Genomic DNA, 92647 nt, shown 5'->3' with positions numbered 1-92647 from the left:
GCGGCATGACCTGTTCGGCCCTTGATGGCGTGGTTGACCGCCACTTACTACGGCCTCGGCTGACTTCTGCACGCCCATCCCGTCGCCTCTCGACAATCGGTAGCACAATGGCAAGCGTACAGATCTCCCAGGGTAATTCGCGCGACCTTCCTGCTTATGCCTGTCGGATCTACGTCGCAGCGTTCCGTGCAAGTATCGGGCTTTGGCGATTATGGCCACCTCACCCCGCTGCGCCGCCTCATCCGCTTCCTGTTCGTCAGGCCAGCATTTTGCCTCGGGCTTCCTTCAGATTCGCAGTCGTCCGCGACACCCTTGCCTTCAGCTAACACTTCCCCTTGCCGGGTGTGTAGAGGACTTTCACCTCCAAGTCGCCAGGCTCACCACCACAGTGAACCCGACAGCGCCAGTCACGGCGCTACGCGCCATGCCTGGCGCACCACAAAAAACCCCGCCGAAGCGGGGTTTTAGCAAAGCAATACAGCCTTACAGGTAGAACGATTTCAGCGGCGGAAAACCATTGAACTCAACAGCGCTGTAGCTGGTGGTATAGGCACCGGTAGACAACCAATACACACGGTCGCCGATTGCCAGGTTCAGCGGCAGGCCGTACTTGTAGTTCTCATACATGATGTCGGCGCTGTCGCAGGTTGGCCCGGCGATCACCACCTCTTCCATCTCACCCTTCTTCTCGGTGTAAAGAGGGAACTTGATCGCCTCACCCATGGTTTCGATCAGGCCGCTGAACATGCCCACATCGACATACACCCAGCGCTCTACAGCGGTACGCGACTTACGCGCCACCAGCACCACTTCACTGACCAGGATGCCGGCATTGGCAATCAGCGAACGGCCCGGTTCAAGAATGATTTCCGGCAGATCGTCGCCGAAATCCTCCTTGAGGAAGCGAATGATCTCTTCGGCGTAGGTTTCCAGGCTGTTGGTACGGGTGATGTAGTTGGCCGGGAAGCCGCCGCCCATATTGATCAGCTTGAGGGTAATACCGTCTTCTTCTTTAAGGCGCTCGAAGATCACCTTGACCTTGGCAATCGCCGCATCCCATACGGAAATATCACGCTGCTGCGAACCGACGTGGAAAGAGATGCCATAAGGCACCAGGCCCAGGTCGCGAGCGAGAATCAGCAGATCCATGGCCATGTCGGTTTGGCAGCCGAACTTGCGCGACAACGGCCAGTCGGCGGTGGTCGAGCCCTCAGTGAGAATGCGCACATAGACTTTCGAGCCCGGCGCGGCCTTGGCGATGTTGCGCAGGTCCGCTTCCGAGTCGGTGGCATACAGACGCACGCCCTTCTCATAGAAGTAGCGAATGTCTTTGGATTTCTTGATGGTGTTGCCGTAGCTGATGCGCTCCGGCCCCACGCCACGGCCCATAACCTTGTCCAGCTCATAAATGGAGGCGATGTCGAAGCTGGAGCCTTTTTCCTTGAGCAGGTCGATGATTTCGACTGCCGGGTTGGCCTTGACCGCGTAATAGATGCTGGCGAATTCGAAACCGGCGCGCAGGTCGTCGTAGGCCTGACTGATGATCGCGGTATCGATCACCACAAACGGGGTTTCCTGGGTATCAGCAAACGCCTTCATGCGCTGAAAAGTGGCGGGTGCGTAATAATCTTCGACCTTGATCGACATGCTCGACTCCATATGGCAAAACCAGAAACACACTAATTCGGGCAGCTAAACCGGGCACAGGTTCAACTGCGTTTCAGGGGGCGGCCGCGAACGGCCCAGAACGTCTGATCAGTTTCCCCACTTTGGTTCGCCTACTTCCCAAGGCATGTCGCCGAGTACCGCATGGTCTCTCGTCGTCAGTACTTGAGCCGGATGGATCGTTGCCAGCATGGACGTTCGGGCGCGAACTTTAGGGCCATGGGCAGCTGAGATCAATCAAAAATGCCGTGCTTTTGACCCTGATTGTCGTCTTATTGATTGAACGTTTTATATTCAAAACAAAACGTCAGGAATGCCGCACAAAGCGTAGAAAAATCGCGGTTTGCTTGCCTGACTACAGGTCGCCGCGCTGAACGGCGTTTACCGTTATAATCGTCGCCTTTTTTGACAGACCGACTATTCAGTCGACGGGTTCTCGCACAATGACCATCCAGGCCGCCGAAGTCGCCAAACGCCGTACGTTTGCGATCATTTCTCACCCCGACGCCGGTAAAACAACGATTACCGAGAAACTCCTGCTGATGGGTAAGGCGATTTCGGTCGCGGGCACGGTGAAGTCGCGTAAGTCCGACCGCCATGCCACCTCCGACTGGATGGAAATGGAAAAGCAGCGCGGCATCTCCATCACCACCTCGGTGATGCAGTTCCCTTACCGCGATCATATGATCAACCTGCTCGACACCCCCGGCCACGAAGACTTCTCGGAAGACACCTACCGCACCCTGACCGCGGTAGACAGCGCGCTGATGGTGCTCGATGGTGGTAAAGGCGTTGAGCCGCGCACCATCGCCCTGATGGACGTGTGCCGCCTGCGCGACACGCCGATTGTCAGCTTCGTCAACAAGCTCGACCGTGACATTCGCGACCCGATTGAGCTGCTCGATGAGATCGAAGCCGTCCTCAGGATCAAAGCCGCGCCGATCACCTGGCCGATTGGCTGCTACCGCGACTTCAAGGGTGTGTATCACCTCAAAGACGACTACATCATCGTCTACACCGCTGGTCACGGCCACGAGCGCACCGATGTGAAAATCATCGAAAAACTCGACTCCGACGAAGCCCGCGCACACCTGGGCGATGAGTACGAGCGTTTTATCGAGCAGCTGGAACTGGTCCAGGGCGCCTGCCATGAGTTCGATCAGGACGAGTTCATGAATGGCCAGTTGACCCCGGTGTTCTTCGGTACCGCGCTGGGCAATTTCGGCGTCGATCATGTGCTGGACGCCGTGGTCAACTGGGCACCCAAACCGCTGGCCCGCGTCGCCAATGAGCGCACCGTAGAGCCCGTAGAAGAGAAATTCACCGGCTTCGTGTTCAAGATCCAGGCGAACATGGACCCCAAGCACCGCGACCGTATCGCCTTTATGCGCATTTGCTCGGGCAAATACAGCCAGGGCATGAAGATGCGCCAGGTGCGCACCGGCAAAGACCTGCGCATTGGCGACGCCCTGACCTTCTTCTCCAGCGAGCGTGAAATGCTTGTGGAAGCTTATGCCGGCGACATCATCGGCCTGCATAACCACGGCACCATCCAGATCGGCGACACCTTCAGTGAAGGCGAGGCCCTGAGCTTTACCGGTATTCCGCACTTCGCCCCGGAGCTGTTCCGCCGCGTGCGCCTGAAAGACCCGCTGAAATCCAAGCAACTGCGCCAGGGTTTGCAGCAATTGGCCGAAGAAGGCGCGACCCAGGTGTTCTTCCCCGAGCGCAGCAACGACATCATCCTCGGCGCAGTCGGTGTGCTGCAGTTCGATGTGGTCGCCAGCCGCCTGAAAGAGGAATACAAGGTCGAGTGCGCCTACGAGCCGATTACCGTGTGGTCGGCACGCTGGATTGAATGCAGCGACAAGAAGAAGCTGGAGGAATTCTCCAACAAGGCCGTAGAGAACCTGGCGGTGGACGGCGGTGGTCACCTCACCTACCTGGCGCCGACGCGAGTCAACCTGGCGCTGATGGAAGAGCGCTGGCCAGACGTGAAATTCCGCGCCACCCGCGAGACCCACTAAAGCGCGCCAGCGGCGAGATCAGCTCTCGCCGCTGGGCTGCTCTCGGCTAAGCCGCCACCGGCTTAGCCAACACAATAATCGCCAACGCCACCCCCACTCCCGCCGCAAACCCCGCCGCGTGCCAGCGCTGGCCACGTCGCCATGCCGCCAATGCCGCCTGCAACGCTTGCAAGCCGTAGTAGATGACAAACATCTTCGAGGCATAAGTGATGATCTCGTAGATGTTCGCCGTCCAGGTGATCGCTATCGCCACCAGAGCGGTGACCAGATTGCCTAAGCGCACCGGCAAGCGCCGCCCTGACGACTCCGCCAGCAGCCCGCCGGCACCATTCATGTCGGCGACTGCTGCCGATAACTGCGACGCCAACGCAGTGAGAATCAGCAGCGGCGCGACCAGCAGCCCCAGCGGCCGCAGCAAGTCGATGATCGCCGTCTCACCGCCCTCCGGCGGAAGAGCACCGTTGAACAGCCCGGTAATCAGCAACAAGAACGCCATATAAATCGCGCAGGCGATCCATTGCGCCCAGCGCATGCTCTGGATACGGGTGGTGGCGTCGTATTGGCTGCCGAGGTAACGCGAGGTTTCAAAGCCTTGCACCAGAATCACCAGGCCCAACAGCACCTCGAGCTGCTGCATCCCCTGCAAGTGCGCTTGCGCCGCCCAACTGAAAGAGCCGTCCAGCACCGCCGACAGGTTGACCTGCGCCAACATCACCACCAGCCCGCCGATCAGCGACAGCTTCAAGGCCACCACCATCACCTCTAGCCGCTCCAGCCCGGCCAGGCCGCGTAACGCACCGAGCAGCCCGATGCCGGCGATCACAACCGTCGCCAACACCCGCGTCCACACGGGATCGACGACATCGCCCAGGCGCATGCCAAAGGCGGCAAATAAGTTCAGGTAATAGGCCACCGAAACAAAGTAGGCCAACGCCAGCGCCAGCTCAGACAAGCGCTCCAGGCCAACCTGGTAACGCGGCGGCTGAGCCAGCAGGCTCGGTTCAACATAGCGGATGTTGTAGCGGATGGCTGCGCCAAACCAGTAGCTCAAACCACACAAGGCCAACATCGCCAGCCAGGCTAAGGGGCCAACGGCATGCGCTAGAATCGGCCCGGCCACCAGGAAGCCGGAGCCGATAATCGACGCCAGTGGCGTCACGGTTGCGCGCCAACCGGGTGCAGCCATAAGGCGCGGCTGAAAGAACACACAGGCCAGCAGCAACGCTGCCCCGGCCAACACCATGTTATTGAGGCTAAACATCATCTACCGCAACCCGCTCAAACTGCTGAGCCGCATGCTGCCCGCCCAAGGCCAGGCCAAGCAAGCGCTACTTGCTTCCCACGAGGGCCGCGCTCGCTTAGGCTAAACCACCAGCGGTGGCATGACTGCATGCCCAACGGCCATTCAACCCTTCTATTAATGAGCGCTCCAGCCTTGATGCCATGCACCTGATCGACACCCACACCCACCTGGATTTTCCCGACTTCGATGCCGATCGCGACGAATTGCTCGCGCGTTGTCGCACAGCTGGGGTTGAGCGTTTAGTGGTGCTTGGCGTGCATCAGGCTAACTGGCAGCGCGTGTGGGATCTGGCGCTGGCTGAAGATGGCCTGTACACCGCCTTCGGTCTGCACCCGGTGTATCTCGATGAACATCAGCCTGCGCACCTGCATGAACTGCGCGACTGGCTAACACGTTACGCCGGCCACCCTAAACTCTGCGCCGTGGGCGAGTTCGGCCTGGACTACTTCCTTGAACGACTGGATCGCGAACGGCAGCAACAGCTGTTTGAAGCACAGCTCAAGCTGGCCATCGAGTTCGAGCTGCCCGCCCTGCTGCATGTACGCCGCGCCCATGCTGCGACAATTGCCACTCTCAAGCGGCTCAAGCCTGCGCGTGGCGGCATCATCCACGCCTTCGCTGGCAGCTACGAGGAAGCCCGCGAATACCTCAAGTTGGGTTTCAAGCTTGGCCTCGGTGGCGCGCCGACCTGGCCGCAAGCGCTGCGCCTGCGCAAGGTGGTGGCGCAGCTGCCATTGGAGGCCATCGTGCTGGAAACCGACTCACCGGACATGGCGCCGGCGATGCATCCCGACCAGCGCAACAGCCCGGAGCATCTACCTGATATCTGCGCAGCACTGGCCGAATTACGCGGCATCAGCAGCGACGTGCTGGCCAGCGCCAGCAGCCAAAATGCCGCCGAATTGTTTGGCTGGGACTAGCATCTAGAGCCGCGCTAATCCGGGCGTGCACCACGCGCAGCCGCCACCCGACAAAAACGACAAGGCCCACCTTGTAGGTGGGCCTTGTCGATACGGCAGAACGCTTAAACGCGGAAGGTGCTGATCAACTGTTTCAAGCGGGCCACCAGCCCGGACAGCTCGCGGCTGGCTTGTTCGGTCTGGCTGGCACCTTCGGCAGTGCGTTCGCCGGCCTGGCTGATTTCGACAATGTTCTGGTCAATATCATGCGCCACGGCTGTCTGCTCTTCGGCGGCGGTGGCGATCTGCTGGTTTTGATCAACGATCATGCCCACCGCGCCAAGGATATTCTCCAGCGCCTGCTGCACCTTGCCAGACTCATTGACCGTGTTGTCGGCCATCGCGTGGCTGGAACTCATCGCTTTGACCGCGGCGCCAACGCCGCCTTGCAGCGTGGCGATCATCGACTCGATTTGCTGGGTGGACTGCTGGGTACGCTTGGCCAGGTTGCGCACCTCATCGGCCACCACAGCAAAACCGCGGCCCTGCTCACCGGCACGGGCGGCCTCAATAGCCGCATTGAGCGCCAGCAGGTTGGTCTGCTCGGCGATGCCCTTGATCACGTCAAGCACCTGGCTGATCGAGGCGCTGTCACTGGCCAACTTGTTGATCACTGCCACCGACTGATCAATCTCACCCGCCAGGCGCTGGATGCTGCCGACCTGCGACTCGACCAGCGCACGGCCACTGACTGTTTCATCATTCACGCTCTGCGCACTGCCCACGGCTGCGGCGGCGCTGTGCGCCACTTCCTGCGCAGTGGCGGACATCTGATTCATCGCGGTGGCAATCTGGTCGATTTGCCCACGCTGCCCGGCGACAGCCTGGTTACTTTCCCCGGAGATCTGCTGCACACGATCAGCCTGGCGCTCAACCTCGACAACCGTCTGCCCAACGCGCTCGATAAGCTGGTGAATTTTGCTCACGGTCTCATTGAACACCTGGCCCAGCTCACCCAGCTCATCACGGCTTTGCGCCTTGAAGCTCACGGTCATATCGCCAGCAGCCACCTGGTTCATCACCTGACCGAGGTTCTTCAAGGTAGTGCGGATCGACACATAAAAGCCGCTATACAAATAAACAATCAGCAAGAACACCACCACCAGGGCGACCACCAGCAGCACCATCTGTACACGGTTTTCTTGCAAGCGAACCTGCAGTTGCTGGTCGAGGAACACCAGCACGGCGCTGTTAAGTTGGTAGGTCTGCTCCATCGCCGCACTGACATCGTTGTAAAACTGCGCCCACGGCATATCCAACGAGTCGGCGATGACCACTTTGTCCTCGAACAGCACCGCCATGGTTTTCAGGGTTTCCAGGCTGCTTGCGGCTGGGCTCGCCAACACCGTGCGCGCCTGCGCACTGCTGTTGAGCGATGTTTGAAGACTCAGGCCGTACTCGGCATGCAGCTTTTCCAGCTCCAGCAGCAGCTCATCAAACGCCGTACTGGCTGATGAATTAAGAAAGCCCTGCGCCAGCGAATAAGCGCCAATGGCCCGTCCCTCGCTAAGCGCTGCTGTGACCTTGGGCGTGGCCACACTCACCAGTTCGACCATCTGCCGAACCGCGCCCTGACGATCCTGACTCAGGCCAGCCTGGTTAGTGACCAGCTTGATAAACACCTGCGAGGAGCCCAGCAGCTTTTCCGCCAGGGCAATCTTGCTTTGCAGGGACGTCTCACTCTGTACCGCCGCGAGCTCGGCAATCAGCTCATCGCGCTTGTTGTTGAATTCGTCGATCTGCTCGGGTTCGCGCACCACCGCTGCCATGCCCTGCAGCGCACTGGAAATCGTCGCGTGAAGCTTAGTAAGACGCGCCTCCAGATCACCCGCCTGGCCAGACTGACCGATCATGGCGTTGATCTCGATAAGGTCGACAAAGTCCTCAAGGTTACGCCGCAGCGTCAGGCTTTCGCCCAGCAGGTCGATACTTTCGAGTGCCGCTTGGGTGCTGACGAATTGGCGGTAGGAGTCACGCACCAAGTAGAAGTTGGTGACGAGCATGGGCAGAAAGAACAGCACACTGATCAAGCTGAACTTCATGCCGAAGCTGAGGCGGTTCATTAGCGCGATGGCCGGATACAGCACGGTCTTCACAGGACGTCTCCAGTTCTAATTATTGTTGTGTCAGGTTACAAATAGGCCGCGCACAATGGCAAATGTGCGCCCTACATGTCCCTTGTTGCTCGACCTACGGCACGTGAATCAACCGGATAAATAGCGGGTGATTGACGTGACGACTGTCACAAAATTGCGACCGAGCATGGCGCCATGTATACCTCTTATCGACTTCAACCTCTGTAACTTAAGGTTAATGATGCACACACCGCTGAAGCTGGGTATTGATTTGGGTGGCAGCAAAGTCGAAATCATCGCCCTGGACAACGGCCGCCAGGTCTTACGCCGCCGCGCCCCAACCCCACAAGGCGATTACCCGCAAACCGTCGAGTTAATCGCTCACTTAGTGGAGGCGTGCGAACGCGAGCTGGGCACGCGCGGCAGTGTCGGAGTCGGTATCCCCGGCACACGCTCGCCTGACCATGGGCGGATCAAGAACGCCAACTCCCTGTGCCTGATTGACCAAGACTTACAGGCCGACCTCGAACAGCGCCTGCAGCGCCCGGTGCGCCTGGCCAACGATGCTGACTGCTTTGCCCTCTCAGAAGCCTGCGATGGGGCCGGCGCGGGAGCGCCTAGCGTGTTCGGGGCGATTCTCGGCACCGGCGTCGGCGGCGGCCTGGTCGTGCACCAGCAACTGCTCAGCGGGCCGAATGCCATTGCCGGCGAATGGGGACATAACCCTCTGCCATGGCGGCGCAGCGAGGACGGCCCGAGCCGGCGCTGTTATTGCGGCAAGGACGATTGCATCGAGACCTTTTTAAGTGGCCCGGGCTGGGCGGCGCGTAGCAATCTCGGCCTGGATGCAAGCGCCTTGGTAAGCGCCGCAACAGCCGGCGACCCCGGCGCGCAGCAGGCATTTTCGAATTATTGCAACCAACTGGCGCGTGGTCTGGCATCGGTGATCAACCTGATTGACCCACACGTCATCGTCCTCGGCGGCGGCATGTCCAACAGCAGCGCGCTCTACTCCGATGTAATGCCGCTGCTGGCGCGCTACGTGTTCTCCGACCAGGTCAATACACGCCTGCTGCAAGCCCAACACGGCGACTCCAGCGGCGTGCGCGGCGCGGCCTGGCTGTGGAACGACGACCGCAGATAAGCCTCGGTATTCGATAGATGCTGCAGTTCGCTTGGGGGGGGGGTTAGAGGCGCAGGGGGTATGGGTATGGCTATCTCCACGCAAACTGGGCGCTGCGTAACCCACCACACGACGATTTATCGATGGGCCGTCACGGAGGGTTACGGCGCACCGGAGGCTGGCGATGCATGCCTGGCCGCTGCTCGCGCCTAACCCACCCTTCGCATGACGGCGCCTCAGGCATCGCATAACCGTCCCGTACGGCTCACGTATAAGGGTAAGAGGTCTTAGATAAGCAGGGTCCACACGGCAAACCCCGCATACCAGAACACCGCAGCGCGCACCAACAACTGCCACAGCCCGTCCAGGCTGCTGACGCCGGCTTCACCAATCACCGGTTCAGGGATCTCGCCCGCCGCCCGCGCAGTGATGATCACCAACTGCGCCGCGCTAATGTCCCAGCTGAGCAACTCGTGCAGCAACGCCCGGCTCACCCCGGCAAAATTGCCCACCAGGGCAAAGCTGGCGGCTAACACACGCACCGGCAGCCAATCGAGGCCATGGCGTACCTGCACAGCCGCTTCACGCAGGGCTGGCAACGTCGCATGTTCGCTGCTCAAGGCAACCAGTCGATACGCCAGCGCCGCCACGGGCCCCAACAACGCGTACCAGAAGATCACCGCGAAAAAGCTCTGATAGGCCTGCCATACCAAATGGCCCTGCACACGCTGCAGTAACTCGCCCTCTTCGTCCGCCTCAAGCGACAAATCACGCCGGGCCACCAGGTACGCAGCCTCGGCATCGCCACGCCGCCAGCTGTCGCGAAACGGTCCAAGCGCCGCCAGCAGATCACCGCGACCCAGGCTGTAAATCACCACCACCAAATGCACCGGCAGCGCCAACCAGCCGTAAGCAACAGGCGCCAGCAACAATAGAATCAGACCCAGCACCAACAGCGGCAGCAGAACCAGCAAAGCCAAGGCCAGCCAAGGTCGTCCAGCCCATTGCGGCTTGCGCTCAAGCGCCGTCAATAACCGCAGCCAGGGGCCGTCGTGTTGAATATGCTTACGCCAGGCCGAGAACTTCTCGACCCACAGCACCAGCAGTAGCACCAGAAAATTCATGTCAGCTCCTTGTCTTGCTGCAATGCCAGGCGCATACGTTGCCAGTCGAATGCCGGGCCGGGGTCGGTCTTGCGCCCTGGCGCGATATCGCTATGCCCGCAAATACGCGCCAGGGTGATGGCCGGATAAGCCACTTGCAGTTGCTGAGTCAGCACGATCAGCGCCGCATATTGCGCGGCTGTAAAGGGCAGATCATCGGTTCCTTCAAGCTCAATCCCTAGGGAAAAATCATTACAGTTTTCCCGCTCGGCAAAGCGCGATTGTCCCGCATGCCAGGCGCGCTCATTACAAGAGACGAACTGCGTGACAGCGCCGTCGCGCTCGATAAAGAAATGCGCGGACACTTCCAGACTCGCGATACCGGCGAAATAAGGATGCTCATCCGCGTCCAGCCGGTTCTGAAAGAACGCCTGCACCTTACCCGTACCGAACTCGCCAGGCGGCAAGCTGATGTTGTGAATCACCAACAAAGAAACCTCACCCAGCGGCCGCTGATTGAAGTTCGGCGAGGGACAGTGCTGGATACCATCACACCAGCCACTGGAAGGGTCCAGCTGCATAAAAGCTCCTTGATTGAGCGGCCACTCTAGTTCAGCGTCGCCTCAAGGCCAAGCAAGCGTAACGGCGCCCCTAGAAGTAACCTTGGCAGAGATGCATGTTTATTTAGCTTCGATTTATGGGTTCGCTCGCAACTATAGGGGCCGAGACCGTCAAAGCAGCGACCCAAATAAAAACGCCGCCGAGGTAGCCCCGGCGGCGTTATTGCTAGCCTACGCAGGCTGATCAGGTGCCCTTGAGCTTACGCAGGTTGCCAATCACCGACTCCAGCGCCCGGTCAAACAGCAGCGCGTCATCCAGCAAGCGAATGGCACTGCGGCGGAACTCTACGGCCAGGCCCATACGCGTCTTCTCCAACACCTTCATGCCGGTGCGGTTGACGAAGATGTATTTACCCGTCGGCTTGATCACTGCGGCCAGCTTGCAACGCAGCTTGTGTTCTTCGTCTTCCTGAAACTCGACCCAGCTACCGACACGCAGGTTGTCCACCTGCAGCAACGCCTCATCATCGTCAGGCAGGCTGATTTCTGGCTCGGTAGCACGCAGCTCGCCTGGCGCCAGCAGGATGATTTCTTCTATCACCTCGACCATCGCGGGCTCTTCAACAGCCTCCGCAGCAGGCAGTTCCAGCAGAGGTAAGTCCATCCCGACCTCAGCCAGCTCAGCGCGTTGCTCGTCAGTAATATCAGCAAGCACCGGGGCATCGGCCGGCGCACTGTCTTCCGGCAAGCTGCGCTTAAAGCGCTGGAAGGCTTGCACATGCAAGGCTTCCAGCTGGTTGAAGAATTCACCAGTAGAGAACGGATCAAACGCCGCGCTGGCCATGCCCTCACGTAGCGCCTTGAGCAATCCGGGCACCATCTCCAGCAGGCGCATACGCGCTTCGGGTTCGTCGTGGTGCTCAACACTCCAAACCAGGTCATCCATCGTCGCCAAGGCGGCCTGCCATTGGTCTGACTCAACACCGTGCTTTAGGCACGTAAGCATCAATACCTTGCTCCAAGCCTCTTGCAGCAAGCGCACCACCACTTCCGGCAGGGTCTTACCCAGCAGCCGCTGATTCAATGCCTGCTCAACTTCACGCCGCGCCAACGCGGCTTTGGCACTGCCTTCTTCGGCATCACGCGTGCGCTGCTCAAGCAGCTCGCTGCGCCGACGCTCGTCACCGGTAAAGGCGAGGAACTCAGCCAGCAGCTCAGAGAAAATCAGCGGGTCGTCAACAAAGTCGTTGAGCAGACGCTGCACCACCTGCTCTATCTTTTGATACAGGCTGTCGCGCTGCGCATCATCCTGCTCACCCCACCCCAGGGCCGCTGAGGCGATTTCATTGAGCAAGCGGCGGGCCGGATGGCTGCCACGGCTGAAAAAGGTTTTGTCGATCACCGCTACTTTCAGCATCGGGATCTGCAAACGGCCGATCAGCGCCTTGAGCGAGTCCGGCAAGGTGCGATCATCAAGAATGAACTCGAACAGCATCGACACAAGGTTGATAACGTCTTCATCAACCTCACCCACCACCCGCGCCTTGCCGGCCTTAGCACTGGCACGGACCAGCAAGCCTTCAAGCTGCTCGCGCAAATCAAAATCATCGCTAACCTGTGCCGGCGCACGCTGCTGCATGTGCGAAAGCAGGCGCATCAGGTCATTACTGGAAATCGGCATGGCGTCAGCCGGCCGGTTACGTTGCGGAATTGCCGTACCACGTGCTTGGGAAAGCAGCGCCTGCAGCGCGCCAAAAACTTCCTGCACCCCCTCATCGGCAAACCCAGCCGACAGCTCAGGCGCCGCCTCCTGTCCAGAACTACCGGCCGGTGCGTTGGTGCGCGAGGGGTTACGCCGCGCCGGTGCAGACTTGAGTTCAGGCAGTACACCCGTGGCAATCAAGGCCTGGTTGGCTTGCGCATACAGCTGATCGAGACCACTCAGCACGTACTTTTCAAACAGCTTCAGAATAATCAGCTTGACCCTGATCTCGACGCCCAAACTGCTGCAGGCATCCAGGAAGAACTCGCAGAGACAAGTCGGGCCAAGCGGGTTGATTTTGTCATCAAGCTTCTTACTGACCATGGCGTTGAAACGAGTAGTCAGATGGCTGAGCGCCGTCGCATCACGGCTGACCACCTTGGCCACCATGGAGTCCAGGGCCACCGACTCTTCCAGCGCATCGTTCTGCACCAACGACAACGCGTCAAATGACACCGCATCCAACGGTGCAGGCTTACCGATTTCATATTGATTAAGCGTGGCGAAGGCTTCAAAGACCTTCTGCAAGAAGCCACGCTCAATATTTTTGCGCTTCAAGCGCAGATCGCGCATCGCCTCAAAAAAGGCATTCTGCTCGGCATTGCTGGTGGCGCGATCGGCCATCTCGAACAGCGTATCGTCGGCATTATCAAACAGAGACTGCAACGCCGTTTTCAGCTGCTGCGCCGCGTTGTCACGTACAGTTGTTAGCGCCACTGGCAGTCTTCCTACCGGTGAAGTGGGCGATTGCTCAGGGCTCACCTTGCTCAGGCGCACCACATTCGCATCAGTCTTCATTGCGAGTCTCCTGCAGACTGCCCCTCTTGGGCGGACTATCTGCACAGCGGTCAACTGAGCGTCATCCGTAACGTCAAAGGCCTGGCGTCAACAATTATAAAAAGTAAAGCCATTATAGGGATGTGCACGCACATACCAAGCTGACATTTCATCCAGACATGACCCAGATCACAGATGCAGCGCCGCAGCTTCCCAGCGGTCACCTGCAGCGACCACTGCCGCACGCTATACCGCACAGCCCGACCAAGATTCCTAACCAGCATAGCCCCACAAGCGCTAGAGAACAGCCGTAAGCACTGCGCAAACAGCCGGCAAACTCTATAATCGGCGCATTCTGCTGACTGGAGCCCATCATGCCTAACCTGATCCTTGCCGACCTCGCCAACGAAATCGAGGCCAACGTGCGCCGCGCACTGGCAGAGGATATCGGCAGCGGCGACATCACCGCCCAGTTGATACCCGCCGAGAGGCTGGCCCACGCCAAGATCATCACCCGTGAAACCGCGACCATCTGCGGCACCGCCTGGGTCGATGCGGTATTCCGCCAACTCGACCCACAGGTCGCCGTGCACTGGCACGTCCAGGACGGCCAGCGCGCCGAGCCCAACCAAGTACTTTTTGAATTGGAAGGCCCCGCCCGCGCCCTGCTTAGCGGCGAGCGCAGCGCCCTAAACTTCCTGCAAACCCTCTCCGCCGTGGCCACCCGCTGCCAGCACTATGCCGATTTGGTAAAAGGCACCGCCGTCAAATTACTCGACACCCGCAAAACCCTCCCCGGCCTGCGCCTGGCGCAGAAATACGCCGTGACACAGGGCGGCTGTCACAACCACCGCATCGGCCTGTACGACGCCTTCCTTATTAAAGAAAACCACATCGCCGCCTGCGGCGGCATCGCACAAGCCATAACCGCCGCGCACCAAATCGCCCCCGGCAAACCGGTGGAAGTTGAAGTGGAAAGCTTGCAGGAACTGCGCGATGCACTGGATGCGGGTGCCGACATCATCATGCTCGATGAACTGAGCCTGGATGAAATGCGCGAAGCCGTTGCCATCACCGCCGGCCGCGCCAAGCTCGAAGCCTCCGGCGGAGTGAATGAAAGCACCTTACGGGCGATTGCTGAGACCGGGGTGGATTATGTATCGATTGGGGCACTGACTAAGGATGTGAAGGCGGTGGATTTGTCGATGCGGCTGAGCCTCTAAACAGCAAATCTCAGTCAACAAAAAGCCCCACAATGCTTAGTACTGTAATGCTAGGTTTTTTATCTGGAAGACGACAGGACTCGATCCTGCGACATTAGCTTTACGAGTGGACATCTCTAACGACCGAGCCGCACTGGCGGCGCTACCGCTCGCCCAAGCGCGAGCGCCAAACAAGGGAGACCCCAGTTTCTGCAAGAACCGCCACTGGCCAGATTACAGGTAACTATTGAGGTTCCCGGCGCGCGGGAAGTGGCCGTGAACGAGCCGGTTATAGTCAGCGCCGCATTCGCGCCACTATAGAAGGAGCAGGCACCAGTGACGGAGGGAGCATATGGGACCTGTGAGTCGCTCAGCCGCACCAGAACGTCATTGACGTAGCTTTTGGCCTCGATCAGACAAGCGTTATCAGCGGACTTGCGGGCGAAGCCTTGGTAAACAGGCAAAGCGATGGCGACCAGAATAACAATGATGGCGACGACAACCGTCAGCTCGATCAGGGTGAAACCCTTACAAGAATTAGTTTTCATCGTTGTTCACCAGCAAGGTTAAAAAATGACCGCCGGCAGCAGACCCATGCCGTAAACAATCACACACTATCAATGCAGCCACTGATAAAGGGCCTGGCCAAGCCTGTCGCTGTCACTCACCCAGGCCAAATGCCGGCCATTGGCCAGCACCACTATCTTGGCCCCATCCTCGAAAATACCGACAAAGGAACTAGCTCCAGGGAGACTCCCATCACGCCAATACATAATTTCACCACCGTCTTGCTGGTAGGCGTAAAACGCCGGACCATGGCAGACCCTCCAAGCCAAGGTGGTGCATCGAGGGCTTTCGAGCAACCGATCTTCGTCGCTCTCAAAATGATCCGCCAACAGACTCAGCAAGTCTCGTGCCGTCCCTGTCCAAGCTCCCACCGCCAGTAGAGATTCATAATCCAAAGACAACAGCTCATAGCTGGACTCGGGAGGCTCGAAGTATCTTGCCGGCTCCCCCTCTCTTATCTCGCCACGGACAACGGGAGCAATGGATGTCGACGCATGACCCGCCAGCAAGCGTCGGCGATACACCTTGTCCAACGCTTCACCCTCGGCTTTGGCGATAACCGCCCCTAGCAGACAATAGCCAAGGTTGGAGTAGGCATAATGGCTGCCCGGCGCATGATCCAACCGAATGAGCTGCAAATCTCCCAGACGGGTCGGACACCAAGGTTGCGCCATCAGCATTGGATCGGAGCTGACGGCCCGGTCAAAACCGGCAGTGTGCCGGAGCAACTGCCCTAGTGTGATTTGTTCCACTCGAGGGTCGGAGAGCGGCCCAGACAAACCCAGTTGCTTGACCAAAAGATCATCGGCATGCAGGCGATCTTCTGCAAATAACTGAGCCATCACCAGCGAGGTGAATAGCTTCGACAGACTGGCATAGCGCATCACGTGATCCGTACGCATGGGCTGCAAGAGCCCGGCCCAGCCGACAGCACAGTCGACTCTGGCCCCCTGCGTATCGACATAAGAGAACTGGAATCCTGGCCAACCTATTTCTCTGGAAAGCTCGACCAAAGCCTCCAGCCACTCAGGCTCCGTGGCCGAGCAAGTAACAGGGCGTGGCAAGTGCCTGAGCAGAACACCCGACTGCCATGCCCCCACCATCAACACTAGGCAGAGCAGAGTCAATAGCGAGCCCAGCCGCAAACTCTTCAAATCCTCCTCCTAAATACTCCACGCATCCTGGCAAACACACCCTCGCGCTCAATGCGCGCCGAATAAGTGGCGTATTCGGGGAAAGCCAGCAGGTGCGCCTCTTCGGTTTTTGCTCTCAGGTAATAAACCAGACTGACGAAGGTCAGGCCTAGGATGTTACGCAGCAGATCAGCCCCGTCATGCACACCGATGAACGGTACGGTATGCAACCACCAGTAAAGATTCTTGGCCAGGTAAGCCGGATGCTTGGTGTAACGGTACGGGCCACGATCGATCAGACCGCGCCAACTCAGGTTGGAGAACTTCAGACCAAAGCTGGCCGTCGCTAACCAGTACACCAGCCAGGTTCCCGTCACCAAAGCCGCCCATAACCAGTACAGCGGCTCGTTCGGCAACAACCAGTCGCTCCAAACGATGTCATCCACCTGCTGTTTAACGTAGTGAAAAACCACCAACAGGGGCGGATAGCAGATCATGCAGGCAAACCACCCCAGCCAGTTACTGTCAACGCTGCGAATTTCTCCTCCCAGCAAACGCATGGAAAAGAGATAGCCACCGAAGGCAATCAATAGGTCGAAGCACAACCCAAATGAGATAAGTCCAAGCACCAGCGTGGTCGGGCTCCACTGCCAGGAGAACAACACCATGCCCTCCATGGCCAGCACTAGGAAGGAGTACATCATCGGGATAAAGAAAAACTTCACGCACCAGGCCAGTAGATAAGGCTTCTGCTCTGCCCAGCACCAGGCGCGCTGCCTCTTCAGCACCTGTCCGAAGCGTTCATGGTTATCTTCTTGGATGCCAATGCGCCGTCCCGCCCAGGCGACATAGCGTGGCACTAGCAACAGGATGAACGGTAAAGCCAGTAGGTATTCAAAATTGAACGTATTGGCCGGCCAACTGGAAAACATGGCGCTCATAGCATTAGAAAACACCAAAAGACCCAGCAGGCCGCAACGAATAGCCAGTGCCCGCGCGGCTACCTGTTCAGCAGATAGCTCATAAACAAAGAGCGGGGGGGGGCGGCGCCCGTATAGAGCGGCAACGAAGGCTGCTAACAGGGCGAACCAGAGGATTAGCCGGGCAGCGATCTGGAATGCGAGCACATCTTCGAGCCCCAGCGCCCAAGCAAACGACAACGCCGACAGTAAAACAATAGACATCATCCAGACTGGGAACACGGGTTGTTTTTCCTTGGCTGACAAAGAAAAAGCGCCTCTAGGCGCTTTTTCTTCAAATGCAGGCGATAAATTAACCGCCGGTGGCAGGGGTTGCTCCCAGAGAGCAAGAAGAGCTAGCAGTACAAGTAATGGTGCCGGTACCAGGCAGTTTCGCTAGAACAGTGAACGCAGGGCTAGTGCTAGGAATCTGAGTACGGCATGCCTGCTGAGTGTGAACTGGCGCGGTGCCGCCGGGGACAGCACTAGGATCGTTGGCGTAGATCAGCAAGGCCTGAGAATAAGCTTTAGCCTCCCCCAGGCAGGCTTTGTCTGCCGCCGATTTAGTGTAGTCCTGATAGGCCGGCAGAGCGATGGCGGCCAGAATACCGATGATCGCGACCACAATCATCAGTTCGATCAGAGTGAAGCCTTTTTGCATTTGAGCTTTCATTGTTTCTCTCCTCGGGAAATGGGCAGGCCCTACGACCTGACAATTTCATTGCAGACGGCGTGCCAACTTCAGAAAGCGGCTATTGGGCCTACGCCGCAGCCCCAATAGCCCCCCCAAAAACCCGGCAAGTCACTAACTGCCATTTTTCGTCACACCGCACCGTCGCATTTGGCAGCCCAAGGCAACTAGGCTATAACGCAGGCATTGTTATGGAGCCCGCGATGAACGATCACGTCAGCCTTACCGGCCTAGCCCGGCAAATGGTTCTAGCCGAGCTGCTGGATGAAAAAACCGCACAACAAGCCCAGCAGCAAGCCCAGCGCAACAAGCTGTCGCTGGTAACTTACCTGGTACAGAACAAGCTTGTTAAAAGTCGGGCCTTGGCCGAACTGGCTAGCGAACAGTTTGGCGTGCCGTTTATCGACCTAAGCAGCATCGACAAAGACAACCAACCCAAGGACCTGGTCAGCGAAAAACTTGTGCGTCAACACCGTGCATTACCACTCTGGCGGCGCGGCAATAAACTGTTTCTCGCGGTATCCGACCCCACCAACCACCAGTCCATTACCGACATTCAATTCAGTACAGGGATGAACACCGAAGCCATTCTGGTCGAGGATGACAAGCTCGGCGAGGCCATCGAAAAGTTCTTCGACTCAGCCGGAAGCGGCATGGACGATCTGACCGATGTTGACCTCGACGGCCTTGATGTTGAAGCCGTCAATGATGATGCCGACGTCGCCGGCGATGGCAACTCGGCAGATGACGCCCCTGTTGTACGCTTCGTCAACAAGATGCTGCTGGATGCGATTAAAAAGGGCTCCTCCGACCTGCACTTTGAGCCTTACGAGAAGACCTATCGCGTGCGCTTTCGCACTGACGGCATTCTGCAAGAAATTGCTCGCCCCCCCATCCAACTCTCGCCGCGCATCTCTGCCCGCCTCAAAGTAATGGCCGGCCTGGATATTTCCGAACGCCGCCGCCCGCAAGACGGCCGCATCAAGATGCGCATCTCGAAAACCAAGTCCATCGATTTCCGAGTCAGCACGTGCCCAACCCTATGGGGTGAGAAGATTGTGATGCGGATTCTTGACTCCGCCAGCGCCCAGATGGGCATTGATGCACTGGGTTATGAGGAGTCACAGAAAGACCTGTATATGGCTGCGCTCAAGCAACCTCAGGGCATGATTCTGGTCACTGGCCCGACCGGCTCCGGGAAAACCGTATCGCTTTATACCGGTTTGAATATCCTCAACACCGTCGACGTGAACATCTCCACGGCTGAAGACCCAGTAGAGATTAACCTGGAGGGCATTAACCAGGTCAACGTTAACCCCAAGCAAGGCATGGACTTCACCGCGGCACTGAAAGCCTTCCTGCGTCAGGACCCGGACATCATCATGGTCGGTGAGATTCGTGACCTGGACACCGCCTCCATCGCCATTAAGGCCGCCCAGACCGGGCACATGGTGATGTCGACCTTGCACACCAACAGCGCGGCAGAAACCCTAACGCGCCTGCGTAATATGGGCGTGCCATCATTTAACATCGCCACCTCGGTGAACCTGATCATCGCCCAACGCCTGGCACGCAAGCTGTGCAATAGCTGCAAGAAGGAAATCCAGATCCCGCGCGAGACTCTGCTGGAGGAAGGCTTCCCGGAGGACAAAATCGGCACCTTCAAGATTTATGAGCCGATTGGCTGCGAAAATTGCAACGGCGGTTACAAAGGCCGTGTCGGGATTTATGAAGTGGTTAAAAACACGCCAGCGCTGCAGCGGATTATCATGGAGGAAGGCAACTCGATCGATATCTCCATCCAGATGCGCAAAGACGGCTTTAATGACCTGCGAACTTCAGCGCTGCTGAAGGCCATGCAGGGCGTGACCAGCCTCGCTGAAGTGAACCGCGTGACAAAGGACTAACCGATGGCCGTTAAAGCACTAAAAACCAGCACCTTCGCCTGGGAAGGCACCAACAAGCAGGGTGCCAAAATAAAAGGTGAAGCCAGCGGCCAGAACCCTGCATTGGTAAAAGCGCAGCTGCGCAAGCAGGGCATCAACCCGACCAAGGTTCGCAAAAAATCGGCCTCGCTGTTCAGCGCCGGAAAAAAGATCAAGCCGCTGGACATTGCCCTATTTACCCGACAGATGGCCACCATGATGAAAGCCGGGGTGCCACTGCTGCAATCCTTCGAGATCATCAGCGAGGGCTTTGAAAACCCCAATATGCGCAAGGTCGTTGACGACCTAAAACAGGAGGTGGCTGCCGGAAACTCCTTTGCCTCCGCACTGCGCAAACAACCACAGTATTTCGATGACCTCTACTGCAACCTGGTGGACTCCGGTGAGCAATCCGGCGCCCTAGAAACACTGCTTGAACGAGTCGCCTCGTACAAAGAGAAAACCGAAGCGCTTAAAGCAAAAATCAAAAAGGCCATGACCTATCCGATCTCAGTCGTTGTAGTCGCGGTTATCGTCACCACCATTCTGCTGCTCAAGGTTGTGCCGGCATTCGAGGACGTATTCAAGAGTTTTGGCGCTGAACTGCCGGCCTTTACCCAGATGGTCGTGGCGCTATCTAAAGGGCTGCAACAATGGTGGTTTTTAATTGTGGTAGCACTGTTTGCCTTTGCTTTTATTTTTAAAGAGGCGCGTAAGCGTTCAGAGGGTTTTCGCAATTGGCTGGACCGCTCACTGCTGAAACTGCCAGTTATTGGCGACATTCTCTATAAATCAGCGGTAGCGCGTTATGCCCGCACCCTGTCTACCACCTTTTCTGCGGGCGTGCCCTTGGTCGAGGCCCTCGACTCGGTGTCCGGCGCAACCGGTAACGTCGTATTCAAAAATGCGGTCAATAAAATCAAAGTGGATGTTTCCAGCGGTGTGCAGCTGAACTTTGCCATGCGCGCAACCAACGTATTCCCTAGCCTCGCGGTGCAAATGACCGCCATTGGTGAAGAGTCCGGAGCACTGGACGCCATGCTCGACAAGGTGGCTACCTTCTATGAAGACGACGTCGACAACATGGTCGACAACATGGCCACCTTGATTGAACCAATGATCATGGCGGTGTTGGGCGTACTGGTTGGCGGCCTAATCATTGCCATGTACCTGCCGATCTTCCAACTGGGCAGCATAGTAGGCGGATAATTGATGACCCTTGTTAGCTTTTTGGCCGGCAATTTGCCGGCCTTTGTTTGCGTATGTCTATTACTAGGTTTACTGGTGGGCAGCTTTCTCAACGTAGTAATTTATCGCCTACCGAAAATGATGCAGAGCGACTGGCGCGAACAGGCCCGCGAGATATTGGAACTGCCCGCAGAGACTCAGACGGCAACCTTCAATCTGGTATTACCCAACTCCAGCTGCCCGCACTGCGCCCATGAAATAAAGCCCTGGGAAAATATCCCGGTTATCAGCTACCTATTTCTGCGTGGCAAATGCTCCAGCTGTAAAACACCGATCAGCCTGCGCTACCCACTGGTTGAGCTGACCTGTGGTTTGCTCTCGGCTTACATCGCCTGGCACTTCGGCTTTACCTGGCAGGCCGGCGCGATGCTACTGCTGACTTGGGGCTTGCTGGCGATGAGCCTGATCGATGCCGATCATCAGCTGCTGCCGGACTCTCTGGTGCTTCCGCTGCTGTGGCTAGGCTTGATTGCCAACAGCTTCGGCTTGTTTACCAGCTTGGAGGATGCACTCTGGGGCGCGATTGCCGGCTACCTGAGTTTGTGGTCGGTGTATTGGCTGTTCAAGCTGGTTACCGGCAAGGAAGGCATGGGCTATGGCGACTTCAAGCTGCTGGCCATGCTCGGCGCCTGGGGTGGCTGGCAGGTATTGCCGCTGACCATTTTGCTGTCGTCACTGGTGGGCGCAGTACTCGGCCTGATCATGCTGCGCCTGCGCAACGCCGAAACCAGCACACCAATCCCCTTCGGCCCCTACCTGGCGATTGCCGGCTGGATTGCGCTGCTCTGGGGCGAGCAGATCACCGCCAGCTACCTGCAGATTGCCGGCTTCTGATACGGTACAGCAGCCCAAACTGCATCTGGGCTGCTGTAGTCATCCGTAGGGTGGGTTAGGCGCGAACCAGGATCACGCAAACACCATCGGCCCTCAATGCGCCGTAACCCACCATGGCGGTCTACCGAGAAAATCCAATGGTGGGTTACGCAGCGCTCGAATAGTGTGGCGCACCCATAGTCAGCGTTAGCGCCGCTAACCCACCCTACAAAAGCAGGGGCGAGCAAATCACGGCTCGCTACCTTCGGATTGTCGGCTCTAGGTTCGTGGCGGATTGTTCGCTTCGCTCCTGAATCCGCCCTACAATCGCGCCCCTGAATGACCGACGCGAGCGCGCACCTTGAGCACAAAACCCTGGATTCTTGGCCTTACTGGCGGCATCGGCAGCGGCAAGAGTGCTGTCGCCCAGCACTTTATCGACCTAGGCGTGCATCTGGTCGACGCCGACCATGCGGCGCGCTGGGTGGTTGAGCCTGGCAAGCCGGCGCTGGCGAAGATAGTCGAGCACTTCGGCACGCAGGTTTTACAAGCCGATGGCCAGCTTGATCGCACGGCCCTGCGCAAGCGGATCTTTGCCGATGCGGCCGAACGGCGCTGGCTCGAAGTGCTATTACATCCATTGATCGGCCAGGAAATCGCCCAATACCTGGCGCGCGCCGAATCACCCTACGCCATTCTGGTATCGCCACTGCTGGTGGAGTCCGGTCAACACCAACTGACCCAGCGCATACTGGTGGTGGATGCGCCGGAGCACCTGCAAATAGAGCGCACCATGGCCCGCGACCAAAGCTCCAGCGAACAGGTGCAGGCCATTCTTAAGGCCCAAGCCAGCCGCGAAGACCGCCTGCGCCATGCACACGATGTATTGCTTAACGACCAAGACCTGCACGGACTGCAAGCCGAAGTGGAACGACTCCACGCTTTCTATCTAACCCTACGCGGAGGCCAAGCATGAGCACCCCCACCTTAGTCCCCTGCCCTACCTGCAGCGCGCCCGTCGAGTGGGGCCCACAAAGCCCGAGCCGGCCCTTCTGCTCGGAACGCTGCAAGCTGATTGACCTCGGCGCCTGGGCCTCAGAAGAGCACGCGATCGCCGGCAACCCTCTGGAAGACGATCTATTTTCGGGTGAACTGCCACCGCGCGAGCACTAAACAGTGCCTTGAAACCGTCGGTGAAGCAGGCAGTGCTTCAATCGCCTGCTACTCGTCAGGGCCGCATAAAGCTGTAATCACGCTCGTCATCGAGGTTATCGGCGAGAAATTGCAGCTCGGCGGCCAGGTCTACTGCACTGCGCGCTGCGCGGTTACGCTCGATAACGGCGCTGAGTAATGCCCGCAATGCCATGACCTGATCGAAGCCTTGCGCCTCGACACCCTGCAGACTCTGCTCGATTGCCTGCCTTGCCCACTGATGTACGCCCATCTCACGCCCTCCTGATTGATGCCACCACGATGAGCCCTAATAGCTCGTGCGGCTTGACCCACATCAACACGCACAGCGCCATCAAACCGCTGAAGGCCGCACCATCAGCGCGACGGATCGTCATCCTTCCACGGCGCGGCGAGATAACGCGTGCGGTTGAAGGTTTCTAGCCAGTCCGGGTAGAACACCACCAGCGCCGTCACCAGCATGCCGTTGATAAACGCCTCAGGGAAAATCACCAGCCAGAGGTAGCCGATAAAGTCCTCCAACCAGGGCGGCATCGGGAACAGCCCGTCCAGCCAAAGCACGGCGAAGGCGGCAACGATAAACACTAAGGCTGCCAGCGCTGCAGCAAAGAAGCCGTTAAACAGGATGTAGACGAATAGATTACGCGGCTGTTTTTTCTCGACCCACAGTGCACAGGCCTCGGTCACCCACACAGGAATCACCACCAGCAGCACGCCGTTGACGCCCAGCGCCGCTAAATCCTGCCGGCCCAGTGCCAGCAACCCCAGCTGGGCAACTAACCCCACCAAGATAGCCAGCGGCCAATCCAGCAATAAGGTGACCGCCGTCATGCCAATAAAGTGGTAGGACAACCCCGAGTCGAAATCCCGACGTATCAACCACAGCACGAACAGCGCCAGTGCTGTGCCACCTAATAGATGCTGGCGGCGCAAATCACTACAGAGTTCGACCCAGGGCGCACGCCAGACGGCCCAACACAGCAGCGGTAGATAGATCAGCCAGCCGAGCATCTGACTGGTGGAAGACAACAAGTGCGCGGCAATCATCCAAACAACCCCCATACACGCGTAGTGACCCTAGGCAGTCTACAACCGCCGCCAGCACATTCGCCCAACCGACAACAAAAAGCCTGAAACAACCGCCGCAGAGGGTACCAACACACCTGCCGCGCACGCTAAGCTGAAGCCATGGACGACTCAGACTACCTGCGCCTACTGACGCACCAGGCCGAACAAGCCAATGCCTTCCTCTCCAACGCGCGCAAGTGGGAGCGCGAGCGTTGGGTCTGCCAGCGCCTGCTGCAAGCCTTGAATGTCAGCCACCGCCTGGATGAGTTCAGCGCCGCAGACCACGAGCCGCCAGACGTATTGTTCCGCGACGCCAGCTTTGAAGTGTTCTTCGTCCTCGACGAGGGCCGCCGCCTCAATGATGAGTGGCGCGCCGAGCTGGAGCGCAGACGCAGCGCATTCTCCCTCAGCCAACTGGTGCGCCGTGAAGCCAAGCCCAGGCGTATTGCCGCGGCCAATCTACAACAGCGGCTGACGCCCACCCTGCGCAAAAAAGCCCACAACTACCAAGAGCGCGGCCTCGACCTGGGCGAGTTGGACCTGCTCGCCTACGTCAACCTGAAACGCGCCGTGCCGGACTTCAACAGCCACTTCCCTCCGCCGACCGAATTTCTCCGTCAGGGCTGGCGCTCACTGTCGCTGGTGGGCCCGACCTTTGCCCGCGTGCTGTTCGCCCACCCGGGTGCACCGAGCTTTCTGCGCAACAACCTCGGCCGCAGCGTGCTGTTTGATGTGGGCATCAGCCTGTGAGCCCCCTGCACGAGTTACTCGCTGCCGTGCCGCAACAGGGCTGTGTGCGCTGGATTGGCGTACGCCCGGCTTCGCGGGCGACGATGATCGAACTGGACGCCGTGGAAGCAAGGCGCGAAGCCGGCCTGACGGGCGACCACAGCCGCCCAGGCCCACGCAACGCTCGGCAAGTGACCCTGATCCAATGGGAACACTTGGCGGTAATCAGCGCCCTAATGGGACGCCCTGCCGAAAACCCAATTACCGCGCACGAACTACGGCGCAATATCGCCATCAGCGGGATCAACCTGTTTAGCCTTAAAGGTCGGCGCTTTCGTCTCGGCCAGGCGATACTGGAAACCACTGGCTGGTGCCAACCCTGCGCAAAGCTAGAAGAGCGCTTAGGGCTCGGCACCTTCCAGGCCATGCGTGGCCACGGCGGCATTACTGCGCGCGTGCTACAAGGGGGGATTATTCGCCTGGATGATGCCCTGCGCGTTGAGCCGCTATAAGCTGCGCAGCTAGAATGCCCACCACCTCAGCCCGCAATCGACTCCACTTGATTGCCAACGGCCCCTTTATTCGAGGCACACATGACCAGTCGCCTGAACCCTGATGATCAAAAACGTGTCGAGCAATACCTCAGTGCTCCGCAGCATCAGGTCGAACGCCAGCCGTTCAAGGTTTGGCGGCTGCTGCTGATTATCGTGATGATCACGATTGGCCTGGGCCTGCTGAGCCGTCTTCTGAGTCGCCTGGTGCTATGAGCTGCTTAGCGCTCGCCCACACCGACTCACCGTCTTTCCTTAAAAGCCTTGTGAGCGTGTCGAATGACTCATCAAATCGTAATTGTCGGCGGTGGCGCCGGCGGACTGGAGCTTGCTACCCGCCTAGGTAGAACCTTGGGTAAACGCGGCCAAGCCAAGATCACCCTGGTCGACGCCAACCTGACGCATATCTGGAAGCCATTGCTACACGAAGTAGCCGCCGGCTCGCTGAACTCGTCTGGCGACGAACTCAACTACGTGGCCCAGGCCAAGTGGAACCACTTCGAGTTCCAGCTGGGGCGCATGCACGACCTCAATCGCGCGAACAAACGCATCAGCCTATCGGCCACCCTGGATGAGCACGGCCAGGTATTGGTCCCCGCGCGCGAGCTGAGCTATGACAGCCTGGTCATCGCTGTGGGCAGTACGACCAATGATTTCGGTACCGCCGGCGCTGCCGAGCACTGCCTGTTCCTCGACACCCGCGAGCAGGCTGAGCGTTTTCACCACCAACTGCTCAACCACTACATGCGCGCCCACGCCAGCCAGAGCGAAACGACCGAGCTGATTAATGTCGCGATCGTCGGGGCGGGCGCCACGGGGGTTGAACTGGCGGCCGAACTGCACCATGCGGCGCGCGAGTTGGCGGCCTATGGCCTGGATCGAATCAGCCCGGAAAATATGCGCATCACCCTGATCGAAGCCGGCCCGCGTGTATTGCCCGCCCTGCCTGAACGCATCAGCCAGCCGGTGCACAAAACCCTCGAGAAGCTCGGAGTCACGGTACTTACTGGGGCCGCTGTTAGCCAGGTGACCCGCGAGGCACTGCATACCGCTCAAGGCCAAATCATCCCGGCCACCTTGAAAGTATGGGCCGCCGGGATTCGCGCCCCCGACTTTCTCAAGGAGCTGGATGGCCTGGAAAGCAATCGCATCAACCAACTGCACGTAAGGCCGACCCTGCAAACCACCTTGGACGACAGCATCTTCGCCTTCGGTGATTGCGCTGCCTGCCCGCAACCTGGCAGTGAAGGACGCAACGTACCGCCGCGCGCACAGGCCGCGCACCAACAAGCCTCACTGCTGGCAAAATCGCTAAAACTGCGCATCGAGGGTAAGCCGCTGGCGGAATACCGCTACCGCGATTACGGCTCACTGATCTCGCTGTCGACTTTTTCTGCGGTCGGCAACCTGATGGGCAACCTGACCGGTAGCGTCATGCTCGAAGGTTGGCTGGCGAGAATGTTCTACGTATCGCTCTACCGCATGCACCAGATTGCGCTGTACGGCATGACACGCACGCTGTTGATGATGCTCGGTGACCGCATTGGCCGCAGCACCGAACCGCGCCTGAAACTTCACTGATACTCGCGCGGGCAAGGCCAGGCCTTGCCCGCCAGCACAACAAAGAACGAAAAGATCAAATCGCAGGCAATAAAAAACCCGCACTAGGCGGGTTTTTTATCATTCAAGCATGCTTGAAATGGTGGGTCGTGTGGGATTCGAACCTACGACCAATTGGTTAAAAGCCAACTGCTCTACCAACTGAGCTAACGACCCAAAAATGGTCGGGGTAGGGGGATTCGAACTCCCGACATCCTGCTCCCAAAGCAGGCGCGCTACCGGACTGCGCTATACCCCGATGAAAGATTGGCTCCGCGACCAGGACTCGAACCTGGGACCCAATGATTAACAGTCATTTGCTCTACCGACTGAGCTATCGCGGAACTACTTGCTTCCTTTCTCAGAAATTCGAAGCGCTTGTTAATTCGTTTCGCTTGTCTGAGGCGCGCCATTTTACGGTTTATCGCGAACCTGTCAACCCCTAAAATTGCTTTTAGTACAATGATTTGCAGCTGCGTGATGGGCTGCTATATCTTCCCTATGTCTGTGTTCATTGCAGGACGCATCTGCCGCAAGGCCTCAGTCAGGAAAGTCCATGAGTAACCAGGGCACACCGCCAACCCCACCCTCATCTATACAGACCCTTGCCAATCGCGGCATCCAGCCGCGCTTCGGGGAGCTGGTACAAAGCTGCCGCAAGCTGGTGATGAATCGCCTGGCCGAGCACCTGACAGGCGTCTTCGCCCAGGTCGACGACACACTCTTTGAATGCGCCGAAAAAGCCGAGAACAATCAGGTGCAAACATTGTTCTTCGACAACATGCGCGAGATCCGTAAGCAGCGCCCACAAATAGAACGCAGCTACCATAAGCAGATCGCACAGAACCTCGCCGACTTCCTCGACGGCAAGCTCAAACCACTGCCCAGCGCCAGCAAACTGGATGTCGAGCACATGGCCCTGGTGCAAAACGAGGAATATGAAGAAAGCCTGCAAGTCACCAACATGGTCAGCCGGGTCAAGGCCCGCTGCGCACAGCCACTATTTGCCCTGGAGCAACGCCTGGCCTTGCTGAATAACGGCCAGAAGCTGGGTGAGGACAGCAATCCCTTCGGTCCACAGATGATTGCCCAGGCGTTCCGAGACGCCCTGGCGCCCTGCCCGTTCCCGCTGCGGATAAAGGTCATCCTCTATACCCTGTTTGACACCCACGTCATGCAAAGCCTAGACAGCCTCTATAGCGCACTGAATCAACGCCTGATCGAAGCGGGCGTGCTGCCAAACCTCAAGTACAGCGCACAACGCAACAGTCAACCCGCGCGCCAGAAGACAACGCCCACTGCAGCAGCCGAACAACCGGCCGAGAGCAACGCCAGCAGTAGCAGAAACACCAGCGCTGGTAGCGGTGCCGGGCAACAGCCCCGCTCCGGCAACACCGACCTCAGCGGGCCGCCACCCAGCGACCCACTGGAATTGCTGGGCAACCTGGCCACCCTGCTGAGCGAACATCGCCAGCGCGACATTGATGCCCCCCTGCTCGGCGGCACCCGCAGCATTGCCAGCTTTACTCCCCGCGAAGCGACCAGCACCTACAGCGCTTCCGCGCTGCTGGATGCACTCAATCGCATGCAGCAGCACTCGGCCAGCGACCTGTCACAGCGCCTGCATCACCCACAGCCAGTCGAAGGCCTGAAAGCCGATTTGCAGCAACAACTGGAGGCCCACAGCACGCTTCCCGGCCAACAGAAGGTTTCCGACCAAGAAGCGGATGTAATCGACCTGGTCGGCATGCTGTTCGACTTTATTCTGGACGACGACAACCTACCGGACACCTGCAAAACCATCCTCTCGCACCTGCACACGCCTTATCTAAAGGTGGCACTGCAAGACAAGGCACTCTTCACCCAGCATCACCACCCTGCCCGCCGCCTGCTCAACAGCATGGCCCAGGCCGGCGTGCTGTATGGCGGTGAGGGTGATGAGCGCGGCCTGCTGGCCAAGATGCAGTGGGTGGTCGAGCGGGTCATTCATGATTTCTCGGGCGACTTGCAGCTGTTTGACGGCCTGCTGGAAGAATTCAATGAGTTCGTCGGCACCCTCAGGCACAAGATTGAACTGCGCGAACGCCGCGCAGTGGAAGCCGCCAAAGGTCGCGACAAACTGCTCGGCGCTCGTCAGCACGCCGTCGAGGTCATCGCCAATAGCCTGAACAATCGCCAGCCACCCAGCATTATTCGTAACTTCCTCGAACTGACGTGGGCGGATGTGCTGGTATTCGTGTTGCTGCGTAATGGCGAGCGCAGCCCCGAATGGCTGCGCGCCTGCGAGGCGGCCGAGCAATTGGCATGGAGCGGCACCTTACTCGACGAAGCAGGAGGCGAGCGCCTACAGAAGCTGCGCGTGCCGCTGCTCGAAGACTTACGCAAAGGCCTGGAGCTGCTCGGCGGTTACCACGAAGCGGGCATTCGCCGCCTGCTGCAGGACTTGGTGGCCTGCCAGCATGCCGTACAAGCCAAACAACCGCAGGTGGCCGCCAAGCTCCAACCCAGCCTGCCAGACAGTCCGCTGGCCGCCATGCTCGGCGAAGATGCAGCCCTGGCGACCCTGGCACCACGCGAGTCAACCCTCTCGACGCGCGCTCAGGCACTGGCCAAAGAGCTTGGCCATATCGAGTTCGGCACCTGGTTCGAATTTGTCACAGGCCAGCAGGTGCGCCTGCTCAAGCTGTCTTGGTTCAGCCCAACAACGCGCAACTACATGTTTGTCGACCAGAGCGGCCAACGCGTGGCAATCAAGCCACTCACTCAACTGGCCACTGAAATGGAACAAGGACTCGCACGCATCGTCACCCCCGAACGAGGTGCCCCACTGGTGGACCGCGCCCTTACCGCTATTTACCGCGTGCTGCAGCGTTTTACCGGGCGCACGGCTGAGCCCCAAGAATAAGGAACTCGCATGAATGACGAACGTCGCCTGCATAACCGGCATAGCGCCGACGTGCAGCTGGAGGTCTTTGACCTGCACTCTGGCCAACGCCTGGGCCGCATAGTCGACCTGTCTGCTGATGGCTTTATGTTATTTAGCGACACACCGCTGGCGGCAGATGAACTGGTGGAGTGCCGCCTGGTCAGCGAACAGCTGATTGAGGGCGTGGGTGAAATAATCCTGGGGGCTGACTGCCTGTGGAGTCGCCCCGGTGCTGACGGCCAACACTGCTGGGCCGGGTTTCACATCATTGACCTGGCCGAGGACCAGGCAGCCGCCCTGGAAATCCTGCTCAAGCACCTGTAATCCAGGCAAAAAAACACCCCGGTCAGCGCATGCTGAACCGGGGTATTTTTATCTGGCGCCGTTGTTAATGCGGCTAACCAGGATCAGTCGAAGACGATCTCATCGCCCTCTACCCGACCGGTGACGCTGCTGCCCGGCGCAAACTTGCCGGCCAAGATCAACTGCGCCAAGGGGTTTTCGATCCAGCGCTGCACAGCACGCTTGAGCGGGCGCGCGCCATACACAGGGTCGTAACCAATGGCAATCAGCTTGTCCATCGCCTCAGCCGAGAGGTCAAGGTTCAGCTCACGCTCAGCCAGACGCTCACGTAAACGCCCCAGCTGGATTTGCGCGATACCAGCAATTTGATCACGGGCCAGCGGCTCGAAGATCACCACCTCATCAATCCGGTTGATGAATTCCGGACGGAAATGCACACCGACCGCATCCATCACCGCTGCGCGCTGTGCTTCACGATCGCCCACCAACTCCTGAATCTGCGCGGAACCCAGGTTGGAGGTCATCACAATCACGGTGTTTTTGAAGTCCACAGTGCGACCGTGACTGTCCGTCAGACGACCATCTTCCAGCACCTGCAACAGCACGTTGAAGACATCCGGATGAGCCTTTTCCACCTCATCCAGCAGAATCACTGAATAAGGCTTACGGCGCACGGCCTCAGTCAAATAACCGCCCTCTTCATAACCGACATAGCCTGGCGGCGCGCCGATCAGCCGCGCCACGGAGTGTTTCTCCATAAACTCGGACATATCGATACGCACCAAGGCGTCTTCGGTGTCGAACAGGAACTCCGCCAGCGCCTTGCACAACTCGGTCTTACCGACACCGGTAGGGCCGAGGAACAGGAACGAGCCGCTCGGCCGATTAGGATCAGACAACCCCGCACGGGAGCGCCGCACCGCATTGGCAACCGCCACCACGGCCTCATCCTGACCGATCACGCGTTGATGCAGCAGACCTTCCATTTTCAGCAGTTTGTCACGCTCGCCTTCAAGCATCTTGCTGACCGGAATACCGGTCCACTTCGACACCACTTCGGCAATCTCTTCCTCGGTGACCTTGCTGCGCAGCAACTGATTATCTTTTTTGCCGTGCTGGTCGACCATTAGCAGGCTGCGCTCAAGATCTGGAATAACGCTGTACTGCAACTTGGCCATTTGTTCCAAATCACTCTTACGCCGCGCCGTTTCGAGCTCCTGCCGAGCCTGCTCAATTTTCTGCTGGATCTGCGCAGAGCCTTGCACCTCGGCCTTTTCCGACTTCCAGATTTCCTCAAGGTCGGCGTATTCACGCTCCAGGCGGGCGATGTCCTCCTTGAGTTTTTCCAGGCGCTTCAACGCCGCCTCATCATCTTCTTTCTTCAACGCCTGACGCTCAACTTTGAGCTGAATCAAGCGGCGCTCCAAACGGTCCAGCACCTCTGGCTTGGAGTCGATTTCCATGCGGATACGGCTGGCCGCCTCGTCAATCAAGTCGATGGCTTTATCCGGTAACTGGCGGTCGGTGATATAGCGATGGCTCAGCTTGGCCGCCGCAATAATCGCGCCGTCGGTAATGGCCACCTTGTGGTGCACCTCGTAGCGCTCTTTAAGGCCACGCAGGATGGCGATGGTGTCTTCTTCACTCGGCTCATCCACCAGTACTTTCTGGAAACGCCGCTCCAACGCGGCATCCTTTTCGATGTACTGACGGTACTCGTCAAGGGTGGTCGCGCCCACACAATGCAGCTCACCGCGAGCCAGAGCCGGCTTGAGCATATTGCCGGCGTCCATTGAGCCCTCGCCTTTACCGGCGCCGACCATGGTGTGCAGCTCGTCGATAAACAGAATGATGCGGCCTTCCTGCTTGCCCAACTCATTAAGCACCGCTTTCAGGCGTTCTTCGAACTCACCACGGAACTTGGCACCGGCGATCAGCGCGCCCATGTCCAGCGACAGCACGCGCTTGTCCTTCAGGCTATCCGGCACTTCGCCGTTAACAATGCGCTGGGCCAGCCCCTCAACAATGGCGGTTTTACCCACGCCCGGCTCACCGATCAACACCGGATTGTTCTTGGTACGACGCTGCAACACCTGGATGGTGCGGCGGATTTCATCATCACGACCGATCACCGGATCCAGCTTGCCGTCTTCGGCACGCTTGGTCAGGTCGACGGTGAACTTATCCAGCGCCTGGCGATTTTCTTCGACATTCGGGTCATTCACCGCATCGCCGCCGCGCAGGTTCGCCACGGCGTTTTCCAGCGCTTTACGGCTGACGCCTTGGCCGAGCAGCAGCTTGCCCAGCTTGGTGCTGTCATCCATCGCGGCCAACAGCACCAGCTCGCTGGAGATAAACTGATCGCCCTTCTGCTGCGACAAGCGATCGGCCTGATTGAGCAGGCGAGCCAAATCCTGCGACAGGTTTACGTCACCGGATGGGTTCTGAATTTTGCCCAGCTGATCCAGCTCCTTGGCCAAGGCCAGGCGCAGGCTATTCACATCAAAGCCGACCTGCATCAACAGGGGCTTAATCGAGCCGCCCTGCTGTTCGAGCAGCGCTTGCATCAAATGCAGCGGCTCAATAGCCGCATGGTCGAGGCCAACGGCCATGGATTGCGCATCGGATAGCGCGAGTTGCAGCTTGCTAGTTAAACGATCAATACGCATATCAATCAACCCTCTTAGTGGTGGCAGGCCGGCGCACTGAATCGCACCCAGACAAAGAAACCTGCGGATGAAGAGTAGATGAGGTTGATTGTGCGCGTTTCAAGTCGCGCGGCGTTGATGAGGGTCAGTAAAACAGCGCCGCGAGCCACTGCAGGCCCGCGGCGATGCGCACGCTCAGTTACCCAGCCAGATCAGGCTGGCAAAGCGCCCGGTTTGCGCCGAACGGCGGTAAGAGAAAAAACGCGGGTCGGTAACGGTACAAAAATCGCCGCCATACACCGCCTCAACACCACAGGCCGCCAGACGGATGCGCGCCAGCTGGTAAATATCGGCCATAAACTTGCCCGAATTAACGCTCGGCTGGAATGCAGCCGCCGCTTGCGCCTGCTGGCCGACAAAGGCTTCGCGCACTTCCGCACCCACCTCAAAGGCCTGCGGCCCAATCGCCGGGCCTAACCAGACCAACACCTGATCCGCCGGCACGGCCAGCTCATTCAGAGTGGCCTCCAGCACGCCGCCGGCCAGTCCACGCCAGCCCGCATGGGCGGCCGCCACGCGCGTGCCCGCGCGATCACAGAACAAAACCGGCAAACAGTCGGCGGTCATCACCGTGCAGGCAACACCCGGGGTTTCGGTCCAGCTAGCATCGGCTTCAAGCACTGCCGCTGGATTGGCTTCTACAACCGCAACACCGTGCACCTGCTGCAACCAGGCGGGCTTACAGCCCAACAGACTGACCAGGCGCTGACGGTTTTTAGCGACGGCCTGCGGATCATCGGCAACATGCTCACCGACGTTAAGGCTGTCATACGGCGCAACGCTGACACCCCCACTGCGGGTGGTGACACAGGTTTTGACCTTGGCCGGCGCGGGCCACTGCGGCATCAGCCAGTCGTGCATCTTGTCACCCAATAAATGCCTCGCGGTCCTGGCGCAACAGCGTCAGCAACCAGACAAAGTCATCCGGCAACGGCGACTGCCACTTCATCCGCTCGCCAGTGATCGGATGGTCCAGTTCGAGGAAGCGCGCATGCAACGCCTGGCGCGGGAACTCCTTGAGGGTCTGCACCATGCTTGGGTTGGCGGCCGGCGGAATGCGGAAGCGTCCACCGTAAACCGGATCACCCACCAGCGGATAACCGATATGGCTCATGTGCACACGGATCTGGTGCGTGCGCCCGGTTTCCAGCTTGACCCGCGCATGGGTATGCGAGCGATAGCGCTCTAGCACCCGGTAATGACTCACCGCCGGCTTACCGCCATCGCTAACCGCCATACGCTGACGCTGCGACGAGCTACGACCGATCGGCGCATTGATCTTGCCGCCTGCGGTGATCACACCGATCACGATGCACTCGTAGATGCGGCTAACCGAGCGCTTCTGCAACTGGTCAACCAGACGGGTCTGCGCCTCAATGGTCTTGGCCACGACCATCAAACCGGTGGTGTCCTTATCCAAGCGGTGCACGATGCCCGCACGCGGCACATTGATGATGTCCGGCACGTGGTGCAGCAAGGCGTTAAGCAAGGTGCCATCGGCATGCCCGGCGGCCGGGTGCACCACCAGGCCGGCAGGTTTGTCGATGACCAGAATCTGCTCATCTTCGTAGACGATATTCAGCGGGATATCCTGGGCAACCCATTCACCCTGGGCCTCCTGCTCGGCCTTGAGCGCCAGCAGCGAACCGCCGTGGACGATGTCGCGCGGGCGCAAGACCGCACCATCGACGGTCAGCAGACCCTCTTTGATCCAGGCAGACAGACGCGAACGCGAGTGCTCGGCGAACAGGAGTGCGGCGACTTGATCGAGGCGTTGACCGCCCATGTCATAGGGCACCTCGGCGTTCAGTTCAACAATCTGCTTATTAATAGAGGGCATGCTCGGCAACGGCGGGAAAGTCTGAAAGGTCTAGCCTTTGGTTTCGGCTACACGCTTGTGGTTAAATACGGCGTCTTTGCCCCAGGGGTACCGGGGGCGCTCATCATAACAGGACGGCTTTGCTCAAGACAGCCGCCGTCACAGGGACGCAAGCCGCCATGCAAGTGAAACACCTGCTGCTGATCGCAATCCTCGCCCTCACCGCCGCCTGCTCATCAAAACAGGTGGTTGACGAAAACCTGAGCGAGGCCGAACTCTACCAGCAGGCACAAGCCGACCTGGACAACAGCAGCTACACCGCTGCGGTGGCTAAGCTCAAGGCGCTGGAGTCGCGCTACCCGTTCGGCCGCTACGCCGAGCAGGCTCAGCTGGAGCTGATTTACGCCTACTACAAAAACGTTGAGCCGGAAGCGGCAAAGTCCGCCGCAGATCGTTTTATCCGCCTGCACCCGCAGCACGCCAACGTTGATTACGCCTATTACCTTAAGGGCCTGGCCTCCTTCGACCAGGACCGCGGCCTAATTGCCCGCTTCGTCCCGCTGGACATGACCAAGCGCGACCCAGGTGCCGCACGCGACTCTTATAACGAGTTCGCCCAACTCACCAGCCGCTTCCCGACCAGCCGCTACGCGCCAGACGCCAAGCAGCGCATGATCTACCTGCGCAACCTGCTGGCCGCTTACGAAATCCACGTGGCGCACTACTACCTGACCCGCAACGCCTACGTGGCTGCCGCCAACCGCGGCCGCTACGTGGTGGAAAACTTCCAGGAAACCCCGGCAGTCGGTGACGGCCTGGCGGTGATGACCGAAGCCTACCAGCGCCTGACCCTCGATGACCTGGCTGCCACTAGCCTGGAAGCCCTCAAACTCAATTACCCAGATCACCCAAGCCTGGTCGACGGCCAATTCGTACCGCGCGAAGAAGAAGCCGATACACGCTCCTGGATGGCCAAGGCCACCCTGGGCCTGATCGAAACCGATACGCCGCTGCCGCCAGGCGAAACCCGCGCCAGCCAGGACGTTATCCGCCAGTACGAAGATGCCGAGGAACTGATCCCGGATGAACTCAAAGCCGAAGAAGCCGAAGTACCGAGCCGCTCCTGGTTCAGCTACCTGACCTTTGGCCTGTTCGACTGAGCAAGCGCAACACCGCAAAAGGGAGGCTTCGGCCTCCCTTTTTCATACCTACGTGAACAGACTGAATAACCCGGAGAGTTGGGCGACCCCATCAGCAATCAACCGGCGTGCAAAGCTGACCAGCGCCACCATACGCCCCACAATCTGCCTGAAACCTATATGTGGCGCATGCCCCGGCGCTAACCGAATTGGCTCACCTGCTCACCTGCCAATACGCATAACAACGCCTGGGTCACTGTTTGAGCGCTGGGCGCGTGCGAACGGGTTAGCTAAACTGCGCGCCTGCCAAATAAGAAGAGAGCGCCATGGGCCTGTTCCGCTTGCTGTTCTGGATTGCCATCATTGCTGCCGCCTTCTGGCTGTGGCGGCGCCTTACCCGGCCAACAACCACGCGCCCTCAACGCCCTGACGCGACAGCAAAGCCAGCGCCAATGGTGCGCTGCCAGCAGTGCGGTATTCATGTACCCCGCGATAACGCACTGGCAAAGGGCGAACAGTGGTTCTGCAGCCAGGATCATCTAGACCAAGACACCAAGTCCCGTGAACACTGACTTCCCCCTGAGCGGGGAGCAAAGCTGGCGCATCCTGCGGCTCTACCACCTGTACCGCCTCATTATCGGCATTACCTTAGCGACGCTGGTTTCCAGCGACCTTGACGCACAACTGCTGGACATGGCGCACCCGGCACTGTTCCGCAATGGCAGCTGGCTGTACCTGGCGCTCAACGTCCTGATCATCGCCACCGTGCGCCGCCCTAAACGCCTGGCGCAGGTTTTCAGCCTGGCGCTGGTCGATGTGATTTTGCTCTCCGGCCTGTTCTATGCAGCCGGCGGCACGCCCAGCGGCATCGGCAACCTATTAATTGTCGCTGTAGCCATCGCCAATATTCTCTTGCGCGGACGTATAGGCCTGCTGATTGCAGCCGTCGCGGCAATTGGCATGATCTACCTGACGTTCTACCTCAGCCTTACCCGGCCAGCTGCTTCCGCCCAGTACGTGCAAGTCGGTGCGTTTGGCGCGCTGTGCTTCGCGGCTGCGCTGTTTGTGCAAGGCCTGACCCGCCGCCTGCAAGTCAGCGAAAACCTGGCTGAGCAGCGTGCTGCCGACGTGGCCAACCTGGAAGCGCTCAACGCGCTGATCCTGCAACGCATGCGCACCGGCATTCTGGTGCTGGATGAAGTGCATCGCGTACTACTGGCCAATCAGGGCGCCAACCACCTGCTGGGTAAAAGCGACCTGACCGGCAAGATTCTCGACCCACACTGCCCGGAGCTGATCAAACGCATGCAGCAGTGGTCGCACAACCCCAGCCTGCGCCCTGCCAGCCTGCAAGCAGCGGCTGACGGCCGCGTGCTACAGCCCAGCTTTATCGCCCTGCAACGCGGCAAGCATAAACACACGCTGATCTTCCTCGACGACATTTCACAGATCGCCCAGCAAGCGCAGCAACTCAAGCTCGCCTCGCTGGGCCGCCTGACCGCTGGCATCGCCCACGAGATTCGCAATCCGCTCGGCGCGATTAGCCATGCGGCCCAGTTGTTACAAGAATCCGATGAGCTGCAAGGACACGACCTGCGCCTGGCGCAGATTATTCAGGATCATTCACGACGCATGAACCTAGTGATCGAGAACGTCCTGCAGCTCTCGCGGCGGCGCCAGGCCGAACCGCAATTACTCGACCTAAAATACTGGCTTCACCGTTTTGCCAGTGAGTTCCGCAGCAGCGCCACACCACAGCAAACGCTGCACCTGGAAACCAGCAGCGGCAGCATCCAGACCCGCATGGACCCGCACCAACTCACCCAGGTATTAAGCAACCTGGTGGAAAACGGAATGCGCTACAGCGCGAAGAAGCACAAGCAAGGGCAAGTCTGGCTGAACCTATTCCGCGACCCAAATAGCGAACTCCCCGTACTTGAGATACTGGACGACGGCCCAGGTGTCGCCGAAGAACAACTGCATCACCTGTTCGAGCCCTTCTACACCACAGAAAACAAAGGCACCGGCCTGGGCCTGTATATTTCTCGCGAACTGTGCGAAAGCAACCAGGCTCGCCTCGATTACAAACCTCGCGAAAGTGGCGGCAGCTGCCTACGCATCACTTTCGCCCACCCGCGTAAACTGAGCTGACCATGACCCGCCAGAGAGCCTTGATCGTCGATGACGAACCCGATATTCGCGAACTTCTGGAAATTACTCTGGGGCGCATGAAGCTCGACACCCGCAGCGCACGCAACGTTAAAGAGGCGCGCGAATGGCTGGCCAAAGAGCCCTTCGACCTCTGCCTGACCGACATGCGCCTGCCTGATGGAACTGGCCTGGAGCTGGTGCAGCACATTTTGCAGCGCCACCCGCAAGTGCCGGTGGCGATGATCACCGCCTATGGCAGCCTGGACACTGCGATCAATGCACTTAAGGCCGGCGCCTTCGACTTCCTGACCAAGCCGGTCGACCTCGGCCGCCTGCGTGAACTGGTCGCAGCGGCCTTGCGTCTACGCGGCGCCGATGGCGAAGAGCAGCCCGTCGACAGCCGCCTGCTTGGCAACTCGCCACCGATGCAGACCTTACGCAAACAGATTCTTAAACTGGCCCGCAGCCAAGCACCGGTGTACATCAGCGGCGAATCAGGCAGCGGTAAAGAACTGGTGGCTCGCCTGATCCACGAGCAAGGTTCGCGCAGCGAGCAACCCTTCGTCCCGGTCAACTGCGGCGCGATCCCCACCGAGCTGATGGAGAGCGAGTTTTTCGGCCACAAGAAAGGCAGCTTTACCGGCGCTATCGAAGACAAACAGGGCTTATTCCAAGCTGCCAATGGCGGCACCTTGTTTCTCGACGAAGTCGCCGACTTACCGTTACCGATGCAGGTCAAACTGCTTCGCGCCATTCAGGAAAAAGCCGTGCGCGCAGTAGGCGGCCAGCAAGAGCTGGTCGTCGACGTGCGCATCCTTTGCGCCACCCACAAGGATCTGGCCGGCGAAGTCGCCGCCGAGCGCTTCCGCCAGGACCTCTATTACCGCCTCAACGTTATCGAGCTGCGCGTACCTGCCCTACGCGAACGCCGCGAAGACATCGCTCTACTGGCCGACAGCATGCTCAAGCGCCTAGCCGAAGACTCCGGCATCAGCGCCGCCAAGCTAGATGAGGACGCACTGGAAAAGCTCAAGAGCTACCGCTTCCCCGGCAACGTGCGCGAGCTAGAGAACATGCTCGAACGCGCCTATACGCTGTGTGAAGACGATCGCATCACCGCCAGTGACCTGCGCCTAGCCGACTGCAGCCCCAGCAATGAAAACGGCGAAAGTAATCTCGCGCAGATCGATAACCTGGAAGACCACCTTGAAATCATCGAGCGCAAATTAATCATGCAGGCCCTGGAAGAAACCCGCTGGAACCGCACCGCCGCTGCGCAGCGACTGGGCCTGAGCTTCCGCTCAATGCGCTATCGACTGAAAAAGCTCGGCATCGACTGAACCGCACATGAACTGCGGGAGGGGCTTTAGCCGCGAGCCCCTCCCAGTTAAGCGCTCAACCAACCGAAGTCAACCGCCCCGCCGGCGCATAAGGGGCCGGATCAACAATCGGCTCACGCCCCAGCATCAAGTCCGCGAGTAATTGGCAGGACGCCGGCGCCAGCACCAAACCATTGCGGTAATGCCCACAATTCAGCCATAAGCCCTCATACCCAGGCACCGGGCCGATATAGGGAATGCCTTCAGGCGAACCCGGCCGCAACCCCGCCCAATGCCCCACCATCTCGGCATCAGCCAAAGCCGGTAACAGCTCAACCGCTGAGGCCTTCAGACTGGCCAACGCCTCTTCGGTCGTGGTTTTGTCGAACCCGGCATGCTCCAGCGTGCTGCCAATCAGAATATGACCATCACGCCGCGGAATCGCATAACGCCCCTTGGCCAGCACCATAGCGGGCAAAAAGCCCTCGGCGCACTTGTACAAAATCATCTGCCCCTTGACTGGCACCACCGGTAACTCGATGCCAAGCGTCTTCATCAACTCGCCGCTCCATGCACCGGCCGCGAGCACCACCTGATCGGCGTGCACATCACCCTGCGCGGTCTGCACCCCCGTGATACGCCCACCGTCGCGGATAAAACCGCTTACCGCACACTGCTCATGCACGGTGACATTCGGCATCTGCTGCAGCGCTGCACGCAGCGCCTTGACCAGACGGGGATTGCGCACATTGGCCACGTCGGCCATCTGCAGCGCACGACCAAAGCCCGCCGCCAACGCTGGCACTGCGCGTTGCACGGCCGCTATATCGACCGACTGCAGCGCCCGCCCTTCCCGCTGCGCCCAAGCCAACGCCTCGGCGCCATCGTCAAGGTCCAACCAGTACAACCCGGTGACATACACCTCAGGGTCAATCTGCGTTTGCTCCAGCAACTGCTCAGCCAGGCGCGGATAAAAATCCTGCGACCAATGCGCCAGCGCAGTGACGGCAGGGCTATAACGCCAGGGATACAACGGCGAAACAATACCGCCGCCAGCCCAGGAGGACTCCGCACCTACTACTTCGCGCTCCAGAAGCACCACACGGACACCCGTACGGGCTAAAACGAGAGCGCTGAGCAAGCCAAGTGCACCCCCACCAATCACCACGGTATCGTGCGCAGATTTGGCTTGCATATCGAAAACCCCGCCTATAATTCTGGGACCTAAACTTCAGCACGGATGCCGGAAGTAATGAAAAAAACATGCGGTTACAGCCTGGCCGAGTTGTTGATAACAATATCTCTCCTGTCCATCACAGCTAGCATTACTATTCCGCCCCTGTCGCAGTTACTGGAGAGCCAACGCCAAACGCATACGCTGAACCAGATGCTCGGCGCACTTAGCTACACCCGTAGCGCCGCCGTATTCAGCCGTCTGAACACCAGCCTCTGCGCAGGACAAACCGACTGCAACGGCTCACCTGCTTGGGCACAACACCTGATTATTTTCCATGACATCAATGCCAATGGCAGGCGCGAACCTGACGAATTAATACTGCGCGAAGAACCCCTGCTAGACGGCTATAACTGGTATTGGGCGAGCTTTCGCAAACTCTCTCACGTAATCTTCGAGGCTGATGGAACCTCACGCGCAGCCAATGGCACTCTAACGCTGTGTAAGGCAGGACAACCACAACGACAGATCGTCATCAACGTGGTTGGACGCATTCGCCACCAGTCCCCAGCGGCAAATGCCACCTGCGACTAGGTCGCTTATCGCGTTTTTGCTACGCTCATCTGCTTAGGATGGAAACTGGAAAGCCCCCCCCCTAGGATTCAGCCTACCTTAATCCAAGAGCCATCTCCTATGTCCACCCACCGGGCGAAACACTTGCAGCAGACGCAGAGCCAAGGTTTCACCTTGATAGAGCTCATGGTCGTCATTGCTATCATCGCCATCACTGCTGCAGTTGCCATCCCCAGCTACCAGAGCAGCATTGATACAGGTCGTAAGACCTCGGCAGCCAACAACCTGCTCGGAGCCTTGCAATTCGCCCGAAGCGAAGCGGTCATCCGCCGCAGCAACAAGGTGACAGTATGCGCCAGCGCCAACGGCAGCACCTGCAGCGGCAGCGACTGGAGCCCCGGCGGCGTGGTGCTGGACGACACCACCCTGCTGCGTAGCATCCCCGCAGCCCCCGACGTAACCATCAGCGGCAATGCCATCACCTTCAAGAACGATGGCACAACCACCGCTAGCAGCATCAGCGTGACAGGCGGAAAGACCATCTCGGTCAACATAATCGGCCACGCAAAGATCCACTGATTAGGGACATGACAATGCACAAAACGCATCGCTCACGCCACCGCGGCTTCACCCTAATTGAGGTCATGGTCGCCATGGTCATTCTGGCCGTTGGCCTGCTGGGCATGGCCAGCCTGATGGCGCGCAGCCAAAAATCCACCGAAAGTGCCTATTCGCGCAGTCAGGCCACCTTGTTAGCCTATGACTTCGTCGAACGCATGCGCGCCAACTTGGTAGATCCGGAAGACACCGGCAAGAATTACAAGGTGCTGTTCGTCACCGACCCCAGCAGCAATAAGACAGCCGGCAACACAGGCAACTACGCACTGGCCAGCCTACCCAATTGCAGTGCACCGAGCGGGGCAGTTCCGGCGGGCGGAGCGAGCCGGGCCAGCTACGATATCGCTGCTTGGTGCGCCACCCTCAAATCCAGCCTGCCCAATGTCGACACCGCAAATACCAAGGTTTCATTCGAGACAGGGACACAGTTCGAGGACTTCGGCATCGCTACCGTCACCGTCAAAATACAGTGGCAGGACAACAGTGCCGATGGAGAAAACCAGAAGCAGTATGTTGAAGTGGTGACAACTCTATGAACATGTATAAACAGTCTGGCCTTTCCCTGATCGAAGTAATGGTAGCAGTGCTCATCAGCTCCATCCTGATCCTCGGCGTCACCGATCTATTCAGCAGCGCCTTCATGTCCGGACGCAGCAATTCGGAGCTAACCCGCATACAGGAAAACGGCCGCCTGGCGATGGAAATTATCGGTGCTGATGCCCGCCTCTCTGGCCTCAGGAGCTGCACATCGGACAGCTGGTCAGAAGAACCTCTTGCGGACGCCGTAGCGCTCACTGGCACACAGAAAAGTCTCACTTTGAGATTCTCTCCCACATGCAACCCCGATGATATACAAAGCGTCACCTACACCTTCGCCAGTAACGGACTGACCCAAACGAAAAATGGCGGCACGGCACAGACCCTGCTCGATGATGTAGATGGCACCTTCACCCTGCTACCCGCCAACAGCACCCCCGACACGGCCAATGCTGTACTGATTACCGTCAAGGTGAAAAGCGCCCAGGCCAATTTTGCAGCACGTGATTTCAGCTCCACCTACGAATTCAAAAACCGACTCATTGCCAGGGAATGACCCATGAACACAAACAAACAAAATGGCATGGTGTTGCTGGTCAGTCTGATTCTTCTGCTAATGCTAACCATGATCGCAATCACTGCCTCCAACCAGGCAACCCTGCAATTGCGCATTTCTTCCAACAGCGAACAGCGCAGCATGGCCTTTCAGGCGGCGGAGGCGGGAATATCCCAGTGGGTCGGTGCCTACCTCAACTTCGAGCCAGCACCGACCATGCCGGCCACTATCGGCGATACCCGCTTCGACATAGTCACCAGCGGCCCGTACAAATCACGCTGGGATCATCCCTGCACAGGCGCCAGCCTGACCCCGGGCTCGCCGGAAATGCTCTGCTTTGATGTGGCCTTTGCCGGTGAAAGCGTTTGCGATGGCAGCAACTGCGAGGTCAGTGCCATTCACCGCCAGGGCGGACAACGTCGGGGAGAAATCAAACAATGAATGCAGCAACCACCGCGACCCTCATAGCCACCAGGAAGAACGCCATGACTCCATTCAACTTCCTGCGTCGCACCTGCGCCTTCAGCCTGGCTGGCGCACTGATGCTGCACAGCGCCTTCAGCGTTGCCGACGATACCGAAATCTTCTTCGGCACCGAGCCGGGCGAGGGTATCAAGCCCAACGTACTGTTCATTCTCGATGACTCCGGCTCCATGGGCTGGTGCCTCACCAACAACAACTCATGCAGTACCAACAACCGCATGAAGGTCCTCAAGGACACCATGAACAACCTGCTCAACACCACCAGCGGCATCAATGTCGGCCTGATGGTGCTGAACAACTCGGCAGGTTCTCCCGGCGACGCCAGTGTGCCGCGTCTGCTGCAACCGGTCAGCAATATCGACAGTCCCGTAAGCGTCAAGATTTCCAGCCCGGAAATCAAAATCAGCGCCGACGATGCCAGCCGCTACAACGGCAGCAACAACATCGCTGACCCGACCCTGGTGATGGGCTATATCAATAACCCCGGCAATGTCGCGACCCCCAATACTGTTGTGCGCAATCTGGGCAGCACCAGTGATTATTCCAATAACAACTCCACCTATTACGAGCGCAGCAGCAAAACCTGCTCGGTGAAATTGGATGCCACTCCGGAGTGCCCGGACGGCCAGATCAGCAGCCTCAATGTGGGTTCAGGCAGCAGTGGCGGTGGCAGAAACGCCCTGCTGCTGTTTCGCAACCTGAATATCCCCAAGGGCGTGACCATTACCAACGCCGTTCTGCAGCTCGACTCCAGCGCCGACGCGACCAGATTCTACGTCCGCCTGGCCAGCTCCAAGACTCCGGAAGCCCTCAACCACGGCTCGCCGCAGTCCAATGTGTTCCCCGCAAACACCTCAGTGACCAGCACAAAAGCATCCTCGACCCACTCACTGAACATCACCAGCCTGCTGCAGACCCAGCAAAACCTGGCCCCGGCACTCAACCCTATCGGTGATCTGCTCGTCCGCCTGCGGGCAAGAGACCTCTCCACACTCAACATTGCCGTAGGCGACGTAGCCAACGCTCCGCAACTGACCATTACCTATACCGGCAGCGAAAGCAGCGAGCGCACCACCGGCCTGCGCTTCCAGACCGTGAATGTGCCGCAGGGCGCGACCATTACCCGCGCCACGCTGAACTTCGTCCCTGCCAGCTCCGACGACCGCAACGTCAGCTTCGCTGTCGCGGCCGAAGCCAGCGACAACGCCAGCGACTTCAGCGGCGCCGACTTCTCCACCCGCCCCGCCACGACAGCTGCCACCTGGACGCCTGCGCCCTGGCGCACCGAGAACCCACCAACCGTCACTGACAGTGGCGCCGATGTCACCGAGCAGGTGCAAACGGTGGTCAACCGTGCCGGCTGGTGCGGCAATAACGCCATGGCTTTCATTATCAAACCCAACGGTGGCACGGGCAGCCGTACCGCCATCAGCCAGGATGGCAATGACGGCTTCAAGCCCGTCCTCAGCATCAGCTATACCGGTGGCGACTCTGGCTGCAGCAGGCCCATCGTCAACCTCAGCCTGATTGACGAGAAGGATGATGCCCGGCAGTACAGAACTACCTATTGGGGTTATACAAACAATACTACTGTGAGTGTCAGCGAAAGCACGCTGCCCCTCACCGACACCTACACCTATATCGGCGCCCGTTTTCAACTGGTGCCCTTCAAAAAAGAGGCGAAAGTCAACGATGTCCGCCTGATCGTCACGCCCAACAGCGCCGCAGGCTCCACTGCCACCACCGAAGTCTACTTCGAGAATGCCGACAACTCGTCTGCTTTCAACACAAACAACAACAACCTGGGCGAGCGTCCTCCCACTACCGCCAAGGCCAGCTGCACCTTTACCAGCCAGGGCCCCGGCATCCCGGTGTTCTGCGATGCCTCCGAGCTGAAAACTTCGTTGCAGAGCGTACTGGACCGTAGCAACTGGAAGGATGGCAATGCCCTGAGCGTACTGATCAAGCACACTTCGGCATCCTCAAGCCTCAGCCTGAGCGCATTCGAGAGCAACAGGAACGCAGCCATCAGCCTGCAGGTTACCCTCGACAAAGCCAGCGACCTGACCGACAGCGCCTACAAGGTACGTGACTACATGAAGGGGCTTGTCCAGGACATGAATGCCAACAGTGGCACCCCCCTGGTCAACCTGCTTTACCAGGCCGCCAGCTACTACACGGCACTGCCCGGCAAGCACAGGGGGCCTGCCAGCCCCATCGAAAGCAGTTGCCAGGCCAACTATCTGGTGCTGATGTCCGACGGCCAGGCCAACGGCAACTCAACGACGACCATCGACAAAGCCAAGTCGCTGATCAACGGCTCCTGCGTAAGCAGGGACAGTGGCGAACAGACTGACGGCGAGACCTGTGGCGTGGAAATCGCCCACTGGCTGCGCAACACCGACCAGTCGAGCACTCTGGATGACGATAATACGGTCATCACCCATACCGTAGGCTTTGCCCTGCAAGGCAACGCCACGGCCAGAAATTTCCTTGCCGACGTAGCCACCGCCGGCGGCGGCAAGGCCTACACCGCCGACGATGCCAGCGCGCTGGCCAGTGCCTTCAGCAGCATCATCCAGGATGCCCTGGCCAGCGACACCACCTTCGTCAGCGCCACCGCCCCGGTGAACTCCTTCAACCGCCAGGATCACAAGGATCAGCTGTACTTCTCGCTGTTCCGCCCCTCCAATACAGATCGCTGGCCCGGCAACCTCAAGCGCTATCGCATGGGTATCCAGAATGGCTCGCCGCTGGTGCTTGACGCAGACGGCAGCGCCGCCATCGACGCCAACAGCGGTTTCTTCCGCAGCAGCGCCCGTAGCTGGTGGTCCTCCGGCAACGACGGCTCCAACGTTGTCCTGGGCGGAGCAGCCAACCAGTTGCCGTCACCCACCAGCCGCAACCTGTGGACCAATATCAACGGCGACACAACCCTCAACAGGATTGAGACGCTGACTGCTACGCAGACTGGATTTGGTACTAACCACGACAACTGGATCAACTACATCCGCGGCTATGAAACCGGCACCACCACCGCGCGCAACGCCCTTGGTGACCCCATCCACGCCACCCCCACAGTGGTGACCTATCAGTGCACTGGCACAGTGGATAGCTACGGCAACTGCTCCAGCGAGAAGCAGAGTGTGATTGTCGGCACCAACGAAGGCTTCGTGCAGATGTTCGACACCAACACCGGCGCCGAGCAGTTCGCCTTCATGCCCAAAGATCTGTTGAGCAATATCGGGCGCCTCGCGGCCAACGCCAGCAATCCGGACCTCTCCCACGTTTACGGCATGGACAACAGCGTGACCGTCTGGGCCAACGACAAGGACAAGAACGGCACGATCGATGGCAGCGACTTCGTCTATGCCTATGCCACCATGGGCCGCGGTGGCCGCAACATCTATGCCCTGGATATCACCAACCCCACTGCGCCCAAGCTCAAGTGGCAGATCAAGGGCGGCAGCGGTGACTTCAGCCGCCTGGGCCAGACCTGGTCCGCGCCGGTCAAGGCCAAGGTCAAGGTCGGCGCGACTGAGCGTGATGTGCTGATCTTCGCCGGTGGCTACGACACCAACCAGGACAAAAAGCCTGCGCCAGCCAACGTTCGCCGCACCGACGGCATGGGCAATGACCTGTTCATCGTTGATGCCGAGAGCGGCGCACGGCTCTGGTCCGCGTCCGCAGCCGGCATCGACATGAAGTACAGCGTGCCGAGCAGGGTCAGCGTGATCGGACTGGAAACCGACGACGCTGGCAAGGCCGTGGTCAACAAGGAAGGGCTGGTTACCCAGATCTTCGTTGGCGACATGGGCGGCCAGGTCTGGCGCTTCCTGATCAACAACGACAGCGGCAGCCCCGTCCTGGCGGCGACTGGCAAGGTGTTCGCCAGCATTGCCAGCGACACTGCAGCCACTGCACGGCGCTTCTATCACGAGCCGGCCATTGCCCTGATCAATGCCAACAACAAGGTGAATCTGACGGTCAGCATCGGCTCCGGTTATCGCGGCCATCCGCTGGACAAGATCATTCAGGACCGTTTCTATTCCTTCCGCACAGAGGACCTCAACGCACTGGGGGCGACCCTGACCGAAGGCGACCTGTATGACGCCAGCAGCCTGACCAAAGACAATACCGTTGGCCAGCAGGCACTGCTCAACAAGAGCGGCTGGTACATCAACCTGGCAGCCAATGGCGAGAAGGTACTGTCCAGCACCATGGTCATTGGCGGCGAGTTGTACTTCAACACTTACCAGCCGGTGACTGCCCAGGACGCCTGCCGCGCCAACACGGGCGTAAGCCGTGGCTACCGGGTGAACCTGCTCGACGGCACTGCCGTCAACAGCTACCGCTACAGCACGCTCAAGGGCTCAACGTTGCCGTCCAACCCGCAGCTCTACTGCAAGGGCGATACCTGCTGGGCCTACAACGATCCGTCGCAGCTGGCCCCGCAGTCCCCCAACCCTCCAGCCTGTACCGGACCGGACTGCCCGATGCCGCCTGAAGGCTATGACATGGCCAGCAAGGCCCGCCTGTACTGGACCGACAAAACCGAGGACTGAGCCTGCATATGAACAAGCAAAACGGTTTCACCCTGCTTGAGCTGGTCATCACCGTGGCTATCCTGGCAATTCTTGCTTCGATAGCACTGCCCAGCTACATCAGCTATGTGGAGAAGGCTCAGTGCGAGGACGGTAAGGCGCTACTAAACAGCGCCTCCCAACAAATGGAACGGCGCAGGGCCGAGAACGGAGGCAAGTACGACGCCAATACCGTCCTTAATAGCAGCAGTAAAGTATTCGGCATAGCCGCCAGTAATGTCAGTGCAACGGACTACACACTGACCGTTTCCACCACCTCAGGGGCCCGCATCAGTGGCAACATGACGCTGACAGCAGCCAATTCGCATGGAGGTTCACTCACCGGAAAATGCGGCTGGTAACAGCGGCCCATCTCGGTCAACGAAAAACGCCGCCCCCCTGATAAAGAGCGCGGCGTTTTTCATAAATGACTCAATTCTCAGGATGGCACACGCGCTTCTACCTGCGTAATAGCCACCACCTAAAAGAATGCTAGAGCGCCTTCACCCGCAACTCCTTCGGCATCGAAAACGTTACATTCTCAGGGCGCCCCAGTAATTCTTGGGCGCCTGTTGCGCCCCACTCGCTCAGTTGCTGAATAACGCCCTGCACCAGAACTTCAGGGGCTGATGCACCTGCCGTAATACCGATACCCGCAATACCTGCAAACCACTCTTGCTTGAGATCTTCTGCACCATCAATCAGGTAGGCGGGCGTGCCCATGCGCTCGGCGAGTTCGCGCAGACGGTTGGAGTTGGAGCTATTGGGGCTGCCGACCACCAGAAGTACATCGCATTCGGCAGCGAGTTGTTTGACGGCGTCCTGGCGGTTCTGGGTGGCGTAGCAGATATCGTCTTTACGCGGACCACCGATGGCGGGGAATTTACTGCGCAGGGCATCGATTACCTTGCTGGTGTCATCCATGGACAGAGTGGTCTGGGTTACAAACGCAAGCGCTTCGGGGTCACGCACCTCAAGCGCGGCCACATCTGCTTCATCCTCCACCAGGTAGATACTGCCGCCGTTGCTGGCATCGTATTGCCCCATGGTGCCTTCGACCTCCGGGTGGCCTTCGTGACCGATCAGGATGCATTCGCGCCCCTCGCGGCTGTAGCGCACCACTTCCATATGCACTTTGGTCACCAGTGGGCAGGTGGCATCGAATATCTTCAAACCACGGCGTTCGGCTTCGCTGCGCACGGCCTGCGAGACGCCATGAGCGCTGAAGATCACGATGACATCGTCAGGAATCTGATCCAGTTCTTCAACGAAAACGGCGCCACGTGAACGCAGGTCTTCCACCACAAATTTGTTATGGACCACTTCGTGGCGCACATAAATAGGCGGACCGAAGACTTCCAGGGCGCGATTGACGATCTCAATGGCGCGGTCGACACCGGCACAGAAGCCACGGGGGTTGGCGAGTTTGATATGCATGCGGGTTATCTCGGCGCGCGTAAACGGAAGTTGCCGCGGTTTGGGTTAGCGGCACATTGCCGCATAAGCCACGAATACCGCGCAGCCCAACAGCACGGTACCTGACATACGAACCATGGCGGGTTACGGCGCGCCAAATAACCTGCTCCAAGCTCAAGTTCAGCCTGCGCGCCTAACCCACCCTACAACGATAGAGCGCCGATCAGAGCGCTTTAACCTCGATGATTTCCACATCGAAGCTCAGCGCCTTGCCAGCCAGCGGGTGATTGAAGTCGATGGTGACTTGGCTGTCATCAAAATCTTTGACCACGCCAGGCAGCTCAGCATTGGCAGCATCATTGAAGATCACCAGCAAGCCTTCAGAAAGCTCCATGTCCTGAAACTGGCTGCGCGGCATGACCTGGATGTTTTGTGGGTTGCCCTGGCCGAAGCCCTGCTCTGGGCTGATCTCTAGGCTGCGTTTGTCGCCCGCCTTCAAGCCGTAAATGGCCTGTTCGAAACCAGGCAATAAATTACCGTCGCCGACCTTAAAGGTCGCGGGGCTTTTATCGAAGGTGCTGTCGACCACATCACCATTGCCCAATTTGAGGGCGAAATGCAGGGTAACTTCCTTGTCCGGGCCGATACGCTGCTCTTGGATGACAGACTCAGTCATGGGCTACTTCTCCGGACTTATCACTTTTAAACATATCCAGCGCCAACAGGATGGCACCTCCAGTAATCGCCATATCCGCCACATTGAAGGCAGGGAAATACCAGCGGTGTTGCCAGTGCACCAAAATGAAGTCGACCACATGGCCAAACACCACCCGGTCCACCAAATTACCCAGCGCGCCACCCAGCACCAAGGCCAAGGCAACGGCTAGCCAGGTTTCGCAGGGTTTGAGACGCTTGAGCCACACTACCAGCACCACGCTCACTACCAGCGCAATCGCGGCAAAGAACCAGCGCTGCCAGCCTGCAGCATCGGCCAGGAAGCTGAAGGCCGCGCCGGTGTTATAGGCCAGGGTCCAGCTGAAGTAATCCGGGATGATCACAATTTGCTGGTACATGCTCAGGCTGTTGTCGAAATAGAACTTGCTCGCCTGATCGACCACAAACACCAGCAGGCTCAGCCACAGCCAAGCCAAATGCCCGAAGCGACTGGCGTTAGGCCGACCGCTGTTAAGCATAGTGACGAACCTCGCCAGCGCCTTCGATATTGTTGACACAGCGACCGCAGATTAGCGGATGAGCCGGATTTACCCCGACATCCTCGCGGTGATGCCAGCAACGGCCGCACTTGGCATGGCCGGACTTCAACACTTTCAGTTTAAGGCCGGCAACCTCGGCCACCACGGCATCCTCTGGCGCGGCGCTGAGCGGCGCGAGGCTGGCGGTGGAGGTGATCAGCACGAAGCGCAGTTCATTACCGAGCTTATTCAGATCCGCGATCAAGCTGTCTTCGGCATACAGAGTGACTTCGGCCTGCAGGTTACCGCCGATGGCCTTGGCCGCCCGCAGGTTTTCCATTTCCTTGTTCACTGCGACCTTGACCGCCATGACCCGCTCCCAGAACTCACGACTCAGTGCGAAGTCCTGTGGCATCTCGCTAAGGCCCTGGTACCAGCCATTGAGCATTACCGACTCATTACGCTCACCCGGCAAGTACTGCCAAAGCTCATCCGCCGTGAACGACAACACCGGCGCAATCCAGCGCACCAGCGCTTCAACGATATGGAACATGGCGGTCTGGCAGGAACGACGCGCCACGCTGTCGGCGGCGGTGGTGTACTGACGGTCCTTGATGATGTCGAGGTAGAAACCGCCCAGTTCCTGCACACAGAAGTTGTGCACCTTCTGGTAAACGTTCCAGAAACGGTAGCTGTCGTAGGCCTCTTCAATTTCGCGCTGCAGCAGCAACGCACGGTCCACCGCCCAGCGGTCCAGTGCCAACATCTCATCAACCGGCAGCAGGTGCTCTTTAGGATCGAAGCCACTGAGGTTGGAAAGTAGGAAGCGTGCGGTGTTGCGGATACGCCGGTAGGCATCCGCACTGCGCTGCAGAATCAGGTCAGAAACGGCCATCTCGCCCGAGTAATCGGTGGACGAGACCCAAAGGCGCAAGATGTCTGCCCCCAAACTGTCGATAACCTTTTGTGGCGCGACGACGTTGCCAAGTGACTTGGATTGCTTGCGGCCCTGTTCATCGACAGTAAAGCCGTGGGTCAACAACTCTTTGTAAGGCGCATGGCCGTCGATCGCGCAGCCGGTCAGCAGCGAGGAATGGAACCAGCCTCGGTGCTGGTCAGAGCCCTCGAGGTACAAGTCGGCAACAGGGCCATTGGCATGCGCCAACTCGGCGTGCGAGCCACGCAATACGTGCCAGTGAGTCGTGCCCGAGTCGAACCAGACGTCTAGGGTGTCGCGACTCTTGTCGTACTGCCCGGCTTCATCGCCCAGCAGCTCGGCAGCGTCGAGCTTGAACCAGGCTTCGATGCCCTCCTGCTCAACACGCTGCGCCACCGTTTCCATAATCTCAACAGTACGCGGGTGCAGCTCACCGCTTTCTTTATGAGTGAAGAACGGGATCGGCACACCCCAGTTGCGCTGACGCGAGATACACCAGTCAGGACGACCGGCAATCATGCTGTGCAGACGCGCCTGACCCCAGGCCGGCACGAATTGGGTTTCTTCGATAGCGGCCAACGAACGCTCACGCAGAGTGGCGCCCTCATTTGGCTGCTTATCCATACCGATAAACCACTGCGCGGTCGCACGGTAGATCAGCGGCGTCTTGTGGCGCCAGCAGTGCATATAGCTGTGCTGGATGGCTTCGTGCTTGAGCAGCGCGCCCACTTCTTCCAACTTGGCAACGATATTCGGATTGGCCTTCCAGATGAATTGACCGCCGAAGAACGGCAGCGACTCGACATACACACCGTTGCTCTGCACCGGATTGAAGATCTCATCGTTGCTCATGCCGTACTGCTTGCAGGTACGGAAGTCATCCTCACCATAGGCCGGCGCCGAGTGAACCACGCCAGTACCGGCGCCCAACTCGACATACTCAGCCAGGTAGACCGGCGAGAGACGATCATAGAACGGGTGACGGAAATTGATCAGATCCAGCGCAGCACCCGCCGCGGTGGCAATCACCTCACCTTGCAGGCCATAACGTTGCAGGCTGCTTTCGACCATTTCTTCAGCCAGCAGCAGCAGGCGATCACCTACATCCACCAGGGCGTAATTAAACTCCGGATGCACGTTCAGCGCTTGGTTGGCGGGGATCGTCCAGGGTGTGGTGGTCCAGATGACGATGCTGGCGGGCTTGCTCAAGCTGGCCAGACCGAAAGCGGCGGCTAGCTTGTCGGCATCCACGACGGGGAAGGCCACGTCGATGGCATCGGACTTCTTATCTTGGTATTCGACCTCAGCCTCAGCCAATGCCGAACCGCAATCGAAACAGAAGTTGACCGGTTTCAGGCCCTTGAACACGAAGCCTTTCTTCACGATTTCCGCCAAGGCGCGGATTTCACCGGCCTCGTTGGCGAAGTTCATGGTCAGGTAAGGGTTGTCCCACTCGCCCAGTACGCCCAAGCGGATGAAGTTACCCTTCTGCTCTTCAACCTGCTCACCGGCATACGTGCGGCAGCGCTCGCGGGTTAGATCAGCAGGCTGATTCTTGCCAAAAGTGGTTTCGACCTTGTGCTCGATCGGCAGACCATGGCAATCCCAACCCGGCACGTAGGGTGCGTCATAGCCGGACAGGGTCTTGGAGCGGGTAATGATGTCTTTGAGGATCTTGTTCAGCGCATGACCGATGTGAATGCTGCCGTTCGCATAGGGCGGGCCGTCATGCAGGACGAATTTCGGCCGACCTTCGCCCTGAGCACGTAGCTTCTGATACAGGCCAATATCATTCCAACGCTGCAGAATCTGTGGTTCGCGCTGCGGCAGACCGGCTTTCATCGGGAATTGGGTATCAGGCAGATTCAGCGTGGCTTTATAGTCGGTCATTTCAGGCTCTTCTAAGCGGTTGGCGCTATGTGTTTAAGCGCACCAATAGGCGCGGGCGGCGACAATATCGGCAGCAATTGCCGTCTTCAGTGCCTCAAGCGAGGCGAAACGCTGCTCATCACGCAGCTTGCGGTGGAAAGCCACCGTTAAACGCCGGCCATATAAATCACCGGCAAAGTCCAGCACGTGCACTTCCAGATGGGCACTGCCATCACCTGCAACACTCGGTCGCACACCGATGTTGGCGACACCCGGCCAGGTCTGGCCGTCGATTTCGGTACTGACCAAGTACACCCCGCGCAGCGGTACACGCTTGCGTTTGAGCTGCACGTTGGCCGTTGGCGCATTCAGCTGACGCCCCAACTTCTGCCCATGCAACACCCGCCCGGCGATCTGGAAGGGCCGCCCGAGCAGGTGCTGCGCCAGGGCGAAATCACCGGCATCGAGCGCTTCACGCACGCGCGTGCTGCTGACGCGAATACCGTCCAGCTCAACCGTGCTGGCGGCCTCAACGCTGAAGCCTTCACGCTCACCGGCCTCGGCCAGGAAGGCAAAATCGCCAGCGCGATCACAGCCAAAACGAAAGTCATCACCCACTTCCAGGTGCTGCACACCGAGGCCGTCCACTAGCACACGCTGGACAAACTCAGCAGCACTCAGCTCACGCAGGCGACGGTTGAAACTCAGGCAAAGCACTCGATCGACGCCTTCGGCGGCCAGCAACGCCAGCTTGTCACGCAAGCGCGCCAAACGTGCCGGGGCACTCTCCGGGGCAAAAAACTCACGCGGCTGCGGTTCGAAAATCAACACGCAACTAGGCACGCCAAGCTCGGCGGCGCGCTCACGCAAACGCGCCAAGATGGCCTGATGACCACGATGGACGCCGTCGAAATTACCAATGGTGGCAACACAGCCCCGATGCTGGGGCCGCAGATTGTGTAGGCCTCGAACCAGCTGCATAACGCGCTTCTTGCTCATAAAGTGGTCGATTATACGCACACCGGGCAGCAGACAACAGGCGGCAAATCAGCCGCCATCAGAGCGCACTGCGCCGGGCAAAATCACGCAAACGAAAGCCCAGCAGCGCTAGCACGGCAAAATAGGCAAGCAACCCTGCACTAACCAGCCCACCCAAACGCAGTAAACGCCAGAGCATGCTGTCGTCCGCCCAGCCAGGCAGCTGCTGCATGATTAACAACAGCGCTGCCGCCATCGCCAACAACGCCAGCAAGAGCTTGCCGGCAAACAATGCCCAGCCAGGCTGCGGGGTAAACATGTCGTGCTTGCGCAGCTGCCAATACAGCAGGCCCGCGTTCAAGCAGGCGGCCAGTCCGATAGACAACGCCAGCCCGGCATGCGCCAGGGGAATCACGAAGACAAACAGCAGGTTCATCGCCTGGGTTGCCAGCAATGTCACCAGCCCGATACGCACCGGCGTCTTGATGTTTTGCTGGGCGTAGAAGGCGGGCGCGAGAATCTTCACCAGAATAATCCCGACCAGACCAAATGAATAAGCAATCAGGGCACGCTGGGTCATGGCCGTATCGCCCGCGCTGAACTTGCCGTACTGAAACAGCGAGGCAATTAACGGCTCAGAAATAATCGCCAATGCCACCGCACTCGGCAGCGCTAACACCAGGCACAGACGCAACCCCCAGTCGAGCAACTTGGAGTAATCCTCGCGACTGGCCCCAGCATGGGTTTTCGACAAGACCGGCAGCAAAATGGTGCCCAACGCTACGCCGAGCACACCCGCCGGCAACTCCATCAAGCGGTCAGCGTAATACATCCATGACACGGAGCCTGCTACAAGAAAAGACGCGAATACTGTGTTGATGATCAGCGAAATTTGGCTGACCGAGACCCCGAAAATCGCCGGCCCCATTTGCTTGACCACCCGCCACACGCCGGTATCTTTCAGGTTCAGACGCGGCAACACCAGCATGCCGATCTTATGCAGGTGCGGCAGCTGAAATAACAACTGCAGCAGACCGCCCACCAGCACCGCCCAGCCCAGCGCCATAATCGGCGGATCAAAATAGGGCGTTAAAAACAGCGCAAAGACGATCATGCTGAGGTTTAGCAAGGTGGGCACAAAGGCCGGCACCGAAAACCGGTTCCAGGTATTGAGCACCGCCCCCGCCAGCGACGACAGCGAGATCAGCAAAATATAAGGAAAAGTAATTCGCAGCAGATCAGTGGTCAGCTCAAACCGCTCCGCCTCATCAGCAAATCCCGGCGCGGAGGCCCAGACGATCCAGGGCGCAGCCAGAATCCCGATAAACGTGACAACCGCCAGCACCAGGGTCAGCAGCCCCGTCACGTAGGCGATAAACGTGCGCGTCGCCTCGTCACCTTGCTGGGTTTTATATTCGGCCAGAATTGGCACAAAAGCCTGTGAGAACGCGCCTTCAGCGAAGATACGGCGTAATAAATTTGGCAGCTTGAATGCCACCACAAAGGCATCCGACGCCACGCCAGCACCGAAGGTGCGCGCGATGATGGTGTCGCGCACAAAGCCCAACACACGCGAAAGCATGGTCATGGAGCTGACAGCGGCCAACGACTTGAGCAAATTCATGTAATAATTCGATTTCCGCAAACAAGCACAGCCGCGGAAAACCCGCCGTCGCGCAAAGGCGACGAGTGTAGCGCCCAGCCGCTGGTCAGGCCAGCACAGGGAAACGCCCACAGGGTTGACAGCACGCCCTCATATCGGCATGATTCGCGGCCTTATTTGTTTGTAACCCCCAGAATTTTTTCGAGGAGCTTGACGGTGGCCAATACACCTTCTGCCAAAAAACGCGCAAAACAGGCTGAGAAGCGTCGTAGCCATAACGCCAGCCAGCGCTCGATGGTCCGCACTTATATCAAGAACGTAATCAAGGCTATTGAAGCCAAAGACGCCGCTCTTGCAACGACCGCTTACACCCTGGCTGTGCCGGTAATCGACCGTATGGCCGATAAAGGCATCATCCACAAGAACAAAGCAGCTCGCCATAAGAGCCGCCTGAATGGCCACATCAAAGCACTGAGCGAAGCTGCAGCTGCCTAAGCTGCTAGCAACTCACTGCTAGATGTTAAAAAACCGGCCTAGGCCGGTTTTTTATTGCCCAGAGAAAAGTGCCAATCACCCCTGCAAGCCCAACCAAACCTATAACTTACAGACAATAAAAAAGCCCGAATCGCTTCGGGCTTTTTTATTTAGGGCCTTTGCGGCCAAGGCAGAATCGGGATAGCGGTGACCGCATTTTGCGGACTACCCCCAATCACCCGATCGCTGTAGACCAGATAGACCAGGGTATTGCGCTTGCGATCGAAGAAACGCACCACCTGCATGGTTTTGAACACCAGCGAGGTGCGCTCACGAAACACCTCCTCGCCATCTTTGAGCTTGTCGAGAAAGCTGATCGGCCCAACCTGACGACAGGCAATCGACGCCTCAGCACGATCCTCAGCCAAGCCCAGCCCACCTTTGACGCCACCGGTCTTGGCTCGCGACAGGTAACACGTCACACCCGCCACCTTAGGATCATCAAACGCCTCAACCACGATCTTGTCGTTTGGCCCCATAAACTTGAAAACCGTCGACACCTCACCCACCTGCTCCGCTGCCGCCAACCCAGGCAGCACCAGCAGCGCAGCAAGCAATCCTTTTACGATTTGCATCAGCTCCACCTCAGACCAGAATCAAATTATCCCGATGCACCAGCTCAGGCTCATCCACATAACCGAGCAACTGCTCAATAGCATCCGACGGCCGACCAATGATCTTCTGTGCCTCAAGCGCACTGTAATTAGCCAGGCCGCGCGCAATCTCGCGACCATCCACAGCCACACAGACGACCATTTCACCGCGCCGAAAACTACCCTGCACAGCCTTAACACCAACCGGCAGCAAGCTCCGAGTACCGCTCGCCAGCGCCTTGACCGCACCGTCATCCAACACTAGCGTGCCACGGGTTTGCAAATGCCCAGCCAGCCACTGCTTACGCGCCGCCAACATGCCACGCTCAGGCGCCAGCAGGGTACCCAGACGCTCGCCCGCCCTGAGCCGGGCCAGAACCTGCTCGATGGCGCCACCCACAATCACTGTATGCGCACCGGAACGCGCCGCCAAACGCGCCGCACGCAACTTAGTCTGCATGCCGCCACGCCCTAACGCACCACCCACACCACCTGCTACCGCATCCAGGGCCGGATCGTCGGCGCGCGCCTCGAAAATCAGCTCGGCATCAGGGTTATGCCGCGGATCAGCGTTATACATGCCATCGCGGTCGGTCAGGATCACCAACAGATCGGCCTCGACCAGGTTAGCCACCAGCGCCGCCAGGGTGTCGTTATCACCGAAGCGGATCTCATCGGTGACCACCGTGTCGTTTTCATTGATCACCGGCACCACATCCAGATCCACCAGCGTGCGTAGCGTGCTGCGTGCATTGAGGTAGCGCTTGCGGTCTGACAGATCATCATGGGTTAGCAGGATCTGCGCCGTGCGCCGACCATGCTCAGCAAAACTCGACTCCCACGCCTGGATCAGCACCATCTGGCCAATTGCCGCCGCCGCCTGCAACTCGTGCATCGCACTCGGCCGCGCCACCCAACCCAGACGACTCATACCCGCCGCCACTGCACCGGAAGACACCAACACCAACTCAACACCCTGCTCACGCAGCGCCACCATCTGCTTGACCCACACCGCCATCGCCGCACGATCCAAGCCACGCCCATCAGCAGTCAGCAGCGCACTGCCAATCTTCACCACCCAGCGCTGCGCACCGGTTACCTTGTCACGCATGATCATCCAACCCCAGCAGCGACCTGTGATTACAAAAACGCCGCAATTAAGCGGCGTTTTTGTAGTTGCTTAATCCCGGACGTAAATGATTTCCGGGCCATCGTCTTCGTCTTCTTGATCCCAGAAGCCGTCATCTTCCTCAACGTCACTGACCGCCCGAACCCCGGAGCGACGCAGCGCACGCTTATCATCCAGCGCCTGCAACTGGGCACGCGCCTCATCTTCGATACGCGTATCCAGCTCAGCCAATTCAGCGGCGAACTCGGGATTCTCCTGAATACGCTCAGCACGCGCCTCAAGGAAATCCATGATGTCATAACACAGCTGCTCAGTCCCTTCGCGGGCCAGGGCAGAAATCACATACACCGGCCCCTTCCATTCGATCCGCTCGACGATTTCAGCGATGCGCGCCTCTTGCTCCTCTTCGAGGATCTGATCCGCCTTGTTCAGCACCAGCCAGCGCTCGCGCTCAGCCAGCGACGGACTGAACTTGGTCAGCTCATCAATAATGGTGGCTGCCGACTCAGCAGGATCGGTCAGATCCAACGGCGCCATATCCACGAGGTGCAGCAACAAGCGGGTACGCGACAAGTGTTTGAGAAAGCGAATACCCAGACCCGCGCCCTCGGACGCACCCTCGATCAACCCCGGAATATCGGCAACAACAAAACTCTTGTAGCGATCTACACTGACCACGCCCAGATTGGGGATCAGGGTAGTAAACGGATAATCTGCCACTTTCGGCTTGGCCGCAGAGACCGAGCGGATAAAGGTGCTCTTGCCGGCATTTGGCAAGCCCAGCAGACCCACATCCGCCAGCACCTTCAATTCCATCTTCAGGTCGCGCGCATCACCCGGCTTGCCCGGCGTAGTCTGCCGCGGCGCTCGGTTGGTACTCGACTTGAAGCGCGTATTACCCAACCCGTGCCAGCCACCCTGCGCCACCAGCAAGCGCTGACCCGCACGAGTCAGGTCACCAATGACTTCCTGCGTGCCGGCATCAATCACCGTGGTACCAATCGGCACCGGCAGGATCAAATCCTCACCCTTGGCACCTGTGCAGTCGGTACTGCCACCCTTCTCACCATTCGGCGCCTGGAAGCGGCGCGTGTAGCGGTAGTCGACCAGGGTATTGAGGTTGGCAAACGCTTCGATATAGATCGAGCCGCCATCACCACCATCACCGCCGTTAGGGCCGCCATTTTCAATGAACTTCTCACGACGGAAGCTCATCATGCCGTTGCCACCATCACCGGCCTTTACAGAAATCGATACTTCATCGACGAATTTCATAGGTACGCCTCCCGCAACAAGGCGGGTTATCTAAAACGAGAAACACCAGGTTCTTGCAAAATTGACCTGCATTCAATTTGAACGCTAGCACCCAGGACAGTTTGGCAAGAACCCCAATAATACAGAAACAAAAAAGCCCCGTCGCAAGGACGGGGCTTTCCCAGCAGTCGCGCAATTAAGCCGCAACGACGCTCACGTAACGACGGTTGAACGCGCCTTTTACTTCAAACTTGATCACGCCTTCGATTTTCGCGAAGAGGGTGTGATCCTTACCCATGCCAACGCCGTAACCGGCGTGGAACTGGGTGCCGCGCTGACGCACGATGATGTTGCCAGGGATGATTTTCTGGCCGCCATACATCTTCACGCCAAGGCGTTTGGCTTCTGAGTCGCGACCGTTGCGGGTACTACCGCCAGCTTTTTTGTGTGCCATGAGTTCAATACTCCTATAAAGGGATCAGACTGAAACGAGTTAAGCCTGGATACCGGTGATTTTGATCTCGGTGTACCACTGACGGTGGCCCTGGCGCTTCATGTGGTGCTTACGACGACGGAACTTGATGATGGTGACCTTGTCGTGACGGCCTTGAGCGATCACTTCAGCTACAACCTTGGCACCTTCAACAACCGGCGCGCCGATTTTAACGTCGTCACCATTGCCGACCAACAGAACACGATCAAAAGTCACGGCTTCGCCAGTGGCCAGCTCGAGCTTTTCGATCTTGAGGAATTCGCCTTCGGCGACTTTGTATTGCTTGCCACCGGTAACAATTACTGCGTACATGGTAAATCTCCGTTAATCCTGCTCACCCAGCGCTTTATAGGAATAAGTGTCGGCTGGCATGGCTGCTCGGGGCCGTAAGGACACCCTTGCAATTGCGTAAGGCAGGGAAATACCCAGGGGGAAGTTCAGGGTGCGCGATTGTACGCAAGCCGCAAGCCCGACGCAAGACCGCAAGGCACTTGCCTTGACAGCCCCTACCCTGCCCCATAGCATGCCGCGCAACCCATGAACAGCAGGTGTAAGCAATGCAACCCCAGGCTTTCTACCGCGTGGTGGCGGATGACTTTACCGCCGTCGACGGCATCATCCGCGCCCAACTGGTGTCGCGCGTACCGCTGGTAGAGAAGATCGGCGACTACATTATTTCCGCAGGCGGTAAACGTTTGCGCCCCTTGCTGGTTCTGCTTAGCGGCAAAGCGCTGGGCCTGGACGGCGACAAGTTGCGCCTGCTTGCTGCCACCATCGAGTTCCTGCATACCGCCACTCTGCTGCACGACGACGTGGTCGACATGTCCGACATGCGCCGCGGCCGCAGCACGGCCAATGCGCAGTGGGGCAATGCGCCAAGCGTGCTGGTTGGCGACTTCCTTTATTCGCGCTCGTTCGAAATGATGGTCGAGCTGGGCTCCATGCCCGTGATGAAGATACTGTCCAAGGCCACCCGGGTGATTGCCGAAGGCGAAGTGCTGCAACTGTCGAAGATCCGCGACGCCAGCACCACGGAAGAAACCTATATGGAGGTCATCCGCGGCAAGACGGCGATGCTCTTCGAGGCCTCGACCCACAGCGCCGCCGCCCTGGCCAACGCCGACAGCACGCAAACTGAAGCCCTACGCACCTTCGGCGACCACCTCGGCGTGGCCTTCCAGCTGGTCGACGACCTACTCGATTACCGCGGCGACGCGACTGCACTCGGCAAAAACGTTGGCGACGACCTAGCCGAAGGCAAGCCAACCTTGCCGCTGATCTACACCATGCGCGAAGGCACGCCTGAACAAGCGGCCTTGGTACGCCAGGCCATTCAGAAAGGCGGCATCGAAGACCTGGAGAGCATCCGCAACGCAGTTGAAGCCGCCGGTGCCCTGGACTACACCGCCCAGCAAGCGCGCAATTATGCCGACCGCGCGATCACGTGCCTGGATGCGCTACCCACTAGCGAATACCGTGACGCACTCATTGAACTTTGCCGCTTTGCAGTAGCCCGCACGCACTAGCAACCCGCCTGCGATCAAGAGCCCGTCCCTATGACGGGCTTTTTATGGCCTGCCATCTATGGCGGCGCCCCTGTGGGTCGTCGCTGCGCGAGGTTAAAAATCGCAGCAGCTGTTTTCAGCTCACGCGACGAAAGGCAGCAATTAAGCCTTGCTATAAACATAATAGGAATTATTCTCATCTAAGCATTTAAGGGAGATGAGTGATGACCTACCTAATCGATGCCTGGCTGGACCGCCCGCAGCCGTATCTGCGCATTCTTAATCGCAACACCGGCGAAGTTTGCGCACTGCTTAAGGAAGATGCACTGGATGAGCTGCGTGATCAGGGCGATCTGGATTTGCACGAGCTGAACTCCAGCGAGCCGTTGGTGCTCAAGGAGCTGGTACGTAATCTGTTTCTGTACTGCTATGCCCGGGCGTTGCGCCCCTGAAACGCATCGCGGGCGTGGCCCGCTCCTACTAAGTCGTAGGAACCAGCCACGCCCGCGAAGGGAAGCGCCAGAGACGTTAGAGAACGTCCAGCAGCTCTACGTCAAACACCAGCACGCTGTGCGGCGGGATGCTGCCAACGCCTTGCTCGCCATAAGCCAGCTCGCTTGGCACATACAGGCGCCATTTGCTGCCAGCATTCATCAGCTGCAGGGCTTCGGTCCAACCAGCGATCACGCCGCCGACCGGAAACTCAGCAGGCTCGCCACGATCGTAGGAGCTGTCAAATACAGTGCCGTCGATCAGGGTGCCGTGGTAATGAGCACGAATGGTGTCTTCACGGGTCGGCATCGCGCCAGCACCGCTGTTCAGCACTTCGTACTGCAGGCCAGACGCCAATACAGTAATGCCATCGCGCTTGGCGTTTTCTGCCAAGAAAGCCAGGCCAGCACCAGCAGCGGCCTCAGCCTTGGCTGCAGCTTCAGCTTGCATGATGTCGCGGATCACCTTGAAGCTGGCAGTCATATCGGCTTCGCTAACGCGGCTCGGCTGACCGTTGAACGCATCAGTCAGACCCGCCAGGATGGCCTCCAGGCTTACACCCGGCGGCGGGTTGTCGCTCAGTTGACCGCCCAGTTGGCGGCCGATGCCGTAGCTGACGCGAGTTTCATCAGTCGAGAGATTGATTTCGGACATAGCACTGCTCCGCTAGGGGCTGAAAAAAGGTCGGCCAGCCTAGCACAAACCGCCTGCCCGCCCTACCCGCCTGCAGCGCCTTGGCGATTGCGCCGGCAGCGCTCGGAGCAGTACTTCACCTCATCCCAGCAACGTGCCCATTTCTTGCGCCAGGTGAACGGCAAGCCGCATTTCTGACAGGTCTTTACCGGCAAGTCGGCTTTTTTCACAACGCCTCACCGGCATCCAGCCGCGCCAACAGTTGTTCACCGCGCAGCCAGAGCCCCTGCTGCTTGGCCTCAGTCATCTTATCCAGGTTCCGGTAAATCATGCCCAAGCGGTGATTTGCACCGAGTTGCTCACGGTGGCGCATTAAAAAGTGCCAGTACAGAGCATTGAACGGGCAAGCCTGCTCACCCACGCTCTCGCTGACTTTGTACGCGCAGTCGCCACAGTAATTGGACATCCGCTTGATGTACTGCCCGCTCGAACAATACGGCTTGGAGCCCAGATAGCCGCCATCAGCATGCATGACCATGCCCAGGGTGTTGGGCAGCTCGACCCAGTCGAAGGCATCCATATACACCGCCAAGTACCAGTCACACACCTGACTGGGCTGGATCCCGGCCAGTAAGGCGAAGTTGCCTGTGACCATCAGCCGTTGGATATGGTGGGCATAGGCGTGCTCCAGCGTCTGGCCGATGGCCTGGTTCATGCACTTCATGCGGGTTTTACCGGTCCAGTAGAACTCGGGCAGCGGCCGGGTATTGCCGAAGGCATTGCGCTCGGCGTACTCGGGCATGTGCAGCCAATAGATGCCGCGCACGTATTCACGCCAACCGATCAACTGACGGATAAAGCCCTCGGCAGCGTTCAGCGGCACCTGGCCACGCCAATAGGCGGCTTCGACATCAGCACATAGGCGGCGCACATCCAGCAGACCGATGTTAAGCGCCGCACTGATTCGCGCATGAAACAGAAACGGCTCACCGACCGCCATGGCGTCTTGATAATCGCCGAAAGCTGGCAGGGCGAAATCAAGAAAGTGCTGCCACAGCGCCTCGGCCTCGGCGTGGGTCACCGGGTAATCGAAGGACGCCAGGCTGCCGTAGTGATGACTGAAGCGCTCAGCCACCAGCGCCAGCACTTCCTGGGTAATAGCATCCGCTGGGAAGCGCGCGGTCATCGGCGCCTTTACCTGTTTGGGCAGCGCCTTGCGGTTTTCCGCATCGAAGTTCCACGCACCGCCTACCGGCGTGCCGTCGCCATTCATTAACAACCCGGTCTTACGGCGCATCTCGCGGTAAAAGAACTCCATACGCAGTTGCTTGCGCCCTTCGGCCCAAAGGGCGAACTCATCGCGGCCACAGACAAAGCGATGATCGGCATGCCAGGTGATCGGCACGTCGCAGTGCTGCAACTGATCCTCCAGGCGCCATTCACCGCACTCAGTCAGGTGCACCTCGGCGGCTTGCAACTGCGCTGCCCAGCGCTGCAACTCGCCAGGCAGCGAACCGCTGTTATCGGAGTCATCGAGTTTGACGTAATACACGCGCCAGCCGCGCTCACACAGGGCCTCGGCGAAGTGGCGCATGGCACTGAAGATCAGGGCGATTTTCTGCGGGTGGTGCGGCACATAATCGGTTTCCGCCGCCACCTCGGCGAGCAGCACGGCATCGCGCTGCGGATCCAGCGCTTGCAGGCTGGGTAAGTCGAACGACAGCTGGTCACCCAGCACCAGGGCAAGACGGCGAACACTCATAAAACAACGACCTCGGTGTGCGGAAAGCGCCTTAAATGGCTGCGCAGGATGTGATACGCGTCGAGGCTGAATGCCTGAGCGGGGTGCTGCCGGGCCGCATCAATCAGCGCGGGATCATCGACGGTGGCCACGTGTCGCCACTGATCGAGCACATGCCATTGGCACACGCGCTGTTCTAGATCGCGCTCAACTAGGGCAACTGGGCCCGGCCATGGCCATGTGGCAATGCGTAACTGCTCACAGCCCGCAAGCAAGCGGGCATCGTGTATTTCGCGCGGCTCACGCCCGCAGCACGCCCCCCGACACCCGCCAAGCTGCGTGGCAAAACACGCACCGTCACCGCGTTCCAGGCCTAACACGCGCAAGCACAATTGGCTGCGCCCGGCCTCACTGCGCAGCCACGCATGGGCCTGACGCCGTGAGCGAAACAGCCCCACGCTGCTGACCTCGGCAGCGCCCTGCCCCACAGCTTGCAACTCAGGCCGCAAGCCATCTGCGGCGGCGATAAGCGCCCAGGTCAATAGGTCGCGCTGACGGCGAAGCTGGCGGTTATACAGCGGCAGCAGGCGCTTTACTTCAGCGGACTCCAGCAGCAGCGCCCCCAACTCTCCAGCCGTCGGCTGCACGCGGATATCACGCACCTGCTGAGCCATCTGCAGGCTGCGGCGGCTGTGATGATCATTCTGGAAGTGCGACTGCACCCGCTGGCGCACATTGCGGCTTTTGCCGATATACAGCAGGGCCTGATTCTCACCGTAGAAGTAGTAAACCCCGGGGCTGGCGGGTAAGGCCTGCAGCCGCTCAGCCGTCATAAACCGCGGCACGGCGGCTTTGCGCAGCTGCCGTCCGACCTGCTGACTCAAGACATCGTGCGGCACCTGCGCCACCAGCTTTAACAGCAACTGCCAAACAGCCTCGGCGTCTGGCAATGCGCGGTGTTGAAAAAAACGGTTAATGCCCTGCGCCACGCAAAGCGCATCAAGAGAATGGTTGGGCAAGTCAGGCCAAGCAGCGCGGGCTAACTGCAAGGTGCATAACTGGCGATAGCGCACAGGCTGCCCAGCAATAGCAAAGCCACGCCGTAAGAAGGCATGGGCGACGCGCAAGTTGTGGCCAACCACAACCCGCCCCTGCAAGCAGCGCGCAAGTTCAGCGGCAATCTGGCTAAACCGCGGCTGGTCGAGCAACTCTGCCGGCAGCACGCCTGATGTGCGCGAGACGCTGGCTGGCAAACCACCGGCAGGGTTGATTAACCAGCTGTGCCGCGCCGTGACCGCGCCGCCATCAACCTGCAACACCGCCGCTTCCCAGATGCCATCCTTGTCGGGGTGCATACCTGTGATCTGCACATCCACGATGGCAAGCGCACGGGCAAACAGTGAGGCCGCTGCGGTCACATCACTACCACGAGGAAATAAAGGAAATCGGCACGCGCAGGACATCTTGAGTGCCGTCTTGCATACCGCACATCTCGTCATGCACCACGGCATGCACCAAGTGGAACGGGATCGGCGGCATGTCGGTGAGCATATCGCGCGCGTGTTCAACCGAGCGCAGGTGCAGGGTTTTACCGTTGCCATCGCGCAGCGGGTGGACACGCCCATCCATGTGCGCTTCGAGCAAGTAGATACCGCCCTCAATGGAAATAAGATTGAGCGCGTCGATATGCCCGGCATGGGCGTGCTGCGACAGGTTTTGCAGATTCATGGCGATTACCTCAGGCGAGCGAAGTTATACAAAAAATCATACAAATACAATTCTTGTACAACACAGCAAAAGCACAAGGCCAAACGCAAACCGCCCGTCCGTTTTGCAACGGCCGGGCGGCGGGTGACTCGCTCAGAAAAATCAGTGCTTGGTCAGCTTATCCAGGTAACCCATGGCGAAGGCCGACAGCACAAACGCCATGTGAATGATCACGTACCACATCAGCTTGCTGTCAGGGATGTTCTGCGCATTCATAAACACCTTGAGCAGGTGGATAGAGGAAATCGCCACGATGGATGCCGCCACCTTCATTTTCAGCGAGCTGGAGTCCATCTTGCCCAGCCAGCTGAGTTTTTCGGTGCCCTCGGCGATATCCAGCTGGGAAACAAAATTCTCGTAGCCGGAAATCATCACCATCACCAGCAAGCCGCCAACCAGGGCCATGTCGATCAGCGACAACAGCACCAGAATCAGATCCGCCTCGGCCATGGCAAAGACATTGGGCAGGATATGAAAGACTTCCTGAAAGAACTTCAACGCCAATGCCAGCAACGCCAGCGACAGGCCAAAATAAATAGGCGCCAGCAGCCAGCGCGAGGCATACATGGCGTTTTCGATAAAGCGTTCCATAGGGGCTCTCTCAGGGTTTAAAACTGGCGGCGAGTATACCCAGCGCCCTCACTCAAACAACCCTGGAGTGTGGCAATAGATGACAAGCCCGGTTATCCCCGGCAACTGTGGATAACCTTGTGCGTAGGCTCAGGATCAATGGCTGTAAGCCAACTATTTCTAAGGCTGGCGAAGCCTGATCAAATACTCACCACATGCGCGCTCAGGTATCCGGCTGGGACTGAAAATCCCCAACAGGGTGACCCCGCTCGGCGTTCAAGCGGCGTAACGCGGCCTGGATATGCAGCCGCCAGATCGGTACATCGCTGCAGGGTTGATACCCCATGACACACAGGTTTTCGGCGATATCAACGAGGATGCGTTCGGCCGACAAAGCCCCGCGGAATGGGCCCTGCGCCTTGATTGCAGAAGGTTGAGCGCCCGCCATGCCCGCGGCGCAGATTAGCGCCCAGAGCCCCTCGTTGCCGGCCAGCGGCAGCACCATGCATTCGATGCGTGTATCCAGGCCCAGACAATGACGGGTGAGATTGAGGCTGCGCGACATGGCGACGACCCTCTCGGTAGCAAGCATTCAGCCTACACCCGAGTAAGCGCCAGAGGGAAGCCAACAGTTACCCCCATACACTGTGGATAACTGTGTGGATGAATTGAGGAAAAACAGGTCTGAGGCAGATGCACTGGGCGCTACGCTTATTCGCTCAGTGACTGACCAGCCACCGAGCGAACTGTCACAGCCAAGCGGTCACTCGGCCACTGGCTTTTTCACCCGCGGCTTCTTCTCTTTTACTGGCGCGGCGGGGGCCTCTTCCTTTTTCGGCTCGTCCTTGTCGTCGTCTTCCATGCCCATGGCAGCGATGTCACGCAGACGCTCGACCACCCGCGCATTGACGCTGCCCGCGGGGAACTGCCCCTGCTCATTCGGCGTACCCGCGTCGGTGCCGACCAGCAGGCTCAGCGCTTCATCAACCTGACGCACCGCGTAGATATGGAACTGCCCGGCACGCACGGCCTGTAGCACCCGCTCGTCAAGCATCAAGGTGGTGACGTTGGAATGCGGAATGATCGCGCCCTGCTCGCCCGTCAGACCACGGGCCTCACACAGGCGGAAGAAGCCTTCGATCTTCTCGTTGACCCCACCCACCGCCTGCACTTCGCCGAACTGGTTGATCGAGCCGGTAATCGCAAAACACTGCTTGAGCGGGGTACGCGACAAGGCCGAGATCAACGTACACACCTCGCCCAATGACGCACTGTCGCCGTCGACGTAACCGTAGGACTGCTCCAGAGCGATACTCGCAGAGATTTCCAGCGGGAATTCCTGGGCGTAACGACTGCCCAGATAACCAGTGAGGATCATCACGCCCTTGGAGTGGATGGGCTGACCGAGGTTAACCTCGCGCTCGATGTCGACGATGCCGCTGCCGCCCGGATAGACCGTGGCAGAAATCCGCGCGGGCACGCCGAAGGCCGAGTCACCGACTTCCAGCACGGTCAGGCCGTTGCACTTGCCCACGGCGGCGCCTGCAGTGTCAATCAGGATGATCCCGGCGAGCATGTCATCGATAATCCGCGCTGAGACGCGTCCGGTGCGCGTGGCCTTGGCTTTTAGCGCGCGCTCGATATGCCCGGCGTCGGTCACTTCATCACCCGCCAGACTGCGGATAAAGTCGGCCTCACTGACCAATTGGAACAGGTCGCCAATGCGCGCTGACAAACGCCCCTGGTGTTCGGCCAGGCGCGCACTGTAGGTCGCCACCCGCGCGACGGCGGCGGCTGTCAGCGGCGCCATGCCCTCTTCCGAAGTGCGGGTTTTCATCAACTGAGCGAACTGTTCCAGGCTGTCGTCGGCCAACGGAATGTCTTCATCGAAGTCGACCAGCACACGGAACATTTCCTGGAAGTCCGGATCGAGGTCCTGCAGCGTGTAATACAGCTGACGCGAACCGATGATCACCACCTTGAGGTGTAGCGGAATCACCTCCGGGGTCAGGGTCACAGTGGCGATTCGGCCGAGATCGCCCAGCGGCGACTCCATTTTCAGCTGGCGCGATTGCAGGGCGCGCTTGAGCGCATCCCAGACAAACGGCTCACCGAGCATTTTCTCGGCTTCAAGAATCAGGAAGCCGCCATTGGCGCGGTGCAATGCGCCGGGGCGCAGCTGGCGGTAGCTGGTGTAGAGCGCGCCCTGGTCGGTGTTGTATTCGATACGGCCGAACAGGTTGTCATAGGTCGGATGCGGCTCGAACACCACCGGCGCACCGCCCTGGGCATGATGGCCCACCACCAGGCTCGGGCAGTACTGCTCTTCGAGCAGCTTGCGCGTTTGCGCGTCGATCTTATCCACCTCGACCAACTGCTCGACCACAGTCTTCAGCAGATTGACCTGCACGGCCTGCAAGTAGGCGCACACCCCGGCATTCTCTGCGTACTTCTGCGACAGCGGCGCCAGCAACGGCTGCAACGCGACGGTGATGGTTTCTTCATTGAGCTGGCGCAGCAGGTTGCTCGACTCACGCTTCCACTGCGGCAGGCTGGCCAGTTCCTCGTTCAAACGTTCTTCGAGAGCGGCAATATCGGCATGGAAGCGTTCACGATCGGCTTCCGGCAACTGAGCAAACTCGGCCTCATCCAACGCCTTGCCTTCCAGCATCGGGGTAAAGGCGATATTGCTGCTGTCGCGGTACAGGGCAATGCTCTTTTCCAGCGACAAGCGCTCGATGATATCCAGCGCCTGGTCGTAGCGTTTGTTGAAGGCGCGGTCGATGGCGTTCTTCTTCTGCTGAAACGAGGGGTGCTCGAACACTGCAGGGAAGGTCGCCAGCAGGTTGTCGACCAGGCCGTTGATGTCCGCGATAAATTCCGCAGAGTGGCCGGACGGCAGCTCCAGCGCACGCGGCTCGCGGGGCTCGTCGAAATGGTTGACGTAAAAGCGGTCAGCCGGGGTTTCCAGGCGTTTGGCTTCAGCCTTGAGGTAGCGCTTAACAAACGAGAAGCGGCCGGTACCCGGCTCGCCCATAACAAACACGTTATAGCCTGGGCGCGGCATCGCCACGCCGAACTGCAGCGCCTCAACGGCGCGCTCCTGGCCCAATACGCCGCGAAACGGTTCGAGGTCTTCGGTACTGGTGAAGTTGAATTGCTCAGGTGAAAAGGGACGCGTAAGTGCTTCGGGAGCCAAGCGCAAATGAGCTGCGGCAGAGTCTGGCATTGGAAATCCTTAACAGGCGGCAACGGCCGCGGAACGATGGGCCATTCTCGCGCCGCGCAGCGCGCACTGGCAAGGCATCCACGTGGTTTCTGCTCGGCAAAAATCGGCTAAACCAAGCCGCTCAGCACCGAGGAGCGTTTGGCAAAGCCAGTAAAAGCCCCGGCGCGAACAACCCGACGCCTGTCGATAGCACTGCCGCCCATAAAGCCCCGTGCGCGGCACTACTGGTAAACAACACGCGGTAAACCTTCGATCATTGACGTTCTTTTCGGCTCTGCGCTTGACAGCACGCCGATATTGCAAAATGCTCAAGTTGAGGCCAGTGAGTAGTCGGTCGACGTTCCTTCACTTGAAAGAGCACTCCCTATGAAACGGATTCTGATCGGCACCCTACTCACCGTGACCTCCCTGACGGCCCTCGCCGAAGCACCCGGCGGCCCAAGTTGCGGCTGGGGCAATATGTTGTTTGAAGGCCAGCGCGGCCTGCCTTCGCACTTTGTCGCCTCGACCACCAACGGCACATCGGGCAACGCCACCTTCGGCATGACCTCCGGCACCAACGGTTGCTCGACCGACGGCACCCTGACTTATGGCGGCCGATCATTGCTGGCCATCAATGGCATGCTCGACGAGCTGTCCGAAGACATGGCCAAAGGCCAAGGCGAAGCCCTGACCACCTACGCCGTACTGCTGGGCATTGAAGAGCAAGACCGCGCCTATTTCGCGAGCGTGACCCATCAACACTTCAGTGAAATCTTCAGCTCGGCCGACATCACTGGCGAGCAGATGCATGCGGCGACCTTAACCGTCATCAAGCGTGACAGCCGCCTGGCCAAATACGCTCAGCCCGCTTAATCCGCAACCGCCTGCCGGCTGCATGCAGCCGGCAACAACCCTTACACCGCCTTGCGTCACCTGAGTGCTCTGGGTGCTTGCCCTCGCCATTAGTAGATGACTATGCCCAAACACCTGTTATTGAGTTTGTTACTCGCGGCCAGTACGCCCCTGCTCGCCGCCCCGGCGGTATCGCCGCAAGCTCTGGATACGCTCGCCAACGACCCTTACTGGATTGCCCTCGGCCATTACGAAACCGGCAAGTTCGGCGGCTGGCGCAGCTATGTTGATGACAGCGTTTTTTTCCTTGCACAGGACGGCGACAGCGACCCTGCGGCCGAACTCAAGGCCACTTTAAAGGCGCTCTACCAACCCGCCGAAGCAGGCGACAGTCACCCGCAATGCGTGTTTCCCGCGCGCACCCGCTGGCTGCGCGAACGCCTGCAGTTAGACGACCTGCCCAGCCCAACATGCACGGAGTACCGCAGCTGGTTCGATGACATAAAGCCACACCGGACCGTGCTTATTTTCCCGGCGGCCTACTTGAACAGCCCGTCGTCGATGTTCGGCCATACCTTGCTGCGCATCGACCAGGCCGATGTGGATGCCAGCGGGACAGCCCTGCTCAGCTACGCCCTGAACTTTGGTGCCTACATCGAAGGCATGGACAACAGCATGCTGTATGCCTGGAAAGGCCTTATGGGTGGCTATCCGGGGCTGTTTTCACTGGTGTCCTATCGCGCCAAACTGGCCGAATACAGCCGCTTGGAAAATCGCGACCTGTGGGAGTACGAGCTCAATCTGACGCCGGCTGAAACCGCACGCATGGTCGAGCATGTGTGGGAGCTCAAGCAGGTACGCTTCGATTATTTCTTCTTCGACGAGAACTGCTCATTCCGCCTGCTTGAACTGCTGGAAATCGCCCGCCCCGGCGTGGCATTAACCGAGCAGTTCCCACTCACCGCCATCCCCACCGACACCGTGCGCGCCGTCAAACAGGCCGGCCTGGTCGAACGCATCGACTACCGCCCCTCGCGGGAAAAAGAGTTGCTCGCCCGTGCCAGCCAACTCCAGGACAACGAGCAAGATTGGGTGCTGGCCCTGGCTGACGACAGCAGCCTGGTGCATGACCCGGCCTTCCTCGGTTTAGCGCCTGCGCGCCGCGCGCTGATTCAGGATGCCGCCTATCGTTTGGTGCGCTACCACGCCACCGGCGCTGAACGTGACAGTGTGCAGGCCACGCGCAGCTTTGAGCTGTTACAGGCGATCAATCGCAACCCTCCTGGCGAACTTTCGATAGCGCGCCCGGAACTGCCGGAAAATGGCCATCAGTCGCGCACCTGGCAACTGGGCGCCGGCAGCCTTGGCGACCGCAGCTTCGCCGAATACGGCCTGCGCATGGCGTACCACGACCTGAATGACAACCTGGCGGGCTTTCCGCTGGGCGCGCAAATCGAAATTCTGCAACTCAAGCTGCGTCAGTACGAAGGCAATCACTGGCAACTCGAGCGCCTTGATCTGGCCACCATCCGTTCACTGACCCCACGCAACCGCCTGCTGCAACCGCTTTCCTGGCAAGTCGCCGCGGGCCTTGAGCGCGTACCAGGGAAAAATGAGCGCCGTGAGCTGGTCAGCCAGATTAACGGTGGTGCGGGCGGCACCTGGCAATTGGGCAGCGACACCTTGGCCTACGCCATGGCCACCGCACGCGTTGAGCACAACAGTGACTTCGCCGCATTTATCGCACCGGCTGCGGGCTTCAACACAGGGCTGATCTGGAGCAACCGACTGGGAAACCTGAGCCTAGAAGCCAAAGCCGACTACTTTCAGCAAGGCGAAGTACGCCGCAGTGTGGCGCTCAACCAGCAATGGGAACTGTCAGATAACCTCGGTTTACGCATGAGTGCCAGCCGTCAGTTCAGCCATCTGCAAACACCGGAAAACGAGCTGATGCTGTCGCTGCGCTGGTATTACTACTGAATAAACGCGCACAAACAAAAACGGAGCCTTGCGGCTCCGTTTCTATTTTCAGCCTGGCTTACTGCGCCAGCTTCTTGTAACGCACGCGGTGCGGCTGCGCGGCAGCATCACCCAGGCGTTTCTTACGGTCGGCTTCGTACTCGGTGTAGTTACCTTCGAAGAACTCGATGTGCGAGTCATCTTCGTACGCCAGGATGTGGGTCGCCACGCGATCGAGGAACCAGCGATCGTGAGAGATCACGATGGCAGCGCCTGGGAAGTCGAGCAGCGCCTCTTCTAGCGAACGCAGGGTTTCCACGTCGAGGTCGTTGGACGGTTCGTCGAGCAGCAGTACGTTGGCGCCCTCTTTCAGGGTCAACGCCAGGTGCAGACGACCGCGCTCACCACCGGAGAGGTCCTTGACGAACTTCTGCTGGTCGCCGCCCTTGAAGTTGAAGCGCCCTACATAGGTACGCGACGGCACTTCATAGTTACCGATCTTGATCATGTCGGCGCCATCGGAAACGGCCTCCCACACGCTCTTGCTACCGTCGAGGTCGTCGCGGCTCTGGTCGACACAGGCCATTTGCACGGTTTCACCGATCTCGATGCTGCCCGAGTCCGGCTGTTCCTTGCCCATCAGCATGCGGAACAGGGTCGACTTACCGGCGCCGTTACCGCCGATCACGCCGACGATGGCGCCCTTGGGCATGCTGAACGACAGGTTGTCGATCAGCATACGGTCGCCATAGCCCTTACTGACGTTGACGAAGTCGATGACCTTGTCGCCCAGACGCGGGCCGACCGGGATGTAGATTTCGTTGGTTTCGCTGCGCTTCTGGAATTCCTGCGACTGCATTTCCTCGAAGCGCTGCAAGCGTGCCTTGGACTTCGACTGACGAGCCTTGGCGCCTTTGCGCACCCACTCCAGCTCTTCCTTCATGGCTTTTTCGTGAGCCGACTGCTGCTTGGACTCTTGCGCCAGACGGTTCGACTTGGCTTCCAACCAACCGGAATAGTTGCCCTCGTACGGAATACCGGCGCCGCGGTCGAGTTCGAGAATCCAGCCCGCGACGTTATCCAGGAAGTAACGGTCGTGGGTAATCGCCACCACGGTACCCGGGAAGTCGTGGAGGAAGTGCTCCAACCAGGCCACCGAATCGGCGTCCAGGTGGTTGGTTGGTTCGTCGAGCAGCAGCATGTCTGGGGCCGACAGCAGCAGGCGGCACAGGGCTACGCGGCGCTTCTCACCACCAGAGAGCACAGCCACCTTGGCGTCCCAAGCCGGCAGACGCAGGGCGTCGGCGGCCACTTCCAGCTGACGCTCCAGGTTGTGGCCATCGCTGGTTTGCAGAATGGCTTCCAGCTTGGCCTGCTCGGCGGCCAGCTTGTCGAAGTCGGCATCCGGCTCGGCGTAAGCAGCGTAAACCTGATCCAGACGCGCCTGGGCGTCCTTGATCTGGCTGACGGCCTCTTCCACCACTTCACGCACGGTCTTACTCGGGTCGAGCTGCGGTTCCTGCGGCAGGTAACCGATATTCAGCTCGGGCATCGGCCGCGCTTCGCCATTGAACTCGGTATCGACGCCGGCCATGATTTTCAGCAGGGTGGATTTACCCGAACCGTTGAGGCCGAGTACGCCGATCTTCGCGCCAGGGAAGAACGACAGGGAGATGTTCTTGAGGATTTCCCGCTTCGGCGGCACTACTTTGCCGAGCCGATGCATGGTGTAAACGTATTGAGCCATGATGACCTTGATTTTGGAATGAAACGAAAGAGAGTCGCCAACTAATGCGTGCAGCGTGAAACTGCACGGCGGGGACGCAGCCGCCAGGCGACGCCAACGCACTGAACGTAATAATAGTCGCGCGCGCGTAGGGCAAAGCTACCGGAATGCGCGATGCAGGGCAAACCACGCTCGTCGGCGGCGCTGGCACTTCGCCACAGTTATGGCATGCTAGCCGCCCCGTATTGGCCGGCCAAACTACGCCCAGCCAGGGACTCGCCCATCGCCACCCAGCCTTCAGGATGCAACGCGTTGCCGACAGTTACGCCCCCTACCACAGCGCACTCCCCCGGCGCGGCACCGGTCAAGGTGATGCGCGGCACGATGCGTGGCGCATTGGTGGTGTTGGTATTGAGCATGCTGGTGCTACTGATTTGGCAGCTACGCCAGGAATCCCGCCAGCTGCTGGAGAACCAGCGCCAACTGACACTGGCCTACAGCGGCCAACTGGCTAACCACATCAGCCTGAACATGGACCTCAAGGCCCGCGCTGGCCAGGCCTTGTTGCATCAGCATGTTCGCCCCCCGAGCACCCCTGATGAGTGGGCGGAATTGCTGCACATCCTGCGCGGTGTATTCCCGACGTTACGCAGCCTGGTCTGGCTAAATAACCAGGGCCAGATCATCGCCGACAGCCATGCCCCCAGTGAAGATGCGCTGTACATCACGGAACTGCTGCAACGTGGCCGCGACGAAGGGTTTTTCTATACCTTCAGCGCTAACGACAATGGGCGCATCTACCTGCTCATTCGGCATAAGCCCGACAGCCCCGCGAGCGGCTTCTGGGTGCTGCGCCTAACCAACCAGGCACTCAGCAGCTGGCTGCATGAACATCATCAAGACTCTCACCGGTGGCTACTTGAAGACCGCACTGCGCAGCGCGTGATTGTCAGCAGCGACAAGCAGATATCTGATAAATCCTGGATTGCACCACCCGTAACGGCGGAAAACCTGAGCCAGAGCATTCTCGAAACGTCGCTCAAGGGCAGTGATTGGCAGCTGCGCGCGCTGTTCAATGAACGCAAAGTGCGCGCCCAGCAACTGCCGCAACAGACCAGCAAGCTGCTGCTGTTCATCCTCTGCGCCACCTTGACCCTGCTGGCGCTGTATCGCTTGCTGCATGAGCAACGCACACTGCACGCACTCAACACCGCTTCGCGACGCTCGCTGCAACAAGCCGCCAGCGTGCTGGGCGCCATCGAGGAGCGCGTGTTGGTCACCGACACGCATGGCCAGCTGCAGTACCTCAACCCGCAAGCCGAAGCCATGTTCGGCCTGAGCAACGACCAGGCGCGCGACTGGCACCTGCTTAAACTGCTGCCACGCCTTGACCCTCTGCTGTTGCACGACACCGGGCTGCACAATGACCATGGCCCGGACCTGGTGGAAGTCCAGCAAAACGGCACGCCCCATCTGTACGACATCAGCCGCAGCGACCTCAGCGAAGACAATCGACGTACCGGGTTTGTCTGGGTGCTGCGCGATGTCACCGAAGAACAGCACGCCTCTCAGGTGCTGCAGGAAACACGCCGGCGTTACCAGGATATCTTTGACGGCACCGGCACGGCTTTGTGTGTGCTTGACCTCCGCGAGCTGCATGACTTCCTACACACCCAACAGCTGCAGGACTTCACCGCGCTAGAGCGCTGGCTGGCCAGCGACCTACAGCACCATAACGAGCTGTCACAGCTTATGCGCCTGACTGAGACCAACCAGGTGGTGTTGCAGCTGCTGGGCGTCAATTCCAGCACGCAGGCCTGGGAATACTTGTTCAGCAGCGGGCAACTGCGCCCGAACGGCTTCCGCCTGCAGCTGATCAAGACCCTGCTCAGCGGCGGCGGGCAACTGGAAATGGAACGCCAGATCGTCACCGCACAAGGTCAAGAGCGCCATCTGTGGCTATTGCTGCGCGTACCGGCCAGCAGTGACGACCTGCAAGCCGTGACCCTGAGCATCAGCGACATCACCAACCGCAAGCGCATCGAAACCTCCCTGCTCGAACGCGAGCGTTTCTGGTCCGATGTGGTCAGCGCGGTACCCGACACCATTTATGTGCACGACATCACTGCCAAGCGGGTGATGTACAGCAACAACCACCTCGGCCCGCAACTCGGTTACAGCAAGGCGGAGATGCACCAGCTCGGCGAACGCCTGTGGGAAAAGCTCTTGCACCCCGACGATGTCGAGTTGTACCAACGCATGCGTAACATCCAGCAGGTGCTGGGCAATGGCATGCTGATGCAATTCGAGCTGCGCTGGCGCCACCGCAATGGCAACTGGCACTGGTTTGATATTCGCGAACAAGCCCTGGCGCGCGATGATAAAGGCCGGGTCAGCCGCCTGATCGGCGTGGCCAAGGACATCACCGAACAAATCACCCGCAGTGAGTCCCTAAGCTCCAGCGAACAGCGCTACCGCCTGCTCGCGGAAAGTATCAGCGACGTGATTTTCTCCACTGACAACCGCCTACAGCTCAATTACGTCAGCCCCTCGATAAAGCCCGTGCTCGGTTATGACAGTGAGTGGGCCCTGAGCAACGGCTTCCTCAGCCTGGCCACCAACCCAAACCAACTGAGCGGCTTCTATGCGCTGCTTGAGCGCGTGCGCAACGCCTTGGGTGACCCGCTGCGGATGGCCGAACTGCGCAGCCATTTTGTCCCACAGCTGTTCGTCTTTGATGCCCTGCGCGCCGACGGCCGGAAAATCCCCGTGGAGTTGCGCCTGGTGCCCATGTGGGATGACAGCGGGCGCTTCGAGGGCTTGCTCGGTGTCGGCCGCGACATCAGCCTGCAGCGCCGCGCGGAGAAAGACCTGCGCATGGCCGCCACGGTATTCGAGCATTCCACGGCGGCGATTCTGGTTACCGACCCGGCGGGTTATATCGTTCAGGTCAACCATGCCTTCAGCCGAGTCAGCGGCTACAGCCCCAAGCAAATCCTCGACCAGCTGCCGAGCCTACTCACCGCCGACACCCAACAAGCCAGCCACCTGGGTTTTGTGATCAAGCAGCTCAACCAACAGGGCAGCTGGGAAGGTGAGGTATGGCTCAAGCGCAAGAACGGCGAGAAATTCCCAGCCTGGGTCGGCATTACCGCGGTTAAGGATGATGAAGGTGACTTGGTCAGCTACGTGTGTTTCTTCAGCGACATCAGCGAGCGCAAGGCCAGCGAGCAGCGCATCCACCGCCTGGCTTACTACGACGCCCTGACTCAGCTGCCCAACCGCACGCTGTTCCAGGACCGTTTGCACAGCGCCCTGCAGCACGGTGAACGGCACCAGGAATGGGTGGTGCTGATGTTCCTCGATCTCGACCGTTTCAAGCCGATCAACGACTCCCTCGGCCACGCCGCGGGCGACCGCATGCTTAAGGAAGTCGCCATGCGCCTGTGCGCCTGCGTCGACAGCGACGACACCGTCGCGCGCATGGGCGGCGATGAGTTCACCTTGTTGCTGCAGTCCGAGGCGCGGCGCGAGGGCGCGATGACTCGGGCGATTCATGTCGGCGAGCAGATTCTCGCCAGCCTCGCGCAGCCATTTATCCTCGAAGGCCGCGAATTCTTCGTCACCGCCAGTATCGGCATCGCCCTAAGCCCGCAGGATGGCAACGAGCTGAGCCAACTGATGAAGAATGCCGACACGGCGATGTACCACGCCAAGGAGCGCGGCAAAAACAACTTCCAGTTCTACCAAGCCGACATGAACGCCAGCGCCCTGCAGCGCCTGGAGCTGGAAAGCGACCTGCGCCACGCCCTCGAACAGGGTCAATTCAAGCTGTATTACCAACCGCAATTCTCCGGCGACGGTAAGCGCCTGACCGGCGCCGAGGCGCTGCTGCGCTGGCAGCATCCGCAGCGCGGCCTGGTCCCGCCCGATGATTTTATTCCGGTGCTCGAAGAGCTGGGGTTGGTGGTCCAGGTCGGCGACTGGGTGCTACGTGAAGCCTGCCGCCAGCTGGCTGAATGGCGACAGGCAAACATTCGCGTGCCGAAGATTTCGGTCAACCTGTCTGCGCGCCAATTTGCCGAGGGCGACCTGCACCAACGGATTGCGCAAATCCTTAAGCAGAGCGACATTCCTGCCGCGTGCCTGGAACTGGAGCTGACCGAAAGCATCCTCATGGAAGACGTGGCCAACGCCATGCAAACCCTCAGCAGCCTGAAGCAACTGGGCGTGTTTATCGCCATCGATGATTTCGGCACCGGCTATTCCTCGCTGAACTACCTCAAGCAATTCCCCATCGACGTGCTGAAGATTGATCGCAGCTTTGTCGACGGCCTGCCCCACGGCGAACAAGACGGCCAGATTGCCCGTGCGATCATCGCCATGGCCCACAGCCTCAACCTCACGGTAATCGCCGAAGGCGTGGAAACCCTGGCCCAGCTGGACTTCCTGCGCGGCCATGATTGTGACGAAGTGCAAGGCTTCCTGCTCGGCCGGCCGATGCCGGCGCACCAGTTCACCGCGCTGTTTACCGGCACCGCGCTGTTTATGCTGGGCTGACAGCCTGGCTGCATGAGCCCCGCTTGTCCGCCAGATGACCACGCTTCATATGCCTGTTTAGGATGGATGGGGTAGAATTCGCCCCCTCTTTCTACCGCCCAGCTGATTTTCTCAGGGGAATGCCATGTTCAGCCGTGATTTGACTATCGCCCGTTATGACGCCGAATTGTTTGCCGCGATGGAGCAAGAAGCCCAGCGCCAGGAACATCACATCGAGCTGATCGCCTCGGAAAACTACACCAGCCCAGCGGTGATGGAAGCCCAAGGCTCGGTACTGACCAACAAGTACGCCGAAGGCTACCCAGGCAAGCGTTACTACGGCGGTTGCGAGTACGTCGACATCGTCGAGCAGCTGGCCATCGACCGCGCCAAAGAACTCTTCGGCGCTGACTACGCCAACGTCCAGCCGCACTCCGGCAGCCAGGCCAACAGCGCGGTCTACCTGGCCCTGCTGAACGCCGGCGACACCGTACTGGGCATGAGCCTGGCCCACGGCGGCCACCTGACCCACGGCGCCAGCGTCAGCTTCTCCGGCAAGGTGTACAACGCCGTGCAGTACGGTATCGATACCGTCACTGGCCTGATCGACTACGACGAAGTTGAGCGTCTGGCCGTTGAGCATCAGCCGAAGATGATCATTGCCGGCTTCAGCGCTTACTCGCAGGTGCTGGACTTCCCGCGCTTCCGCGCCATCGCTGACAAAGTCGGTGCCTACCTGTTCGTCGACATGGCCCACGTAGCCGGTTTGGTTGCTGCTGGCGTGTACCCGAACCCAGTGCCGTTTGCTGACGTGGTCACCACCACCACGCACAAAACCCTGCGCGGCCCGCGCGGCGGCCTGATCCTGGCCCGTGCCAACGAAGCGCTGGAGAAGAAATTCAACTCCGCGGTATTCCCAGGCGGCCAGGGTGGTCCACTGGAGCACGTGATCGCCGGTAAAGCAGTGTGCTTCAAAGAAGCCCTGCAGCCTGAGTTCAAGACTTACCAGCAGCAAGTGATCAAAAACGCCCAGGCCATGGCCAGCGTGTTTATTGAAAAGGGCTACGACGTCATCTCCGGCGGTACTGAGAACCACCTGTTCCTGCTCAGCCTGATCAAGCAAGACATCACCGGTAAAGATGCTGACGCCGCCCTGGGTCGCGCCTTTATCACCGTGAACAAGAACAGCGTACCGAACGATCCACGTTCGCCGTTCGTCACCTCCGGCCTGCGTATCGGCACCCCGGCGGTGACCACACGCGGCTTCAAGGAAGAAGAGTGCCGCGCACTGGCTGGCTGGATCTGCGAGATCCTCGCCAACCTGGGCGACGAAGCGGTTGAAGCGCGCATCCGCGAGCAAGTTAAAGCGGTCTGCGCCAAGTTCCCGGTTTACGGTAACTAAGGCTTAACGCCTGTAACAAAAAGCCCGCCAATCGGCGGGCTTTTTGTTGACTGAAGGCAACACTTTCAGCACCTGTCGCCACTTACGGCGTACCCATCCCCGCCGCCTGCATAAACAACCGCAGCACATAAGACACCGCGCCCAACGCCAACACGCTGCCAGCCCAGATCGCTACCAGCCAGCCGAGCCGCTGCAACAGCGGCTTTTTCTCGTCTAGATCATTCATTTTGCGCCCTCATTAGTGACCTGAGGTCTCGCGAGCTAGAGTCCTGCAAGGCGCTACGTTAGTAACAGCCTCCGGCTGGTCAAAGCAGGCGGGAGCTTTTGCACATGAGCATTACTCGTTTCACTCGCCCTGCGGGCCGCGCTGAAGCGCGTTAGCCGCAAGCGGCTTTCCGAGCCGGCTTTTAACGCAGCAGAGCCGACGCGCAGCAGACCGTAGCCAAGCCTCAGTGGTAACCATCTTCTTCCGTAACCTTGCCGCGGAACACGTAATAGCTCCAGGCGGTATACATCAGGATAAACGGGATGATGAACAGCGCCCCGACCAGGATGAACCCCTGACTCTGCGGCGGTGCAGCGGCTTCCCAGATGCTGATCGACGGCGGGATGATATTTGGCCACAGGCTGATACCCAGGCCGCTGTAGCCGAGGAAGATCAGCGTAAGGGTCAGCAGGAACGGCGCGTAGTTGGCGTTACGCGCCACCGCACGCAGCAGCGCCCAGGTGCACAGCAGCACCAGCAGCGGCACCGGCATAAACCAGAAGATATTCGGCAGGCTAAACCAGCGCTCGGCGATGTCGGCATGGGCCAGTGGCGTCCACAGGCTGACAATGCCGGTGACGCCTAGCAGGACAAATACCAACGGCCGCGCCATGTTGTGCATCTGCTCCTGCAGACGCCCCTCCGTCTTCATGATCAGCCAGGTGCAGCCGAGCAAGGCATAAGCAGCAATCAGCGCCAGGCCGCAGAACAGCGAGAACGGCGTAAGCCAGTCCAGCGCACCACCGGCATAGGCCCGATCAACCACCTCGAAGCCATCGATATAGGCACCCAGCGCCACTCCTTGAAAGAAGGTCGCGGTCAGCGAGCCGCCGATAAACGCCTTGTCCCAGAGATGCCGCTTGGCCGCCTTAGCCTTGAAACGGAACTCAAACGCCACGCCACGGAAGATCAGCCCCAGCAGCATAAAAATCAGCGGCAGGTAGAGCGCGTTGAGCACCACGGCATAGGCCAGCGGAAATGCGCCGAACAACGCCGCGCCACCGAGTACCAGCCAGGTTTCGTTACCGTCCCAGACGGGCGCCACGGTGTTCATCATGACATCGCGTTCACCTTCACTTTTGACAAAGGGAAAGAGGATGCCGATGCCTAAGTCGAAACCGTCCATGACCACATACATCATCACCCCGAAGGCAATGATCACGGCCCAGATCAGCGAGAGATCAATACCCATGTTCAATTCCTCTCAGCCAGTGAGTCGCTTCCGCCTTCGTCGAAGCTTTCTTCGGCTGCAGACAGTGGCCGTGACGGCGTACGCTTCTGGCCTGGACCGCCCTCGGCAACTTCCTTGCCTTCATCGGTAACCGGACCTTTGCGCACCAGACGCATCATGTAGCCGAGGCCCGCGCCAAACAGGGCGAAGTACACCACCACAAACAACGCCAAGGTCAGGCTCATCTGCGCAAAGCTGTGCCCGGAGGAAGCGTCGGCGGTGCGCATCAACCCCTGGACCACCCACGGCTGGCGGCCAATTTCGGTGGTGTACCAGCCGGCAAGCAGGGCGATGATGCCCGACGGCCCCATCCACACCGCCAGGTGCAGGAACGGCCGCGCCTGGAACAGCTTGCCGCGCGCGCGCAGCCACAAAGCCCAGAGGCCGGTGAGAATCATCAGCATGCCGATGCCAACCATGACCCGGAAGGTCCAGAACACCACGGTCGAATTAGGCCGATCTTCTTTGGCAAACTCCTTGAGCGCCGGCACCTGCTTATCCAGACTGTGGGTCAGGATCAGGCTACCCAGCGCGGGAATCTCGATCTTGAAGCGGGTTTCCTCGCGCTGCATATCTGGCCAGCCGAACAGAATCAGCGGAGTCGGCTCGTCACCGTGGTTTACCCAGTGGCCTTCAATCGCGGCGATTTTCGCCGGCTGATACTTCAGCGTGTTGAGGCCGTGTAAGTCGCCGATCACCGCCTGAATCGGCGCCACGATCAAGGCCATCCACATGGCCATCGAGAGCATCTTGCGAATTGCCGGATTGTCGCGCCCCCGCAGCAAGTGCCAGGCCGCCGAGGCGCCGACGAAGAACGCCGTGGAGAGGAATGCTGCCGTCGCCGTATGCGCCAGCCGGTAGGGGAACGAAGGGTTGAACACCACCGCGAACCAGTCAACCGGGATCACCCGCCCGTCGATAATCTCGAAGCCCTGCGGGGTGTGCATCCAACTGTTGGAGGCAAGAATCCAGAAAGTTGAGATCAACGTACCGACCGCCACCATCACCGTGGAGAAGAAGTGCAGGCCCGGACCGACGCGGTTCCAGCCAAACAGCATGACACCCAGGAAGCCCGCTTCTAGGAAGAATGCGGTGAGCACTTCATACGTCAGCAGCGGCCCGGTGACCGCCCCGGCGAAGTCGGAAAAGGCACTCCAGTTAGTGCCGAACTGGTAGGCCATGACCAAGCCAGAGACCACGCCCATGCCGAAGTTGACCGCAAATATCTTCGCCCAGAAGTGGTACAGGTCGCGGTACACCTCCTGCCCGGTTTTCAGCCAGAGCCCTTCAAGCACCGCCAAGTAACTGGCCAGGCCAATGGTGATGGCCGGAAAGATGATGTGGAAAGAGATGGTGAAAGCAAACTGGATACGGGCGAGGTCGAGTGCCTCTAATCCGAACATGGTGCGTCCTCAGTCAGGTAAAACAGCCAGCTGCCCCGCGGATACGCTACGGGCAACCGTCGGACAGAGCGCCTTACGCCGACAACGGCTCGGCCACATGACGAATCCGACAGCCTTGATCCAGGTCAAGGCTTAGTTGAAGAGTATCCCCAGCACGGGCAAGTTCCGCTGTGGTTGATTGTCGCGTGACAGCCTGCCACAAGGGATTTGGCGCCTTTTACCGACGTTGTTCTGCCTCGCGGCGGCAGGCCACCGCAGGCGCGGACAGGTATCTGTGCGGGTCGCGGTTTACCAGCATTCGCACCTCCACCCGCCACGTTTGCATACAGCCATAAGCTGCCTGATCGGTCATAAATTCACCGCACCCAGACGAGCTGATATGATGCGCGCCTTTTTCCAGATCGCCAGCAAAAACATGCACAACCATGTGGATGTGCTTTGCTTTCGGTTTGCATAAACACGGCACAGAACGCCGTTATCGGGGAGCTGCACATGCTGGAAAGATTGTTCCAACTCAAAGCCCACAACACCACGGTGCGCACCGAGATGCTGGCGGGGCTGACCACCTTCCTGACGATGGCCTACATCCTCTTCGTCAACCCCAACATCCTTGCCGAAGCCGGCATGGATAAAGGCGCGGTGTTCGTCGCCACGTGCCTGGCAGCCGCCATCGGCTCGGCCATCATGGGCCTGATCGCCAACTACCCGATCGCCCTGGCGCCGGGCATGGGCCTCAACGCCTTCTTTACCTACACCGTGGTGCTGACCATGGGTCACACTTGGCAGGTGGCATTGGGCGCGGTCTTCCTCTCCGGGGTGATCTTCTTTTTGCTGTCGATCTTCAAGATTCGCGAGTGGATCATCAACAGCATCCCGATGGCGTTGCGGGCCGGCGTTGCTGCCGGTATTGGCTTGTTCCTGGCGATCATCGCGCTGAAAAACGCCGGTATCGTGGTCGACAACCCGGCCACCCTGGTGGGCCTAGGTGACCTCAGCCAAGGCGCCCCACTGCTGGCCTGCCTGGGCTTCTTCGTGATCGCTGCACTGGCTTACCGCCGCGTCACCGGTGCGGTGATGATCGGTATTTTGCTGGTCACTGGCCTGTCGATTGTGTTCGGTCTGTCGCAGCTCGACAGCGTGGTCTCGATGCCGCCGTCGCTGATGCCGACGCTGCTGCAACTGGACATCATGGGCGCGCTGGATATCGGCCTGCTCAGCGTTATTTTCGCCTTCCTCTTCGTTGACCTGTTCGACACCTCCGGCACCCTGGTCGGCGTCGCGCAAAAAGCCAACCTGCTGGATAAAGACGGCAAAATGCCCAAGCTCGGCCGCGCTCTGCTGGCCGACAGCACCGCGACCATGGCCGGCGCCGCAATGGGCACCTCGACCACCACCAGCTATATCGAATCCGCGGCGGGCATCAGCGCCGGCGGCCGCACTGGCCTGACCGCTTGCGTGGTGGCTGCACTGTTTTTGCTGAGCCTGTTCTTCGCACCACTGGCCGGCGCCGTACCAGCCTTCGCCACCGCCCCGGCGCTGATGTTTGTCGCCGTGCTGATGATGAGCAGCCTGGCGCAGATCGACTGGGACGACCTCACCGTCGCCGCCCCGGTGGTCATCGCCGCCCTGGCCATGCCACTGACCTTCTCGATTGCCAACGGCATTGCCTTTGGCTTTATCGCCTGGACCGTGATCAAGCTGCTGGCGGGCCGCTGGCGCGACCTCAACCCCGCTTTGGTGGTGTTGTCGGCATTGTTTGTGATCAAACTGGCGTACTTCGCCTGATACCTTGCGGGTGGCCATGGTTCACCCGCGCCTTTTTTGAAAAGAGTCTTGCATGAGCCGTTCCCAGTTCGATCCCGCCAGCTACGCCGTCCAGCTGGCTGAAAAGCAGCAGCGCCTGATCGAGCTGCTGGCGCCTTTTAATGCCCCCGCACCCGAAGTGTTCGAGTCTGCTCGCGAGCACTATCGCTTGCGTGCAGAATTTCGCCTGTGGCGTGAGGGTGAAGACCGCCACTACGCCATGTTCGAAGCAGGTGATAAGCACACGCCGATTTTCTTTGAAGACTTCCCCATTGCCAGCGCGCAGATCAATGCGCTGATGCCGCGCCTGAAAGCGGCGTGGCAGGCCAGCAGTGCGCTGAGCTTCAAGCTGTTTCAGGTCGAATTCCTCACCACCCTGGCCGGCGACGGGCTGATTACCCTGTGCTACCACCGCCCGCTGGATGACGCCTGGCAAGCCGCAGCCGAGCTGCTCGCCGACGAACTGCAGGTAAGCATCATCGGTCGCTCCAAGGGCAAGCGCATCGTCATCGGTAAGGATTATGTTGAGGAGAAACTCAACGTCGCCGGTCGCACCTTCAGCTATCGCCAACCAGAAGGCGCCTTCACCCAGCCCAACGGCGAAGTGAACCAGAAGATGCTGAATTGGGCCTATGAAGCGCTCGGTGAACGCCAGGATGACTTGCTGGAGCTGTACTGCGGCAACGGCAACTTCACCCTGCCGCTGGCCACCCGCGTACGCAAAGTGCTGGCCACCGAGATCAGCAAGTCCTCGGTGAATGCCGCCTTGGCCAACCTGGAAGACAACGGCGTAGACAACATCACCCTGGTGCGTCTGTCCGCCGAAGAACTGACCGAAGCGCTGAATGAAGTGCGCCCGTTCCGCCGCCTGGCCGGTATCGACCTGAAAAGCTATGACTTTGGCTGCGTGTTTGTCGACCCGCCGCGTGCCGGGATGGACCCGGACACCTGCGAGCTGACCCGGCGCTTTGAGCGCATTCTGTATATCTCCTGCAACCCGGAGACCCTGGCCGCCAACATCGCGCAACTCAGCGACACCCACAAAGTGACGCGCTGCGCACTGTTCGACCAGTTCCCCTACACCCACCACATGGAGTCAGGTGTGCTGCTGGAGCGCCGCTAGCTTTACTGGCGCGGCAACCCACGCAGCGCCCAGAAGCAAAGCCCCACAGACACCACTTCCAGCAGCAGCGCGTAGAAGTTAAAGGTCTGCTGCGCGCCGCCATCCAGCCACAGGCCGCCGATGCGCGCCAACGCCAGCGAGCTGTAAAGCAGCACCAGCAGGGTCAAGGCGGCGCGGGTCAGGTCCAGGCGGCTGAGTGACAGCCCGATAAACGCCGCTAGGCCGATCTGCAAACCGCCGTAAAACGCGCGCATGTCGGTCGCCGCCGCGGGCGACATCAGCAGCATGCCGCTGAGATTGGCCATTTCATGGGGGTTGATGAAATAAGCCAGCCCCAAGCCAGCCAATGCCAGCAATTGAATCAGCAGAATTACGCGTGCAAATAGCATGAACAGCATCCTTAGCCCGGGGATCGGCTTTGCAGCATAAGCGCACTTCGGGCGTTTCGGAAATCCACTGTGGTTGCTGTGCAGATTGAGCGGTAAGCTTCCAGCATTGACTCTAGGAGCCCACTTATGCGCCCGCTTATTCTTCTCGCCGGCCTACTCAGCAGCCTGAGCGTTGTTGCCGAACCGCTGACCATCGACGTCCACCGCGACCCCAATTGCGGCTGCTGCAAAGCTTGGATCAGCCACCTGCAAGACAACGGCTTTACCGTCAACGACCATATTGAGAACGACATGAGCGCGGTAAAACAGCGCCTGGGCGTGCCACCTCGCCTCGCCTCCTGCCACACTGGGGTCATTGACGGCCAGTTTATCGAAGGCCATGTGCCGGCCGCCGACATCCTCAAATTGCGTAAACAACCCGACCTGCTCGGCGCCGCTGTACCGGGCATGCCGACCGGCTCGCCCGGCATGGAATACGGCAATGTGCGCGATGCTTATCAGGTGATCGGCCTGGACAAGCAAGGCGCAGAGCAGATTATCAGCGACTATCCGGCCAACTGAGCCACGGATAACGGGCCTACGGCGAGCCAGCACACACGCCCACCACTTATTACAGGACGACAACCATGCGCTGGAAACGTGGAAGACGCAGTGACAACGTGGTGGACGCACGCGGCAGCAGCTCACGAATGGGCGGCGGCAAAGGGCTGACCTTGGGCGGCGTGGCCATTGTGGTGGTCATTGGCCTGCTCAACGGCCAGGACCCGATGCAGATCCTCGGCCAGTTGGCCGGACAAGCCATGCAGGGCGGCTCGGTCAGTGCGCCACAAAGCTCCGCGCCGGCAAGCAATCACGAGCAGTCGGAATTTGTGCGCGCCGTGTTGGGCGACACCGAGGACACCTGGCGGGAAATTTTCCAGGGCGCCAATCGGCAGTACCGCGATCCCACGCTGGTGTTGTTTCGCGGCGGTGTCAACTCGGCCTGCGGCTTCGCTAACTCAGCGGTCGGGCCGTTCTATTGCCCGGGCGATCAGCGGGTGTATATCGACCTGGCGTTTTTCCGCGAGCTGGAACAACGCTTTGGCGCTGCCGGTGACTTTGCTCAGGCCTACGTGATCGCTCACGAAGTCGGCCACCACGTGCAAACCCTGCTCGGCGTCTCGGCCAAGGTCAACGCGGCGCGGCAACAGGGCGAGCGGGTGGAAGGTGCCAGCGGCCTACTGGTGCGCCAGGAGCTGCAGGCCGACTGCCTGGCAGGCGTATGGGCTTACCACGGCCAGCGCCGCAATGACTGGCTGGAACCAGGGGATATTGAAGAAGCGCTGAACGCCGCCAATGCCATCGGCGATGACCGCCTGCAGAAGCAGGCGCGTGGCCAAGTGGTGCCGGACTCCTTCACCCACGGCACCTCTGAGCAACGCGTACGCTGGTTTAAAACCGGCTTTGCCCAAGGCAATGTTGGCAGCTGCGATACCTTCAAGGCTGCGCGGCTATAGCCTTAGGTTCATGCTGCGGCCCCGCAGGGTGGATGTCGCTCCACCCATCCACCACCGCGCCTCCCGAGGGTGGATGAAAAAACGTCATCCACCCTACAGACTGAACGCTGCCGGTGATGGATAACTGAGATAAAAAATGCCGCTGACCTGATCAGGTAAGCGGCATTTTTCTCTGCAGCATTCTCAGCCTATTGCGCCCAAGGTGGCGGAGGTTCTTCGCCTTTGAGCGCGTCTTCGGCATTCAGCAACGCCTGGCGCCGCTCCTCATCGGCCAGTGCGGCCTTGATTTCGCGCATCACTGCGTCGATATCGGCTTCTTCTTCCGGGTCATCAAACTCACCAGTGAGCGGGGTTTCCGGAGTCAGTTCACCGGCCTCATACAGCGCCCACATCTCCTTGGCGTACTTGGTAAAGCGTAGCTCCGGGGCGAACTGACCGAAATAGGCGGACATATTGCCGACATCACGCTCAAGCATCTTGAACGCATGGTTATTGCCGGCCGCATCCACCGCCTGGGGCAGGTCGATAATCACCGGGCCACCTGGATCGAGCAGTACGTTGAATTCAGACAAGTCGCCATGCACCAGACCGGCGCAGAGCATTTTCACCACTTCCTGAATCATGAAAGCATGGAATTCGCGGGCATCGTCCGGGTGCAGATCAACATCGTTGAGGCGCGGCGCAGCATCGCCCTCGCCGTCATCGACCAGTTCCATCAGCAGCACGCCTTCGAGGAAGTCATACGGTTTGGGGACGCGCACGCCGGCATTGGCCAGGCGGAACAGCGCCGCCACTTCAGCATTCTGCCAGGCGTCTTCCTGGCCCTTGCGGCCGTACTTCGAGCCCTTGGCCATGGCCCGGGCATCACGGCTGTTACGCACCTTGCGGCCTTCCTGGTACTCGGCGGCCTGACGGAAGCTGCGTTTGTTGGCTTCTTTATAGACCTTGGCGACGCGCAGTTCTTCGCCACAGCGCACCACATAGACCGCAGCTTCTTTACCGCTCATCAGCGGGCGTATCACTTCATCGACCAGCCCGGCTTCAACCAGGGGCTCAATACGTTTTGGCGTCTTCATCAGCTTTAATCAGGGGTCCTGTGTTGCCCAAGTCGGCTCTGCCGCCCCTTATACGTCAATCCAAGCCAAGCGCCCACCCTCGTGAGCGCAGCTGAGGCTTAACGGATGCATAAATATGGCGTTAAGCCGCGCGGATCAATAGCCGTAGCCGGGCTACGCCGCCGGACGCGTAAGAAAAACCTGCGTACTGATCGTGCACTCAGCGCTGTTTGAAAGTCACAAGTGGATTGGCAGCTCAGCCGCCGCAGCCGACAATCCACAAGACCTCAGGGAGATTCGCTGATGCTCGACACCGAACACTGCTGGCACGCCATATGTAACCGCGACGCCGCTCAGGATGGCGCCTTTGTATTCGCCGTGCACAGCACGGGAATATATTGCCGGCCCAGTTGCCCGGCACGGCGGCCCAAGCGTGACAACGTCAGCTTTTATGCCGACCCGGGCAGCGCGGCAAAAGCCGGTTTCCGCCCGTGCAAACGCTGCTCACCGCAAGGGCAAAGCCCGGCGGAGCAACTCGACGCGCTGGTGATTGCCGCCTGCCAGCGACTGGCAGACAGCGAGCAACACCTGACACTTGCCCAACTGTCAGCACAGATCGGCCTGTCCGCCTCTCACCTAGCCCGCGCCTTCAAACTGCGCACCGGCATGACCCCGCACGCCTGGAGCGCCGCCTACCGCCAGCAGCAATTAGAGCAGCACTTGCCCCACGCACACAGCGTGCTGGATGCCGCCTTAACAGCTGGCTACACCAGCACCCGCGACTTGTATCAGCACGCTAGCGCCTTGAGCCCAGCTCAGCGCCGCAAACAAGCGGCCGGTGAACACCTGCGCTACACCATTGCGCCCTGCCCGCTTGGCCAGATACTCCTGGCCAGCAGCGCTGGCGGTGTTTGCGCCGTGCTGCTGGCTGACGAGCCGGCCACCTTGCAGGCAGAACTGCAACAACGCTTTGCCGCTGCGGTTATTCAGCGTGATGACCTGGGGCTGGGCGAGTGGCTGGGCCAGCTACTCGCACAGATCTGCGAGCCACAGCGCGCCGCCCACCTGCCGCTGGATATGCGTGGCACGGTATTTCAGCAGCAGGTGTGGCGCGCGTTGCAGCAAATCCCCACAGGGCAGACGCGCAGCTACGCCGAACTGGCTGCGCAACTCGACAGCCACCCGCGTGCCGTGGCGCGGGCCTGCGCCAGCAACCCGCTGGGGCTGCTCATCCCTTGCCACCGGGTGATTGCCAGCAACGGCAGCCTCGGCGGTTACCGCTGGGGCCTGGAACGCAAGGCCGCGCTGCTTAAGCGTGAAGCCGCGCCATAGCAAAAGGCCCCGCATTGCGGGGCCTGTGCATTCAGCAGGTGCGTATTACGACAGGTAGGACGAACGAGTCAGGCCGAGACGCAGTGCATCGAGGAACTGGGTGCGTTCGCGCGGGGTGATCTTGGCGCTGGCGACCTTGTCGCGGTAGTGAGTCATCAGCTCCTCCGGCGACAGGTGCACGTAGCGCAGCATGTCCTCGATGGTGTCGTGGGTCTCGATACCGGCGTGGTACACGCTGCCATCGGCGTTCTGGTAGATGTTCACCGAGTCGGTGTCGCCGAACAGGTTGTGCATGTCGCCGAGAATTTCCTGATAGGCACCGACTAGGAAGATCCCCAGTAGGTAGTCCTCTCCCTCGCGCACTTCGTGCACCGGTAGGCTGGTCTCGATGCTCTGCTCGTCGACGTACTGCCGGATTTTGCCGTCGGAGTCGCAGGTCAGATCCTGCAGCACCGCGCGGCGTAGCGGCTCTTCGTCGAGACGGTTGAGCGGCAGAATTGGCAGCACCTGGCCAATGGCCCAGGTGTCCGGCAGGCTCTGGAACACCGAGAAGTTGCAGATGTACTTGTCGGCCAGCTTGTCGTTCAGCTCATCCAGCACCTGACGGTGCGAACGCTGACGCGCCTTCAGCGAGTTATGCAGGCGACGGCAGACGGCAAAGTAGCACTGCTCAGCCAAGGCCTTTTCGGTCAGGCTGAGTTTGCCGTCGGCGTACTGGCTGGCCACATCGCTCATGTAGTGGGTGGCGCGCCAGTAGGTTTCGGTGACCATCTCGATATCGGTCGGACCGAGCAGCTCAACCAGATAGCGCACGGTTTCCGGCAGGCTGGTAACGTCCTCGATCTTGGGGATCTCGTCGTTGTGTTTTTCCACATCGGTGACCTGCACCACCAGCATGGCGTGGTGCGCGGTCAGCGAGCGGCCGCTCTCGGAGAAGATGTGCGGATGCGGCAGCTCTTGCGCGTCGCAGAACTCTTTAAGCATGCCGACCACCACACCGGCGTAGTCATCCATGTCGTAGTTGATCGAGCTGGCGTTGCGCGAGTGAGTGCCGTCGTAATCCACACCCAGGCCGCCGCCGACGTCGATATGGTCGACCGGCAGGCCGAGGCCACGCAGCTCGCCGTAATAGCGGATGGCTTCCTTGAAGCCGTGCTGGTAGTCGGACAGGTTGGCGATCTGCGAACCCATATGGAAGTGCAGCAAACGGATGCCCTGATCCAGACCCGCCGCGCGGAAGCGCTCAACCACCGACAGCAACTGCGCCGCCGACAGGCCAAACTTGGATTTCTCGCCGCCGGTGTCAGCCCACTTGCTCGATGCCAGCGACGACAGACGCACACGCAGACCGATCTGCGGCGCAACCTTGAGCTCGGCCGCCTCCTCGATCACCAGCTGCACTTCAGACTCTTTCTCGATCACGATAAATACGTTGTGACCGAGCTTCTGCCCCATCAACGCCAGCTTGATGAATTCACGGTCTTTGTAACCGTTGCAGACAATGGTGCCGCCCTTCGGGGCCAGCGCCAGCACGGCCATCAGCTCCGGCTTGGAGCCGGCTTCCAGGCCGATGGAAACGTTCTGCGTGGCGATGATGTTTTCCACCACCGCTTCCTGCTGGTTGACCTTGATCGGGTACAGCGCGGTGTAGGGGCTCTGGTACTCAAGGCGCGCGATATTGGCGTCGAAGGCGCCAGTCAGCTGGCGCACGCGGTCCTGCAGAATATCCGGGAAACGCACCAGCAACGGCAGCGACAGACCGCTGGAACGCAACTCATCGAGTTGCTCGTAGAGGTCGATCGGCGTGCTTTTCGGGCCGTTCGGGCGCACTTCGACACGACCCTTGTCATTGATCGCGAAGTAACCCGCGCCCCAATGGCGAATGCCATAAACGCTGCGGCTGTCCGCAACTGTCCATTGGCTGCCGTCATCTTTGCGTGTGCGTCGTGCAGACATTGAAGTCTCCCTTACTGGCGATAGTGGCCCGGGCATAACCAAGGCGCGTACAGATTAAACTCTGGAAATGACAATAGCCCGGCAATTGACAGTGCAACTGCCGAGCACCTTTAGAAAACCTGGATCAGCCGCCGGACTTCTTGGCCTTGAAGCCGCGCTTGAGCAGTTCGGCAATCAGCAGTTCGACGTGATCGCCCTGAATCTCGATCACCCCGTCCTTGAGCGAACCGCCGCAACCGCAACGCTTCTTCAGCGCCGCCACCAGCTCTTTCAGCGGCT

General features: G+C 59.4%; 82 protein-coding genes, 3 tRNA genes and 1 pseudogene (1 of these 86 only partly in view). 38 read left to right on the top strand and 48 right to left on the bottom strand.

Features of this window, described 5'->3' with window-relative positions:
- Positions 1 to 483: 483 nt before the first annotated feature.
- Positions 484 to 1647: a type III PLP-dependent enzyme gene (locus SOP97_RS13225; RefSeq protein ID WP_322949442.1), complete on the bottom strand. Its 1164-nt coding sequence runs from the start codon at positions 1645 to 1647 to the stop codon at positions 484 to 486.
- Positions 1648 to 2108: 461 nt separating this feature from the next.
- On the opposite strand from SOP97_RS13225, the gene SOP97_RS13220 reads away from it, so the two are divergent.
- Complete coding sequence (locus tag SOP97_RS13220) at positions 2109 to 3692, top strand: peptide chain release factor 3 (RefSeq protein ID WP_322949440.1); 1584 nt, start codon at positions 2109 to 2111, stop codon at positions 3690 to 3692.
- Between the two features lie 46 nt (positions 3693 to 3738).
- Here SOP97_RS13220 and SOP97_RS13215 read toward each other — a convergent pair whose 3' ends face one another.
- Positions 3739 to 4956 carry a hypothetical protein gene (locus SOP97_RS13215; protein ID WP_322949438.1) on the bottom strand — a complete coding sequence of 406 codons (1218 nt, stop codon included), beginning with the start codon at positions 4954 to 4956 and terminating at the stop codon, positions 3739 to 3741.
- A gap of 179 nt (positions 4957 to 5135) precedes the next feature.
- Here SOP97_RS13215 and SOP97_RS13210 point away from each other — a divergent pair, with 179 nt between their 5' ends.
- Positions 5136 to 5915 (top strand): TatD family hydrolase, encoded by a 780-nt coding sequence (locus SOP97_RS13210; RefSeq protein ID WP_322949436.1) that lies wholly within the window; start codon positions 5136 to 5138, stop codon positions 5913 to 5915.
- 104 nt (positions 5916 to 6019) lie between these two features.
- Here SOP97_RS13210 and SOP97_RS20430 read toward each other — a convergent pair whose 3' ends face one another.
- Both SOP97_RS20430 and SOP97_RS20425 read right to left on the bottom strand, forming a co-directional pair.
- Positions 6020 to 6724: a methyl-accepting chemotaxis protein gene (locus tag SOP97_RS20430; RefSeq protein ID WP_411912068.1), complete on the bottom strand. Its 705-nt coding sequence runs from the start codon at positions 6722 to 6724 to the stop codon at positions 6020 to 6022.
- A gap of 153 nt (positions 6725 to 6877) precedes the next feature.
- Positions 6878 to 7081, bottom strand: a pseudogene (locus SOP97_RS20425) (HAMP domain-containing protein); the annotation flags it as partial.
- A gap of 1189 nt (positions 7082 to 8270) precedes the next feature.
- Here SOP97_RS20425 and SOP97_RS13200 point away from each other — a divergent pair.
- Complete coding sequence (locus SOP97_RS13200) at positions 8271 to 9173, top strand: ROK family protein (RefSeq protein ID WP_322949431.1); 903 nt, start codon at positions 8271 to 8273, stop codon at positions 9171 to 9173.
- A gap of 266 nt (positions 9174 to 9439) precedes the next feature.
- On the opposite strand, the gene ampE is transcribed toward SOP97_RS13200, so the two are convergent.
- From ampE to SOP97_RS13185, 3 genes are all read right to left on the bottom strand, one after another.
- The gene (ampE, locus tag SOP97_RS13195) at positions 9440 to 10276 is read right to left on the bottom strand and encodes a regulatory signaling modulator protein AmpE (protein WP_322949429.1); all 837 of its coding nucleotides are present in this window, start codon (positions 10274 to 10276) and stop codon (positions 9440 to 9442) included.
- A complete protein-coding gene (gene ampD, locus SOP97_RS13190; protein ID WP_322949427.1) occupies positions 10273 to 10836 on the bottom strand; it encodes a 1,6-anhydro-N-acetylmuramyl-L-alanine amidase AmpD in 564 nt (187 codons plus the stop codon). The genes ampE and ampD overlap by 4 nt, the downstream gene beginning before the upstream one ends.
- A gap of 223 nt (positions 10837 to 11059) precedes the next feature.
- Entirely contained in the window at positions 11060 to 13375 is a 2316-nt protein-coding gene (locus SOP97_RS13185) for a DUF1631 domain-containing protein (protein WP_322949425.1), read from the bottom strand.
- Positions 13376 to 13728: 353 nt separating this feature from the next.
- Between SOP97_RS13185 and nadC the strand changes: the two genes are divergently transcribed.
- A complete protein-coding gene (gene nadC, locus SOP97_RS13180) occupies positions 13729 to 14577 on the top strand; it encodes a carboxylating nicotinate-nucleotide diphosphorylase (RefSeq protein ID WP_322949423.1) in 849 nt (282 codons plus the stop codon).
- Positions 14578 to 14693: 116 nt separating this feature from the next.
- Here the strand turns inward: nadC and SOP97_RS13175 are convergent, their stop codons facing one another.
- The 4 genes from SOP97_RS13175 to SOP97_RS13160 form a co-directional block, all read right to left on the bottom strand.
- Entirely contained in the window at positions 14694 to 15104 is a 411-nt protein-coding gene (locus SOP97_RS13175) for a prepilin-type N-terminal cleavage/methylation domain-containing protein (protein ID WP_322949421.1), read from the bottom strand.
- A gap of 69 nt (positions 15105 to 15173) precedes the next feature.
- The gene (locus SOP97_RS13170) at positions 15174 to 16226 is read right to left on the bottom strand and encodes a serine hydrolase domain-containing protein (protein ID WP_322949458.1); all 1053 of its coding nucleotides are present in this window, start codon (positions 16224 to 16226) and stop codon (positions 15174 to 15176) included.
- Positions 16227 to 16273: 47 nt separating this feature from the next.
- The gene (locus SOP97_RS13165) at positions 16274 to 17482 is read right to left on the bottom strand and encodes an isoprenylcysteine carboxylmethyltransferase family protein (RefSeq protein ID WP_322949420.1); all 1209 of its coding nucleotides are present in this window, start codon (positions 17480 to 17482) and stop codon (positions 16274 to 16276) included.
- Positions 17483 to 17528: 46 nt separating this feature from the next.
- Positions 17529 to 17888, bottom strand: coding sequence for a pilin (locus tag SOP97_RS13160; RefSeq protein ID WP_322949419.1), 360 nt, complete (start codon positions 17886 to 17888; stop codon positions 17529 to 17531).
- Positions 17889 to 18109: 221 nt separating this feature from the next.
- On the opposite strand from SOP97_RS13160, the gene pilB reads away from it, so the two are divergent.
- The 5 genes from pilB (at position 18110) to yacG (ending at position 23065) form a co-directional block, all read left to right on the top strand.
- Positions 18110 to 19813, top strand: a complete 1704-nt coding sequence (pilB, locus tag SOP97_RS13155) for a type IV-A pilus assembly ATPase PilB (RefSeq protein WP_322949418.1) — start codon at positions 18110 to 18112, stop codon at positions 19811 to 19813.
- Between the two features lie 3 nt (positions 19814 to 19816).
- The gene (locus tag SOP97_RS13150; RefSeq protein ID WP_322949417.1) at positions 19817 to 21040 is read left to right on the top strand and encodes a type II secretion system F family protein; all 1224 of its coding nucleotides are present in this window, start codon (positions 19817 to 19819) and stop codon (positions 21038 to 21040) included.
- A gap of 3 nt (positions 21041 to 21043) precedes the next feature.
- Positions 21044 to 21913, top strand: a complete 870-nt coding sequence (locus SOP97_RS13145; protein WP_322949416.1) for a prepilin peptidase — start codon at positions 21044 to 21046, stop codon at positions 21911 to 21913.
- Positions 21914 to 22253: 340 nt separating this feature from the next.
- Complete coding sequence (gene coaE / locus SOP97_RS13140; RefSeq protein WP_322949415.1) at positions 22254 to 22868, top strand: dephospho-CoA kinase; 615 nt, start codon at positions 22254 to 22256, stop codon at positions 22866 to 22868.
- Entirely contained in the window at positions 22865 to 23065 is a 201-nt protein-coding gene (yacG, locus tag SOP97_RS13135) for a DNA gyrase inhibitor YacG (protein ID WP_322949414.1), read from the top strand. The genes coaE and yacG overlap by 4 nt, the downstream gene beginning before the upstream one ends.
- Before the next feature lie 55 nt (positions 23066 to 23120).
- Here yacG and SOP97_RS13130 read toward each other — a convergent pair whose 3' ends face one another.
- Complete coding sequence (locus SOP97_RS13130; RefSeq protein ID WP_322949413.1) at positions 23121 to 23336, bottom strand: hypothetical protein; 216 nt, start codon at positions 23334 to 23336, stop codon at positions 23121 to 23123.
- 104 nt (positions 23337 to 23440) lie between these two features.
- Positions 23441 to 24130, bottom strand: coding sequence for an energy-coupling factor ABC transporter permease (locus tag SOP97_RS13125; RefSeq protein ID WP_322949412.1), 690 nt, complete (start codon positions 24128 to 24130; stop codon positions 23441 to 23443).
- A gap of 141 nt (positions 24131 to 24271) precedes the next feature.
- On the opposite strand from SOP97_RS13125, the gene SOP97_RS13120 reads away from it, so the two are divergent.
- The 4 genes from SOP97_RS13120 (at position 24272) to SOP97_RS13105 (ending at position 27012) form a co-directional block, all read left to right on the top strand.
- Entirely contained in the window at positions 24272 to 24901 is a 630-nt protein-coding gene (locus tag SOP97_RS13120; protein WP_322949411.1) for a DUF1780 domain-containing protein, read from the top strand.
- The gene (locus SOP97_RS13115; RefSeq protein ID WP_322949410.1) at positions 24898 to 25392 is read left to right on the top strand and encodes an MOSC domain-containing protein; all 495 of its coding nucleotides are present in this window, start codon (positions 24898 to 24900) and stop codon (positions 25390 to 25392) included. Before SOP97_RS13120 ends, SOP97_RS13115 begins: the two co-directional genes overlap by 4 nt.
- An 81-nt stretch (positions 25393 to 25473) precedes the next feature.
- A complete protein-coding gene (locus SOP97_RS13110; RefSeq protein WP_274089253.1) occupies positions 25474 to 25647 on the top strand; it encodes a DUF3094 family protein in 174 nt (57 codons plus the stop codon).
- Positions 25648 to 25710: 63 nt separating this feature from the next.
- Positions 25711 to 27012 (top strand): NAD(P)/FAD-dependent oxidoreductase, encoded by a 1302-nt coding sequence (locus SOP97_RS13105; protein ID WP_322949409.1) that lies wholly within the window; start codon positions 25711 to 25713, stop codon positions 27010 to 27012.
- 119 nt (positions 27013 to 27131) lie between these two features.
- Here SOP97_RS13105 and SOP97_RS13100 read toward each other — a convergent pair.
- From SOP97_RS13100 to SOP97_RS13090, 3 genes are all read right to left on the bottom strand, one after another.
- Positions 27132 to 27207 (bottom strand) — tRNA-Lys (locus tag SOP97_RS13100).
- 5 nt (positions 27208 to 27212) lie between these two features.
- Positions 27213 to 27289 (bottom strand) — tRNA-Pro (locus SOP97_RS13095).
- A gap of 9 nt (positions 27290 to 27298) precedes the next feature.
- Positions 27299 to 27374, bottom strand: a tRNA-Asn gene (locus SOP97_RS13090).
- Positions 27375 to 27586: 212 nt separating this feature from the next.
- Between SOP97_RS13090 and SOP97_RS13085 the strand changes: the two genes are divergently transcribed.
- Together SOP97_RS13085 and SOP97_RS13080 are read left to right on the top strand one after the other, a co-directional pair.
- A complete protein-coding gene (locus tag SOP97_RS13085; protein ID WP_322949408.1) occupies positions 27587 to 29935 on the top strand; it encodes a DUF1631 domain-containing protein in 2349 nt (782 codons plus the stop codon).
- A gap of 9 nt (positions 29936 to 29944) precedes the next feature.
- Entirely contained in the window at positions 29945 to 30280 is a 336-nt protein-coding gene (locus SOP97_RS13080; RefSeq protein WP_322949407.1) for a PilZ domain-containing protein, read from the top strand.
- Positions 30281 to 30363: 83 nt separating this feature from the next.
- On the opposite strand, the gene clpB is transcribed toward SOP97_RS13080, so the two are convergent.
- The 3 genes from clpB to rluD all read right to left on the bottom strand — a co-directional run bounded on the left by clpB (position 30364) and on the right by rluD (position 34807).
- Positions 30364 to 32928, bottom strand: a complete 2565-nt coding sequence (clpB, locus tag SOP97_RS13075) for an ATP-dependent chaperone ClpB (protein ID WP_322949406.1) — start codon at positions 32926 to 32928, stop codon at positions 30364 to 30366.
- 174 nt (positions 32929 to 33102) lie between these two features.
- A complete protein-coding gene (gene pgeF, locus SOP97_RS13070; protein ID WP_322949405.1) occupies positions 33103 to 33828 on the bottom strand; it encodes a peptidoglycan editing factor PgeF in 726 nt (241 codons plus the stop codon).
- A 4-nt stretch (positions 33829 to 33832) separates the two neighbouring features.
- Positions 33833 to 34807 (bottom strand): 23S rRNA pseudouridine(1911/1915/1917) synthase RluD, encoded by a 975-nt coding sequence (gene rluD / locus SOP97_RS13065; RefSeq protein ID WP_322949404.1) that lies wholly within the window; start codon positions 34805 to 34807, stop codon positions 33833 to 33835.
- A 158-nt stretch (positions 34808 to 34965) separates the two neighbouring features.
- On the opposite strand from rluD, the gene SOP97_RS13060 reads away from it, so the two are divergent.
- The 4 genes from SOP97_RS13060 (at position 34966) to SOP97_RS13045 (ending at position 39416) form a co-directional block, all read left to right on the top strand.
- Entirely contained in the window at positions 34966 to 35946 is a 981-nt protein-coding gene (locus SOP97_RS13060) for an outer membrane protein assembly factor BamD (protein ID WP_322949403.1), read from the top strand.
- A gap of 305 nt (positions 35947 to 36251) precedes the next feature.
- Positions 36252 to 36497: a PP0621 family protein gene (locus SOP97_RS13055; protein ID WP_322949402.1), complete on the top strand. Its 246-nt coding sequence runs from the start codon at positions 36252 to 36254 to the stop codon at positions 36495 to 36497.
- Complete coding sequence (locus SOP97_RS13050) at positions 36487 to 38076, top strand: sensor histidine kinase (RefSeq protein ID WP_322949401.1); 1590 nt, start codon at positions 36487 to 36489, stop codon at positions 38074 to 38076. Before SOP97_RS13055 ends, SOP97_RS13050 begins: the two co-directional genes overlap by 11 nt.
- A 2-nt stretch (positions 38077 to 38078) precedes the next feature.
- Positions 38079 to 39416 carry a sigma-54-dependent transcriptional regulator gene (locus SOP97_RS13045; RefSeq protein ID WP_322949400.1) on the top strand — a complete coding sequence of 446 codons (1338 nt, stop codon included), beginning with the start codon at positions 38079 to 38081 and terminating at the stop codon, positions 39414 to 39416.
- 55 nt (positions 39417 to 39471) lie between these two features.
- Here the strand turns inward: SOP97_RS13045 and thiO are convergent, their stop codons facing one another.
- Complete coding sequence (thiO, locus tag SOP97_RS13040) at positions 39472 to 40590, bottom strand: glycine oxidase ThiO (protein ID WP_322949399.1); 1119 nt, start codon at positions 40588 to 40590, stop codon at positions 39472 to 39474.
- Between the two features lie 45 nt (positions 40591 to 40635).
- On the opposite strand from thiO, the gene SOP97_RS13035 reads away from it, so the two are divergent.
- The 7 genes from SOP97_RS13035 to SOP97_RS13005 all read left to right on the top strand — a co-directional run bounded on the left by SOP97_RS13035 (position 40636) and on the right by SOP97_RS13005 (position 48281).
- On the top strand, positions 40636 to 41163 hold the full coding sequence (locus SOP97_RS13035; RefSeq protein ID WP_322949398.1) for a GspH/FimT family pseudopilin: 528 nt from the start codon (positions 40636 to 40638) through the stop codon (positions 41161 to 41163).
- Positions 41164 to 41262: 99 nt separating this feature from the next.
- Positions 41263 to 41721 (top strand): GspH/FimT family pseudopilin, encoded by a 459-nt coding sequence (locus SOP97_RS13030; protein WP_411912062.1) that lies wholly within the window; start codon positions 41263 to 41265, stop codon positions 41719 to 41721.
- Between the two features lie 14 nt (positions 41722 to 41735).
- Complete coding sequence (pilV, locus tag SOP97_RS13025; protein ID WP_322949396.1) at positions 41736 to 42296, top strand: type IV pilus modification protein PilV; 561 nt, start codon at positions 41736 to 41738, stop codon at positions 42294 to 42296.
- Positions 42293 to 42853, top strand: a complete 561-nt coding sequence (locus tag SOP97_RS13020; RefSeq protein WP_322949395.1) for a PilW family protein — start codon at positions 42293 to 42295, stop codon at positions 42851 to 42853. The genes pilV and SOP97_RS13020 overlap by 4 nt, the downstream gene beginning before the upstream one ends.
- A 3-nt stretch (positions 42854 to 42856) precedes the next feature.
- Positions 42857 to 43294 (top strand): pilus assembly PilX family protein, encoded by a 438-nt coding sequence (locus SOP97_RS13015; RefSeq protein WP_322949394.1) that lies wholly within the window; start codon positions 42857 to 42859, stop codon positions 43292 to 43294.
- A gap of 44 nt (positions 43295 to 43338) precedes the next feature.
- Positions 43339 to 47901, top strand: a complete 4563-nt coding sequence (locus SOP97_RS13010; RefSeq protein WP_322949393.1) for a pilus assembly protein PilY — start codon at positions 43339 to 43341, stop codon at positions 47899 to 47901.
- An 8-nt stretch (positions 47902 to 47909) separates the two neighbouring features.
- A complete protein-coding gene (locus SOP97_RS13005) occupies positions 47910 to 48281 on the top strand; it encodes a type IV pilin protein (RefSeq protein WP_322949392.1) in 372 nt (123 codons plus the stop codon).
- A 130-nt stretch (positions 48282 to 48411) separates the two neighbouring features.
- Here the strand turns inward: SOP97_RS13005 and ispH are convergent, their stop codons facing one another.
- The 6 genes from ispH to murJ all read right to left on the bottom strand — a co-directional run bounded on the left by ispH (position 48412) and on the right by murJ (position 55936).
- A complete protein-coding gene (gene ispH, locus SOP97_RS13000; RefSeq protein ID WP_322949391.1) occupies positions 48412 to 49356 on the bottom strand; it encodes a 4-hydroxy-3-methylbut-2-enyl diphosphate reductase in 945 nt (314 codons plus the stop codon).
- A 202-nt stretch (positions 49357 to 49558) separates the two neighbouring features.
- Complete coding sequence (locus SOP97_RS12995) at positions 49559 to 50011, bottom strand: FKBP-type peptidyl-prolyl cis-trans isomerase (RefSeq protein ID WP_274087310.1); 453 nt, start codon at positions 50009 to 50011, stop codon at positions 49559 to 49561.
- Positions 50004 to 50528: a signal peptidase II gene (lspA, locus tag SOP97_RS12990; protein WP_322949390.1), complete on the bottom strand. Its 525-nt coding sequence runs from the start codon at positions 50526 to 50528 to the stop codon at positions 50004 to 50006. Before lspA ends, SOP97_RS12995 begins: the two co-directional genes overlap by 8 nt.
- Entirely contained in the window at positions 50521 to 53355 is a 2835-nt protein-coding gene (ileS, locus tag SOP97_RS12985; RefSeq protein WP_322949389.1) for an isoleucine--tRNA ligase, read from the bottom strand. The genes lspA and ileS overlap by 8 nt, the downstream gene beginning before the upstream one ends.
- Positions 53356 to 53388: 33 nt before the next feature.
- The gene (ribF, locus tag SOP97_RS12980) at positions 53389 to 54315 is read right to left on the bottom strand and encodes a bifunctional riboflavin kinase/FAD synthetase (RefSeq protein WP_322949388.1); all 927 of its coding nucleotides are present in this window, start codon (positions 54313 to 54315) and stop codon (positions 53389 to 53391) included.
- 76 nt (positions 54316 to 54391) lie between these two features.
- On the bottom strand, positions 54392 to 55936 hold the full coding sequence (gene murJ / locus SOP97_RS12975) for a murein biosynthesis integral membrane protein MurJ (protein WP_322949387.1): 1545 nt from the start codon (positions 55934 to 55936) through the stop codon (positions 54392 to 54394).
- Positions 55937 to 56131: 195 nt separating this feature from the next.
- Here murJ and rpsT point away from each other — a divergent pair, with 195 nt between their 5' ends.
- Complete coding sequence (gene rpsT, locus SOP97_RS12970) at positions 56132 to 56410, top strand: 30S ribosomal protein S20 (protein WP_090240092.1); 279 nt, start codon at positions 56132 to 56134, stop codon at positions 56408 to 56410.
- 149 nt (positions 56411 to 56559) lie between these two features.
- Here rpsT and SOP97_RS12965 read toward each other — a convergent pair whose 3' ends face one another.
- From SOP97_RS12965 to rplU, 5 genes are all read right to left on the bottom strand, one after another.
- Positions 56560 to 57024 carry a CreA family protein gene (locus SOP97_RS12965; RefSeq protein ID WP_322949386.1) on the bottom strand — a complete coding sequence of 155 codons (465 nt, stop codon included), beginning with the start codon at positions 57022 to 57024 and terminating at the stop codon, positions 56560 to 56562.
- A 10-nt stretch (positions 57025 to 57034) separates the two neighbouring features.
- Positions 57035 to 58153, bottom strand: coding sequence for a glutamate 5-kinase (gene proB, locus SOP97_RS12960; RefSeq protein WP_322949385.1), 1119 nt, complete (start codon positions 58151 to 58153; stop codon positions 57035 to 57037).
- Positions 58154 to 58222: 69 nt separating this feature from the next.
- A complete protein-coding gene (gene cgtA / locus SOP97_RS12955; RefSeq protein WP_322949384.1) occupies positions 58223 to 59446 on the bottom strand; it encodes an Obg family GTPase CgtA in 1224 nt (407 codons plus the stop codon).
- 175 nt (positions 59447 to 59621) lie between these two features.
- The gene (gene rpmA, locus SOP97_RS12950; protein ID WP_003176049.1) at positions 59622 to 59879 is read right to left on the bottom strand and encodes a 50S ribosomal protein L27; all 258 of its coding nucleotides are present in this window, start codon (positions 59877 to 59879) and stop codon (positions 59622 to 59624) included.
- Between the two features lie 39 nt (positions 59880 to 59918).
- Entirely contained in the window at positions 59919 to 60230 is a 312-nt protein-coding gene (rplU, locus tag SOP97_RS12945; protein ID WP_274087301.1) for a 50S ribosomal protein L21, read from the bottom strand.
- A 245-nt stretch (positions 60231 to 60475) separates the two neighbouring features.
- Here rplU and SOP97_RS12940 point away from each other — a divergent pair, with 245 nt between their 5' ends.
- Together SOP97_RS12940 and SOP97_RS12935 are read left to right on the top strand one after the other, a co-directional pair.
- Positions 60476 to 61444: a polyprenyl synthetase family protein gene (locus tag SOP97_RS12940; protein ID WP_322949383.1), complete on the top strand. Its 969-nt coding sequence runs from the start codon at positions 60476 to 60478 to the stop codon at positions 61442 to 61444.
- 203 nt (positions 61445 to 61647) lie between these two features.
- Complete coding sequence (locus SOP97_RS12935) at positions 61648 to 61875, top strand: PA4570 family protein (protein ID WP_090249418.1); 228 nt, start codon at positions 61648 to 61650, stop codon at positions 61873 to 61875.
- A gap of 76 nt (positions 61876 to 61951) precedes the next feature.
- Here SOP97_RS12935 and SOP97_RS12930 read toward each other — a convergent pair whose 3' ends face one another.
- The 8 genes from SOP97_RS12930 to SOP97_RS12895 form a co-directional block, all read right to left on the bottom strand.
- Positions 61952 to 62569 carry an FKBP-type peptidyl-prolyl cis-trans isomerase gene (locus SOP97_RS12930; protein ID WP_322949382.1) on the bottom strand — a complete coding sequence of 206 codons (618 nt, stop codon included), beginning with the start codon at positions 62567 to 62569 and terminating at the stop codon, positions 61952 to 61954.
- A gap of 62 nt (positions 62570 to 62631) precedes the next feature.
- Entirely contained in the window at positions 62632 to 62778 is a 147-nt protein-coding gene (locus SOP97_RS12925) for a DUF2256 domain-containing protein (protein ID WP_274087298.1), read from the bottom strand.
- Positions 62775 to 64310, bottom strand: a complete 1536-nt coding sequence (locus SOP97_RS12920; RefSeq protein WP_322949381.1) for a cryptochrome/photolyase family protein — start codon at positions 64308 to 64310, stop codon at positions 62775 to 62777. The genes SOP97_RS12925 and SOP97_RS12920 overlap by 4 nt, the downstream gene beginning before the upstream one ends.
- Positions 64307 to 65707 carry a 3'-5' exonuclease family protein gene (locus SOP97_RS12915; protein WP_274087296.1) on the bottom strand — a complete coding sequence of 467 codons (1401 nt, stop codon included), beginning with the start codon at positions 65705 to 65707 and terminating at the stop codon, positions 64307 to 64309. Before SOP97_RS12915 ends, SOP97_RS12920 begins: the two co-directional genes overlap by 4 nt.
- Positions 65708 to 65711: 4 nt before the next feature.
- Entirely contained in the window at positions 65712 to 66017 is a 306-nt protein-coding gene (locus SOP97_RS12910) for a DUF6482 family protein (RefSeq protein ID WP_274087295.1), read from the bottom strand.
- Between the two features lie 141 nt (positions 66018 to 66158).
- Positions 66159 to 66647, bottom strand: a complete 489-nt coding sequence (locus tag SOP97_RS12905; RefSeq protein ID WP_274087294.1) for a TIGR00645 family protein — start codon at positions 66645 to 66647, stop codon at positions 66159 to 66161.
- Between the two features lie 202 nt (positions 66648 to 66849).
- On the bottom strand, positions 66850 to 67191 hold the full coding sequence (locus tag SOP97_RS12900) for a PA4575 family protein (protein ID WP_274087321.1): 342 nt from the start codon (positions 67189 to 67191) through the stop codon (positions 66850 to 66852).
- A gap of 198 nt (positions 67192 to 67389) precedes the next feature.
- Positions 67390 to 69855: a Lon protease family protein gene (locus SOP97_RS12895; RefSeq protein WP_322949380.1), complete on the bottom strand. Its 2466-nt coding sequence runs from the start codon at positions 69853 to 69855 to the stop codon at positions 67390 to 67392.
- A 366-nt stretch (positions 69856 to 70221) separates the two neighbouring features.
- On the opposite strand from SOP97_RS12895, the gene SOP97_RS12890 reads away from it, so the two are divergent.
- Positions 70222 to 70710, top strand: a complete 489-nt coding sequence (locus tag SOP97_RS12890; protein ID WP_322949379.1) for a DUF3015 domain-containing protein — start codon at positions 70222 to 70224, stop codon at positions 70708 to 70710.
- 102 nt (positions 70711 to 70812) lie between these two features.
- A complete protein-coding gene (locus SOP97_RS12885; RefSeq protein WP_322949457.1) occupies positions 70813 to 72669 on the top strand; it encodes an Lnb N-terminal periplasmic domain-containing protein in 1857 nt (618 codons plus the stop codon).
- 58 nt (positions 72670 to 72727) lie between these two features.
- Here SOP97_RS12885 and ettA read toward each other — a convergent pair whose 3' ends face one another.
- Together ettA and SOP97_RS12875 are read right to left on the bottom strand one after the other, a co-directional pair.
- Positions 72728 to 74395, bottom strand: a complete 1668-nt coding sequence (gene ettA, locus SOP97_RS12880; RefSeq protein ID WP_274087290.1) for an energy-dependent translational throttle protein EttA — start codon at positions 74393 to 74395, stop codon at positions 72728 to 72730.
- Between the two features lie 200 nt (positions 74396 to 74595).
- On the bottom strand, positions 74596 to 74793 hold the full coding sequence (locus SOP97_RS12875) for a hypothetical protein (RefSeq protein WP_274087322.1): 198 nt from the start codon (positions 74791 to 74793) through the stop codon (positions 74596 to 74598).
- Here SOP97_RS12875 and SOP97_RS12870 point away from each other — a divergent pair.
- Together SOP97_RS12870 and glyA are read left to right on the top strand one after the other, a co-directional pair.
- Entirely contained in the window at positions 74792 to 78934 is a 4143-nt protein-coding gene (locus SOP97_RS12870) for a sensor domain-containing protein (protein ID WP_411912061.1), read from the top strand. The genes SOP97_RS12875 and SOP97_RS12870 overlap by 2 nt on opposite strands.
- Before the next feature lie 124 nt (positions 78935 to 79058).
- Positions 79059 to 80315, top strand: a complete 1257-nt coding sequence (glyA, locus tag SOP97_RS12865) for a serine hydroxymethyltransferase (RefSeq protein WP_274087288.1) — start codon at positions 79059 to 79061, stop codon at positions 80313 to 80315.
- 82 nt (positions 80316 to 80397) lie between these two features.
- Here the strand turns inward: glyA and SOP97_RS12860 are convergent, their stop codons facing one another.
- From SOP97_RS12860 to SOP97_RS12850, 3 genes are all read right to left on the bottom strand, one after another.
- On the bottom strand, positions 80398 to 80541 hold the full coding sequence (locus SOP97_RS12860) for a DUF2474 domain-containing protein (RefSeq protein WP_274087287.1): 144 nt from the start codon (positions 80539 to 80541) through the stop codon (positions 80398 to 80400).
- Positions 80542 to 80764: 223 nt separating this feature from the next.
- A complete protein-coding gene (gene cydB, locus SOP97_RS12855; RefSeq protein ID WP_274087286.1) occupies positions 80765 to 81772 on the bottom strand; it encodes a cytochrome d ubiquinol oxidase subunit II in 1008 nt (335 codons plus the stop codon).
- A gap of 2 nt (positions 81773 to 81774) precedes the next feature.
- Positions 81775 to 83214: a cytochrome ubiquinol oxidase subunit I gene (locus SOP97_RS12850; RefSeq protein WP_274087285.1), complete on the bottom strand. Its 1440-nt coding sequence runs from the start codon at positions 83212 to 83214 to the stop codon at positions 81775 to 81777.
- Positions 83215 to 83706: 492 nt separating this feature from the next.
- Between SOP97_RS12850 and SOP97_RS12845 the strand changes: the two genes are divergently transcribed.
- A complete protein-coding gene (locus tag SOP97_RS12845) occupies positions 83707 to 84999 on the top strand; it encodes an NCS2 family permease (protein ID WP_274087284.1) in 1293 nt (430 codons plus the stop codon).
- 52 nt (positions 85000 to 85051) lie between these two features.
- Positions 85052 to 86140 carry a tRNA (uridine(54)-C5)-methyltransferase TrmA gene (gene trmA, locus SOP97_RS12840; protein WP_274087283.1) on the top strand — a complete coding sequence of 363 codons (1089 nt, stop codon included), beginning with the start codon at positions 85052 to 85054 and terminating at the stop codon, positions 86138 to 86140.
- 2 nt (positions 86141 to 86142) lie between these two features.
- On the opposite strand, the gene SOP97_RS12835 is transcribed toward trmA, so the two are convergent.
- Positions 86143 to 86529 (bottom strand): DUF4345 domain-containing protein, encoded by a 387-nt coding sequence (locus SOP97_RS12835; RefSeq protein ID WP_090240132.1) that lies wholly within the window; start codon positions 86527 to 86529, stop codon positions 86143 to 86145.
- 126 nt (positions 86530 to 86655) lie between these two features.
- On the opposite strand from SOP97_RS12835, the gene SOP97_RS12830 reads away from it, so the two are divergent.
- Both SOP97_RS12830 and ypfJ read left to right on the top strand, forming a co-directional pair.
- A complete protein-coding gene (locus SOP97_RS12830; RefSeq protein ID WP_274087282.1) occupies positions 86656 to 87090 on the top strand; it encodes a DUF411 domain-containing protein in 435 nt (144 codons plus the stop codon).
- Positions 87091 to 87155: 65 nt separating this feature from the next.
- Complete coding sequence (gene ypfJ, locus SOP97_RS12825) at positions 87156 to 88025, top strand: KPN_02809 family neutral zinc metallopeptidase (RefSeq protein WP_274087281.1); 870 nt, start codon at positions 87156 to 87158, stop codon at positions 88023 to 88025.
- A 188-nt stretch (positions 88026 to 88213) separates the two neighbouring features.
- On the opposite strand, the gene SOP97_RS12820 is transcribed toward ypfJ, so the two are convergent.
- Positions 88214 to 89101, bottom strand: a complete 888-nt coding sequence (locus SOP97_RS12820; RefSeq protein WP_274087280.1) for a PA4780 family RIO1-like protein kinase — start codon at positions 89099 to 89101, stop codon at positions 88214 to 88216.
- Between the two features lie 282 nt (positions 89102 to 89383).
- Here SOP97_RS12820 and ada point away from each other — a divergent pair, with 282 nt between their 5' ends.
- A complete protein-coding gene (ada, locus tag SOP97_RS12815) occupies positions 89384 to 90412 on the top strand; it encodes a bifunctional DNA-binding transcriptional regulator/O6-methylguanine-DNA methyltransferase Ada (RefSeq protein ID WP_322949378.1) in 1029 nt (342 codons plus the stop codon).
- 45 nt (positions 90413 to 90457) lie between these two features.
- Here the strand turns inward: ada and speA are convergent, their stop codons facing one another.
- Together speA and SOP97_RS12805 are read right to left on the bottom strand one after the other, a co-directional pair.
- Positions 90458 to 92368: an arginine decarboxylase gene (gene speA / locus SOP97_RS12810; protein ID WP_322949377.1), complete on the bottom strand. Its 1911-nt coding sequence runs from the start codon at positions 92366 to 92368 to the stop codon at positions 90458 to 90460.
- Between the two features lie 124 nt (positions 92369 to 92492).
- Positions 92493 to 92647, bottom strand: the 3' portion of a protein-coding gene (locus tag SOP97_RS12805; RefSeq protein ID WP_274087277.1) for a translation initiation factor Sui1. The gene runs 217 nt beyond the window's last position; only the last 155 of its 372 coding nucleotides appear in the window; its start codon lies beyond the right edge, outside the window; it ends in the stop codon at positions 92493 to 92495.

This window comes from Pseudomonas spirodelae (genome assembly GCF_034653255.1).
Lineage (GTDB): Bacteria > Pseudomonadota > Gammaproteobacteria > Pseudomonadales > Pseudomonadaceae > Aquipseudomonas > Aquipseudomonas spirodelae.
This window is presented reverse-complemented; position numbering and strand designations above follow the sequence as displayed.

Bases quoted from the DNA above. Each gene is read 5' to 3' on its own strand.
- SOP97_RS13225 (WP_322949442.1), bottom strand. From the start codon at position 1,647: ATGTCGATCAAGGTCGAAGATTATTACGCACCCGCCACTTTTCAGCGC.
- SOP97_RS13220 (WP_322949440.1), top strand. From the start codon at position 2,109: ATGACCATCCAGGCCGCCGAAGTCGCCAAACGCCGTACGTTTGCGATC.
- SOP97_RS13215 (WP_322949438.1), bottom strand. From the start codon at position 4,956: ATGATGTTTAGCCTCAATAACATGGTGTTGGCCGGGGCAGCGTTGCTG.
- SOP97_RS13210 (WP_322949436.1), top strand. From the start codon at position 5,136: ATGCACCTGATCGACACCCACACCCACCTGGATTTTCCCGACTTCGAT.
- SOP97_RS20430 (WP_411912068.1), bottom strand. From the start codon at position 6,724: ATGTCCGCCACTGCGCAGGAAGTGGCGCACAGCGCCGCCGCAGCCGTG.
- SOP97_RS13200 (WP_322949431.1), top strand. From the start codon at position 8,271: ATGCACACACCGCTGAAGCTGGGTATTGATTTGGGTGGCAGCAAAGTC.
- ampE (WP_322949429.1), bottom strand. From the start codon at position 10,276: ATGAATTTTCTGGTGCTACTGCTGGTGCTGTGGGTCGAGAAGTTCTCG.
- ampD (WP_322949427.1), bottom strand. From the start codon at position 10,836: ATGCAGCTGGACCCTTCCAGTGGCTGGTGTGATGGTATCCAGCACTGT.
- SOP97_RS13185 (WP_322949425.1), bottom strand. From the start codon at position 13,375: ATGAAGACTGATGCGAATGTGGTGCGCCTGAGCAAGGTGAGCCCTGAG.
- nadC (WP_322949423.1), top strand. From the start codon at position 13,729: ATGCCTAACCTGATCCTTGCCGACCTCGCCAACGAAATCGAGGCCAAC.
- SOP97_RS13175 (WP_322949421.1), bottom strand. From the start codon at position 15,104: ATGAAAACTAATTCTTGTAAGGGTTTCACCCTGATCGAGCTGACGGTT.
- SOP97_RS13170 (WP_322949458.1), bottom strand. From the start codon at position 16,226: ATGGTGGGGGCATGGCAGTCGGGTGTTCTGCTCAGGCACTTGCCACGC.
- SOP97_RS13160 (WP_322949419.1), bottom strand. From the start codon at position 17,888: ATGAAAGCTCAAATGCAAAAAGGCTTCACTCTGATCGAACTGATGATT.
- pilB (WP_322949418.1), top strand. From the start codon at position 18,110: ATGAACGATCACGTCAGCCTTACCGGCCTAGCCCGGCAAATGGTTCTA.
- SOP97_RS13150 (WP_322949417.1), top strand. From the start codon at position 19,817: ATGGCCGTTAAAGCACTAAAAACCAGCACCTTCGCCTGGGAAGGCACC.
- SOP97_RS13145 (WP_322949416.1), top strand. From the start codon at position 21,044: ATGACCCTTGTTAGCTTTTTGGCCGGCAATTTGCCGGCCTTTGTTTGC.
- yacG (WP_322949414.1), top strand. From the start codon at position 22,865: ATGAGCACCCCCACCTTAGTCCCCTGCCCTACCTGCAGCGCGCCCGTC.
- SOP97_RS13130 (WP_322949413.1), bottom strand. From the start codon at position 23,336: ATGGGCGTACATCAGTGGGCAAGGCAGGCAATCGAGCAGAGTCTGCAG.
- SOP97_RS13125 (WP_322949412.1), bottom strand. From the start codon at position 24,130: ATGATTGCCGCGCACTTGTTGTCTTCCACCAGTCAGATGCTCGGCTGG.
- SOP97_RS13120 (WP_322949411.1), top strand. From the start codon at position 24,272: ATGGACGACTCAGACTACCTGCGCCTACTGACGCACCAGGCCGAACAA.
- SOP97_RS13110 (WP_274089253.1), top strand. From the start codon at position 25,474: ATGACCAGTCGCCTGAACCCTGATGATCAAAAACGTGTCGAGCAATAC.
- SOP97_RS13105 (WP_322949409.1), top strand. From the start codon at position 25,711: ATGACTCATCAAATCGTAATTGTCGGCGGTGGCGCCGGCGGACTGGAG.
- SOP97_RS13085 (WP_322949408.1), top strand. From the start codon at position 27,587: ATGAGTAACCAGGGCACACCGCCAACCCCACCCTCATCTATACAGACC.
- SOP97_RS13080 (WP_322949407.1), top strand. From the start codon at position 29,945: ATGAATGACGAACGTCGCCTGCATAACCGGCATAGCGCCGACGTGCAG.
- clpB (WP_322949406.1), bottom strand. From the start codon at position 32,928: ATGCGTATTGATCGTTTAACTAGCAAGCTGCAACTCGCGCTATCCGAT.
- pgeF (WP_322949405.1), bottom strand. From the start codon at position 33,828: ATGCACGACTGGCTGATGCCGCAGTGGCCCGCGCCGGCCAAGGTCAAA.
- rluD (WP_322949404.1), bottom strand. From the start codon at position 34,807: ATGCCCTCTATTAATAAGCAGATTGTTGAACTGAACGCCGAGGTGCCC.
- SOP97_RS13060 (WP_322949403.1), top strand. From the start codon at position 34,966: ATGCAAGTGAAACACCTGCTGCTGATCGCAATCCTCGCCCTCACCGCC.
- SOP97_RS13055 (WP_322949402.1), top strand. From the start codon at position 36,252: ATGGGCCTGTTCCGCTTGCTGTTCTGGATTGCCATCATTGCTGCCGCC.
- SOP97_RS13045 (WP_322949400.1), top strand. From the start codon at position 38,079: ATGACCCGCCAGAGAGCCTTGATCGTCGATGACGAACCCGATATTCGC.
- thiO (WP_322949399.1), bottom strand. From the start codon at position 40,590: ATGCAAGCCAAATCTGCGCACGATACCGTGGTGATTGGTGGGGGTGCA.
- SOP97_RS13035 (WP_322949398.1), top strand. From the start codon at position 40,636: ATGCCGGAAGTAATGAAAAAAACATGCGGTTACAGCCTGGCCGAGTTG.
- SOP97_RS13030 (WP_411912062.1), top strand. From the start codon at position 41,263: ATGTCCACCCACCGGGCGAAACACTTGCAGCAGACGCAGAGCCAAGGT.
- pilV (WP_322949396.1), top strand. From the start codon at position 41,736: ATGCACAAAACGCATCGCTCACGCCACCGCGGCTTCACCCTAATTGAG.
- SOP97_RS13020 (WP_322949395.1), top strand. From the start codon at position 42,293: ATGAACATGTATAAACAGTCTGGCCTTTCCCTGATCGAAGTAATGGTA.
- SOP97_RS13015 (WP_322949394.1), top strand. From the start codon at position 42,857: ATGAACACAAACAAACAAAATGGCATGGTGTTGCTGGTCAGTCTGATT.
- SOP97_RS13010 (WP_322949393.1), top strand. From the start codon at position 43,339: ATGACTCCATTCAACTTCCTGCGTCGCACCTGCGCCTTCAGCCTGGCT.
- SOP97_RS13005 (WP_322949392.1), top strand. From the start codon at position 47,910: ATGAACAAGCAAAACGGTTTCACCCTGCTTGAGCTGGTCATCACCGTG.
- ispH (WP_322949391.1), bottom strand. From the start codon at position 49,356: ATGCATATCAAACTCGCCAACCCCCGTGGCTTCTGTGCCGGTGTCGAC.
- SOP97_RS12995 (WP_274087310.1), bottom strand. From the start codon at position 50,011: ATGACTGAGTCTGTCATCCAAGAGCAGCGTATCGGCCCGGACAAGGAA.
- lspA (WP_322949390.1), bottom strand. From the start codon at position 50,528: ATGCTTAACAGCGGTCGGCCTAACGCCAGTCGCTTCGGGCATTTGGCT.
- ileS (WP_322949389.1), bottom strand. From the start codon at position 53,355: ATGACCGACTATAAAGCCACGCTGAATCTGCCTGATACCCAATTCCCG.
- ribF (WP_322949388.1), bottom strand. From the start codon at position 54,315: ATGCAGCTGGTTCGAGGCCTACACAATCTGCGGCCCCAGCATCGGGGC.
- murJ (WP_322949387.1), bottom strand. From the start codon at position 55,936: ATGAATTTGCTCAAGTCGTTGGCCGCTGTCAGCTCCATGACCATGCTT.
- SOP97_RS12965 (WP_322949386.1), bottom strand. From the start codon at position 57,024: ATGCAAATCGTAAAAGGATTGCTTGCTGCGCTGCTGGTGCTGCCTGGG.
- proB (WP_322949385.1), bottom strand. From the start codon at position 58,153: ATGCGTGACAAGGTAACCGGTGCGCAGCGCTGGGTGGTGAAGATTGGC.
- cgtA (WP_322949384.1), bottom strand. From the start codon at position 59,446: ATGAAATTCGTCGATGAAGTATCGATTTCTGTAAAGGCCGGTGATGGT.
- rpmA (WP_003176049.1), bottom strand. From the start codon at position 59,879: ATGGCACACAAAAAAGCTGGCGGTAGTACCCGCAACGGTCGCGACTCA.
- rplU (WP_274087301.1), bottom strand. From the start codon at position 60,230: ATGTACGCAGTAATTGTTACCGGTGGCAAGCAATACAAAGTCGCCGAA.
- SOP97_RS12940 (WP_322949383.1), top strand. From the start codon at position 60,476: ATGCAACCCCAGGCTTTCTACCGCGTGGTGGCGGATGACTTTACCGCC.
- SOP97_RS12935 (WP_090249418.1), top strand. From the start codon at position 61,648: ATGACCTACCTAATCGATGCCTGGCTGGACCGCCCGCAGCCGTATCTG.
- SOP97_RS12930 (WP_322949382.1), bottom strand. From the start codon at position 62,569: ATGTCCGAAATCAATCTCTCGACTGATGAAACTCGCGTCAGCTACGGC.
- SOP97_RS12920 (WP_322949381.1), bottom strand. From the start codon at position 64,310: ATGAGTGTTCGCCGTCTTGCCCTGGTGCTGGGTGACCAGCTGTCGTTC.
- SOP97_RS12910 (WP_274087295.1), bottom strand. From the start codon at position 66,017: ATGAATCTGCAAAACCTGTCGCAGCACGCCCATGCCGGGCATATCGAC.
- SOP97_RS12905 (WP_274087294.1), bottom strand. From the start codon at position 66,647: ATGGAACGCTTTATCGAAAACGCCATGTATGCCTCGCGCTGGCTGCTG.
- SOP97_RS12900 (WP_274087321.1), bottom strand. From the start codon at position 67,191: ATGTCGCGCAGCCTCAATCTCACCCGTCATTGTCTGGGCCTGGATACA.
- SOP97_RS12895 (WP_322949380.1), bottom strand. From the start codon at position 69,855: ATGCCAGACTCTGCCGCAGCTCATTTGCGCTTGGCTCCCGAAGCACTT.
- SOP97_RS12890 (WP_322949379.1), top strand. From the start codon at position 70,222: ATGAAACGGATTCTGATCGGCACCCTACTCACCGTGACCTCCCTGACG.
- SOP97_RS12885 (WP_322949457.1), top strand. From the start codon at position 70,813: ATGCCCAAACACCTGTTATTGAGTTTGTTACTCGCGGCCAGTACGCCC.
- ettA (WP_274087290.1), bottom strand. From the start codon at position 74,395: ATGGCTCAATACGTTTACACCATGCATCGGCTCGGCAAAGTAGTGCCG.
- SOP97_RS12870 (WP_411912061.1), top strand. From the start codon at position 74,792: ATGCTGGTGCTACTGATTTGGCAGCTACGCCAGGAATCCCGCCAGCTG.
- SOP97_RS12875 (WP_274087322.1), bottom strand. From the start codon at position 74,793: ATGCTCAATACCAACACCACCAATGCGCCACGCATCGTGCCGCGCATC.
- glyA (WP_274087288.1), top strand. From the start codon at position 79,059: ATGTTCAGCCGTGATTTGACTATCGCCCGTTATGACGCCGAATTGTTT.
- SOP97_RS12860 (WP_274087287.1), bottom strand. From the start codon at position 80,541: ATGAATGATCTAGACGAGAAAAAGCCGCTGTTGCAGCGGCTCGGCTGG.
- cydB (WP_274087286.1), bottom strand. From the start codon at position 81,772: ATGGGTATTGATCTCTCGCTGATCTGGGCCGTGATCATTGCCTTCGGG.
- SOP97_RS12850 (WP_274087285.1), bottom strand. From the start codon at position 83,214: ATGTTCGGATTAGAGGCACTCGACCTCGCCCGTATCCAGTTTGCTTTC.
- SOP97_RS12845 (WP_274087284.1), top strand. From the start codon at position 83,707: ATGCTGGAAAGATTGTTCCAACTCAAAGCCCACAACACCACGGTGCGC.
- trmA (WP_274087283.1), top strand. From the start codon at position 85,052: ATGAGCCGTTCCCAGTTCGATCCCGCCAGCTACGCCGTCCAGCTGGCT.
- SOP97_RS12835 (WP_090240132.1), bottom strand. From the start codon at position 86,529: ATGCTATTTGCACGCGTAATTCTGCTGATTCAATTGCTGGCATTGGCT.
- SOP97_RS12830 (WP_274087282.1), top strand. From the start codon at position 86,656: ATGCGCCCGCTTATTCTTCTCGCCGGCCTACTCAGCAGCCTGAGCGTT.
- ypfJ (WP_274087281.1), top strand. From the start codon at position 87,156: ATGCGCTGGAAACGTGGAAGACGCAGTGACAACGTGGTGGACGCACGC.
- SOP97_RS12820 (WP_274087280.1), bottom strand. From the start codon at position 89,101: ATGAAGACGCCAAAACGTATTGAGCCCCTGGTTGAAGCCGGGCTGGTC.
- ada (WP_322949378.1), top strand. From the start codon at position 89,384: ATGCTCGACACCGAACACTGCTGGCACGCCATATGTAACCGCGACGCC.
- speA (WP_322949377.1), bottom strand. From the start codon at position 92,368: ATGTCTGCACGACGCACACGCAAAGATGACGGCAGCCAATGGACAGTT.